The sequence below is a fragment of the Komagataeibacter diospyri genome (assembly GCF_043995075.1).
In the GTDB taxonomy this organism is placed as follows: Bacteria; Pseudomonadota; Alphaproteobacteria; order Acetobacterales; family Acetobacteraceae; genus Komagataeibacter; species Komagataeibacter diospyri.
The window spans coordinates 114,362-229,704 of the sequence record NZ_CP171837.1; the positions used below are offsets into that span (position 1 = coordinate 114,362).

Below are 115,343 nucleotides of genomic sequence, written 5' to 3' on the forward strand. Positions count from 1 at the left end.
GCTTCGGCTATTTCCTTCATGGAAAGTACGGGCGAACACGGTATGCGATATTGAGCAAGATGCGCTACCGCTTCATATTTTGTCTTATCAGCGATGACATTTTCAATTGCGGCGAATATCTCGAACATATGAGGCTCACGCGCCTTCGCCGTGCTGTAGTTCGGATCTGTAGCCCATTCTGGCTTGCCAATTGCTTCGCACGTCGGTCCCCAGTCCTGCTCCTGCACAGTACAGTAGATATACGCGTTCTCGTCCGTCTCCCATCCCTTGCATTTGAGAATCCAGCCAGGCTGGCCGCCGCCGCCCGCGTTACCGCCGCGAGGTACCGTATTCCCGAACTTGCCGTCCGGATATTGCGGGTATTCTTCGAGATACCCGACACGCTCTAACCTTTGCTGATCACGCAGCTTCACGCGACAAAGATTAAGCACAGCATCCTGCATCGAGACGCTGATCTTCTGGCCTTTCCCGGTTCGCTCTCGGCCAAAAAGCGCGGCCAAAACGCCGATTAGCAAGTGGTTGCCGGTATTGCTGTCGCCCAGCGCTGCAGCGCTAACAAGAGGACCGTTGTTGTTACCGGATGCTTGGGCATCAACATGCGGGGCGCCGTTCCAATATCCCGTTGTGGATGCCGCCCCACCGGCACACTGAGCGACATTTTCATAGGCGCTGACCGCTGCCCAGGGAGAATTATCTCCGAATCCTTTAACGGTTCCGTAGATCAGGCGCGGGTTAAGTTTCTGGAGGTATTCCCACGAAAAACCCATTCGCTCCATGGCACCAGGCCGGAAATTTTCCAGCAGAATATCTGCCCACTGAAGGCATTTTTCGAACACCGCTTTACCTTCGGGGGTCTTGGTATTCAGTTCGATGGAGCGCTTGTTACAATTAAGCATTGTGAAATACAGCGCGTCTACGTCAGGAATGTCACGCAACTGACGGCGCGTGATGTCGCCGACACCGACACGCTCAATCTTGATAACGTCTGCTCCGTACCACGCTAACAACTGCGCAGCTGATGGAACTGACTGTACCCCTCCAAAATCAATTACTTTGATTCCGTCAAGGGGCTTTAAGTTCGATGACGTCGTAACCATGGTTTTCACCCTTTATGCCAACTGGGCACGTTGAGCAGCGACTAGCAGTTTTGCTGGCGGCACTTTCGATGCATGCAGAAAACGAGATTATCATGGCTCTGTCCAGCAATCTTTTGACACATATCAATACCGTCGTGAATATAAATTATGTGATGTTTTTATGGGTGAAAAAAACCGTTTTAAATCGTCGCCATCGATGCCAGCGGAACGCTCCAGACATATTCCTACCCGCGCATCGCACAAATTATGAGACCCGAATTACAAATATCCGAGGAAGCAATATTTCACGGACATCCAAAAAATGTGCAGGTGTCATGCTGATAAAGCGGATTTTTTCTGGATCAAACGCGCACCAGTTTAGTTGGCCTTCCGATGCTTACCGATCACAAAAAGCGCCCTGACTCACGGCTGAAAAAGGGGGGCGGTTTTTTTGTTTCACGCAAGTTGCATAATTTTCGTCCCCGCATGTTGTACTTATCGGGGGGATTCTGTCGTCATCGGCGTCAGTCGAAGGACGGCAGCAATATGAGGGAGGGGGCGCGAGTTTGATAGCAATATTTTTGGCGACAACCGGGTGTTCTCGGTGCCAGCGTCTTCATTGCTCTTACAGTCTTGCGGCATTATGGAGTATCGATGGCGTGTCCATCATTGATCGGTAGAGTTTGTTAAAAGCCAGATGGCTGTGTGGTGGGTGCCGAACGCTAATCCATAATGTTCCGCTTGCTACCGTGTGAGCGTGGCGAGGCATATGTTTTATGAGCGAGCGAGTAAGGACGTATCTTTGATGGCCGATAGAACCGTTAACACTATGAATTCGGAATCCACTGACGATATACCGGTCTTCCACGGACGAAGACACCGCAGGACATTTGAGAAACTAATTGCAGAAGCAGAAAAATCTACGGAGACGGTTTCCTACGCAGTAGTGTGGCCGTGTGATAGTCATGCCTTGGCTGGTGCGGTTGTTGCCGCAAAACGCGGAATTATCAGACCCATTCTCATCGGAGACATAGGGCGAATTCGTGAAGTCGCGCAGTGCTCCGGGATAGAGACAGACGGAATTGATATGCTGGAGGCCCGCGATCCTGGCGAGGCCGCAAAGCTGGCTGTGAAGGCGGTACACTCGGGGCACGCGCATGGCATAATGAAAGGGAGCATCCATACCGATATTTTAATGCATGAAATCGTAGATCCCGAAAATGGCCTCCTAACGACACGTCGAATGAGCCACGTTTACCTTCTCACCGTGCCAGGATACAAAGACGTTATTTTTATTACTGATGCAGCGGTAAATATTTCTCCGGACTTGGCTGCCAAGCGGGATATTGTCCAAAATGCGATAGATCTTCATCATGGTCTGGGGCTAGGTGTTCCGCGAGTGGCCTTACTTTCTGCGATCGAAACGGTTAATCCGCGGGTCCTGGGCACAGTCGACGCCGCTGCCCTTTGCAAAATGGCGGAGCGTGGACAGATTAAAGGGGCGCTTTTGGATGGCCCTCTTGCGATGGACAATGCGATCGACAAAAGTGCGGCGAGAATAAAAGGAATTGTTTCTAAAGTGGCGGGACATGCCCAAATCCTTGTCGCGCCCGACCTTGAAGCGGGTAACATGCTCGCCAAAAGCCTTATTTTTATGGCGCATGCAGATTCTGCTGGCGTCGTTTTAGGTGCGAAGGTGCCTATACTGCTTACCAGTCGAGCAGATAATGTTGTTGCGCGTCTCACGTCTGCTGCAGTTGGGTCCTTGTATTCAGCGTATTTGCAGAAGACGAATCATATCGAGAACTAGACCGGTAGGAATCGGAAACGCACGTTCTGAAGAGATGCTGGCATAATCTGTGCACACCCATATTGAAGGAATGCTGTGCAAATCATAATCTGCTCTCGCGGTACGATTCACCCGTCGCGCGTAGTCCTTGCCAAACAAGCGACCAGATACGTAGTTGCTCATCACGGTACGTTCGATTAGAAAAACCGCCCCAAAGGGCGGTCACATTCCGCGGGAGAATGTTAGGGAAATAAAAAATCTGATACGGAGCAAGTTATATAGAGCTTGCCTGTTAGACTGCGGTCTCGGCGCTTACAGCTGCGACAGTAAAAGTTACCGGAGTATTGTGGGTAGACTGAGCTACAAAAAGTTCTTTCGCCGCCAGGAGAATTGCGCAAAACCCACAAAATAGGCCCTCGTATCCCGCCACGACCGTCAACGTCGGCTGTTCGAGGAGTTCGCCACAGCCCAGCAGCACAAATAGCAGCATCAGGCTGGCGAACACCACTTGATTCATGCGCGAGGCATGCAGCGTTCCGATCGTCATGATAGCGGTAAACAGACCCCACATCAGGAGATAGCTGCCCATCAGGCTAGGCGAAGACGCAGGTGCAAGGCCCCAATGGGGCAGAATCTGCAGCGCGACCAGCGATACCCAGAACGCGCCGTAGGACATGAATGCTGTCATACCGAATGTATTGTTGTTGAAATATTCCAAAAGGCCTGCGACGAACTGGGTAGCCCCGCCAAATACTAGTCCCATAGCAAGGATCGCTCCGCCCATTGGCACGATTTGGGCGTTATGTAGATTGAGCAAGACGGTAGTCATGCCAAACCCCATGAGGCCCAGAGGACCAGGATCTGCGTTTGTTTGGTTATGGGCCATGTCGGTTTTCCAGTCTGTGATGGATGAAATATGTCAAAGTATGTCACGAGGCCACAGACACGCATATTAAATTATGGGTTAGAGGAACCTGCTGTTTATCCAAACAACGGATACGAGACAGGGCCGTATACACCTTGAGGCTCCATAAGCGCCGCACGGGTGCATGATATGTTGCTACGGCCCGATTGCTCTCATCGGTGAATTATAGAGTCGAGCCGACTGGTGCACTTCCATCGGTAATGGGTCTCTGTAGCATCTATGATGTCTCGGTCGGCCTGCCGAAAATATTATGATCTCATTTTTCTCTTATTAACGGCGGTTTCTGCGACAAAGGGTAATAGTGATGCGTGCGGGGTAGCGAACCTTTAGTTCTTCCGGTTCACGCGGGGTTGACGGCGACGCGATTCCTTCATACTGGCGATTCAGAAATAGGCCGCGCTGTGTCGTGCAGGAAGGAAGTCTCAGTCTTGTCCCATCGATATCTGTTGGAAGTTGCGGCTACTCTGTCCGTCTCATTGTTCGCGACGGTTGCGCAAGCGCAGAGCGTGCCCGCCGTCAGGCTGAACGGTGTCACCATCCAGCCGTATGCCACGAATCAACTTGACGTCGGCGGTTTTGCCGATGCCGGTCCTGCACATGTGGGAACAGGGGCGCGAGCGGCACGTCTGCGCGATGGGGTACGCGTGAACATTCGTAAACAGGTTGAAATCGGGGCGATTTGGGATTTCGGTCCGGCCCCCGGCGGTCCAATGCGTCTGTTTGAAGGACAGGTATCATATGTAGGCTTAAAGCACTTCGTATTTACTGCAGGTATTTTTAAACCGAGCTTCGGCCTGGAGTCCATGCAGGCACAGGGCGATACCGTATTTATCGAACGTTCAAGCGTTTCAACCATCACGCGTGATCTTGCGACGGGCATAGAACGCCAAGCCGTCCAGGCGGAGACCTATGGCGACCGCTACCATTTTGCGATTTCGGCCACCGCAGGCACATCGGGACCGGGGGAGAATGGAAACCAGCGAGCGATGGCGTTTCGTCTCGTAGGCCTGCCAGTCCGCAGTCGTTCCCTGTTGTTCCATCTTGGTCTATCAGGAGAGTGGATATTTCGCCCCGCTTCAGCTAAGGGCGCAGACCCGACTTTGGCGTTGTCGGATAATCCCGAACTGGATCCTGGCACGGTATCGAAATACCTTGATACGGGGGAAATTGGCGCCAGCAGTGGCGGTGCGTTTGGCGTTGAGGCCGCTGTCGCGTGGAAAAGGTTACTTTTTCAAGGGGAAGGTTATGACATCCTGCTCGACACCAGCTCCCGGACCGGCGGCGAACTACTGCATTTTGACGGCTGGTATGATCAGTTAGGCTACACCATCAACGGCCGACCGCGGCAATGGAAAGCACGCTCGGCAGCCTTCTCCTCTCCCTCATGCGATACCCATCAGACGGTGCTTTGCAATGGATATGGCATATTGGAGGTCGCCGCACGTTATTCGCAGGTGGACCTCCAGTCGGGCCCCGTTGACGGTGGGAACCAGCAGACCGGCTCAGTGGTCGTGAACTGGTGGCCAACAGCGATTGTCCGCATGACCCTGCAGTATGAATACGGGGAGATCAGCGGCGGCAAGGACCCAGAACATCTCCAGGGCATCATGTCGCTATTTCAAGTGAAGTTTTGATAGAGGTCGCCTTTCTGACAAGCGGAATTCCAGTAGGTCACCCTGCGGCAGCATTTCCCCCGGGCTCGGTGTCCGGCAGGCGCCTTTCAAAGCAATTGATTACTGATAACTACGCATTGAACAACGGATCGCACGGCTTTATTGGGCAGATTACGGTGCAGGAAGTTACTCTTTGAACTCGCTGACGTTGCTCGCCGTTAAAAAATTGCGCGGGGCGTTATCGCCCGTCATGGGAATCCAGATGGCGACGAATTCGGACAAATTTTCGGCTGGCCGAACCGGCGGGGAACGCTTCTTTGAACAGTGGGGGCACTATCCGGTAATTCTTGATTTGTCAGATCAGTCACTAGACAACCAGCCGGGCCAGCTGTTTTGTCACGGTGGGCCCCGTTCGCTTGAGAACAGCCGGAATCATAAAGTCACAGCGCATTCTATGAGCACTACAAGTCGTTGTCGCCCGTTCCTGCTGCAACCGCGGGCTGTAAATGGCCGCATAGCCATGTGAGTTCAGAGTGCAGCAGTTGGTATTCGATCCTGCCAAATGCGTTAGCTGATTATATGGTCAAGTCTGTGTCCCCGGTGCTCAGACAGGAAAGCTAGTTTGTCCGAAGGAGCGTTTCCTTTTTAGCCACGGTCTGCCCATTGCAGTTCGATGTCACAATCTAATGGTCCTGATGCTAGCGATTGTCAGCCGCCCGTTCGATTACGCCAGAAGCGAGAATAGAGACTTCGTATAGCAGCATCAACGGGACAGCCAACGACACTTGAGTAATCACATCGGGAGGAGTGATTATGGCGGCGATGGCGAACGAACCCACGCAGGCATAGCGCCGAAATCTCCTTAAGTGACTTCCCTTTATGAGTCCGAGATAACATAGAGCTGACAAAATCACGGGTAATTCAAAGGCAGCACCAAAAGCCGTAACGATTTGCATCACAAGGCTTAAGTATTCGGAGATTTTGGCCTGAAGTTGTATTTGAGTGCCATCAGGGCCTCCTGCGGCCTGGAATGAAAGAAAAAATTTCCATGCCAGCGGCAGCACCACAAAATATGCCAAAGCGGCTCCCAACAAAAAAAATAGGGGGACTGATATTAATAAAGTCGCAAAGGCCCGCTTCTCCTTGGGATAGAGTCCGGGCGATACGAACATCCAGACCTGCAACAACACAAATGGTATGGATATAAATACGGAAGAAAATATTGAAAGCCTTATGTATGTAAAAAAAGCTTCGCTTAGTGCAGTAAAAATGAGCTGGGGATGATCGCCTTCACGGCGCAGTAAGGCTGTTAATGGCTCTGCGACAAAGTCATATATCCTGTCTGAAAAATGGTAACAGAATATAAAACAGGCCACGATACTGCATAGTGACCAAATTAGGCGCCGCCTGAGTTCTGAGATATGCTCCCATATGCTTACGGGGCTGTCTGCCAGGCGGGCGGTTTGAACATGGTCCATCATAAAATCTCCGAAGCAGAAGCTTATTTCTGCTCATGAGGCGGAACATGATCTGGCGGCAGTACCGCGTTGACCCGCTCGGCGTGGTCTGCCATCACGTTCGTTGTGTTGTGCGTGGACATCGCCACGATGACTTTTTTTTGCTCGGCGCCAGATCTATATTCGGTCTGTGGCTGAAGACAATCCATGATGCGACGGGGATCAACTGACTGCTCGAATGATCGCACTTGGTTTCGAATTTCGCTGAGTTCTAGTTCTCTACTGATGTCAGAAATCCTTTGGACAAACTCACCACGCAATTCACCTATTTTTTTTCGGGCTTCCTTTAGACCGCGCATGATGACAGGCAGATCTTCTGGCCGCAGAAGCATTACGCTGAGCCCTGCTACCACCAAAATTTCGCTCCACGAAAGTCCAAACATGTATTTTTGTCCTTTTTACCTGCAGTTCTGGTGATCGACAGAACTTTTTTAGGTTGGTCCATTCGTGGCCTCTCAGACGTCAATAGTTTCGGCCACACTCCTAGTCATATGGAAACCCGCTCTCCAACATATCCCTTTTCAGCGAGAAATCTGTGGTGCCATAGATGACGGGCACCAGCGTCGCACCGAGCAATTAGACGGCTCCGCACGGCGAGAATCATGTGGATTGTCGTAGGAACCCGCGCAGGCAGCGATCGCCTCACGCCAGCGTTCCACGATGTAAAGGGATCGTTTGCCTGTGCTTTATGGCAATACGCAGCGCGGAGAATTCTTAATCAAATGTGAACCTATAGTTGGCTTCATAAGGCACTCCGAAGCTGAGGTCCTCTAGCGTACACGTACCTGACAATGCCCCGCCCATGGTCTGCACGCGGTCGACGTAGCGCGCGCCACTAAGCAGTCCCCTGCCCCCATGTTGCGTAACCTTCAAATGCAATTGCGGCACGTCGGTATGCCTCGCCGACTGTGTCACCTCCATTACGGTGGCTCGAACGGATGACCCATCAGATAGTAACCAACTCGGGCCGGCCGAATGTATCCCATAGTACACATACCCTTCGAATAATTCTGCCGCTGGTTCGTCGAGCTTCCATTCTAATGCTCCTGTCGCCGATCGGTGGCATACATATATTTGTTGCCCCTCAGCATGGAGCATGAATTCCTTTCGCGGTGCTCCACGGGAGGTAGGTTGTCGAGACATGGCAGCACCAGAAGGAAGTAGAAGGGCTACAAGAATTCCACATCGAAGTATAAAACGTATGGGGGCGAGACTGTGACAATTCGTTGGATGAAAGATCATGCCGTTCTCACAACAATCGGACGCTCCTTTGTAACCACATTGCCGTCCTGTCACGAAGGGACAGCCTCTTTGTTGATATGCTCAGTGACTACAGGGCGCTTATCCTCCAGCGAGGTCGGCGGATCGTCGGTGCTAAGATCGCTGATCTCCTTACGGAAGACCTTGAGACCCCTCCCAAGATCACCCATCGTAGATGAAAGGCGTTTCCCTCCACCAAAAAGAACGAGGACCACGCCGAAAACGAGTGCCCAGTGCCAGATACTAAATGAACCCATATTTTATCTCCTCAGTGTTATGCGCGCGCCATCGGTTGATTGGGCCGACCGGGAATAACAGGCCGCACCGACATGGAAGTTCCTCGTCTCTACGCGGGTTTCGTCTCATGACTCGCGCATGGGGATGAGGAACTCGCCGCTGCACCTGGAAGCACCATGAGCGCATAATATTGAGGTCGCCATTGTACTTAGGTTTAGTGAGTCAAAAATTGCGGCAATCCAGACGGTGGCTGTTGATGTGTCGCATGCGGCTCTCCGTGCCATAAATGAACATCATCTCATGTGAACCGCGATCGACAGGAATGGGCGTGCGGATTGGGACGCACCGGTACGCGGAAGTATGAGTTAAGGCGCTGTATTGTCCGCGCCCAATCTGGTGACTGGGTTGGACCGTTTGGGTAGCTGTCTTCTATCCGCACGAAGTTCGGCATGGTCGGCTGAAATCATGCGTCAATGCCCGATTGCAGGACATTATGACAGCCGCGAAGGCTACGTAGTGTCTCGACGACGGCGGTCCAGCCAAGGATAAAATGCGACCAGACGCGGTCAGGTCTGTAAATCTCCCCTGGATTAATTTTGCAAGGATGGCGTCGCTGTTCGGAGCAGTTCGTCACTGGGCCATCCCAGTCCCACCTGTCGAAAAGTGAGAGCTCAGCCCGGTTTAGGCCCGTTCAGCTCGGCTGCAGTTGTGGTCTAACCTAACTGACTGCAGTCGCGCTGCGGCTCCATTGACCTGCTGGCGCTATGTGCTCCATAGAGCAACGCTTTAAGTTTCTGAGCTGACATAAGCAGCAGAGAACGCGTGCGGCGGTCACGTCGGCGTCAGGCCTGTCCCAGCCCCTCTGTCAGGGCCACTGAAGCCACAGGCATTGGCACTCGAGCGGCGGCTGTGCCGGCGCAATGTTGCCATAACTCGCGTTGCTGTCAGCTCTGCGTCAGTGAAGAGGCGTATCAGCGAGACCCTAATCGCGCGCGCCGCGCCGAAGTTTGCCGGAAGCGATGCGGTATCAGCGCGATTTGCTCGTCGGACTGAAGCGGCATGGTCAGCCGAACAGCAAGGCAACGCCTATGCTCAATCATACCACTCTAAGGCAGCCGGGCGTGAGAAACCGTCACGGGCCGACCGCCTTAGCGGATCCTGTCGCTCGGTCGAGTTCAGCGACGTCATGCCACAACCGATCGGTCATGACATTAATATCGCTAGAGACGATGGAAGGAGCCCGGGTTTTGGCCAATAAAGAGAGGTTTTTTCGTTCTCCCAGGACAAGCCGCCCCCGCCAGAACAGCGTAACGGAAACGGCTCCGGTGAGACCCTGGCCAGCGGGGTGTTCAACGCTGATCCTCAGGTGTGGGGGCGGCACGCCAATTTTCTCAAACGCCCGTAGTTGTGTTTCTCCACGGGGGCATGCAATGCCGCGCACAACAGCGTCATGGAGTGCCGAATGCGGATAACCGTTGAAAGTGCCAAACACTGTCAGCATGATACCGGCCTGCACTCCTGGGCATATCAACTCATGGGTTTCTTTTCCATACGCGCTGGACAACCGACCAGACACTAAGGCGTACGTGCAGGCGAGGACAGCCGACATGTGACGCCATTTGTTAAGCTTACGTAGAGAACGTCTGCGCATATTTTTTACAGTCTTTCAATTTATTCATTAGAAGGTTATTTCACCGTGGATGCCGAATATCGCTTCGTTTCGGACGCGTCGGCCGGCGTTGTCGAGCACGCCTCCACTGGGTGACAGAATCCCTTGAATATCCGGCTGCAGCATCAGCCATGGATTGACTTGCGCCTGATATGTCAGTTCCAGGTGATATTCCCGCTTTTGCCCCGGTAGGCCATCCAGCCGGTCGGCTCTTGCCAAAGAGTGGCTCGCGGCACCCACCCCAGCGCCAAGTCCAACGGTATCACCATCCCGGTTAAGAGGGTTCTTCAGAGCAATACCACCGTCTACGGCGTAGACGATCTGATTGCGGTCGGTATCGGCAGTCCAGTTACCGCGAATGAAAGCGTCGAGTTCGCTTGAATTCCGGAACTTCTGCAGGGTCTGATCAGCGATGGCATAGACGGACCAATTGGTTTTGTGCAGGTGGCTTGAATCAACCTGGTCCGGAAATCGTCCCGTATCGAAGTAACCACCAATTTTATATATGCCTTCTTTCCCCGCTATTCGCCTACGATATTGGGATTCTGCAAAAAATAGTGCGCCTGTTGAAAAGTTGAACCGGGTTCCAGACGGATCGCTATTCTGGCTCCACGGATCCTGCGTATTGATGAACGGTGCCCCGATGGGGTTATCATCGCCGACTGCAAACAGAAAATTCCAGCATTGCGAGAGCGTGTAACGTAGCCTCACTGCAGGGGTCGCCACGGGAGATACTGGGCCTTGATCATACAGATCGTTATCGGGCATCATGGGCCATGAAAAAGAGGCATTCAAAAAGCTCAGAGCGACATCGCTGATCATGAAGTCATGTCCAAGATCCAGCTTGCCGATTTTGAATGCAAAGTGCCCATGTGCGAATTTTTGACTGTACCATAACTCGTAAAGCCTAGTGTTGTCGTCAGCTTCAATATTCGAAGTCTGATTAAAAACATAAAGAGGATCATTACTGAAAGGTCGTCCACGAATTTCCATGGCACTGATGTCAAATGTCCCTAAAGGCAGCCCGGTCAAAGTATGCAAATCTGCCAGCATTTCAACCGCCGTTGACCCGACATAGTTATTTGATGCTTGCGCTCCACCGACTGGGTCGGCCCAGAACTCGTTTGCGTCGGATAAACGGATGTCAATTCCTCGCTTGAGAAGCCAGTCTCGGGCACCTCCCCAGTTCCCGGAAAAATGAGACATTGGGTCAATGCTGTCCGGAACGATCTGCTGCGGTGTTACGCCGGAACTGAAGAAGCGTACAGGGGGAACCTGAGCGCATGCTGTAGTGCATGCACCCGAAAGAAACGCCAAGCAAAAAAAAGAATCAGACCACTTCAATCATCTTCACCAATTTGGCTCGCGCGAAGTGGTGGTCTTAGAGTCGATCATATACGACATATTATACATTCTACGTATCAGTTTCTGAGAACATGACGCTATCTGTCTATATTGTTGGAGTGGCATATTATTTTCTTTATAGCATTACGCCGTTCCCATAGGCGTTACATTCGTCAAAAAGTTAGTTTTCATCAGATCTATGAAGGTCTGCATTCCAGATTTTGCAATAGTGTTACCTATATTAACGAACTCCGCGCTCATCCATGGTTTTTCTTTTGCTAGCGTCAGGCATATCGCGTATGAAGCGCCAGCAAGGTAATATTCAAGCTCATCTGCATTCCGCCCTTCGTTGAAGCACTGGCGCGCGACTTCCTGCCCAATGAAAGACGGATCAAATTTTACCCGCAACGACACGTGGCACTCCATTTTGCAAGGACGTGATTTCGAAAAAAACAGGCGGGCATAACAAGGGAAAAAACCGCTCCCGCCATTTAACGCGGGAGCGGTCGGTTGGTCAGAGGGGCATAAAGTCAGGCCGCCCGGTCGGGAATCGCGCAAGCACGTCTGGATCGAGATTCAGGGTCTGTCTGACCATTTCCGGCGGCACATGCGTCAGCCAGTCGGTCAGTGACACCTCAGCGAAGCGATCGGATTTGAATACCGAAATGATCTGCAAGACATCATTTCCCGTATTTTCGACGTAATGACCGAGGCTTTTCTTAATATACCACACGTCGCCCGGATTAAAGTTCGCGGTCTGCGCTTTTGGCCCCGTATTAAACACCGTCACGCGCGCCTTGCCTTTGATCACGAACGCCCATTCGTCAGCGTTTGGATGCCAATGCATTTCGCGCATGCCGCCCGGCTCTATGGTTTCCAAAGCGGCGGCTACAGTCTTGGAGATCGGAAAGTTCCGACTGTCCGCAACCTGCGCCATCCCTCCATGGGTACGGGACAGAGGTTGTGCTTGTGAAAGTTTGTAGATGACTTTCTGGGCACCGGGAACGACCCGGGCGTTTTTCCGATCAACCGGCAGATCCGGTGGGATGTCGCCCTGGAATATCCACAGGTTGTCAAGCGGAATGTTTTTGAAGGCCGCTTCTGGCACGCCGAAGTTTTTTGCAAGAACTTCCGGCGGAGTGTGAGCGAGCCAATCCGTCACCAAGAGGGTATTGAACTCCGAGGATTTCCCATTGTCGAATGCGAGCAGGAATTCTGCGCCATCGGGTCCAAGGCCCTGGAGGGAATGCGGCAGACCGGGAGGGAAATACCAGAGATCTCCAGCCTCAACATCATCAACGCTCGGACGCCCTTCTTCGTCAAGGGTGGTGATGCGGCACTTGCCCGTAAGCATGATTGCCCATTCTGCCTGCTGGTGCCAGTGCATCTCCCGAATGCCGCCAGCGCTGAGACGCATATTGACACCCGAGATATCCTCGGAAATGGCAAAGTCATCCTGGGTAATTTCTCGAGCCCAGCCGCCGTTCTGGATACGTTTATGTGCGTTGTTAAACGAAGCCCAGAATAAGGGCATACCGTCTACGTCAGTTGCCGGCGGAGACTGGAAATCCGGAAACTGCGAGGCGAGCGCGGGATTTTTCGGCCCAGGGTCGGAACGGCTTGAAGGCGAGACAGCATTCTGCATGCCCTGCGCCGGACGGTCAGGATTTCCGAACGTAGCGGCATGTGCGGCGCCAGCAAGTCCGAAAAAGCTCGCGGCTGAAAGAAAGCCTCTGCGTTGCATTGGGTTCATGGTATTCTCCGTTGGTTACCATGATTACAATAAGAACCGGTGCTCGGAGTATCTATTGTACTTAGGTTTAGTTCACGGATGCGGTATCTAAAATTAACTTTACGGTTGTGATATTTTTTGCAGTAGCAAACTTACATCGCGCTGATCGTCCGTGTGCGCGCTTACGCCCGATTTGATGAGACCGTATTCGGAGAGTCTTTTTCGTTGTCAGGTCAGCCCGTCGGATTGCACCGCTTTTGCATTAGAAACTTTACCACTCGAGATCACGTCACCGCGTATTCATATCTCTTCAGGAGGCAGCGAGAGAGCATTACAGATCAGACATATGGTAGTGCCGCACGCTAACTGAACAGCCGCTCATGAATGTACGTAGCCACGGATCATTGACGACAGCAGTCATGACGAACCGCTATTATTATCAGTCTAAAACCAGAGAACCTGGTGGGTGTGACGTAAGTTCTTCTTGATGCCCTGCAGGATGCGATGTTCTCATCGCTCCGTGTAACCATCTTTTATCTGGTTACCTTACGATTGTGGTTTAGTACGTGCCGCGGCTTCTTCTCGCTGGGCGCGGAATAAGTCGGTTCCTGGGGAGTCGCTGCTGTCTCCTGATCACCGAGACGTTCAGGTTCACCGCCCGGGCGCGTATGATGAATTTCTGGGTCAGCACAAAATCCCGAAAGTGGCGATAGAATCAAAGACGCGCAGCTCGCCAGAAAAAAAAATTTACGCATAAATCGGTTTACCTCGCTGATTGAAAAAGTTATTGCATTTAACATATGCAGGTTATTGCACGATGCTATTATGGTCGGCTGGTGCCCGCCGGATTGGCACTCCTGTCGGTCGCAGTATTTCGTTCTCCGTCGGCGACTGACCGAAAAGGATGGGGCACACTGCCGAAAAATAGCGCTCCAGGAAATCATACCTTGGTATAATCGCTGCAATGTCTCGCTTGCCTTACCCTCAGGTGTTATGCGTCCAGACGCAAGCGTGCGGCCGGACAAGCAAAAATCCAAAGTGGGAAGTTACCAAATGGCTGAATTACCTTGGAAAGAAGCCCCTGCTGATACAACCCCTCAGCCTCAGCGCGGGAACCGCGGCGGCACGGTCCTCGGACCGCGCAATCTACCATTAGAACGCGAGAACCCCGACCTAATGGCGTCGCCTGATACCGACGCGGGAACCATTCCCAACCTCAAGTTCTCGTACGGTACGGCGCGTAACCGTCTCGGTACCGGAGGATGGGCGCGCGAAATCACCGAGCGTGAACTCCCGGTGGCAACGACGCTTGCCGGTGTCAATATGCGACTTAATCGCGGCGGGTATCGTGAACTCCATTATCATAAGGAAGCCGAATGGGGCCTGATGCTCGCCGGTAAAGCAAGGGTAACCGCGCTTGACCCACAGGGGCGCGACTTTATCGATGATGTTCAAGCTGGCGATATCTGGAATTTTCCAGCTGGTGTCCCTCATTCCATCCAGGGTCTGGAAGACGATGGCTGCGAGTTTCTCCTTGTTTTCGACGATGGCAGCTTTTCGGAAAATGAGACTTTCCTGATCAGCGATTGGCTGGCCCATACCCCCCGGCACATTCTGGCCAAAAATTTTGGCGTGCCAGCCGCGAAGTTCGATAATCTTCCGAAGGATGTTGAGCATTCACGCTGGATATTTTCAGGAGCCGTTCCAGGGCCGATCGAAGATGAACGGGTACCTTCCCCACTGGGACAAAGCCCGGTTAAGTACACACATCATCTCATGGAGCAGAAGCCGATAAAAGCAGCGGGGGGTGAAGTGAGAATTGTCGATTCTACAAACTTCCCTGCCGCGTCAACGATCGCTGCTGCCATTGTGGTCGTGGAACCGGGACGGCTAAGGGAACTGCATTGGCATAGCAATAACGATGAATGGCAGTATTTCATCCGTGGTAAAGCCCGGATGACCGTTTTTGCGTCGGGAGGGAAGGCAAGGACCTTCGACTATAGTGCTGGTGACGTCGGTTATGTCCCGTTTGGCATGGGTCACTACCTCGAAAATATCGGGGATGAACCGCTGGTTTTCCTTGAAGCGTTTAAAAGCTCCCAGTTTGCTGACTTCTCGGCCAATCAGTGGCTGGCCCTGTCTCCACATGATATGGTGAAAGCGCATCTAAATGTTGATGACGAGACCATAGCGGCGCTTTCGAAAACCAAACCTCTCGTAGTCTGACGTACGACGCTTTCCAGTAAGAAATCCCATCGGTCTCCGGTGAGACCGTGGTGCACTTCCACCGCAAGGTCTGCTATACCCCCTCTGCCTGACTCAGGCAGAATGACGACGTTGGGAGCCTATGTTGTGACGTTCTCGCCGGTATTATCTTTCCTTGCCATGAGTGGAGGTGCACCAAAAAGATCGTACATCGTTGGGGCTCGATGCATCGCTTTTATTGTTGCGATATGCGTATTTATTCTTAATACTCTGACACAATTCCATGATGCCTTTGCGGTTCTTTATGTCCTCGTCGTGTTTCTGGTGGCAGATACATGCGGCGTAACAATTATTCTTCTGACAAGTGCAGGCTGCATCGCGCTGGCCTGTACGTCTTTTTTGCTGAAGCACTACGGTGAACCCCTGGGCGGCCCATATGCTCGTCTGGCCGTTAGCATCGTTGCAATTGGTGTCGCCGCACAACTTTCGGCAAGAAACAGGAGAACGAGGACATTACTGTCCGAACAAGTGCGAATGCTTGCCCTTACCCACGACACAGTGATCATTCGTGATCAGGACGATACGATCACCTACTGGAATGATGGTGCAGTACATCTATATGGTTGGCGAGAAGACGAGGCGGTTGGAAAAAAAAGTTCTGACTTACTGGGGCGCAGTCCGTTGCCTGCTCATGCAGCGCACGACCTGAAGTCTTCTGGGCAGTGGAACGGCGAGATTACCCGTAATCGCAGATCCGGGGAAACCATTGTAATCGACACAAGATGGATTGTCAGGATCGATAGCGACGGGAGAGAATGCGGCGTTATTGAATTCGGGGCTGATTTGACCGAACAACGTAAGGCGACTGCGGAACGTGAGCGTTCAGAGCAGCGATATAGTGCGATCTTTCAGGCCGTCGGGTCCGCCATCTTTGAAGTCGACTGTTCGGTTATGAACATATTAATCAAGGACTGGGAAACACATAGTTCTGTACTGTGGGACGCGCGCGTGGATAAATTCCAGGATTATCCATATATTCGCGATGCAAACGGAGCCGCAGCTCTCTTGCTGGGTGCATCGTCGCCACAAGATCTTACTGGTAATTCGCTCCGAAGTCTCTTCAAAGATCAGGCGGTCTTTCGTGAAGTTCTAAGACAGCTGGCGTTAGGTTACAGCGAATATGAAATCGAAACAACGTTTAACGGCAGCAATAATGCGACACGTGATGTCTTTTTGCGTGTGACCCGGCCATTAAACGACGTGGAAAACCGACATGTTCTCGTGATGGCCTTGGATATCACGGAGCGAAATGAAGCGCAGATGAAACTGCGGGTGGCGCAATCGGAACTCGCACATGCTGACCGTGTCACGACGCTTGGGCAGCTCGCCATTTCGATTGCACATGAAGTCAATCAACCGCTATCCGCGATCATTACATTTGCACGTTCAGGCCAACGTTGGCTGAAAAGACCACAAGCTGACATCAACGAAGCTTTGTCCTGTTTTGACCAGATCGTGCGCAACGGCTCGCGCGCTGGGGAGATAATCAAACGCGTCAGATCCCTTACACGGAAGGAACCTGCCAGCCGGGCTCTTCTTTCCCCCGCTGTCTTGTTGGAAGAGGTTATCCTGCTGCTAAGAGGTGAATTATCTTCGAAAAATGTCGAGTTACGCGTCATGGTATCGCCTGGCTTACCGGCTATTTCGGGCGATAAGGTACAGATACAGCAGGTCATCATGAATCTGATGATGAACGCCATTCAGGCCATGATGACAATTACCGAACGACCGAGGTTACTCGACATCATGGTTGCAGACGGTGAACCCGGATCTAATGCAATTCGCATGACATTTGAAGATTCTGGTCCTGGTTTCTCATGTCTGGACCCGACTGAACTTTTCGAACCGTTCGTCACAACGAAAACCCAAGGCATGGGAATGGGTCTTTCGATCTGCCGTGAAATCATCACAAGTCACGGGGGAACCATTGAGGCAAAAAACAGAGTCCCTTGCGGCGCCAACGTAACGGTGATGTTAAACGCTGCAGGATCATCCCATGGAAACTAAATCTTCCGCGGGTGGCATGCCCGAAGAAGCTAATGGTCATGTACTCGTCATTGACGACGATGCGGACATAAGGGCGTCGCTCGACAGTCTCTTTCGGTCTGCTGATCTCAGGGTTACAACCTTTGGAGATCCTTCGGAATTTCTTGAAGCCCAACTTCCGCCTAGTCCTTGCTGTCTTGTCCTGGACGTAAGATTACGGGCCACCGACGGCCTCGACTTTCAGAAGTATCTCATGGAGTCCGGGGCGAACATTCCGGTTATTATAATAACTGGCCACGGCGATATTCCGATGACCGTCAAAGGAATGAAGGCTGGTGCTATCGACTTTCTGGCAAAACCGTTCACCGAGGAGGCTATGCTCCGCGCAGTGTCTGACGCACTCAGCGCCTCAGGGCGCTATGCGGAAGAACAGAAGAAGCTCAGTGAAACAAAACTACTCTACGCTAGCCTATCACCACGTGAAAAAGAGATCATGGCGTTAGTCGCGAGTGGCTTGATGAATAAACAAATTGCGGGCGATTTGGGTCTCAGTTTGATAACGGTAAAAATTCATAGAGCTAACGTAATGAAGAAAATGGCAGCACAGTCGCTTGCCGATCTGGTGCGTCTTGCTGATCTTCTGGATATTAGAGATCATGCTATCACCCGTTACGGAACGCGACAATGATTGTGTGGTCACGCATGCACCATCGTTTAGCATATCCAGAAAATGAACGTGTCTGGCAGGTAACAGTGGAGAAAAATGTGCGGGTCTAAGAATGCATAACGCAGTGCTTTTTTGCAGTGAAATACCCATGACAGGGACTACAAGACGTCAATCAGTTACTCGACGCGAATGAGCCGCACCGTCAGATCGGTTGCTGCCGCATTAAGAATAGCCTTTAACGCGGCCGGATTAGCGGCTGTCTCGACTGAAAACCGCGGGTGCGGCCCGATGTCCCAGCATCGGACCGCTGGCTTTTTCTTAACGCAGGCCGCCCGATGCGATCAGATGATCGCCAGTCAACCAGCTGGAATCGTCAGAGGCGAGGAAGACAGCGACCTGTGCGATATCCTCCGGTTGTCCTACGCGGCCAAGAGGCGTCTGGTAAGCATCCGACGAGGACCGCAGGCATGCGTCAGGCCGCCTGTGTATGATTGGCGTGACGGGTGTTTTTCCAGTTCCAGGGAAGCAGGTCGGGGAGCCGGGAGAGGGGAATATCGTTGATCCGTCCGATGACATCAGCCAGCCAGGCGTGGGGATCGACATCATTGAGTTTCGCAGTGACGATCAGGGAATACATGGCAGCCACTCTCCTGCCGCCGCGGTCTGAACCCGCGAACAGCCAGGCCTTGCGTCCTACGGCGATGCCACGCAGGCTCCGTTCTGCCGCATTATTGGTCAGGCAGATCCGGCCATCATGGAGGAACGCCGTGAAGGTATCCGGTCGTCTGAGGATGTAGGCCATGGCCTGCGCGACGGGTGATTTTCCGGACATGCGGCTGCAGCTGTCACGCATCCATTGCATCAGGTTTTCAACGATAGGCGCGCTGAACTGCTGCCGCAGGGCAGCACGCTGCTGTGGCACGACACCATTGATGGTCCGTTCCACCTCGAACAGGCAGTCGATCCGCCTTACGGCTTCCACGGCAAGAGGTGCCCTGCCCAGTTCGGCCAGCCGGAACAGGCCGCGTCGGGCATGCGCCCAGCAGCCCGCCAGCGTGACGGGCGCAGGCTGCCGTCCCGGCTTTGCCAGGGCATTGTAGCCGGCGTAGGCATCGGCCTGCACGATGCCACTCCAGCCATCGAGATGAGTGGTGGGATGCTCGCCCCTGCGATCGCGGGAGTAGCCGAACCAGGCAGCAGGAGGCGCCGGGCCACCAAAGGGGCGGTCATCGCGCACATAGGTCCATAACCGCCCGGTCACGGTACGACTGCTGGCCAGAACCGGTACGGTGGTATCATCGGCATGTACCCGTTCTCCAGCAAGGACATGCTCTTTGATCAGTGCCGTCAGCGGTGCCAGTGTTGCGGTGCAGGCCCCGACCCAGTCAGCCAGGGTGGACGTATCCAACGCAATTCCTTCACGGGCAAAGGCTGCCGCCTGCCGGTTCAGGGGCTGGTGGTCCGCAAACTTCCCGACCAGGACAGAGGCCAGAAGGTGCGGTCCCGCCCGTCCGCGGACAAGGGGATGGAATGGGGCTGGCGGCTGGGTGATGGTCTCGCAGTCCCGACAGCTGAACTTCTCGCGCACTGTCTGGATAACCCTGAACTGGCGCGGAATGACCTCAAGGGTTTCCGTGATGCTCTCGCCCAGTTTCGTCAGTCTTGCCGAACCACAGCAGGGACACTGCGTGGGGGCAGGAATGACAACGCGCTCGCGCGGCAGGTCTGACGGAAGGGGTCTGCGTCCGGCATGGCGTTGTGGGCTGGGATCAGTGACCGGGATCGCTGTGCCGGGTCCATTGGCCGGGTCATCCTCGGCCATGCCCGTTTCCAGATCCTCCAGCTCGAGTTCAAGCTGGTCAAGCAGCCGTTTCCCACGTTCCGACGAGGCGCCATAACGGTCGTGCCGCATCTTCGCGATGATCAGCCTCAGATGGGTCACCATGGCTTCGGCCGCCCGACGGGCAGCCTCAGATGCCGCGAGAGCGGCCTGCAGGTCACCGATTTTTCCGCGCACATCCTCCATGCCCCAAGAGAGCCATATTATCTGGTGGTGGGGTACTGGAATTCACCTGCCCATCCCTCAATTCTGCGCTAGCCCACGACATCAGGCCGCCATGTCCGTTGCGGATGCCGCCAATCGATGCCTTCAAGCAGGTAACCCAGTTGCGCGGGTGATAGCGCAACAACGCCCTCTGCGGGCGATGGCCAGATGAAGCGGCCTTTCTCCAGCCGTTTGGCGTAGAGCGACATGCCCAGTCCATCGTGCCAGAGCACTTTCAGCAGATCTCCGCGCCGCCCCCGGAAGGCAAACAGGTCCCCCGCATGGGGATTGCGCCCCAGGGCCTCCTGAACCTTCAGGGCCAGACCCGGCATGCCGAGCCGCATGTCGGTCGCACCCGTTGCCAGCCAGACCTGGACACCGGAAGGAACCGGGATCATGGCCGCAGCAGCATAATCAGGCGTTCAACCCTCTCGGGTGGAACATCGTGACCAAAACGCAGGATGCTGCCATCGCGGAATGTAATTTCCATCTGGCCTGGCGCCTGACCTTCCTGCGCAACCGGTTCTGCCAGTCTGACAGGCACAAGGGGTCCCTCTTCAGGCCGTCTGCTGCGCCGACGGCATTCCTGCCGCCAGCGATAGAGAAGACTGACATGGATCCCATGCTGGCGGGCCACTTCACGAACGGGAAAGCCGCTTTCAAAAGAGGCTTTTACAACCCGGGAGCGAAAAGCGGGCGTATAGGCCCGGCGGCGTTCCCCCACAATCTCGATTGCTGCATGGTTTTTCCGGGCAGTCGCTGCGACATTCGCTGCGACTGTCTCGTGTTCATTCTCGATAAAATCGTCCATGCACAGAAGAGATATCCGGTCCTATCAGTCTACAAGGCGGCTTCTACCGGATGCTTACGGCGTCTGCGCTACAATGGTCTGTTCAATATCGGAGCCAACGATATGGGCGCTCCGGGTGCCTTCCGTTTCGACCAGCCCTGGATTGATGGCGTTGACGCGGATCCGCTTGGGCCCCAGTTCGCGCGCCAGTACGCCGGTAATGGCGTCCACAGCCCCTTTTGTCCCGCTATAGACCGCCGAGCCAGGAGGCGTGATGCGTGAGACGACCGAACTGATATTGATGACGCTGCCACCAGCACCCAGATGGCGTACTGCCGCCTGAGTTGCCAGCAAGGTGCCCAGCACATTGACGTTGAACTGCCGATGGAAATGCTCCTCGGTGATTTCCTCAATCGGCATCATTTCATAGATGCCTGAATTGTTGACGAGGACATCCAGCCGTCCAAAATGCGTGATGGCGGCATCTGTGATGCTCTGTGCGTCTTCCCTGCGCGATACATCACCCTGAATCGCCACTGCCTTGCCGCCGGCCTTGGTAATTGCTGCCACCACGTCATTGGCCCCCGACTTGCTGGAGGCGTAATTGACGACTACGGCGGCGCCTTCAGCCGCTAGCGCCTTGGCGATCCCGGCACCGATCCCCTTGGAGGCGCCAGTGACGATTGCTACTTTTCCTGAGAGTTTGCTCATTGGATTGTACCTGTCTGCTCGGACCGGGCTCGACGTGAGATGCTCATGTCCGGGTTGGGGAAATGGAAGGCTTTAAAATTTGGAGCGTCCGCTCCAAGATACGGGATATGAGGGACGTGATCCCGCGTTCAAGGATTTATGGAGCGATGGCACCAAAAAAAACTGATGGCGAACGACGGGGCCGTGGTCGGCCCCCATCCTTTGATCGTGCGCAGGCTCTATGCGCAGCCATGCGCTTGTTCTGGGACCGGGGTTATGAGGGTACCAGCTTCGACGACCTGACCGGTGCCATGGGTATTAGTCCGTCAAGCTTCTACAATGCCTTTGGTTCCAAGGAACTACTGTACCAGGAGGCGACCGATGCCTATCTGAAGGCCAGCGGCGCATGGTTTCTAGATATCCTGCATGGCAACACGGATACCCGGACGACCTTCCAGCGCTTGCTGAATGCGGCGGCCACCGAGTTTACGCGTGAGGATCTGCCGTCTGGTTGCATGATCTCAGTATCCGGCACCCAATGCGCGCCCGGTCAGGTCCGCCTGCGGGACCTGATGGCTCGACAGCGCGCTCTGTCCGAGACCGCGATTGTAGACCGTCTGCGTGAAGGCGTCATGCGGGGAGAACTGTCGGCGAACACGGATGTGGACGCACTGGCAGCCTTCTTCGCTTCGCTGGCGCGGGGTATGGCGGTGCAGGCGCGGGACGGCGCTTCGCGGGATAAGTTGATGGAGATTGGGCGCATTGGCATGCAGGCGTGGCCTGCGAGACAATAAGGTGACTCCTCGTCGTTACACAACGCGCACCAGCTTAAGATACGTTTTTTCGGTAACTGAGCCCGCCAGACTATCTATGACAGCATGGCGATGCCGCAGATTGGGGCGAAGATGACGTAGGAAGCGGCTACGATGATAGATAGACCCGTCATTCCGGCATGACAGACATGAACCGCCCCAATCCCGCCCCCGGCCGCGAGCAACGTGCGCACCGTATAGGCGAGGAAAAGCCAGAAAGCATGACCGGCCCCTATGGCAATCCCGACCATGGTCAGTACGGCTGAGCACAGTCCGAAAAGGAACGGAATCATGACGTAATCCAGCCTTGAGGCGATGCCATATCCTGCGATGGCATCGACACCGAAACGCCCGACTGCACCGGTGACGAGGATAACGGCCAGATTGGTCTGCACGCTGTTCAGAGCGGTCGGAATCCCCACCTTCAGGATATCGGAAAACAGTCGCCACTCCACGCGGACCCACCGCAGTTTCAGACCGGATCGACCCGAATTCATATAACGCAGCAGTACGACCAGCGCACAGGCGTAATAGAGGGCAAACGCCAGACCCGCTCCGGCAACACCAAAGTGCGGGACCGGTCCAAAGCCGAAAATCAGTGCGGGAGAAGCCGGGATCATCACCACTGCGCCCACCAGGGTCACCAGTGCCGGGACTTTGACGTTCCCTGACCCGCGCAGGGCGGCGGCAACGAGGTTGACGATCCAGATTGCTACCGCGCCGCCGAATACCGTGTTGGAATAGCTGAGCGCCGCGGTCAGCGATGCGCCGTTGCCGCCCAGGGCGGTGTATAGTGCCGGCCCGCACCAGAGCAATGCACCGGTGAAGATCGTGCCGACGATGGCGGCCAGCACGATGGCATGCAACACAAGAGCATCAGCATCATGCTGACGTCCACCGCCGATTGCGCGGGCGACGGATGAGGCAACGCCGCTGCCGAGGCCGCCGTTCGACATTGTGATCATCAGCATAAAAATCGGGAACACCAAAGCGACGCCGGCGAGGGCGTCGGTGCCGAGATAGCCGACATAATAGGTCTCGGCCACGCCGACCGCAGTCTGGGCCAGGAGGACTGCAATGGTTGGCAGCGCCAGCCGCATAAGGGTTACCGTAATCGGACCTGTCAGGATTGACGCCCGTGCCTGGGCCTTGCGGTCCGCGACACGCTGTTCGCGGACGGGTTCGCTCTTTTCCAGACCTGCGATTGTTTCTTCCTCAGTGTCTACCATGTCTTGCGCCCTACGCTGTGGGACGAAGGATTGGCGCGTCGGCCGGTGTTCCAGGAGTGGCGTCATCCATGGCCACGCCTGCACACCCCTCTAAGAACCGTCTGCCTGTTACTGATCCGATGCCGCTATTGCTGCCGACAAGCGGGGCAGTCGTGTTCTGAAGTCTCATGGTCGTGCCTTTTGTAAGATTACGACCATAATGTATGATGACGATTGTAATGCAATGAGGCATGCTTAGATTTCGGGGCGGAGAGCATGGCAGGGGGCACCCCATGCTCAAGGGAACATCGATGATCTAATACTGAAACTGGAGTAAAAGACATGACCGACAAGAGCCAGACGCGCCACCCGTTTCTGGATGACCTGGCGCCGGATGCTGAGCTGGAAAGCACGGTATTACGGCGTGCCGTCAAAGGGCGCGAGAATATCACGAGATTAGTGAATGCCGTTGGCTCGCTTTATGGCACCCAAACGCCGGTATTCCTGCAGCGGTTTGGACCACGCAGTGTCCTTCAGTATGACGCGATCCTCGTAAACGGTCTCGCGTTACGGGGGACGGCTGTCATCGAGCATAGCCCAGATGGAAGCATACCGAAGGTCTCTGTTACCTTCAGCCCGCTCGGTAGCACCATCTCGCTGGCAGCTAAACTCGGCGCTCTTCTTGATCAGGAACTCGGAGAAGACCTGTTCCTTTGAGAAGACAAATACAGGGTGTGCGGGTAACCAGCACACCCATCGCCCAGGATGATTTGGAGACCGCCAACAATGGCAAATATTAACGTTGTCACAAAATCCATCTGCGTGGAACATGTCAGAATCGGCTGTACCCGACCGTTTGCAGAGGTTCTGGCAGCGGTAGATTCCTCTATTCCGTGTCTGGATGACAACCTGACTGTCCTTTTGACCAACGGAGACAGAGCTGGCGTCGAAGAATATGAAAAACATGGCCCTCCCCTGTTCGTATTCCTGAAGAGGGACCACGGTGCACTACTGGCAGTTACCGGACGCACAGGCAATGCTGTGCAATTCGAGATTGGAAACCCGATTATGGCCTCCAAGATGACGCGATATCAACCTGGCGCTGCACTTTACGCGCCGCTCCGGGTTGCATTGTTGGAGCTGGAAAACGGCGAAGTCGTCTTTGAATATGACAGGCCTTCGTCGTTGTTTGGTCAGTTCGGGGATGAGCGTGTCCGTGAGGTCGGCCTGTATCTTGATCGAGAACTGGAGACTGCGCTTATCAAAGCAGCAGGTTAGACGGCTTCCATGCGCCAATGCCAAACTGCCGTGTGTTCAAGTATCTAAGCAACACATTCTAAAGACAGGGTTTTTAAGTCCGTCACGTCTTCTATGGCATTACGACCGTGATGTATGATGGCGATTGTAATGCAATAGGGGCAGGCCTAGATTTCAGAGGAAAGAAAGGGAAAGGCGGCACATGCGGTATCGGAAAGGGCACCGGGAGGAGACCCGACAGCATATTATTGACATTGCTGCACGACGTTTTCGGGAGGACGGGGTGGCGGCGGCGGGCATCGCAGGATTGATGGCCGACGCAGGGCTGACCAATGGTGCCTTCTATACGCATTTTGAATCCAAGGAGGATCTCGTCCGCCAGACTCTTTGGGCGGTCCAGGAGAACAACAAGAGCGCTACCATGCGAGCGCTCCGGGACGGTGCTTCACCTGAGATTTGGCTAAGGCGTTATCTCAGCCCGCAGCATCGTGACAACCCGGGCGCAGGTTGTATTGCGGCCGCCCTGTCGGCGGAAATCGCGCGCCATCCGGAAGAGACGCGCGAGATCTTTCACGCAGGCTACGAAAAATTTGTCGAGCTAATCGCCGGGACCCTTCCGACCGGAACGCCGGCAGAGCGGCGAGCTACGGCACAGGCACTCTACGGTCTTATGATCGGCACGCTGCAACTGGCCCGTACGCTAGGGCCAGGTGTGGAATCTGATGCAATTTTGGAGAACGGGGTTCGGGCTGGATTGCTTTTAATTCAAGCCCAGGAGACGCAGCGGAAGCCGGCCCCATAACAAGCGAGCACTGTCCCGCCGGGATTCGCTCGCAATGTACGGGAAAAGATTGCCGTATTGACTGCGCGCGACTTCCCCGAGTTGGCTTCGCGCGCGAAGGTATGATTTCGATCACCTCGCTTTCGATATGAATGCTGTCGTTATGCTCGCACGTCCGGGCAGAACAAACGGATCGCAATTGCTCTTCTCACTTCGTCGTGGCCCTTTTGGTTATGGAACTCCCATAATATGGACATGCGCATAGGGTGAACCGGGCCACATGATATACGCGCCTGTAGATTTATGATGCGTTGGCAGACCCGAAGTCGCAGCATCGAATGGCCACATAATCATCCAGTGCGGCCCCACTGTAATCGGGGGACTATGCGTATCATAGGGGTCCATGTCACTCCGTTGTGTCGCGCCAGAGAGCATATAGATAATCCCCGGTTCGGTATTTGTAGGACGGGGCTTGTGTTGATCGAAATCCATGCCCCACTGCATTGCAGCTTTATTCATACACATGGCAGGTTTTCCCACTGTCATCGGATCACCAGGCATGCAGGTGAAGGCATTGGTTCCCTCTCGCAGTACTCTAAGATGTCCCGAACCATCCGGTTCGGCCACCGCGGCACCTGCAGCAATACCGGGTGGACCGGCGGCGAGTGCCCGTGCGATCTTGGTGTTTTGACCGGTCGTTAGATCGGCAGCGCTTGCTTGGAAAGATCCCACAAAAGAACAGGTCATAAGTACAGCCAGGTAAAGGCTGCCATTTATCAAATTTCTATAAATTCCACGTTTTGACGTATTCATTGTCACTACCTTATCGTTCTTATTACTTAATTCAGACTTTGTGGAGTTTTCTTCCTCAGAAGCGAAATTATGACTGCTGATTGTCGACGTCGGATTGGCCGACCGAGAAGGCGGTAGGCCAATCCAGATCTCAGAAAACCCGACGCATGATGGGCCCTGCATTTCGAGTTCCTCAAGGACTCGGAATCAGGCGACAACGCCTGACTGTGTTTTCCCATCGGACCAGGGCACTGCGGCCCTTTCAGCAGGTGTTGCCGGATCCAGGCGACTTACCGCATCAAGTCGTTCCAACATTTCCGGCGTAAGATGGACTTCCAGAGCGCCAAGGTTGCTCGTCAATTGGGAAAGCGATCTCGGACCAATCATTGGAACCGCGCCATGGCTTCCTGCCCATGCAATCGCTACCTGATCCGGACTAACGCCAAGCTCTTTTGCGATCGAGATGACGGTATCCAGAGTCGCGGAGCGTTGTGGTGAGTTCTCGGCCTGAAACACCTTGCCCCTTAAGGCTTCTGCCCGGCCTGTCTGTCCATGCCTATATTTTCCGGTCAGCATGCCGCCTCCAAGAGGCGACCAGGTAACGACACCGAGTTCCAGACCGGACGAAGCGGGGAACAGGTCAGCCTCTGCTTCTCGACGGACCAGACTATGCTCAAACTGCACTGCTGCGATTGGCACCGTTCCACGTAGTTCAGCGAGGGTTGCAGCACGCGCGAGGCGCCAGGCGGGGAAGTTCGAGAGCCCTGCATAAAGGATTTTACCCGCCCGGGCGAGGTCGTCGAAGCCACGAATGATTTCTTCAGACGGCGTTACATTGTCGGGATGGTGCACCCAGTAAATGTCGATCCGGTCTGTCTTTAACCGCTTCAGGCTTGCCTCAACCGAGGCGACCATGGCTTTTCGGCTATTCCCCGTTACCAGACGGTTGGCATTTGGGGTCGCGCCATTTGTATACTTGGTTGCGAGTACGAAGTCCTCCCGACGTCCCTGAAGAAAATTGCCAAGGAATTCTTCAGATTGACCAAACTGGTAGACGTCTGCGGTATCAATGAAATTACCGCCTGCATCGGCATATGCCGAGAAGATCGCTTCGCTCTCGCGGGCGTCGGCACCGTGGCCCCAACCGGTTCCGAAGTTGGCGGTTCCGAGGGCAATCTGGGCAACACGCAGCCCGGTTCGGCCGAATAGCTTGTACTTCATGTCCTGTTCCTTTCTAGCAGGAGAGAGAGGCGGCCGAAGCTCCCTGTTAAATCGGTGCAATGTTCGGTTCGGGAGCGTCAGTAGATGTGTGGTGAGAATTGACGGGGTTATGTGCCATACACGGGTATATACCCGCATAAGGCTAAACGATTAACATGAGGATCACACGGCCTGAAGAAAGGCGCGCACTGTCTCATGAAGTTGAGGGCCTAGCCGTTCTTCGACGCTTTTCTGACATGCCTCCCACAGAGGCGTGGCCTGACTTAAAACCTTGTTACCATTTGCAGACAATTGCACTACTGCCTCCCTTTGGTCACTTCCACGGGCGAGGGTCACCAGATCCATACGTTCGAGAACCCGGACGTTACGTCCTATAGTCGAACGGTCAAGATCGGTAATCCGGCTCAGCGTCGTGAGGCTGACCGGTTCGTGGCCTGCAATGGTGCGAAGCAGGGAATACTGTGCAACATTTATGCCAGCCGGTGCCAGCGCCGTATCGTAAAGCCCAGAAACCTTGCGGGTCGCCAGACGGAGATTGGTGCAATGACAAGGTGACAGCATAAAACGGGTATATGCCCTTAATAGATAGAATTCAAGTACCAATCGGCACCCTGTCTCATGGCCGCAACTGGCCCGTTCCAGTAACATTATAACGCTTTGTCACGAGTTGCCGCAGTCCAATCGGACCACGGGCATGGATCCGGCCAGTCGAAATGCCGATCTCTCCACCATAACCGAATTCGCCGCCATCACTGAATTGGGTCGACGTATTCCACATTGTCACCGCGCTATCACATTCCGCGAGGAAACGGCGGGCGGTAGCAGTGTCTTCGGTGACGATTGCATCAGTATGGTGGCTGCCATAGTGCTCGATGTGGTCAAGTGCTGCGTCGATGAGGATCGTCTCGGTCGCGCCACATACCGAGGGTCGTCGCATTTTTGCATTCGTGATAATTGCTCGCGCCATCGCCAGGTCAGCCGCTTCGTGGATGTAGGTATGGTTCACACCCTCGGAATGGGCCAGGACCGGCACACGGGCTTCCTGCGTGACACGCCTGACCAGCGATGCACTACCGCGCGGGATCAACAGGTCAATTTCTCCTGCCGCCGCAAGCATTTTACCAACCAGAGCGCGATCAGCGCTGGGAGCAATCTGCACGGCATGCTCCGGCAATCCGGCACGCCGGAGTCCTGCAATGATTGAGGCGTGTAACGCACGCGTGCTGTTCATCGCTTCACTACCACCGCGCAGGATAACCGCATTCCCGGATTTAATGCATAGTCCGGCGGCCTCAATCCCGACACCCGGCCGGCTTTCATAGATCATGCCAATTACTCCGATCGGAGCTGGCACTTCCTGAATATGCAGTCCATTCGGTCTTACCCACCCGTTATCGCCTGGGACCAGGGGATCAGGCAGATAGGCTATCGCTTCTAACGCTGCCGCGAGGCCCTGTACTCGTTTTTGATCAAGGACCAGGCGATCGCGCAGGTGTTCAGGACCGCTAAATGCCTCAAGGTCAAGTCTGTTTTCCCGAAGTATGGCCGTTTCGTACTCCCGGAGATGAGCGGCCGCTTTCAGTAGCGCCTGATTTCGCGGCCCAGATCGGGTTCTTGCGAGCATCCGCGATGCTGAACGGGCATCGCGCGTTGCTACCTCGAACCACTGATCATCGGTTGGCGCGTGGGTTTGGTCGTACTTTGCGACTTTCACAGGATTTACATCCGATCGAGCACTCACGGTTTCTGCGCTCCCTGTCTCTTTGCAGGGACCGACATCCGATGTCGCTCCCTGATCTTCCGATTGAGGACGCTCATCACTTCAAAATTCTGCGCGTGGCAGAATTTACGAGCGTCAGATTCCTAATAAGCAGGCATCGGGAACAAACGATGGTGCACTCACGCCTGCAGTAGCGAGATTATTCAGAAGACATGCAGTAAAAATCCATGTCTTTCCGGGTCAGCTTGACCTCACATACCTAACCATGCCAGCGACGAAGCAATACGGACGCATTGACGCCGCCAAATCCAAACCCGTTTGAAATGGCATAATCGAACTGCCCGGCACGCGAATGTGGACCAATGATATCCAGCCCGTCCGCCAGAGGGTCGGGGTTGGTCAGGTTGAGTGTCGGCGGCATAATCTGGTCGCGTAGTGCCATAACGGTAAAAATCGCTTCAACCCCACCTGCCGCTCCAAGCAAATGTCCGGTTGCCGATTTCGTGGCGCTAATTGCGGGCCCATTGGACCCGGCAAAGACCGTCTTGATCGCCGCGATCTCACCGCGATCGCCTACCGGTGTGGAAGTTGCGTGAGCATTCAGATGACCAACCATGTCCGGTGACACACCAGCCTGATGCAGTGCGGTCGTCATGGCGCGGGCCGCACCAGAACCGTCTTCCGGGCCTGCAGTAAGGTGATACGCATCAGCGCTGGTTCCATAGCCAACAAGCTCAGCCAGGGGCGTGGCACCACGTTTCACTGCGTGTTCGAGGGACTCAACGACAAGAACCCCAGCCCCTTCGCCCATGACGAACCCATCGCGACCCATATCGAAGGGGCGCGACGCACGCTGTGGCGTATCATTGTAGCCCGTTGACAATGCTCTGGCTGCGCCAAAGCCACCCAGGCTGACCCGGTCTATTGCCGCTTCCGCACCGCCCGCAATGGCAATATCGGCTTCGCCAGCGCGAATAAGACGCGCCGCATCGCCAAGTGCCTGAACGCCTGCGGCGCAGGCAGTTGCGGGTGCGCCGATCGGGCCTTTTAGGCCATGCTGGATCGAGACCCAGCCGGCCGCGAGATTTACCAGGAATGATGGCACCGTAAACGGGGAGAGACGTCCAACGCCTCGGGTTTCGACCGTTCGAACCGCGTCTGCGATGGCGCCGAACCCCCCGATCCCCGATGCAATGACAGTGGCAGTCCGCGCTTTCTGCTGCTCCGTTTCCGGCCGCCAGCCTGCCTGGGTCAGTGCTTCATTTGCCGCACCCAGCGCAAACTGGATGAAGCGGTCCATTTTTTTCCTGTCCTTTGTCGCCACAACCGACTCTATGTCGAAGCCAGCCTCTTCTCCTGCATCGGGCACCAGGCCGGCTATCTTGCAGGCGACATCGGGTGCGAGACCTTCTGGTATGGCCCGGATACCCGAGCGTCCCTGAAGAAGCCGATTCCAGACCACATCGACCCCGCATCCAAGCGGAGAAACGATACCCATTCCGGTTACGACAATTCGCATACGCATATTCTTTCCATTTTATTGATAAAGTCGTGATCTATGCCGTGAGCGGTCTGGCCGCCACGGCATAGGTCATCCTGAGCGGATTTACGCTTCGTCTGGCTTTGCGCCGGTGAAACCCTCGGCAACGACCGGTGTTGCTGGCTCATCGTCCTTGGGTGGACGAACTTTATACCAGATCGCGTATAGTGCCGGCAGGAACATGAGGATCAGGCCGGTGCCCGCTGCCGTTCCGCCAATCAGCGTGTAGGCGAGCGACCCCCAGAACACGGATTCCGTCAAGGGAATAAACGCCAGCACAGCAGCAAGAGCCGTCAGGATAACCGGACGTGCCCGCTGTACAGTGGCTTCGACGACCGCATGGAAGGGATCGAGACCCGCTTCCTGGTTGACCTTGATCTGACCGATCAGGATCAGCGTGTTGCGCATCAGGATGCCCGAGAGGCCGATCAACCCGAGGATCGCATTGAACCCGAAGGGCTGGTGGAAGATCAGCAATGTCGGCACGGTCCCGACCAGCCCGAGCGGGGCGGTCAGAAATACCATGAACATGGCCGAAATCGATCGCGTCTCGAATACCAGAACGATCAGGGTCAGGAGAACCATGATCGGGAAGATAGGTGCCAGCGCGTCGTTTGCTTTGCCTGATTCCTCAGCATTGCCGCCGATTTCGATACGATACCCAGGGGGTAGAGCCGCTCGCACCGGTGCCAGCGCCTGATCGATTTCCGCCGTGACCTGGGGAGGCTGCAGGTCTTCATCGATATCAGACTGCAGGGTGACCGTGGGAATGCGATCCCGGCGGCGAAGGATCGGATCTTCGGGACGGATCTCGATATGGCCGATCTGGCTCAGCGGGATGATCTGGCCCGTCCGGTTGCTGATCGTCATATCGCGCAGCTTTTCCGGATCAAGGCGGTTGTGACCCGCACTGCGGACTACGAGGTCAACGGTCCGGATATCCTCGCGGATCTGGGTCACTGGCACGCCGAGAAGCAGGAACTGGATCTGTTCGGATGCTTCCTGCGGCGTGAGGCCGATCAACTGCAGGCGCGCCTGATCGAGCACGAAATGCGTCGTCGGAGCGCGCTCGCCCCAGTCGGAATTAACCTGCCGGGTGTGCGGATTATTCCGCATGATCGTGTCGACCTGTGCCGCGATGTCCCTCAGCTTGTCCGGGTCCGGCCCCATGACGCGGAACATGACGGGAAAGTGGGTATAAGGGCCGAAGACAAACTGGGTTGCACGAACCCGCGCCTCTGGTGCCAGACCATCGGCGACGGCCTTGCGCAAACGATCGCGCAGGATGTCACGGTCCTTCGAACTCGGTGTAAGCACCACGAGCTTCGCGAAAGACGGGTCGGGCAATTCGGGGTTGTAGGCCAGAAAGAAGCGTGGCGCCCCGGCGCCGACATAGCTCGTGACAATCTTTGCCTCGGGCTGTTTCTTCAGCCATGCTTCGACCCGCGCAGTGATGCGTGTGGTGGCCTCGATGCTTGTGCCTTCCGGCATCTGAACCTCGGCGAGCAATTCCGGCCGGTCCGAGCTTGGGAAGAATTGCTGCCTGACGGACCCCATACCTACGAAGGACAGGACGAACAGGCCCAGCACCGCTGCTGCTACCAGAAACTTGCGTCGTATGACCCAGATCACAAGACGGCGGAATCGCTGGTAATTCGGGCTTGAGTAAATGTGCTCGTAAGCCCCATCGACCTTCTTGATTTCGGGCAGAAGCTTGACGCCGAGATAGGGCGTAAACACCACGGCGACGACCCAGGATGTCAGCAACGCATAACCGACAATCCAGAAGATATTTCCTGCGTACTCGCCTGCGGTCGATTTTGCGAAGCCGACGGGCGTAAAACCGATGATCGTGACCAGGGTGCCAGCCAGCATGGGAGCCGCTGTATGGCTCCAGGCATAGGCGGCCGCCTTCGTGCGTTCGTAGCCTTCTTCGAGCTTTACCACCATCATTTCGATGGCGATGATCGCATCATCGACCAGGAGGCCGAGCGAGATGATCAGCGCGCCCAACGTAATACGGTCGAGCGCCCGGCCCGTGACCAGCATGATGACCATGACGATCGACAGCGTAAGCGGCACGGCCGCGGCGACAACAATCCCGACGCGCCAGCCGAGACTGAGCAGGCTCACGACCATGACAACCGCGAGAGCGACGAAAAATTTGAGCATGAATTCGCCGACCGCGGCATGGATGATTCCGGCCTGATCAACGATCTTGGTCAAGGTCACTCCAGCGGGGAGTGTCTCGTCCATAGTCTTTTCCGCATCCGCAAGCGACTGGCCGAGCTTCAGTCCATTCCAATGATCCTTCATGACGACATTCAGGATCAGGGTCTGATCCCCGCCATGCCTGACCAGGTAGGTTGGCGGATCTTCGTAGCCCCGCTCTACCGTGGCGATATCCGAGACCTTGAGGGTCCGGCCCTGCGCTACGATGGGCGTGTCGCGAATTTTCTCCAGGTTGTCCAAAGCTCCGTCGAGACGGACAAAAACCTGCGGTCCGCGAGTATCGATCGAACCCGCAGGCGTGACGATATTTTGCCGTTGTAACGCAGCGAAGACGTCCTGCGCGCTGATGCCCAGCGTAACGAGTTTGGCGTTCGAGAAATTGACGAAAATCTGCTCGGGGCGCTCGCCGACTATATCGACCTTGCGAACACCGGGCACATGCAGCAACCGCTCACGGACGGTCTCGGCCTGTCGAACCAGCATCCGCTCGGGCAGACCGTGTCCATCCAGCGCATAGACCGCGAAATCAACGTCGGAATATTCGTCATTGACGAACGGTCCCTGCACGCCCTTCGGCAGAAGCGGCATCGTATCGTACAGCTTCTTCCGGGTCTGATAGAACTGTTCCGGAACAAGACTGGGCGGCGTGTTGTCCTTGACGGTGATCATCATCACCGCCAGCCCCGGACGGGTGAGTGTTTCAACCCGGTCGTACCACGGAAGCTCCTGCACCCGCTTCTCAATCGGATCGGCCACCAGGTCCTGCATTTCCTGCGCCGTGGCACCAGGCCACACGGCTGCTGCCGTCAGGGTCTTGACGGTAAAGGTCGGGTCTTCCGCCCGTCCCAGACTGAAGAAGGCGTAGGCTCCCGACAGCGACAGCGCGATGATAAGGAACAGCGTGATTCCCCGTTCGCGGACCGCGAGGGCTGAAAGGTTGAACCTGCTCATTGCATTGCGACCTTTTCCGAAGCGATCCGGATATGTTCACCAGCGTGAAGATAATGGCTGCCGGTTGCTGCAATCAGTGCGCCAGAATGGAGTGCCTCATCCGGGACGATCGTGGCCGTTTCTTCTCCGACGCTTGCAATCTTCACCGGATGGAACGAGACGGTCGACGATTGCGCATCAACGACCCAGACACCCGGCCCCTTGCCCTCGTCATCAACGGCGCCCAGCGGCACCTGAAGCTCCGACTGTTCCGCCGCATCTTCTGGCAGGCTGACGCTTACCGTAGCCCCCAGCGGAGCAGTCGCGCCGGTCCCCTCCATGACGTAACGCGCCTCGAACGTGCGTGTGCGCATATCCGCCGCGTCGGAAAGCTGCCGCAGTCGCGCCGGCACATGTATGCCGCCATCATACAGGCTCGCTTCCGCCGATGAATGCAGGGCCGGGCGCACGTTTTCCGGCAGGTTGACGGACGCTTCGCGCGGTCCGGCGTGCGCGAGCACGATCACAGTCTGCCCGGCGGACACGACGTGTCCGGACTCTGCCACGGTCTCGACAACAACACCATCCGCATCGGCCCTGAGAAGGGAATAGTCATCCTGATTGCGCGCGATCTTTTCCTGCGCAATAGCCGCATTCATCTGCGCACGAGCGCTGTCGGCAGTTGCCTTCACCTGGTCATAGGTCGAGGCCGACACGGCTCCCGTTGCCACAAGGCCACGATAACGCCGCTCGTCAGCCGCAGCCTGGGTCCAGCGCGCCCTTAGCGACGCAACGTCGCCGGCCTGCGTGGTCAGCGCATGGACATAGTCCGTGGGATCCAGACGCATCAGTACCTGGCCTTTGGAGACGCTCTGTCCGGTGTCGACGAGACGCTCAACGATTTTGCCTGGTATCCGAAAGCCAAGGTCGCTCTGGACGCGGGCGGCTACAACCCCGGTATAGGAGTGTACGACCGGAACTGCGGCCTCGACGCGGACTGTTTCTACGATGCGCTCAGCCGTGCGCGGATCGGAATTATCTTTGGATTTGCAGGCCGACAGCCCGAATACGGTGCAGATGCCGGCCGCTGCGAGAAAGGAAGTGCGTGTTCCAGCCATGTTCGGGCTCCCAGCGGATTTGGTCGCCCTACTTCTACACGTGTGACGATATTGTCAATAAGTCACCTTACGATCATAATGTAAAATTCAGGGGGCGAGGCTCCTGAGTACGAGATTGCCCAGGGTGGCAGCGTCTTCATCGAGTGTTTCGAGGTGCTGTTCCAACAACAGAGGATGGTGGATGGACTGAAGCACCAGCATGATGGCATGACACGTTTCATCCATCGGCGTCTTGCGCTCGAAATCTCCGCTATCGCGTCCTTCGCGGATCAGGCGCTCCACAATATCCCGCAGCCATGCTTTGAAAGCCTTGGCTGGGGCCCAGCCTTCTTCTACCGCAGAGTAGACGATATCGTGCATCTTCCGGTCGTGAAAAAACAGCGCAACGGTATTACGCGCCAGGGCGACAAAGATGCGACGTAGCCGGTCCGAGGCGGATGTCTCGTCGTCGACAATGGCCTGCAGAATGGCACGCATGCTGTCGTGCTGCAGCGCACATATCGCCTCGCCAATCGCTTTTTTGGATTCAAAAAACTTATAGATATACGCTTTCGACAGACCGATTGCGTCAGCCAGATCCGCGATCGTGGTCTTGTTATATCCGTAATGCCGGAAATGCTCGTTAGCCGCCGCAATGATCTGGTCCCGGCGTTCATGATCGGCCGGACCACGTTGTCCGCTATGGGGCGTGAGCATCCTATTTCTCCTCGACTGGCAATCTCTCTTCCCTAGATAGGCCACGGGAGGCAAATTGACAACGAGTGACCATTATGGGTATTGTTCACTCGACACTAACGGATCGATGAATATCCGCTGCTTATCGAGGGTCTTACGTCCATGATAACCAAGCTTCCCTCACGAGAACGGGATGATGCGTCTCTGTCTGCCCGACGCAATCCCACCCGTTGGCGGCCACTTGCCGCGCTCTCCGTGGCGCTGATGACGTCTGCCTGCGCTGTTGGCCCCAATTACAAGAAGCCGAACATCCAGCTCACCCCCTTTCATAGCGCAGCGGCAGTCGATGCGCGCCAGACCGCTGATGCGCCACATCTGGATGAATGGTGGAAAGGGTTTCATGACCCGGAACTGGTTCGCATCGAAGAGCGCGTGCTGACCCAGAACCTCGATCTCGTGGCTGCCATGGGGCGCGTCCGTCAGGCGCGAGGCGCAGCCGAGGCCGCTGTCGCACGTATGCTTCCAACCCTCGATTTTGATCCACAGGCGTCTGCGAACCGACTGTCGCAAGAGGGCCTGATCGGCCACGTCGTGCGAACGATTCCCGGTTTCAACCGCGACTATCGCAGTTACGATGTCAGTGGTGCCGCAAGTTGGGAAATCGATATCTTCGGTGGTTTGCGGCGTGGACACGAAGCGGCGCGGGATGAGGCCCAGGCGGCTCAGATGGAACAGATGGGAGAGCGCGTCACCGTTGCGGCCGATGCGGCAGACTCCTATTTTCAAATACGAGGCGATCAGGCGCGGCTTTCCGTTGCGGAAAAGCAGATCGAGGTAGACACCCATTTAGTGGAACTGGTGCGTCAGCGCCGGGAACGCGGGATCTCCAACGAACGGGAATTGGCGCAGGCTGAAGCGCTGCTTCAATCCGCCCGTCAGGCCGTACCACTGATCCGCATCGCGCTTGAAGCGCAGCTCAACCGTCTTGACGTATTGATGGGCGTGCAGCCAGGCACCTATGCCGCAGAGCTGGGACAACCCTCTGACATTCCGGCCATCCCAGCAATCGGCGGCAATGACAAACCTGCCGACATGCTGCGTCGTCGACCTGATATCCTGGTTGCCGAACGTCGGCTGGCGGCATCGAACGCGCGGATTGGCCAGGCACTGGGGGATTATTACCCCAAATTGTCCCTCTCGGGGATTCTTGGTTTCCAGAGCCTTACTCCGGAGCGACTTTTCACGGCGCCCGGCTTCCAGGCAGTAGGGTCGGGAGCCCTTCGCTGGCGGATCTTCGATTTTGGTAAAATCGATGCAGAGGTGCAGCAGGCGCGTGGCGCGAAAGCCGAGGCGCTAGCGCATTATCGACTGACGGTCCTGCACGCAGCCGAGGACGTTGAGAATGCCTTTACGACCCTTGTCCAGAATGAGAAGCGTACTGAAGAGTTACAGGCTGAAGTTACCTATCTGACCCAAGCCCGCGATTTGTCGCAGCAGTCTTTCCAGGCGGGCGTCATTCCCCTGACTGACGTGCTTGACGCCGATCGGCAGCTTCTGAATTCACAGGACCAACTCGCCCTTAACCGGGCAAACGCAGCCCGCGCAGCCGTGAGTTCATTCAGAGCCCTGGGTGGGGGATGGCCTGCATGAAGGAGAAAATCCGTCGTGCCTGGCAACGGGTCGGCTCCGCCATTTTCTTCCTGATTGTCGTTATCGCAGTTCGGGGTTCAGAAATTCTCGAATTTTTCCGCACACATCACATAAACAAAAAATCATGAATAAGTTCGATTAGGACGATGTGGACAGCTTAATTGCGCGTAACGCTGGCGCTCCGGCTGCAAAAAGTGCGGGCCGCTGATGGCGTGCCTGCAAGAAGGCTTCCACCAGGCCGGATATTACTCATTAAGGACATCGCCACATGGCTGTAACGAATGACCTCCTCATCATTGGGCAACAGGAACGCGAGCTTGCCTTTGCAAAATTTGATGAAGGTGATGCGTGGAAGTTGGGACAGTCTTTGCGGGAATGGGGACTGGCGAACGGTGGTCCGATTGCCATAGATGTTCGAACCTTCAACCGGCCTCTATTCTTTGTTGCATTGCCGGGTTCGCCACCGGACAATATCGACATGATTCGCCGCAAATCGAACGTGGTCAATCGGTATCGCCGGAGCAGCTACGCGATTGGACTTGAAATGATAGCCAAGAGCGCAACCCTTGTGGAACGCTACGCCCTGCCGCTGCGGGATTATGCTCCTTATGGTGGCGCGTTTCCGATCATCCTCAAAAAAAGTGGAGTGGTCGGGTCTGTGACCGTCACAGGAACCGACGAGCGTCAGGACCACATGCTGGTTGTGACAGCGATCTGCGAGATACTCGGCATGGACATCGGGCCGTACGCGCTTACCGTGAAGTCAGATGATATAGCAACGGAAGTACAATCAGATCACAGATCTCTTTAGACCCTGTTAAGCCTTGAATAACAGGACAGACTGCGTAACTGTTTGTTATGTAGGAACATACTCCGACCGATGACCTTGGATCTAACTTGGGCTGAACTGCGCGCGATCCTTCAGCGCGAACGACGACAGTTAGACGCATATATCCAATGTTTCCAACCCAGTCGCGAGATACTATGGTAATACATTAATCAAGCCAGTAGAATTAATGCGCCCCAGTCAAGATGATTTTCCACTGGTGGCAACTTCTTCTTATTGTGTAATGGATCGGGCTGTCTGACCAAACAGAATCTTCTTTCCCTCTTCTGTCACGCTAGGCCGCGCTGACAGGTTCTTGCCTTTTTCGTAGGCCCGTACCGTTGCCGGTCGCTCGGCTATGGTATCAAACCAGCGCTTCAGGTTAGAGAATTCCTCAAGATTCTGCTGCTGGCGCTGCCATGGCACGACCCACGGATAGCTGGCCATGTCCGCAATGCTGTAATCGGTACCGCCGAGGAAAGGCACCTGCGCCAGTCGCCGGTCCATCACACCATACAGGCGGTTGGTCTCGTTGACGTAGCGTGTGATGGCGTAGGGAATTTTCTCCGGCGCATACTGCCCGAAATGATGATTCTGCCCCGCCATCGGTCCCAGACCACCGACCTGCCAGAACAGCCATTCGGTGACCGCCGTGCGCCCCCGGATATCCGCAGGCAGAAACTGGCCGGTCTTTTCCGCGAGATAGAGCAGGATTGCCCCTGATTCAAAAACACTGATGGCTTCGCCGCCGTCTTTTGGATTCCGGTCAATAATCGCGGGCATGCGGTTATTGGGAGAAATGGCCAGAAACTCCGGCCGGAACTGATCGCCCGCACTGATATCGACAGGATGAATGGTGTAATCCAGCCCAGCTTCTTCCAGAAACAGCGTGATCTTGTGACCGTTCGGGGTAGGCCAGTAGAAAAGATCAATCATGGAATGTTTCCTTTTTCGGACACTTCTGCGCGTCAACACATCGGATAGCTAGATGCCCTGATCCCGAATTTCGGTCTCTGTGACCGTATTCTCCGTGGGATACATCCGGCCGAGTCATGTCATATGTCCCCAACTTGCCCGCTAATGGCTAGGATTTTCTTGTTTGTTATCTACAGATGGCACCAGTAAGCAAGGAACAACTGACATTGAGTTCAATGAAAATTCCGCGCCTTCACCACGATATTTTCAGGCAAATGATCGTGATCATTGCCGGGGGATGCCCGTAATGACCGGTTTCCCACATCGGCCAGCAGGTGGGAGAGATCAACAATTTCACGCGTCACGAGATGCACCACCTCCCCTTCCTTCTGCAGTCGCCCCACAACTCCCAGCATCTGTCCTGACAGGACTACACGACGGAAACGTTCAAACATATCGGGCCAGATGATCACGTTGATCGCCGCCGTTTCGTCCTCCAGCGTCATGAACACCACGCCCTCGGCCGAACCAGGCCGCTGGCGGACCAGTACCAGCCCAGCCACCGACAGGCTGCTCCTGTCCCGGGCCTCCAAGGCCTGCCGGCACGTCACCATCCCGCGCTCGATAAGATCGGCACGCAGGAAGGCCAGAGGATGATCCCGCAGGGTCAGGCCGGTGCGGTTGTAATCGCGTGCGACCTCGGCCCCGTCGCGCATGGGCTGGAGCAGCACGTCGGGTTCTTCCGCTTCACGCACGACGGCGGCTGCGGCAAACAGCGGCAGGGGTTCGTCACGTAGTGCTTTGATCGCCCAAAGCGCCTCACGCCGGGCCAGACCCAGCCCCGGCCGGAAGGCGTCGGCCTCGGCCAGATGGGTCAGGGCCGCTCCCTTCACCCCTGCCCTGCGCCACAGATCGTCGACCGAGGCAAAGGGCCGGTTGCCCCGAGCGGCTACGATCCGGGCGGCCTCCTCATTGGCCAGCCCTTTTACCAGGTTCATGCCCAGACGGACGGCAAACAGCCCGTCATCCCGCTCCGGGCCTTCAAGCGTGCTGTCCCAGCGCGAGGCGTTGATGCAGACCGGCCGGATCTCGACCCCGTGCTCGCGCGCGTCGCGCACAAGCTGTGCGGGCGCATAAAAGCCCATGGGCTGGCTGTTCAGAAGCGCTGCCAGAAACACATCCGGATGGGTGCATTTCATCCAGGATGACGAATAGGCAAGGATGGCGAAGCTGGCCGCATGGCTTTCGGGAAAGCCGTAACTGCCAAACCCCTCAAGCTGCTGGAAGATGCGCTCGGCAAAGGTCTCGGGATAACCCCGCGCCGTCATCCCCTCGATCAGGCGCGTGCGGAAGCGCGAGACCGTGCCGGTATTCTTGAACGTCGCCATGGCCCGGCGCAACTGATCAGCCTCGGACGCCGAAAACCCGGCACAGACCATGGCCACCTGCATCACCTGTTCCTGGAACAGCGGAATGCCCAGCGTCTTCCTGAGCACCTTTTCGAGTTCCGGCGTCGGGTAGATTTCCTTTTCCTGCCCGGCCCGCCGGCGCAGATAGGGATGCACCATGTCCCCCTGGATGGGACCGGGCCGGACAATGGCCACCTCGATCACCAGATCATAGAACACCCGGGGCCTGAGACGCGGCAGCATGGACATCTGCGCCCGGCTCTCGATCTGGAACACCCCGATCGTGTCGGCCTTCCGGATCATGGCATAAGTTCGCGGGTCCTCGGCCGGGATGGTCTGCAGCGTGTAATGCTGCCCCTTGTGTTCGGCCAGAAGGTCCAGCCCCTTCTTCATGCAGGTCAGCATGCCGAGTGCCAGCACATCGACCTTCATGAATTTCAGGACGTCGATATCGTCCTTGTCCCATTCGATGATCTGGCGATCGTCCATGGCCGCCGGTTCGATTGGCACCAGTTCGTCCAGCCGGTCATCGGTCAGGACAAACCCGCCGGGATGCTGCGACAGGTGACGCGGCACGCCAATCAGGCAGCGCGCCAGATCCAGCGTCAGCCGGATGCGCCGGTCGGACAGGTCGATCCCCGTCTCATTCAGCGCGTCCTCATCCAGCTTCCGCCCCCAGCCCCAGATCTGGCCGGACAGGGTGCGGATCAGGTCTTCGGGCAGGCCCATGACCTTGCCGACATCGCGCAGCGCGCCCTTCGCACGATAGCGCGTAACCACGGCCGTAAGGGCTGCGTGGTTGCGGCCATAATGACCATAAATCCACTGGATCACCTGCTCCCGGCGCGCATGCTCGAAATCCACGTCGATATCGGGCGGCTCGCGGCGCTCTTCGGAGACAAACCGCTCAAACAGCAGCGACGTCCGTGCCGGATCGATGGCGGTAATCCCCAGCACGTAGCAGACAGCGGAATTGGCCGCCGATCCCCGCCCCTGGCACAGGATGCCCTGCGATCGGGCGTAACGGACGATGCTGTGCACGGTGAGGAAATACGGCGCGTAATCCATGCGCCCGATCAGGGCGAGTTCATGGCTGAGGGTTTTCCTGACCTCAGGCGGAATGCCTTCAGGATAGGCCGCCGTTGCCCCCTCCCAGGTCAGGGCTTCCAACGCCTGCTGCGGTGACTGGCCCGGGATGGAGACCTCGTCGGGATACTGGTAGGCCAGATCATCAAGGCTGAAGCGACAACGGGCCACGATCTCACGGGTCCGGTCGATCGCTTCGGGATAGCGGCTGAACAGCCTGGCCATTTCTGCAGGCGGCTTGAGGTAGCGGTCCGCATGGCGCTCACGGGCAAAGCCGGCCTCGTCGATGGTAGTGTGGTTGCGGATGCAGGTCACCACATCCTGCAGGATACGGCGGTCATGGGTGTGGAACAGCACGTCATTGGTCACGACCACTGGCACCCGCGCCTGATGGGCGAGGTTCGCCAACTCATACAGCCGCATCTGGTCATTGGGCCGGCGCCGCAGGGTCAGCGCCATATAGGCCCGGTCGGCAAAGGCGTCCTGCAGCTTGCGCAGATGCAGGGCGCAGGCATCATCCGCCGTGTCCGGGAGCAGGATCACAAGGAGCCCTTCGCCCCATGCCACCAGATCCTCCCAGAGCAGACGGCATTTCCCCTTCCCGGCCCGGGCCTTGCCAAGGCTCAGCAGTCGGCACAGGCGACCATAGGTGGCCCGATCCGTCGGGTAGACCAGAACGGGCGCGAAATCGGCGAGGTCGAGACGGCAGCCGACGACCAGGCGGATGCCGGTCTCTCTGGCCGCGACATGGGCCTGCACCATGCCCGCCAGCGAATTGCGATCGCAGACCCCCAGCGCTTCAATGCCAAGGGCCTTCGCCTGCTCGAACAGTTCAATCGGTGAGGATGCGCCGCGCAGGAAGGAGAAATACGTCGTCACCTGCAGTTCGGCGTATGGCACGCTCATTCAAAGAGACCGTGCAGGAACCAGCCCTGCGAACCGGTCTCGCCATGTTCGCCATCCCCGGTCCGGTAAACCCAGAATGTCTCCCCGCTGGTGTCTTCCACCCGAAAATAGTCCCGCACGGTGGTCAGTTCGGCATCTCCTTTCCACCATTCGCCAAAGACCCGCTCGGGGCCATCGGCGCATCTGATCCGGCGGCGGATGCCACGCCAGATGAAGAAGACCGGCGGATGGTCAGGCAGCACTGCCATGGTCTGGATCGGCTCGGGACGGGGCAGCAGGCGCGTGGGGCGTGGCCAGTGATCCGGCCACTCCCTTGCGTCCTCGGGTGCGAGGGCAGGCACGCGGCAGACGGCCCGCTCGGGCACGTCGCTTTCCACCGGGGCGAAGCGATACAGGGCCTGCATGCCGACACGGTTGGCCAGGGTGTCGATCAGGTCGGAGACGTCGGCCTCTTCTTCCTCGATCAGGGCGGATACACCCTGGCGGTGCAGGATCGGCTCGGCCAGTGACGCGGTCAGCACCATGCGCTCGATCCCGAAGCCGGGATCGATGGTCTCGATCCTGTCACAGAGCAGACGGGTCAGGCGTCTGACATCCCGCACCGGCATGGCCGTTGCCACGCGGACGGCCTCGGTGCGGCTGTCCACCCGGTGCAGCAGCAGGTCGAGGCGGCGCACGCCCTGCTCGCGTTCCTCCAGCCCGGCGCACAGGGGCGGTACGAGTTTGGTGATGTAGCGGGCTATGGTCTCCGCGGCACTGATCGGTTCGGCAAAGTTCCGGCTGACCTGCACCGGCGCCTGCAGCCGGACCGGGACAATGGCTTCCGCCTGCCGCCCGAAAGCCTGGTCCAGCCTGCGGGCGACATCCGGGCCGAAGCGCAGGGCCAGCGGCGCGCGCGGCATGCCGGCCAGCGGCCCGATGCGTGACACGCCCAGCCCATGGAGGCCATCGATGATATCCGCTGGCAGGCGCAGGGCTTCAATGGGCAGGTCGGCAATCGCGGCCGCCGTCTCACCGGGCGGCACGAGGGTGATGCGTTCCCGGCCATAACGCGCCAGCGCGTGGGCCGCACCCCACGTATCGGCAATCGCGGCCCGGGCCGTAATCCCGGACTCCTTCAGGCGGGTGACCATGTTCTCCAGCATGACGGCCTCGCCCCCATGCAGGTGATCGGCACCGGTCGTATCCAGCACGATGCCGTCTGGCGGATCGGGGGCCACGATGGGAGCGATGCGGTGCTGGAACCACAGCGCCAGCCGCTCCAGCCCTGCCCGGTCACCGTCCGGGTCGGCGTCCATGATAAGCAGATCGGGATGGAGCGCCTGCGCTTTCGCGACAGGCGTGCCGGGGCGAAGGCCCAGCCTGCGGGCGGCCAGATCGACCGACAGGATGACCCGTCGCTGCCCTTCCCGCCCGACGAGTGCCAGTGGGCGGTCAGGCGCGGGCGCGTCGGTCCCCAGCCGCTTCCTGAGCCGGTCTGTCGGCCAGAGCGGCAGGTAGAGTGAGACGACACGGCGCCAGTCTCCCTTTGGCATCACAGGCCTCCACTTCGAAATCGGCGCATTCGCCCGCGCGGGCACGGATCAGTTCCAGCAGCCAGCGGGACCGGCCGACGCCGGGGACCGGCAGCGGCACGGATGGCAGGACCGAGACCCGCCACCGCGTGACCGACGCCGTGGGCTGGCCGAAATCGGCCGCATCCGTCTGTCGTCGCCAGCGCCGTATGGCGATGCCCAGCGCGCCGGATGTCTCGGCCGCCAGGTGCAGGCGGCGTGAGGCGGTCATGGACAGGCGGGCCACCTCGGCCACGACCGCGCCCAGACCCTGATGGCGCAGTGCTTCCTCGAAACAGGCCAGGACATCGACGTCCGAACTGGCCGCGACGTAAATGGTCCGTCGCGCCGACAGTCCGACCTGCTGCAGGGCCGGGGCGTACAGGTCCTGACGGGTGGCGATCCACAGCACCTTGCCCCGTGTCCGCGCTGCGATCCCGGCGGAAAACAGGCCGGATGCTGCTGCATTCAGGGCGTCATGGCCGCCACCTGCCACCTCATGCAGCGCGCCCAGCGCCAGTCCCCCGTCCGGCAGACGACCGTCAATCTCGGGCATGCCGAAGGGCAGCACGCCCCGCCTGCGTCGACCCTGGCCTTCAAGACGGCTGACCTGTGCTCTCAGCGCCTCCAGCGCGGGACGGGGTTGGGATGCGGGCATGGGGTCGGACAGTCCATTCGGGTGTTTCTGGCATGGAATCAATGATTGTGTTCGTTATTTGTTCTGGTACGGTGACGAATGTCAACCCATCCTGGAAGAGCGACTGTGATCCGGACGCGGGCACAGGCCTGCCACACGGTCCAGGCTTGATGAAAACTGTCTGAAGTACAGGGATTTATCAGGAACAGTCCGGCCACCCCCGTCCTGCAGGGTGGATACCGTCCGTCAGGACACCCATATCGAGAATCGCGAAAGGATGGCGTGATGTGCAACCTCTATGCGATGACCAGCAGTCAGCAGGCGATCCGGGAGGCGGCCCGGGTCATGACCGACCGCACCGGCAATCTCCGGCCCCTGCCCGAGATCTGGCCCAACACCATGGCGCCCATCGTGCGGAACGCGCCGGATGGGCGTGAACTGGTCATGGCGCGCTGGGGCATGCCCACGCCGCCGGGCTACCTGAAAGGCCACAGGGTCGATCGGGGTGTGACCAATATCCGCAATCCCACCTCGACCTGGTGGAAGCGCTGGGAAGGTATCGCGCATCGCTGCCTGGTGCCGCTCACGGCCTTTTCCGAACCGGAGCGCCTGCCGGATAGGACCAGCAGGCCCGTCTGGTTTGTCCGGAGTGATAGAGAGCCGCTAGCTTTCTTTGCAGGGATCTGGTGCCAGTGGACGTCAGTGCGGAAACTGGCGGATGGCGAGACGACGGATGACCTGTTCGGCTTCCTGACCACCACAGCCAATCGGGAGGTCGGCGCCATTCACCCGAAAGCCATGCCGGTCATCCTGACCCGTCTGGAAGAACTGGATCTGTGGATGAAGGGGCCTCTGGACAAAGCACTACAACTACAACGTCCCCTGCCGGATAACACCCTGACAGTTTTAGGCACTCCTGCGGTAAATAACTGAATGTAAGCAATAGCCGAGAGCGAAACCCCTTCTTTAGGGTTCCGACTAAAATCTCCGACATGTACCCAAGCACCTCGTCGATAATTGCAACCCAGATCGCCCCAGCACTGTACAGGTCAGAAGTGTTTGCGAATCCGTCAGATAATGTCCGGGCGCTTCGCTATGACGTCATACAGTAGATGAATGCTGCGATTCATCCGAACATCATGACTAGGCACGTGAGATCCACGTAATCTTTCATGATACCTCGCCCATAATTTTTTTTCCTGTGCATGAAATTCCGTGAGCCGGTCGAACACTCCAGTAATCTAGCGTACCGGGCTGGAGATATCTCGCATGTCTGCGGAACTGGCAGTTCTAACGCGATGCTTACCCATTCAGTCCCTTCAGCAACGCTGTATGAAACGCGGCCGGGTCCTGCATCTGAGGTGAATGGCCCAGATCTCGGAATTCCAACAGTTTTGCGCCGGGAATAGTCCTTGCCGCCTGCCTGCCCAGTTCAGGATAACGGCCCAGCATGCGCTGCACAGCGGGTGGTGCGGTGTCATTTCCTATTGCGGTGATGTCCCTGTCCCCAATCATCAGCAATGTAGGCACCTTCAGATCCTGCAGGTTATGCACTACAGGCTGGGTAAAGATCATGTCGTACAACAAAGCCGAATTCCATGCGACCAGCTCGCCACCAGGACCACGATACATGCCAGCTAGCATCTGGACCCATTTTTCATACTCGGGACGCCATTGATTGGCGTAATAGACCTGTTTTTCATAGGTCCGAATCTGGTCGGCGGTCTTGTTACGTTCCGCTGCGTACCAGTCGTCCACGCTGCGATAGGGTACACCTTTTTCCTGCCAGTCCTCTAGCCCGATCGGGTCCACTAAGACGAGATGTCCCACTTCCTGAGGGAACATCAGGGCGTAGCGGATGGCGAGCATGCCACCCGTAGAATGCCCGATCATAACCGGCCTGCTGATACCGAGATGGGCCAGCAGGTCCCGCGTATTGCGTGCCAGTTGTCCAAAGCTAAATTGATAGGTCTGAGGCTTGCTAGATTTGCAGAAGCCGATCTGATCCGGCGCAATCACACGGTAACCATGGGCGGTCAGGAAACGGATGGTCCCCTCCCACGTGGCAGCACAGAAATTCTTACCGTGCAGCAGGACGGCAACCTGGCCATTCGGATGACCCGCAGGCACATCCAGATAGACCATCGTCACCGTCTGGCGCTGGGAGAAAAATGTGAATTTTTCAACTGGCCAAGGATAGTCAAAGCCTTCTAGTTCCGGTCCGTAAGCCGCGCCTTCCTGCCGCAATTGGCCCCCCGCACAAACGGGACTGCATAACACAAGCAGGAAGGCGGCAGACAGGACAGTAGACCGTAATATCTGGTATAACCGAACGATCATATGTTTATCCTTGGACAGCAGTAGCACGCGTTTTTAACGAATTTTGGCCACCTCGTACGACCCTTGTTCTTGCGGCAAATCACACCGAAACAAACAGACTCGATTTAAGAAGATGATCCCTCTCAAAACGCTGCATGCAGGACGGCTTTCCCTATACAGGCCAATTACCTGTCCATAATATATTTCATACACGTACCGGGTGCGATCTCTCAGTATGGATCGGACGAAAGATTGCTCGCAGGCTTACTACTCGTGGAAGTTTCGGCTGCATCCGCGCCGCCACAGACCATGACCTGCCGACGACCCGGCAAACGATGTCAGAACTCCAGCGAGAGGGTAAAGTGATAAACTCGTGGCAGTCCCGCATACAGCGTGGATGCTGCACCCGACGTGCCGCTGGGGGCACCTGTGTAGACCGAGGCCCAGTAGCGCTCGTTCGTGGCATTGCTCACCCCGAAGCGCGCGACCCACGGGAAGCGGGAGACGTGGAAGGCATAGCGCGTGCCCAGATCCAGCGTGGTGTACGAACCGGTATGCAGCGTGTTGGTAATGTTGGCCGCGCGGTTGCCCATGTAATGGACGCTGGCGTTGAAGGCCCAGCCCGAAGCGAATGAACCCAGCGAAGCCGGCAGGCGGTAATCCAGCAGCAGATTGGCCTGCAGCGGCGCGGCTCCCACGATTTCCTTGTTGTTGTAAGCAGCGGTCTTGCTGTTGACCAATTCCGCATCCAGCCAGGTCATGCCGGCGAGAACGGAGAGGTTGGGCAGTACTTCACCCGAAATCTGGGCTTCCACTCCGTAATTGCGCTGCATCCCGCCATATTCATAAGTCTGACAAGTAGTACCACCCGAACAGGTGCCGTCCGCCGCAGGAATATACATTGCGTAAGGTGACGTCATACGGAATCCGGCAACGTTGAACTGCATTTTCTGGTATCGCAGCTTGTAGCCGACTTCATATTCTTCCGAATGCGCAACAGGCAGGGCAATGTTGGTATTGGTATAGTATTTGCTGTTGGGGGTAACCGGCCCTGCTTCAGCCGAACGGCCATAGGTGAAATACAGGGTCTGGTTCTGGGTTGGCTTGTAGATCAGGCTGGCCGTCGGGCTGAACGTCGCATTGGCCTCAAAGGTATTCTTGAGCGGGCTTGTGGCATTGAGCGCGCCCTTCTGGTCAATCCAACTCCATGCAAGCGTACCCATGACCGACCAGTGCTTGTTGATCCGCATCGTATCGCCAATGATGAAGGACTGGCTCATGATACTGCTGGATTTGTAACGCCCGCTATAATAGGGCTGCGTGCCATTGGTGGGGGCCGCACCATACATGTTGTATGTACCAAGACTCTGTGCCGATGTAAGCGCGGTTGTCGGGTTGTAATTCCCCATCATGTAACCATTGGTGCCGATGACCAGGTCATGCGTAAGGGGACCAGTATGAACACGGCCGTTGAAATACGCCATGTTACTACCAACGCGGAAGTCATCCGCCGTCGTTGTTGCTGTGGCTTTCGCGGTATAGACGCCCTCAAACCCTTGGGTCGCGCTCAGTGTATCGCTTATGCCAAAGGACTGGCGCATGGCATCCTGGTAAAGGCCACCCAGCGTAAAGCTCCAGTCCTTGTCGATTTGGTGCTTGATCTTGGCCAGGAAGGTATTGGTCTCCATGTTGTACCCGCTCCAGTCAGGAGCCAAGCTCCTGCCTAGATCCGGTGCTTCGGGCAACTTCGCGCCGCCGATACCGGTCGGGTTGGCAGCCGTGCCCGCAGAAATACCGAAACCGGGCGCCATGCCGCGCTCATCATAGGTATAGTGGCTTGCATCAATTTCGATGACCGTTTTAGAATCCACATGGATATCAAAGTCGGCGCTGACCATCTCACGCCGGATCCAGCTGCCCGGCGCATAGGCCGAACCATTGGCGTGCAGCATGTTCAGGCGGTAGCCAAACCAGCCATTGCGGCCAATCCGGCCCGAAATATCGCCATTGACCGTTGGCGTGCCGATGGAATCCACACCGACCGAAAGCCGTTCGGTACGGCGGTTGGTCGGGCGCTTGAGGGTATATTCAAACACGCCAGCCGGGTTTTCGGGCCCGTACATGGCCCCGGCCAGACCGTTGAGAACCTGCAGGTTATCCACCCATTCCGCCGGATACGGCGTGGTGGAGACCACGTTTAGCCCGTCAAGGCGGGAGTTTGAAACAACATCAGCTTCAAAGCCGCGGGACTGCGGGCGCGATGTGTTCGGGTCACCGCGGATTTCCAGCTGTACCGAAGGTAGGAACGAGGCCATATCATTGATATTGCGTAACTGCTGGTTGACCACCACGTCATGCGTCACACCCATCACGGAATAGGGCGTATCCAGCGTATCCCGGTTGCCCAGCGGGCCGAGATAGATGTTCTTGTTCATGTATTTGGCGCCGGTGCCATCTGCTGCGTGATGACCATGGACCGTTATCGTTTCGCCGTTAGACCCGTCGAGTATCCCGGCTATGGGCACGTCTGTACCCGCCGTTGCCGCGTGAGATCCATGATCCGCCGGTTCTTTTTCAAACGGTCTGGCATGAGACTGGGACGTCCCCTTCACGGAGACCAGCTTGCCAGACTCACCCATCGAGGCAGAAACTGGTGGTGCCGCCAATGCGGTGGTTGCTAGTAAAACCAAGCCTGACGTTCCGGTGATGAAAAACGCATTATAACAACGACGCATAATACAGTTCATCCATGATATGAATAAATGGCATATGCAGGGTTTTTCCATTCTTCAACCGTGCTTGTCTATATATATCTGTATATATTTATATATACGCATATATATGAACGACAGGTGTTGCCGGAATATGACACCTATGCCCAATGCGTACCAAGGCCGAGCAGCGTCCGTTTAGAACGAAAAAATTACGCGAATATTGAAGCAAGCAAACAACGAAATCTCGCTACCGCGAGGGTGACGAAACTCGACCGCTAATCGAAATTTATTAGACGTTTTACTCTATATTATCATCATTGTGATTTCGAACTGAGCGACCAAACCCCGCCACCCGTGCAATAGATGATCGTCGTATTGCATAATTTGGTGCAACCATGGGATAGTGCTGGGGCAACCCCCACCGTTCACGATATTCATCTACTGTCATTCCGTAAACGGTATGGAGATAACGCTTTAGCATTTTACGCTTTGTACCGTCTTCCAAGCAGATAATATATTCTGGGAACACTGATTTACCAATAGGAACGGCCGGTTTCTTTTTTGGTTCTTTTTCATGTTTTCCCAATTGCTCTCCATTGAGGGCGTCATATACAGATCTGATCAACTGACCAATACCATTTGACGATATTTTATTGTTATTTATATATGACAAAACGATATTGACCGTCTGTCTCCGAAGATCGTTCCTATGATCGTGAGCCAATAAGGGGTGATCATGCATCAGATGCTCCATACGCGTTTTGCAAAGTGGAAATTCTCGGTATCACGATATTTATACAGAAACATAACAATATAAATGTTGAGTTTATATGTATATTGATTCACCATGGATCTGAACGGCAGAGATCATCCAGTTGTCCTTCAAAATCTATTTTCACAATGATTTTCCAAACCTCTCCCACGAAAGACGGCAGCGGAGATTCATGCAGTCTCACCAGACCAATTGAGCCAGCAGAGAACCCGGAAAGGCGTCGTATCTGCAATTTTCCATGAGGAGGCACCCTTAATGGAAAAGATGAAAGAGGTAATATTGTCGTATGCGTTCCCTTCATGATCGCAGCATGAATTAGTTCCAGAGAAGTGGTCTCAAGCCGGACAACCGGTTTTACGCCTGCAGTTTGGAACCCCACATCGACAAATTGCCTGCAACGCATGCTCCGGCTGAGTAAGGCCAGGGGAAACTGTGCTGCGGCTTCCCAGCTAATCTCATCGCCGGGAGGGAAATCGTAAGATTTAGCGCCAGCTAGAACCTGTCTTTCCTTATAAAGTTCATGCATGACAAAGGCCGGTGCTTTGGGACATTCCTCACAATACATGATCCCGATATCCATCTGCTTTACATTTAGCTTTTCAAGGATCTCTGCATTAGATAGAACCAGAACATCACAGATAAAATCCCCGACATGATCCTTCACTAGGTCCATAAGAAGAGGAATGACGTGAACTGCGGTTGGAACGACGCCGATTTTAATTGTGCCTGCCAGCTTCTCATGAGATAGGGAGACGACATTCTGGATTTCTGAAACGCCTCGCAAAATTTCATGTCCCCATCTGAGGATCTGGACACCTTCCGCCGTCAGACCAAAAACTTTCCTCTTCCGGTCAACAATAACAACGCCGAGCTCTTCTTCCATGACACGTATGGCGCGCGAAAGGGATGGCTGCGATACGTTGCATGCAGCCGCCGCCGTCGAAAAACTCTTGAATTTGTCAATCTCCCGAAGATAGTACAGTTGCTTGAGAAACATGTCATACTCCGCGACTACTTGCTGACCGCCAGCCTAATGCCGCGATCATTTTTCTGTGGATGTGATATTTTTCTCCGCATTCCGGAACGAGCAGAATAAGGGAAATTTTTATTTGTTCAGGATGTGGGACACGATCCGGTAAGACGATTTCCGCCGCAGAACAGCGTCTGCTCGTCCTGTCGCGCAATGGCGATCAGGGTCTGGTTCATTGTTTCGGCCGTCCGGAACGCCCGATAGGTCGGGGCAGAAATTGCGACCACAACAGCGATACCTGCCCGCACGGTCTTGAGCGCCATCTCAAATGAATACCGGCTTGTCAGCAGACAGAAACCTTCGTGGAAAACTTCGGGATGGCAGGCACGCACACCGATCAGTTTATCGAGCGCATTATGTCGCCCCACATCCTCCCGGATCATGTGAATATTGCCATTATTATTTGCCCATGCGGCTGCATGCACCATGCGTGTCGCGGCGTTCAGCGTCTGCCACTTCCGCAGTTCATGCAATGCGTTGCGTATTGCTACCACAGACAGGCTCGGCCCATCCTCCAACGGCACCGCCGCTACCGCATCATGTTCCGGCACGGTCTCGCTGCCGCATATGCCGCAACTCGAATGACCCGTCTGCATGCGGACATTACGGCGCATGAGCTGCGTCAGCGCCCTGCCCTTGATAAAAATATCAAGGGTCAGGCCGTCTTTCACCTTTACAATGTTCACCGAACGGATATCTGCAGCTGAACCAACGATCTGTTCAGTTATACAATACCCATAGGCGAAATCTTTCAGGTCCGCGGGCGTCATCATCATCGTGCCATACGGAAAAATTCCGTTGAACAGGAGACTGACCGGCACTTCCTCCGCCACGTTCAGGCTGAATGTTTCATCCGGCCGCGACAGGGAACTCACGTCCAACGGGTAGAAAAGGGCGGACATCACGGCAGCCTCAGGCATCGAAGGGGGCACTGTTCAATGGTCATAGGGTGTGGCACGGCACCCATCCGGTCTCTCCAGTCGCGTAATGTTCATGTTTCCAGATCGGAACGCGCTGCTTGATCTCATCGATAATGTAACGACAGGCATCGAAAGCCGCATCGCGATGTGCTGCGGAGACACCAATCCATACCGCCGTTTCGCCTATGGACAGATAGCCGGTCCGATGGATGGCGGTTGCACGGCAGATTTCAAAACGCTGTTTTGCTTCCTGAAGGATGGTCTGCCCTTCCGTCAGGGCAAGTGGAACAAAAGCATTGTAATCAATCCCGGAAACGGCGCGACCTTCGTTCGTTTGCCTGACCCACCCTTCAAAGGAGCAGAACCCGCCTGCCTGAGGAACAAGGAGCGCCCTGCGCAGGGCGCTGGTATCCACCGGCGCATCCGCCATGATGAAGTCGTTCATCCGCCCGTCACCGGCGGAATGAAGGCAACATGATCGCCTTCGCACAATGGCTGTTCCCATGGCGCAAATGCCGAATTGATCGCCACCCGCATGCGGGCCGGTTCAAGTGCAAAGCCATAGGCTTCACGAAGTTCGTCATAGAGTGCTGCGGCCGTGGGGGCCGGGGTCTGTCGTCTTTCGTATGCCCGCCCAGCTTCATCCTGAAGCTGGGCGAAATACTGTAACTCTATGTCTGGCATTTTACGTCCTGTTCAGAACATTCAAAGTATTTCAGTACCCGCTCGCGTTCATCTGGCGCGTTGACGTTTTCCAGCGCACCTGTTTTTTCTACTTCAAGGAGACGAACCGCCGAACGGGCGAGTATCCGGCGCGGCCGAACAGTCTGGCCTGCTGCCTGGCCGTGCAGGGCGGCCAGCGTTGCGGGTTCCCATATCGTACAGAGTGGCTCGGGCGCTCCGTCGCTTTCGCTTACATAGGCCGTGGCGGCCAAATCCGCGTTGCGTTCGTTAACAAGGACGGCAAGCGTCGTATCGTCAAGCATAGGCAGGTCGCAGGCAATGACCAGCCACGCTACATCCGGACAAGCCACATGAGCGGAGAGTACGCCAACCATCGGGCCGCCGCCGAGCCTGTCCTTTATCTCCTGCCTGTCCATAATGCAGGGATAGGACGCCCGGAGCGGATCAGACTGCTGATCAGCACGTATCGAGATGAAACAGCGCCCTACATGCCGCTGCACGAGGTCAAAAGCGCGGGCAAGCTGCGGGCGGCCACCATAAGGCAGGGCCGCCTTGTCCCGGCCCATGCGCTGGCTTGCCCCACCGGCCAGGACCAGCCCGTACAGTAACGCTGTCATGGCTTGTGCCCTGGTGAATATTGGGGTGTGCGCCGGAAATCCATGTCATCCCCCGATATAATGCATTTCGATTTTTTCCTGCCGGGATGCCTGTTCCCCGCTGACCAATAATGTCGGCTGGCGCGTGCGTTCCTCACTGTAGCGATCCGCCCGATGGCACCAGATCCGTGACAGGGTTGTGCGTAGTTGTTCATCAATTTCGGCATCACCAGCATTTCCGCGCAGGAGTGCGCGCAGATCCGTGCCAGTCGTTGCGAAAAGGCAGGTGTATAGCTTGCCGTCGGAAGACAGGCGGACACGCGAGCACACGCCGCAGAACGGTTCACTGACAGACGAGACGAACCCGATCTCCCCTGTCCCGTCCACATAGCGGTAACGGCGGGCCACCTCACCGCGATAGCGGGGCGGTAGCGGTTCAAGGGGCCAGAGTGTCGCGATACGGGCACGCAGTTCGCTGGAAGGCACCACATCGGCACGCTCCCATCCGTTTCGATTGCCCACATCCATATATTCGATAAGCCGGACCGTTACACCCGTATTGCGAAAGCGCTCCAGAATGGCTGGCACGCCCGTATCATTCACGCCCCGCTGGACCACGGTGTTGATCTTGACGCCGCCTTCAAAGCCTGCGGCACGCGCAGCATCAATACCCTTCAGCACGGCGGGCAGGTTGCCCCTGCCGCCACTCATATGGGCGAACACGGCCGGATCAAGGCTGTCAAGGCTGACCGTCACGCGCCGCAGTCCTGCCTGACGGAGTGCTGGCGCAAAACGGGGCAACAGCACGCCATTGGTTGTCAGCGCCACATCCTCAATGCCCGGCAGGGCGCTCAGGCGGCGGACCAGATCGGGCAGGCCAGGCCGCAGGAGGGGTTCCCCGCCGGTCAGCCGTATTTTGGTTACCCCCAGTTCGGCGGCCATGCGCGCAACCCGTTCGATCTCGTCAAAATCCAGCCGTTCCTTCGGGCCAAGAAACCGGAAGCCCTCGTGATAGGTGGCTTCAGGCATGCAATAGGGACACCGGAAGTTGCACCGATCCATGACCGAAATGCGCAGGTCACGCAGCGGGCGGCCAAGCCTGTCGACGGGTAGCGCGGGACGGGCCGCGCAACTGTTGTTATCGTCATCCATGGCCGCCTGCCCTGTCAGCCTGCGATCCGGATGGGCGGCGCGGATGCAACACTTTCCATCACCCTGACCGGAATGGATTTGGCCGCAGGCGTTCCACTGATCTCGTCAAAATAGTCCAGCGGCAGCAGCGGGTTCAGTTCCGGGTAGTATCCGGCAATGGCACCGCGCGGCATGGGGTAGTCGAGCACGTTCAGCCCATCAACATAGCGCCTGATCCCGTCATCGCTATAGGTTTCCAGCCCGATCACATCACCATTCGCCAGACCGCGTTCGGCCATGTCCTCTTTATTCATGAAGATGACAAGACGGGTATTGTACACCCCACGGTAACGGTCACTGTTGCTGTAGATGGTCGTATTATACTGATCGTGCGAACGGATGGTCGCCAGACGCAGCATGGCCGGATCCTTGACCGGCACATCAACTTCCAGCCCCGGCAGCACGAGGAAATTCGCCTTGCCATTGGGTGTTTTCCACACGCGGCGACGGGGCGGGATGTCGAGGTGGAAGCCATGCGGGTTCCTGATCCTTTCGGAAAAATCCGCATAGATTTCAGGATAGACATCGGCAATCCTGTCCCGGATCAATGAGTAGTCGACCATGTAATCCGCCCATGGCGTGCGGGAGTCGGGCAGTGTCGCCATGGCCATGCGGCAGACGATCTCGGTCTCCGGCAGCACCTGCTCGCTCACGGGTTCGAACACCCCGCGTGAAGCTGTAACATTTGCCATCGCATCCTCAATGGTCACGAACTGCTCGCCAGCCTGGGTGCGGATGATTTCCGAGCGGGCAACAACCGGCAGGAGCAGCGCATCCTTGCCATGCACCAGATGCCCCCGGTTCAGCTTTGTCGCCACGCCAACCGTCAGGTTGAGGTTGCGCATGGCAGCATAGGAGCGATCCGTATCGGGCACGGCGCGGATGAAATTGCCCCCCATGCCAAAGAATACCTTGGCGGTACCCGCTTCCATGGCCTCGACCGCTTCGAGCACGTGGTGCCCATGTTCGCGCGGCGGTTCAAAGCCGAACACATCGCGCACGCGGTCCAGATAGGCCTGGGTCGGTTTTTCATCAATGCCCACCGTGCGGTCGCCCTGCACGTTGGAATGGCCACGGATCGGCGCGATGCCGGCTCCGGGCTTGCCGAAATTGCCGCGCAGCAGCAGCAGGCTGGCCACCTGCTGGATCAGGCGCGATCCTTCCTGATGTTGCGTCAGGCCCATGCCGTAGCAGATGATCGTAGCATTGGATTTCATGTAGATATCCGCGATCTTGCGGATCTGTGCCTCGGTTATGCCCGAGATACGGGTGATGTCCGCCCAGCTACAGCCCATGACATCATCACGCAGGGCTTCGATGCCTGCGGTGTGTTCGTGAATGAAGTCAAGATCCAGCACGTTCTCGCCGCGCGCCTCGGCCTCAAAAAGCGCCTTCATCATGCCCTTGAAGATGGCAAGATCGCCACCGATGCGCACATGCACGAATTCACTGGAAATCGGGGTCGAGCCGAACGTGCCCATCTGCAGCATGTCCTGCGGTTCCGTAAAGCGGATCAGCGCGCGCTCCGGCATGGGGTTGATCAGGACGATTGGTACGCCGCGTTTGCGGGCTTCCACCAGGTTGGTCATCATGCGCGGCGAATTGGTGCCCGTATTCTGCCCCACCACGAATATCGCCTCGGCATGCTCGAAATCGCCCATGACGATCGTGCCCTTGCCAATGCCGATGGCAGGCGGCAGGCCACGGCTGGTCGGCTCGTGGCACATGTTCGAGCAGTCGGGGAAATTGTTGGTGCCGAATTCGCGCACGAAGATTGAATACAGGAACGCGGTCTCGTTCGCCGTGCGGCCCGATGTATAGAACTCCGCCTGATGCGGGCTGTCGAGGGCGCGCAGGTGCTTGCCAATCAGGGCGAACGCGTCATCCCATGCCACCGGCACGTAGCGATCACTGTCAGCGTCGTAGCGCATCGGCTCGGTCAGGCGACCCTGCATTTCCAGCCAGTAATCGCTTTTCTGCATCAGTTCGGTGACGGTGTATTTTTCAAAGAATTCCCGCGTCACACGTCCCTTTGTCGCTTCATGCGCCAGCGCCTTGGCCCCGTTTTCACAGAACTCCAGCGTCTTGCGATGATCGGGGTCAGGGAATGCACAGCTGGGGCACTTGAAGCCACCCGGCTGGTTCATGGATAACAGCCCGCGTGATCCCTTGACCAGAACACTCTGTTCCATCAGCACTTTTGCGGTGGCCCCGGCCGCACCCCACCCACCTGCCGGATGATGATAGGGTTTGTATTCAGGCGTTTTTTCGTTGCTCATGATCTCGACCCTCTCGGCATTGTTCAGTTGGGCAGGCGTGTGTAGGCACGCGATATGGCTGTGGGACTGGTGGAAGCACCTGCATCATGCAGCAGGCCAAACTCCCGCATTGCCGGCACGAAATTTTCGTTTTCATGCTTCGAGCGGGCCAGCTTCACCAGGGCAAATCGCTGAAGCGGCTGCAGGGTTGCCCATTGCGTGGCTGTGGGTGGCGCTATGCCATCAGCCTGTGCCTGGGTCTTGACCGCATCAGGCATGTGGTCCGCGTCGCTCCAGGCTTCCAGCCCGCGTGTTACCAGGTGGCGTAGCGGCTCGTCACTGCGGGTTGCGATCAGGTGGACGACCAGTGCGCGATAGGCGGCCTGTTCGGACACGGTTTCGCACGGCAGATCGGCCAGCTGGCCCCTTTCCTCGCGTGTAAACCGGCTCCACTGCCGCAGGCTCAGTTTGATGCCAACGATATCAAGCTTCTGGCGGGCAATCATCGGAATGCACCGCAGCGACCCTGCGAAGTCACGTTCAAAGTCAAAAAGCATTGGACCAGATCCCGTATTGAAGGGAGGGGAATATCGGGCAGCCATGCCGCCCGGTTTACCGGGGAACGATCAGGTGCAGCAGCGACGCCGCCCCGAAAAATGCGCAGGTGCTCAGCGACCAGATCGCCACGAACCATGCGATCCGTGCACCGGTACGCGGTGGTGCGTCATCTCCGTTGCCCTGGACAATCTCAGTGATACTCATCGGTTTCCGTCACCTTTCCGCGAAAGACGTGGTAGGAATAGATCGTGTAGGTCAGGATGATCGGCAGCAGGATGGCGGTGCCGATCAGCTGGAAGAACTGGCTGGATGGCGGAGATGATACATCCCACAGCGTCAGGCTCGGCGGCACGGCATAGGGCCATACCGTAATGCCTAGCCCGGACAGGCACAGGAAGAACCAGCCCAGCGCGCACAGGAACGGCCCCTTCGAGTGCCCCCTGCGCAACCCCATGATAAACAGCCCTCCCAACACGACTACCAGAACCGGCACGGGGGCAACGAATGCGATGTTGGGCCAGTCGGTCCAGCGGCGCAGGTAGGGGGCATGCAGCAGCGGTGTCCACAGGCTGACCGCCATGATGCCGATGAACAGGCCCACGGCCAGCCGGGCGGCCCAGCGGCGGCATGATGCCTCCAGCACGCCAGTGGTGCGCCAGATCAGCCACGTTGCACCCAGCAGGGCGTAACCACACATGACGGACAGGCCACACAGGATGCTGAACGGGGTCAGCCAGTCGAGCGGGCCACCGGCAAAGGCGCCATCAACAACCCTGATCCCCTGCACCACCCCGCCGAGGATTGCCCCCTGACAGAAAGCGGCGATGGCGGAGCCTGCCATGAAACCGGCATTCCACATCCCTTCCCGTCCCGTGTCACGCGTCATGATGCGGAATTCGAACGCAACGCCGCGGAAGATCAGTGCCAGCAGCATCAGCACGATCGGCAGGTAGAAGGCGGGCAGCAGGGTGGCGTAGGCACCGGGAAAGACGCCGTAAAGCACGGCCCCGCCCAGCACCATCCATGTCTCGTTGCCATCCCATACAGGGGCAATGGTGTTGACCATTACATCCCGGCGGTCCGGGTGGCGTTCGAGTGCGAACAGCATCCCGATCCCGAGGTCAAAGCCATCAAGCACGACATAGATCGAGATGGCGGCCACCAGAATGACGGCCCATATGATGGGGAGCCAGTATGCGAAGTCCATCATGCCTCAGGCTCCTTTGCCAGTAGAGGGATCAATCACGCCCGGATGCATGCGGGTTGCCAGAATTTCGGTCGCGTGGGATGGCGGGGTATCATGCTCGCCTTCCTGTGGGGCGCGGCCCAGCATGCGCACCAGAATGCCCAGACCTGAGCCAAACACGAGCACATAGACCACCACGAACGCGGTCATCGAAAACGCCATGGAGGACAGGGCAACCGGCGATACACTGTCAGACGTGCGCAGCAGGCCATAGACGGTCCAGGGCTGGCGGCCGACTTCCGTCGTGATCCAGCCACACAGCAGGGCCAGAAAGCCGGCAGGCGCCATGCAGAGTGCGACACGGTGGAAGAGCGGGTTGGTGAACAGCGTGCTGTTCCGCCGCAGCCAGAGCGACCACAGCCCCACCAGCATCATCAGCATGCCAAGGGCCACCATGATGCGGAAAGAGAAGAAGATGACCGGTGATGGCGGCCGCTGGTCACGCGGAAAGTCCTTCATGCCCGGCACCTTGCCGTTCAGGCTGTGCGTCAGGATCAGTGATCCGGCCAGCGGCAGTTTGACGGCATAATCCGTATGTTCGGTCTTCATGTTGGGAATACCGAACAGCAGTTCGGGCGCATGATCTTCCGAGACCCAGTCCCCTTCCATCGCAGCAATCTTGACCGGCTGGTATTTGAGCGTGTTCAGGCCATGCGCGTCACCTGCAAGGATCTGGAGCGGGGCTACGATGGCCGCCATCCACATGGCCATGGAGAACATGACCCGCACCGGCTCGCTGGAAATCTTTCCTGCCTTGCGGGCTTTCAGCATATGCCACGCCCCCGTGGCCCCCACAATGAAGGCCACCGACAGGAAGGCCGCCAGTCCCATATGCACCAGACGGAACGGGAAGGACGGGTTGAAGATGATCGCCAGCCAGTCAGCGGGCATGAACCGGCCCGTGGCGGGGTCGATGGTATAACCACGCGGTGTCTGCATCCATGAATTGGAGGAAAGTATCCATGTCATGGAAATCAGGGTGCCGACCGATACGCAGCATGTGGCCGCAAAATGCAACCCACGTCCCACCCTGTTCATGCCAAACAGCATGACGCCAAGGAAGCCTGCTTCCAGAAAGAAGGCGGTCATGACCTCATAGGACAGGAGCACGCCCGTAATCGGCCCGGCCTTTTTGGAAAAGATCGACCAGTTCGTGCCGAATTCATACGACATGACCAGTCCCGACACGACGCCCATGCCGAAGACAATGGAGAAGACCTTGATCCAGTATCGGTAAAGATCAAGGAATACAGATCGTCCGGTCCTGAGCCACAGCCCTTCCAGAACCGCCAGATAGGCTGCCAGTCCAATTGAAAAGGCTGGAAAGATGATATGGACGCCTACGGTAAAGGCGAACTGAAAGCGTGCCAGAAGGAGCGCTGGATCATGTGCGTACTGCATCGATACTTTCCAAAACTTATGACGAGAGAAGAAAATACAAATAAATTCTCGGCATAGTGGCCCCGTAAGCAATGAACCGGCCAGAAAAGCCGCTGCGTGCCCCGGTGTCATGGAAAAGGTAGTAGATCAATCTGACGTATGACGTCCAAGAGAGATTATACATAAGATCATAAACAGCGTTTATAACCGCATCATTTATACGATCTGTATAGTTATATCTGGATATAGACGATCGGAAAATATTAACATCTTATCATAAGATATTGGCGGAGATCTTAGGTTCTTAGGCGCAAAACGCCCTCATTGGCCGCTCCGGTTATTCATTCTGAACATGATGCAGACGAGGCAGATCTCTTCCGTAGACGTGTTATGTCTGCATTCCTGATCATATGGAATTGAATAGAGATGCCTGTTTGATAGCATCACAATCGGAATCTCAACCTCCTTCATACATGAATGTCAGAACCTTTTTCGCATCCAAAAGATGATGGTAAGTGCGCAGTAAAATGGTCGGGGAAAGTGCGAGTGTGACGATCGTAACGCATTGCGCTACGACAACAGTACCTGAGTTTACCCAAGAGACTGTGAAGGTTGTTGTCTGATTTAAACTCTCTGGACGCATCGGAAGACCGATATCGATCACATACATGATTCCATTAGCGGCTGACAGTCAGTCACATATCGTAAACCCTGCACGTGAAATAGCCGATAAGGAAAGTTTTTATTTGATAATGAATTCATCTTAGAAATATATTCGTACAAACGGCTTCAAATATTTTGGTTATTTATTGAGTCTATCCGAGCATACCGCTTTTGATAGGTACAAACTTTTCGTATTATATTAATCATAACCACAAATAACTTATATTAATAACTTTTATAATATATTAATATAAGCTATTGGACATACGTCGACTCCGGCTGGGTCTTTGCCGTTTCTGCCCGGGAAAAATCCTCTACCTGAAGATAGTTCGAATTATTTCCAACGAAAGCACAATGACAGACATGGGTATCGTAAAACACGTAGACCGGGGTTCCGTTCTGAAGCATCATCTGCAACGTGTTTGGTTCGATGGATTTTGCCCATGACTGGGCATGAAAATCGTCAGATGACAGACGCCTGAAATGATTTTGGGCCAGGCGCCGATCATAGGCCTGATCGACATCTGAAGGCCATGTGCAGCCAGTCAGGAACATAACCAAACTCAATATCCAGAAGGCTTTCATGTCCATTTTCATTTTTTACGGGCCGACCAGTCACGAAAATGTTCCAAGATACCGTGTCGCAATCACGATATTGCGCTTGTCTCAGCGGTGCCCATCGTGTCGGTAACTCCGATTACCCCCAGATGCTCATAGAGAAGATGCCGCGGCAAAGATGACGGACGGGAGAGCGCAACAGCGTTGACCTGAGACCCTCCCGCTGAAGAAGTCAGAAAGATGCGCAATAGAATATGTGACTTCCTTGCGCATTCCAGGCCTCAGGCGAACCGGATATCCAGCGTGCGGAGATACGTCTGCAGGCCGGCGTCCTGTATTGGAATCAATCGGGCCTCAGCACCGGATTCATTGAAGTGCGCGTGCCAGTAGCCCGGCGGGGTTACAAAAACGCATCCTGATTCCCAGTCTACCCGCGTGGGGTCCTTGATCTGGCCGTTTTCGTCGAGCTCGGTGCCAACCAGGGAATAGCAGCCCGGCTCACACTCGACGATATAATCCAAAGCAATCGACTGATGGCGGTGCGGCTTCTGTTCGGTACCCGCACCAATCGTCCCATACATCGCCCAAAGGGTATGCGTAACGGTCCGCGTCAATGGAAACTCTTCGGCGGCGAGCAGAACGCTGATACGGCTCCGCTCCGCAGCCGCTGGTGAGCGCCTCACCCGGTCAAGTTCTCGGTTCGCATCCGCGGACCGAAACAGAACCGGGCGGAACCGGGCCGTATCAACGCGCGCACCAAGATAGGTCAGCAGCGGCGCATCGTGTACTGCATAAAGCGCAGCGTCAGACGAGGCTGTGAGCATGACGCCGTCAATCGCGGGAACAGCGAAGAAGTCGCCATGGCTCCACTCGAACGCAACATCACCGTTGACGGCGCGCCCCTGGCCACGGATGACATAGAACACGATCGATGTCGCATTCGGCTCCATTTCGATCGTATCGCCTGCGTTGATGCGGACAAAACTTGCCAGCAGGCCGGGGCCTGTTGCCGGGCCCGGACACTTCAAAGCTGTGCTCAGATCAAGGGGAACGATCCGACTTTCTCCGCCCGCATACAGCGATGGAGAAAAGAAGTGGTAGGGAACACGCGGCGTCAAGGTCGGCCGGATCGGATTGGCGGCCTTGCTATATTCATAGAACTGTCCCTGGGCGACGGTATCACGCGCGTCGGTCCCGGGATCAATCACCAGACTATCCATTTTTGCTCTCCATTCTGTCGCGGAGCCAGATAAGGGCACGCGATGCCCTGGATAACCGGCCTGGCATTGCTCCCGCTACCTAAGGCGCGGCAAATGACTTTTGCCAAAATTGACATGGTGGCGACGCGCCATCCGTCCTACCGGAGAGTCAGTGAACTTCCACGCTATGCGATCTCGCCTACCGACCCCTCCAATCCGGAATCCAGAGGTCGATGCGAGCCTACATGTCAGTGAGGTTCGTCTATGAACGACAGGAGAATCAAGTGAATCAGTCTGCGCAGTCAACTGTTTCGCCGAGCCAGACGGGCGTGCCCCGGACCGGCTCTCCACGCCCGCGCGTCGGCCTTGTGGGATTGGGTCATATGGGTTCCGCGTTTGCCCAGAATCTGGTGAGTTGCGGCTACCAGACGGTTGTTTTCGATCGCAATGCAACCAAACGGGACGCATGCGCCGGTGCACAACCGGTTGACTCCCTTGCCGGACTGTCTCAGTGCGACATTATCTTCTCTTCGTTGCCTAACGACGCTGCTCTCTCTGCTGTGACCGAAGGCCATTCCGGCCTGATCACCGTCATGAAGAAAGGGGCTGTTCACGTCTCGACGAGCACGGTCAGTCCCACGATCGCAAGGCATCTGGCGGGCCTGCATCAAAGTAGTGGTCAGGGTTACGTTGCCTCTCCCGTTCTTGGCAATCCTGACCTCGCGAAGGCGCGGAAAGTGTTCTTCATGGTCGCAGGCCCTGCCGATCACGTCGCCTCAGCAGTTCCTGTCATACAAAACCTGGGTCAGCATATCTTCCTGATAGGGGATGACCCTGGTCATGCCAACCTGATGAAATTGGCTGCAAACGTGATGATTGCAACTACTTTGGAAAGCATGGGAGAAACCTTGGCACTTCTCCGCAAGGGCGGCATTTCCGCTGAACTCGGTTTCGACGTTCTGACGAACTCACTTTTTGATTCGAAAGTCCATAAGGCCTACGGCGGAAAAATCCTGCACGAACGCTACCGTCCCGCCGGAATGGTCGTACCGCTGGCGCTCAAGGATATGCGCCTCGCCTTAACCGAGGCCGAACACGCCACAACCCCCATGCCTTTTGCAAGCCTCGTGCGAGACCGCATGGTCGCAATGATGGCACGAGGTTGGGAAACGCTCGATTGGTCAGCCCTGGGGCTCCTTGCGTCCCGGGACGCCGGGCTGCCTTCAGATCCCGGACTTTCTGACCTCTTCTAGTTACAGACGGCCAACTTCCAGCCGTAACTTGCCCGAAAGGAAATAATTTGATGCCTACTCAAAACCAGAATGATCCGCTGAGCAGCCCGGCCCGTCGCTCCATCCTCGCGCTTGGCGGCGGCGTCGCGGCGGTCGGACTGGCAGCATCTACACTCAATGCAGCTTCAGCATCCGAACGCCCGGTCGCGGAACCGGTCAGCGGGCCTTACCCTGTCCCGCCGCCTGAAAAAACGGCAGGGCCGATAAAACCGGCTCGCGGCACAAACCTGACCGGCAAAGTTGCCGTCGTTACAGGCGCAGCTCGCGGTATAGGCCGCGCCATTGCAGTTGAGTTCGCAGCCAATGGCGCAGACGTCATCGCACTGGATATCGCGGGACCAGTGAGCCCGACAGCCGATGCTGCCCCCGCAACAAAAACCGAACTGGAGGAAACGGTAGCGCAGATTCGCGCTTATGGGCGCCGGGGCGAGGCGATCGTTGCCGACATTCGTAAGATCAAGCAACTCCGCGCGGCGGCCGACCATATTGAACGGACCTACGGAAAAATCGACTGCGTTGTCGCGAATGCTGCTATCCAGGGGTGGAAACCCTTGCTTGAAATGGATGACAACGACTGGGAGGATCAAATCCAGAACAACCTTACCGGTACGGCCAATACGGTGCGTGCGTTCGCACCCAAAATGGTGGCACGGAGATATGGACGACTGATTCTTCTTTCTTCCATGCAAGGCCGGATGGGCACGATGAGCGGTGCATCATACTCGGCGTCTAAGTGGGGTATCCTTGGCCTGATGAAGTCAGCGGCACTGGAGCTTGGGCGTTACAATATAACATGCAATGCTATTCTTCCGGGCCTGGTTGGAACTGCGCTCACTTATAACGAACAAAGATTCCGGGCCGCGATAGCGCAGTCAAATAAGGCAGTTTCGCCGTATCCTACCGCTCAGGAAACGTGGGACGCCCGTGCGCCGACAGTTCCCCTTGGCGTAGGCTGGCTCCAGCCTGAAGATATCTCGCCTATGGCCGTATTTCTGGCATCGGACGCCGCCGCACTTGTGACCGGCGCAGAAATGGCAGTTACCGGGGGAGATGCTGCAAAAGTAAGCTAGTGCTGACCGGCTGGGCGGTTCCGAGTATTGGGTGCCGCCCAGTAATACCCATATCACCCGAGAGAGTCTTTAAGTTGGCGCGCCATGAAATTGATGAAACTTTTTACTTTCGGCGCAACAACTTTCTTGGGGGGATAAACTGCCCAGATAGCCCGTTCCGCTCCTGGGGCTAGAACCCACTCGAATTGCCCGAGAACCCGTACGAGTTTTCCTGCTTTTATGTCTTCCCCAATCAGCCAGCTTGGCAAAAGTGCCAGACCAATCTCGCTCAAAGTCGCTTCAAGAAGAGCTTCGGAATCATTTGCTTTCACAGCCCCGCTCACGGACAGCTTTTCGAACTGAGCCTCTGGTTTGCCACAAGGCCTAAAATACCATGCACTTCCTGCCTGAACGGTAAAAAACAGGCAACTATGATTTGTCAGATCCCCAGGACAGACAGGCAGACCTGCGCGTTTTATATAACCAGGGGCAGCGACAAGAATTCGTGACTGACCAGCCAGCCGCTTTGCGACAAGGGTAGAATCAGGGAGCGCACCAATACGGATCGCAACATCGGTACCGCTTTCTATTAAATCAACCGTGGCATCCGTTAATGTTGCGTCAATGCGGATTTCCGGGAACGATGTCAGAAAGGCCGACATATGTGGCATCACATGCCGTCGGCCGAAAGCAGCAGGGACATTTATGCGTAATATGCCTCGCGGCGAAGAATTGTGTAAGGTTACTTCTTCGCGGGCGATATCCAGGTCACCAAGGATACGACTGGCCCGTTCCTGCAACAAGGCGCCGGCCTCGGTCAGGTGAAGACCACGTGTCGTACGATTGAATAGCGCGACGTTGAGGTCTGCCTCCAGCCGGGAGATATGGCGTGATACCGTTGATACCTCCATGCCCTGTTCAGCAGCAACCCCAGAGAAGCTTCCTATCTGGGCAGAACGAAGGAAAACGCGCAACGCAGTAAAATAGTCCACAACCTGCTTCCCCAAGAGATAACAAGTTCTTTCATATCGACATATAAGGGGGCCTTACAATCACGTGTCCCCAAAATGGAGAGCAGGGATACCAAAATCAGTATCTTACTGCCATCGCGACGGAACCTGCCAGAGGCGTTTGACGCTTACCTGAATAGTCTGTTGCAACACCGAACACCATAGCGCCCGTCGTGTGAAATACGCGGGATGGTCGAGAACTGCTCATGGCACGATGGAACATGCCCACTTGGCCGGGATACCTGAAAGACCACAGGGGAGAACGGGACGTGACCAATATCCGCAATCCCGCATTGACCTGATGGAAGCGTTATGAAGATGTGGCGCATCATGGCCTGGTGCCGCTCACGGCCTTTCCCGAACCGGAGCGCCTGCCGGATGGTACCAGCAGACCCGTCTGATTTGTTCGTAGCGACGGCGAACCTCACGCTCTTTTCGCAGAAGCGGGTGTTGGTGGACGTTAGTGCGTAAGCGGGAGAACGGTGAAACGACGGATGACCTGTTTGGCACTCTGGCCACCATGGCCAGTCGGGAAGGCAGCGTCCTTTACCCGAAAGCCAGGCCGCTCATCTTGACCAGACCCAGAGAGCTGAATCTGTGGATGAATGCGCCCGTCGACGCAGCACCGCAACTGCAGCGTCCTTTGTCTGATAGCGCACTGACAATGACGAAGGCTCCCATAGTAAGCAGCTAGTGTCGTTTTGCCCCGGGGAAACGATAGGCCGACTATCGGGCGGCATGACCAGATAAAACTGTCACGTTGCCCTTGGGGCATCACGATCATCAACCCAAGGGGCTACGGATCTCGACGAAGAGTTGGCACAATCGTCGTGTGCCGTCACGGCCAAGGTGCGCTTTCGCCGATAACGCGGGCTTCTTGCACGTAGCCGAAGTTGGCTCCGCCTGACCAAGCCCGTCCGTCAGGGTAACGAAGTTCAATCCCGGTGAGATCGCTTTCATCTGCAAGCAACATATTCACACCCGTTTGGACATTGCCAAATTTCGATATGGCGCTCTCCGTCAGTGTAAAATGTGTAGTCGAGCCACATCGATCGCAGAAGTGAATTTGTGCAGCTGGATCATCTTTGTCTTCCCGGCTGTATTCTCCGGTAGCACCGTTCACGCTGACTTCTGAGGGATGGAAATAGGACCAGCGAGCGCCAGACTTGCTGCACAGAGTGCAATTGCACTCATTGATGAAGTCCGGCCTTTTTGTCAGTTGAATGCGAACTTGGCCGCAGAGACAGGTTAGCTTTAGCATTCCCGTCTTATATCAGGAGGCGCTTTCGCCTGATAGCTTCCATTGCCTCTCACGCAACGCGGAAAGTCAAACTGAGACATTCATGGCAGCGGACCAGCAAAAGCCATCCTAAACCAATACGATATGCGCCAGCAAAGATCTGATTGGTTCCTATGCACAAAAATGGACCAGTCATTCGCATACAACCTAATCGAATACTGGAGTTCACGCCACAAACACGAGGGCCTGTTAGGTCTTGAATAACAGAACGAACTGCATAGTTGTTTACGATGAGCATGATGCGGTCTGTCTTTTCCGATACGGCATGGTCCGTCTGGGAGTCTTTGATCGAGGAAGTCCGTTCGAAGGGCAAGACCCCACCAAAAAACTTTCGACGGACGATCTCAGCGATTTTCTAACGCCATCAGAATGGCGCGAAATGGCGCGCCATACCAAATGAGTTTGGTCCCTGGTGGATTGTCGCACAACTGCTCATTCGCTGGTCGAAGCTTGGTGTGTGGCAGCACCTCTTTGAAAAGGTCAGAGGCGCGGACCCGGCATTGGGCATGGTCTTTCTCGATGGCACGACGATCCGTGCCCATCACAAGGCGGCCGGGGCCGCCAAAAAAGGGGATACAGTGAACGCTGCAGAGATCGTGAGGCGCCTGGCCGCTCACGTGGAGGCTTTGGCACCAAGGTCTGCGTAGCTGCGGATGAACATGGCAGGGCACTATCCTTCACACTGTCGCCCGGACAGGCACATGAGCTGCCATCCGCTTATTTCCTGCTCGACGATCTGCCCCATCCACCGACCTATGTCATCTGTGACCGTGGGTATGCCTCGCACAAATTCCGTGAATATCTCTGGGACCGGGGATCGCGTCCTGTCATCCCGCCAGGGAAGAATGATCCGGAAGTTGTCTGTCCCTGATGGGCTTACAGACACCGACACCTGGTCGAAAACCTGTGGGCAAGGCTCAAGGAGTGAGGGGCTGTCGCGATCCGATATGAGAAGACTCCCGCATCTTTCCTCTTCGTCATCCTCATCGCTGTTACAGCAGACTACATCAAGACCTAATAGGCTCTAGCAGCCTGTCGGGTTGGGCATTTTGCGGCTGATAACGCCAAGGCTGACCTGGCTTATGCTGCCTGAAGCCGCGCCATTCTTTTACAGTTGTATGCGAGAGCAACGAGTGTCCATTCGGTCGTGACTTTTGCAAGGCCACGCAGGCTGAATTTTCTGAAGCCCATGATGCTTTTGATAATTCCAAAGACCGGCTCCACGGTCTGTTTTCGTCGTCTGTAAAGATCTCCGGCTTCTGTAGTTTCCAGCCTGTCCTTCATGGCAAGCCGCCAGGGTTCGGTTATCCGGCGTGGCTCCCTTTCTGCGGGCCGGGGTCGGAAGTCGTAAGGTCTGCGGGCACAGGGCCGTCCAATGGCGACCAGCGGATCAATGCCCTTTTCCCGCAGTTTCCGGACCGCCTGCCCGCTGGCGTAACCGGTATCGGCGAGCACTGTCTTTGGGAGACCGATTGTGTCTTCCATCGACAGCACCGTGTCGGCAAAGGACGGCGCATCCGCTGATGTGGCGACAACGTCGGTTGTCACGATCAACTGGCTGCCTTCGGCGCACACCACGGCCTGGGCATTGTAAGCCTGCCGGAACTCGTGGGCGTCCGAACGCCGCATGAGGCGGCTGTCGGGATCGGTCAGACTGATCTGTCGGTCGGGTGGTGGTTCATCATCGGGCGGTTTGGGCGCCCGGCCGCGACGCCCTGTTTTCGCATCATAAGCGGCTTTCTTCTTCTCGTAGGCCGGTCGCGCCGTTTCAGCCTGCGCCTTCGCATCAGCTTCCAGCCGGGCGCAGGCTTCGTCCAGCTTCGCTTTCAGCGTTTCCCGCCGGGCAAGCTCTTCCGGCAATGCCTGCGGATCTCTGTCTGTGGCGTCCGCATGCTCCGCCTGGTCCATCAGTTTCGCGATATCCACAGCCAGCTGTTCGCGCAGCGCCCTGATCCGGTCGTAGCGCACCGAACGGTATTTCGATGCGTCAGCATCGATTTTCGTGCCGTCGATCGACACCACGCCCAGACGCAGCAGACCCGTCTCGCGCGCCAGAAGCAGGACCTGCGCAAATGCAGCTTCAATGGCTGTCCGGTTCGTCCGGCGGAAGGTCGCAATCGTATCATGATCCGGATGCAGGTTCGCCGCCACGAATCGCACCCCGATGTCGCGATATGTCGCCCGCTCGATCCGGCGTGAGGAAAACAACCCGTTCGCATAGCTGAAGATCAGAAGGGCCAGCATCAGGCGCGGATGATACTGCGCCTTGCCTCCCGTGCGCACTGGCACGCAGAACGCACTCATCGGAACCCGCTCAACGGCGGCTACAATGAAATGCGCCATATCATCAGCAGGAAGCCACGACTTCAGATCAGGCGGCAGAAGATACGGCTGAGACCGGTCAAACGGGATGAAGCTGCTCATCTCACCACCTTACAACTTCACCTCTTCACAGGGTACCCCAACCCGACAGGCTGCTAGCGGTACCTTCTCTCGGACAACCCGGATGACAACTTTGCCGCCCTCAATCATGATGCGACAACTCTAAAAGGTCCAAGCCGGGACGACAGATACAGCCGGTTCATGCGACGCAGTTCATCCGGTGCCCCCGGTGCCGTGGGCGCATCGCCATGGACCATGCCAACCATGACTTTCATATTGTTCAGAACAACAGCGGCAATGTCGTCCGCCGTTTGCCGATCCAGTCCAGGGGCGCAGGCCTGCAATGCCGTCGCTATACCAAGCAACGCCTGACCACGTGACTGTGCGCGGAGCTCTGTCCTATCCGTCCGTGCCGTCATCAGCGCCGGAAGTGAGTGCACACGGGGATAGAACCTGACGATCAGGTCAATCAGACCATCGGCCAGTTCATCGGGGGACAGGTCTGACGCGCGGCATCCGATCGCTTCGTATTCTTCCTGCAGGATCGCCATATGCTGCTGCAGCAATGTCTCGGCAATGGCCTCCTTGTTGGGAAAGAAGCGATAGAGCGAACCGATCTTCGCCCCTGCCCGCGAGGCTATTTCCGCCATTGTCGTCGCATCGTAGCCACGTTCCGCGATGAGGTCGGATGCGGCCGCCAGCAATTCGGCCACGCGTTGCCGCCCGACTGCCCGCCGGGGTTGAAGGGGCGCACGCTTTTCGCTTGACGTACTTGAGTCCATCCTCAAATAGTGTCCCTGTTTGAGTGTATGCTCAATTTCTATCAACTCCTTCCATCCCGGACAACGCCCCGGCATGCAGGAGCCTGATAACAGGAGAAGACCGCCATGACATCGTTTTCTGCGTCCCGGACCGCCCTGATCCTGATCGACCTGCAGAAGGGCATCGTCTCCCATCAACTGGCCCCCTACACGGGCGGGACGATTGTCGAACGTTCAAAGACCCTTGCCGCACGCTTCCGCGCCGCCGGTGCGCCGGTCATTCTGGTCAATGTCGCCTTTGCCCCCGATTTTGCCGACGCCCTGCATACCCCCGTCGATCTGCCGTTCGCACCGCCCCCCGGTGGCTTTGCGCCTGACTGGACCGATCTGGCCGAAGGGCTGGCGCAGCCGGGCGACCTGCACGTCACGAAGCGGCAGTGGGGCGCTTTTTACGGGACGGATCTCGACCTTCAGTTACGGCGGCGCGGCATCACCACCGTGGTCATTGGCGGCATTGCGACGAACCTTGGCGTGGAATCCACCGCCCGCGCGGCGCATGAACACGGCTACGCCGTTGTCCTCGCCGAAGACATCACCTCCACCTTTTCCGAAGAGATGCAGCGTTTCGCATATGACTGCATTTTCCCCCGGCTTGGCCACGTGACGACAAGCACCGCGATCGAACTGGCATCCTGAAGCCAGAAGACCGAACCTTGCAAAACGCACCGCCTTCCGGCCGCCTGCCTGCCGGCATCTGGAAAATTGTCAGTGTTGCGGCCATCGGGTCCTTCATGTCGCAACTGGATGCGACGATCGTCAATGTCTCGCTCCCGGATCTGGTCACCACGCTGCACGCACCATTTTCCACGGTCCAGTGGGTGGTCAGCGGATATCTGCTGGCGCTGGCCCTGACACTCCCCCTGAACGGATGGCTGGTTGACCGGTTTGGGGGGCGGACCATCTATCTGGGGTGTTTTGCCGGGTTTACGGTGACATCCGCCCTGTGCGCACTGGCCTGGTCCGCGCCGTCGCTGATCGCGTTTCGCGTCCTGCAGGGCATGGCGGGCGGCCTGCTGGCCCCCATGGCGCAGATGACGATTGCCCGCGCCGCCGGAAAGCAGCTTCCCCGGGTCGCGAGCGCCGTCACGCTTCCCATACTGCTTGCCCCACTTCTCGGTCCTGTCGTGGCTGGTAGCATCCTGTCGGTTGCGTCCTGGCGATGGATTTTCCTGCTCAACCTGCCATTCGGGCTTGTCGCACTGCTGCTCGCCAGTATGTTCCTGCCCGATGACAGACAGGAATGCCGTCCGCGCAGGCTCGACATTGTCGGGCTGGCACTGCTGTCTCCGGCCCTGGTCGCGCTGCTTTATGGCACCGATCATATGGGGCAGCGAACGGGTCAGGGTCTCCTGTGCCTGGCTGTCGTCATGGGGATTTTCTATCTGCGGCAGGCGCATCGGAAAGGAGCGCATGCGCTGATTGATCTGGCGCTGTTCCGGGCGTCGGTCTTCTCCGCTTCCGCGCTGATCATGTTCATGGTGAACGGGGTTGCATTCGCGGGACAGATGCTCCTGCCGGTCTGGCTCATCCATGCCTGCGGCATCCCTGCGGAGCGGACAGGCTGGTTCATGGCGCCGCTGGGCGTGGGCATGATGTGCACATATCCGCTGACAGGACGCCTGACGGCGCATTTTGGCATCCGCAGGCTGACCCGTTACGGGGCCATCTGTTCGGGACTTGGCACCCTGATGCTTGCCGTGCTCGCCTGCTCCGGTTTCAACATCTTCATTCTTGCGATAGCGCTTTTCCTGCGTGGGGCAGGAACCGGGATCATCGGGATCCCGGCGATGAGCGCGGGGTATGCATCCGTCACGCCAGCGGAAATCCCCATGGCGACCATCGCCCTCAATATCGTGCAGCGTATCGGTGGCCCGACCCTGACCACACTCTGCGCCACGTTACTGGGGTGGCGTCTGTCGCATGCCACCACTCCCCCTGCGGTCTCAGCGGCTTTTACGGCGGCTTTCGGCCTGCTCTGCGTCTTTCACGGCTGCCTGCTTCTGGCGACATTCAGGCTGCCGAAGGGCACGTCACGGCGTCCACCGCCATAATGGTCGTTCTTCGAGCCGCAAGCCTGCAATCTGAATATCGACACAGCATTTCGAAGGCGTCTTCCAACCATTCCTCCTGGGACTGGCGCATCGGCATCCTGAACTTGATCTCGACCTGTCAGTTACGGATCGCCATGCCGATCTCGTGGAAGAAGGTATCGATATGGCCGTCCGGCTGGGACATCCCGGCAACAGCGCCACACTGAGCGGTCGCAGGCTGGCCACGCAGCAATCCGTTCTGTGTGCATCGCCTGACTATCTTGATCGCAGGGGATCCCCCGAGACCATTGACGATTTTGTCCGGCACGACTGCCTTCTGTTTGCCCGTAACGGCCAGTTGCTGCCTGGCATCTGACGGATGTTGGCACTGGCCTAGCGCAGGCGGTTACACCCCGCCCCCGTCACATCATCAGTCATGGCGACGGTCTCCGCGACGCGGCGTTAGCGGGAAGCGGCCTTGCCTGGCTTGCAACATGGCTGGTTGCGACAGATCTGCAGGTCGGAAGGCTCAGAGCCATTCCCATTCCCAGCGCGCCGCAGGATATGGATGTCCATGTCCTGTGGCCGAAATCCCGAACGTTCTCCCCCCAGATACGGGCAAGCGTGGATGCGCTGGTCAGAACATTTCAGCCGATCCCCCCACGGGATCAACTCTGATCACCGGGAATGTTCACCAGGATTTTCCCTTTCAGCTTCCCTTGCATAAAAGATGACAGATCACGTGGCAGATCCTCAAAGGAAGTCACGGTCGCGGGCTGAAGATCCAGAGCGCCGATCCGAACGGCTTCCAGCAACTCCGTTCCCGCACTGCGCAAGTCGCGCCAGTCTGTCACTGTTCCATACTCATGAATGGCGTTGAGTGCGACTTCATGAAGGGACACTGCTGTCGTGAACGCCGGAAGCGGTGCGGTTTCAATCCGGTCCTGGATACAGACCAGATGGCCATTATAGCCGATCAGGTCGGCCAGCGTGCGGGCATAGCTCCCGCTGGTGGTGTCGAACGCCGCAAACAGGCGCCGTGGACCAAGTGCCGCAGCAAGTTTTGTGCACCACGTATCGTCACGGTAATCGAAGGCACCGCTTATCCCCAGTCCCAGCAGATGGTCATGGTGAGCAGGCCCTGCCGTCACCCAGACGCGCCAGCCCCGTCTGACCGCTAGTTGCGCCAGAATAAGCGACACCGATCCTCCCGCGCCCGTCACAAGAACATCGCGATCCGGTAATGGGGGCACCTTCCCGATCGCCTGCCATGCCGTAAGGCCGGGACACGGCACACTGGCGGCCTGCTCATCACTCAGTCCATCCGGCACCGGCAGGACGCTGCGTGCCTTCAGCACGGTGCGTTGGGCGAAACTGCCGTCCTTTCCCAGCCCCTGATGATAGGCCACACGCAGTCCGACAGGCAGGGTGACGCCAGCCCCGACCGCGACAATCCGGCCTACGCCGTCCACGCCGGGTACGTGACCGGACTTCCAGGCAGGGTGCCCATGCCGGATGATTTTCCAGTCGACGGGATTGAAAGCTGCCATGGTATTGGCAACGATGATGTCACCAGCGGCTACCGGTTCAACCTGTTTCTCCACACGCTGCAACCGATCTGGATCTCCGGGTCCGTTCCAGACCCAGGCATCGTAGCGACCAGATTGGCTTTCTGTATCCGTCATGCTTTCCATCCATTCTTTACCCTGTGATTGGAAACTAGGGTGTGCTTTCCCCTAGCCTGCAGGCTAGAACGGTGGCGGTCTATCACCGTCATGATCATCGCCGGTACAATAACGCCACCAATTTGCAAACAGCTATTGACTCTGTGCGTGTCTTGAAGGAAAAAGGGAGTGCCTTGCTATCAGGGCACAGGATCACGACCCGTAAAGGTCACTATATCTAGGAGCCCAGTGTGGCCGCAGCATCAAATCCCATTCGATTGACTGCCGAGCAGGCAGCGATTGTTATTCTCTATGTTATCGACCACTATTCTCGCGAAAAGGCGAAAGAGGTCAGTCGTGTTCGCTTTTCCAAAGCGACTATGCGTAAGTTATGCATGCGTAAGAATTTGCATGATAGCTTTGCAGCAGAAGTCATCGTGGAACTGGCAGAATATGGCTGGACAATGTTCCCTGCCGGTGATGACTTTGCGTTAATCCAAACTTCGGCTCTTTCGGCTTGGCTTCGGTTAGGCAGCAAAAGAATCGCAGCGGAACGCAAACAGTTGCGGAATGGTAACTTAGACGTTCTTGAGGAAATGCTCGATCAGATCGAGTTACCCCCTCTCGACGACGAAGATGACGATTAACGCAGATCTTCTTCAATAAAAAACAACAACAAAAGTAAGAAAGCTGCATCGTTGTCATAACGGCAATATTGTACCTTGGAAACTGGCAAAAATTCGCAAAACGAAGCTGGTTTTCGCGCATGGTTGCAGCTTTCTAGCTTTCCATCTGTATTTTCACGGTTATCGACGCCCGATAGATTAACTGCAAGTCCACCAGTCCCGCATGCCTCGGCAGTCGGTGTCTGAGGCTTTCGGTAGACATCATATTGGGTTCAGTTTGAGGCCGAGTTGATATGGCATCTCCTGATTAATAAGATGGAAGTTCCGAATGACAGAACTCGACAATGTATTCATCATAGAGAGCCTCAATCCAGAGGATTTCTATGAACGACGTCTTGATGGCCATGCGGCCAACAAAATGCTGAAGATCCTCGGCATAAAGACGAAGTACCACGTAGCCTTTACCCAGCCGCTCGTTGAACGAGCTGTTGCCGAAGCGGCCAAGAAAAACTTCCAAGTTTTGCATTTCTCGTCACACGGAGATAGCGAGGGAGTTCAGCTCACATCTGGCAAGAACCTGAACTGGTCCGAGTTTGTTCAATTGATCAAGCCGGCTTCGGGGCCAAAGAAGGCACTGGTGATGGCAACTTGCGGTGGAGGTGACAGGGAGTTAACCAAAGCATTGCAGGCCGCGGGTGTAACGTTCGGATGGGTATTTGGATCAACTGCTAAAAATGTAAATTTCTCCGATTGTTTTCTTGCGTGGTCCATCCTTTATAATCGACTCGTTGATCACGGTTTCCAAAAAGATGAACTGATGACGACACTGAAATCAATTAACAAAGCAATTACAGGCGATTTCATTTACCGCCGATGGAATGGAAAAAAATATAAATATTATCCGTCCATAAAGTAAACTTCAAAAATTATGGCTTTGTTGCGTATCGGTCCAAAACAAAAAGACTCCAAAAAAATAATATAACGCGGAATAATCATTATTCCGATGCGCAACTCAAGAAAATAGATATATAATTAACATAAAAACAATAAATTATCGTCACGATACGACATTCGATCGACATAGTGTTCCATACGCGCTTGTGAATATGTCCCGCTCTCTTCCAAGAGGTCGCGGAAGGCAGAACAGGTAGCCGCCACACGGGTCCGTTGAACGCATGATGCAGGGACTACATGAAACTGAGCACCATATCCCTCTACACATAGATGTTTTCTACCTGCAACCGACTAAATGTTACGAAGCACAAGTTATTGCGCAATGTATACAGAACGGGGGAATCATCATAATTTCAAACGTATTTAACGAAAATATTCCATTAGACTGGAGATATTTTTGAGATGTCATCAGCAGAGTATATCGCCCGGATTACTTCCGTGCTCCAGATGACTGCAACAGCGGCCTTGCCTAAACTACTTAATCGAAATTTATCGCGATCTTCTGTATTCTTGTGTATATAGAGGATAGAAAAAGCAGAACAAGCGTTACTATGCACTCACCTTCTCGCTGAACTGAGGATCGCTCATTCCCGTTATGACATAACTGGCGGCGACATATCGGTTGAAGGAAGCGGAATAAATTCGTCGTGGTCCGCTTCAGGCAGCTTCATCCGTCCGGCCTTCCAGTCCTCGGCGGCTTCCGTCAGCCGTTTTTTTGAGGAACTGACGAAATTCCAGAACAGGAACCGCTCACCGACCGGTTCGCCACCCAGCACCATGGCCGTAGTCGGTTCCACGGCCCGGAAGGACGACGCACCGGACGCAAGCACGAGCATCTGTCCCGATCCGTACCGCTCCCCGCCGATCTCGACTGCTCCTGTGGCGATGTAAAGGGCACGCTGAGCGTAGCGGGAAGGAATTTCCGCCCTTGCACCCGCCTCGAGTTCGAGATGTACATAAAAAAGCGGGGAATGCGTTCGCGCCGCAGCGCTCAGACCGTAGGCCGCCCCGGCGATCAGTTGCCCCCGCAAGCCGTCCCCCTCCCATTGCGGCAGGTCATCCCCTTCGTGATGCGAGAAGGACGGCGCCGTTTCCTCGGCTCCATCAGGAAGCGCAACCCATGCCTGAATGCCGTGTAGATGATCGCCAACCGCGCGGGCTTTCTCGAAGCGTTCACTATGTGTAATCCCGCTACCCGCCGTCATCCAGTTGACTTCCTGTGGCCTGATCGCCTGTTCGGACCCCAGGCTGTCGCGGTGCATGACTTCGCCCGAAAACAGATAGGTAACGGTCGACAGGCCGATATGCGGATGGGGTCGCACATCGACGCTATGATCGACTCCCGCCGCCAGATCCAGTGGCCCCATATGGTCGAAAAAGATAAAGGGTCCAACCATCCGCTGCCGCGCGAAAGGCAGGACACGACCCACTTCCAGTCCTCCACCCAGACTGCGGCGGCGCTGTTTGATCAACATCTCAATCATGGGGCTTCCTTTATTCCATAGACAACGCGTAGCACTATCTCTGGGCAACAGGATCGCGCCCGTATGGGGATGAACGCTCACGAACCGGTTACGCGGCAATGGCGTGGCGGTTTTTGTCGGATAGCGGCAACAAACGGGTAATATCGTATGTGCTTTGAAAGCAGTCGGGCACATTATTCCTGCCACATTATGTCCCGTGTGGCATTTCTGTCGGTACCGCCAAGGTAACGTGTCCAGAACAGCAGAGATAACACGGGAGTAAAAGACCGCCTGTCATTGGCCGGAAGCCCGGTGACAGGCAGCCATACAGCGCCGGATGCCATGTTGCGCGGCAGCCCGTGGGGGCCTGCAACGGTTTACGGTTGCAGTTCGAATGCGCCAGCAATCGTCAGCGTCACATCGTCACCCACAAGCGGCACGTACTGTTTGACGCCAAACTGGCTGCGGATAATCGTGCCCGTCGCTTCAAAGCCTACGGTAAACATCTTGTCGAGCGGGTTGGTCCCGCTGCCGACTAGACGGGCCTTCAATGTGACCGGCCGGGTCACGCCGTGCAGGGTCAGGTTGCCGGTAATGTCGGCGGTATTCGCGCCAGTCTGGACAATGCGGGTGGATTTGAACGTCGCGTTGGGAAACTGACCCGCATCGAACCACTGCGCGCTTTTCAGCTCGCCATCCAGCTTCGGCACCGTGGTGTCGACCGACTGCACCGGAATCGTGACATCAAGGCTGGTGGCCGAGAGATGGGCGGGATCGATTTTAAGCGAGCCGGATACACCGGTAAAAAAACCGGAAAAATTGCTGAAACCCATATGCGAGAGGGTGAAGCCGACCTGCGTATGATACGGCTCGACCCTGTAGGTGCCAGCCCTCACTGCCGACGGGTCGGGCGTGGCAACCTGCTGAGCGGAGGCATAGGAAACCGCGCCGAAAACAGTCATGGCCATCAGCGCCGATGCCACGAAATTATGTCTGGTCATAAAGAATATTCCTGTTGCACAAAAGGATATCAGGCCGGAACGAGGGCGATTTCGCTCTGGGCCTGGACAATGGCGGCCTCTTTGGCCTCAGCGCCCAGGGACAGGCCTTCCGCCCTGATCCAGACGACATCACGCACACCGATGAAGCCAAGGACCGCACTGAGATATTTTTCCTGGTGATCCAGAACGGCGGCCGGGCTGTCGCCAGTATAGACCCCGCCACGGGACGAGATGAGGAATGCCTTTTTACCCGCCGGCAGCAGTCCTTCCGGGCCAGCCGCACCATACTGGAACGTCCTGCCAGCCACGACCACACGATCAATCCATGACTTGAGCTGTGCGGGAATGGAGAAATTGTACATCGGTACGCCAATCACGATAATGTCGGCGGCCGCCAGATCCTCGATATGGGAATTCCCGATCGCCACATCCGCTTCAAGCGTGGCTTCCGTCACGGGGCTACCCTGACGGGCCGCCAAGTGCGCGCCGGTCAGGTACGGCAACGGATCGGCGGCGAGATCGCGGTAGAGCACGGTGGCATCGGGATGCTCGGCCTTCTGCCGCGCGACGGTCTCAGCCGAAAGCTGGCGGCTGACGGAATATTCGCCAAGGATACTGGAATCGATATGCAGGATCTTCACGCTGGTCTTCTCCGCAGGGGGGCAGGACACGGACCATCTGTTGCGCCCTGAAAACAGGTTTCCGATGGCCCTGAACATGATCCAGCATGTCCCATAAACACAGGTATCTATAAACCCGCTATATTCCGATATATAATATCGCCACAGCCGATGGATGGAGTGAGTCTTGCTGGATGGCGTATCACTGGATCAACTGCGCACCTTCATTGCGGCCAGCGATGAAGGTAGCTTCTCGGCCGCGGCCCGACTGCTGCGCCGGTCGCAATCGGCCGTCAGCGAAATGGTTGCGGGCCTTGAGGCCCAGATGGGTGTGATGCTGTTCGACCGGACGGGCCGCTACCCACAGTTGACCGTTGCCGGCACGGTTCTGCTGGCCGATGCGCGCGGCGTGGTTGCGGGCGTGGATTTCATGAAGGCCCGGGCCAAAGGCATGTCGTCCGGGCTGGAGCCGGAACTGTCGGTCGTGGTCGACGTGTTCTTCCCGATGGACCGCATGACATCCGTGGCGGCGAAGTTTCGCGAGACGTTTCCACACACACCCCTACGGCTTTATGTCGAGGCTCTTGGCGGCGTGTTTCAGCCCCTGCTCGATGGGCGGGCCGGTATTGGTATTGCAGGCCCCCTGCCCGACCTTCTCCCGTCCATGTCCAGCGAGGCGCTGGGGGATATCCGTTTCCTGATCGTGGCGGCCCATGATCATCCGCTTGCGCGGATTGACGGCGTCATTCCCCGGGAAGAACTGGCCCGCCACGTCCAGCTTGTGCTGACCGACCGCACCAATTTGTCCGCAGGCAAGGAACGTGGCGTCATGTCGCCCCTGACATGGCGGCTTGCCGATCTGTATGCCAAGCATCATTTTCTGCTGGGCGGTCTGGGGTGGGGTGGCATGCCGTTTCATACCGTCCAGGCGGATATTGAAAATGGTCGGCTGGTTGAACTCCGCATCGAGGGCATCGCACAGGGAGGTACCGATATGCCCATGACAGTGGTTTATCCAACGGCCGAGCCGCCAGGCCCGACTGGCCGTTGGCTAATTGATCGGCTGAAACTGTGTCCCAGAGAATAAAGATATGGGGAATTAGCCGTTCGCTGGTAAAGTGTTGTTTTATGCTACAGTCAGAAGCGCAGTCGCTTGCTTTGCGCTGGTGACTCTCGAAGGGATTTGTATGACATTGGCAAACATCACTAAGCCTGTGCCCTCTCATGCAGAGCGATCCGCGCAACGGGCAACTGAAGCAGTCAACGCGCTTGTCGCCGCAGAGACGTTTGCTGAAGCACGGCTGGCATGGGAGGACTTTCTGACCCATTGGCGGCGAGGCCTTAATCGCTGCGATGGCAAAGCCCGACGTGATCGGCGCAAGCAGTATGTGCCTAGTCACAATCGGGTTAGGGCAGACCCTGCGCTTGCCTATCTATGGGCGGCAAGGAACGCTGAGGAACATGGCCTTAATGAAATTGCAATCGTACAGCAAAAAGCACTCGCGATTGGAGCTCTGGACGGTTACCGTCACGAGACGTCTAAACGTGGGTCTCACGGGGAATGGGTCTTTAAATTCACGCCTTTGACTGACCAGCCGCCACCGTTTGTCATGCTTCTGCCTGAGCATATTGAGCTACAGACCATCAACGATGGAAGGACGGATGTCCCTGTCCCGTCAGGCTACACGTACATTGTCGGAGAGACATCCGCTCCGGTGGCGCTGGCGACTTATGGTCTGAACTTTCTTTTTAAAGAGATTTCCGATCTGACATTTCGCGAGGATGATCAGGACCAAGGTCCATTGGACTTTGAACGACAGCATAAATCTCATAGTCGTCTGTAACGATCATGATGCGGTCCATGTATTCGATCACGTCGCTTCTGTCTGGTGATGCTCACCAAGGGAATCCGTCCGAATGATAAAATCCCTATGAAGAACCATCGACAGACAACATTTTCATGTTCCTAGCACTACTTTGGCAGAATACGTTTTGGGATCTGGAGTAGAAGGTTTCCACAGTGCGGCCATTACCCGGTGGATGGTCGCAGGATGTGATCAAGAATGGCCTGTCGTATTGCTGGCAGACTGGGCTTTGGAGGCGGGCCGGTGACTCGTTTTTTCCGCCCGACCGCCGTGAGGCGCTGGGACTGGAGAAAGGCGTAGGCCATCAAGGACATCAGGGCGTGTCGGTGCAGGCCTGTCCATAATCGCCCCTCAAAGTGATCAAGGCCCAGTTCCTCCTTGAGTTGCTGATGCGCCTGTTCGCAGACCCATCGGGCCTTGATCGCAGCGGCCAGTAGCCTGAGGGAGGTGTCGGCAGACAGGTTGGACAGATAGTATTTCCGTTCTCCGGTGGAACGGTGCTCGCCAATCAGCCAGGCTTCATCCCCAGGGATATGCTGGGCCGTCCGGCCACCGATACGCTGGGCTGGACCATCTGCAACGCGTATCCGCATGGCTGCAAAGCGGGCCGCCAGGCCACCTTTGGTCCCACGACGCCATCCGAACCTGCGCCATGTTGCAGTTTCCAGTATCTTATGAGCAGGAACAGATTGCTGGTCCGGTACCGGATGTATCCGGGATGGGCCGCGCTTTCTGGCCGGAAACACCAATTACACATGGGCGGAATAGACTGTCGGATGACGTGATATCCCGACTGCCCAGCGCAGGCCCCGCGCGCTCAGAGCCTGACGGAACGGGGCAGACAGGCCATAACCGGCATCCGCAATAACACAGCCAAAACGGACACCGCGGCCTGCAATTGGGCGCAGACCACGGCGCTGTCGGGCATATGCTGCCAGTCATCGGTCAGGCCCAGATCCACCAAAATTTGCAGCAGGGCGCCCCACACGCCCTGCTTGGCCCAACGGCGAAACCGGACATACACGGAGTTCCACTTGCCGTAGCGCTCACGCAGGTCCCGCCAGGGGCAGTCCAGTGCGCAAGACATGCAACATGCCATTGAGGAACAGGTGGTTGTCTCCGGCCGCTCGAGCCCAACGTCCGCGCTCAGGCGGCAGAAGCGGACCAATTATCGCTCATTCCTGATCCGTCAGATCGTCTCGTGCCATGCCTGTTCCACTACGCCGTCTTGCTAAAGCAACTAGTGAAACAAATCGTACCCAGACCAACGGGTGTTTTGTCAACGCGACCTAAAGGCTACGCGATTGCATGGGTCGTTAGAGAAATCCCATTTCTGATTTCCAAATGTCTGGCATGAGGCGCATACTGCCCGCCAGTTATGCGGATAGTTGATAAGCCATTTTGGTCGAGGACGTCGCATTTCCGGTGTCCAGCAGGAAAAAGACGAAGAACAACCATTCCTGCATCGGAATGGACATAAGTGCGCCGCGCTCACTACCGGCATTACAGCATATCGCTCGGCAATCAAAATTAAACGTCAGACGTTCTGCCCCAATCGAGCATCGAACCAAAGCACTTCAAGGCATAATTGCCAGAATGCAAGCATTTTCCATGATCGTACAGTTCCAATTCAACGGCACAGTGCCGATCATCGTGCTTGCACGTAATGTTTCACCACGCATCGAATATAAGAGGCGGTTCAGTTGCAAAAATGTTCTTACTTCGTTATGTAGAAATAAGATCCGCAGATTTTGCGTAAGCGATGTCTTTACATCCCGACTTTTCGCTCGTGAGGATACAATGGAGCATACGTTTGTCGCTGATACAAATCTGTTCTTCGAATGTAAACGCCTTGAAGATATTCCTTGGCTCGACTTGGGAGTAGACCCGGTTGTTATCGCATTAACCAAACCGGTTTTGACAGAGATTGATAAGCACAAGAATGGAGGCGGCAGAACGCGCAGACGCGCTATCGAGATTTCGGGGCGCGTACGTGAAATGCTTACGGCCTGTCAGCAGGAAGTCATTATACAAGAAGCCGGGCCGCGTGTCGCGCTCAGGCTTATGCCCATAGTCCCGCCTGACCCAGAATTCGCCACCTTACTTGACTATAGCATCAACGACGACCGGATTGTCGGGACTGTTGCCAGTCTTTTGAAAGATAAAACGTTCGCTTCCGTCTCAATGCTGACAGATGACAGTGTCGCAGCATCTACTGCGCAGGGCCTTGGTGTCCCCTTCTTTCTTATCCCTGAAAGCTGGAAACGACCACCGGGACAGACGAGCGAGGCGAAGCGAATTAAGGAACTGGAAAAAGATCTTGCGACCTACCGTTCGCAGGAGCCTGTCATTAATATTGTGAGCGCTTCAAATGCGGCAATGGCGACTAATGTGGTCCGCCGGGTTGCGATGGCACTTCGACCGCCAGAAATTGACCAGTTGATCGACAATCTAAAAGCACGTCATCCCCTAAAAGTGGATTTTTCTGCTCCAGAAGCCGTGATTCAGGCTGATGGAACCGAAATTTCCTATAAAGTACCGGATGAAGAAGAAATCGGGAAATACTCGGCCGAAACATACCCGAAATGGATCAATGCATGCCGCTCGATTTTGGAGACGCTGCATGAAGGCCGTGTGGAGCCTGAGCCCGAAATAGTGTTAACATTTGGTATTTCCAATGATGGCACTCGACCAGCGTCAAAGATGCGCATTTCCTTTGAGGCTGTAGGTAATATCAATTTAAGTCGTGACGCACGCGGTCCAGACGATGACAGGAACCAGATTAATGACGGGCATTCCGCGCTGTCCCCGCTTCCCAGGCTACCGGCCCCTCCTGCTGCACCGACGGTCCAACGTATCGTGAAGCCACCGCCGACTGCCTCGAAGGGCGTTAGTATCGCTACACTGAAAATGCCTGGCCATGGTCTGGGGATCCCTGAACTGGAGAACACGTCATACGGAGTGATTAGCGGTCTTGGTTCCCAATTTGAGGCAGTGCGCGAATTCCAGTCGATGTTCGACAGCATTCACGATATCGGAGGCTTCGCGGATATAAGGCGCCGCATGGGGCCAATATCGGACATGATGAGTATGACAGAGAGGTATGATCTTCTGCGCGGGTCGCTTGTTCAACCCATTGCTAGGCCAGGCTCTATGGACATCTCTGCCGTCCCGATTTTATCGATGCCAGACAAGCACAATCCTGAGAGGTTTTACTACGATCGATGGCCAAAGGAGAAACCCACCAAGCGTGGTGCTCTGACCTGCGATCTGTTCCGTCATCAGCGCAGCGACGTGTTATTCGAAATCGATGTAATATTTCCTGACAGTGGAGACGTCACTGGTGCGATTCGATGTACTGTTGAAGCCGAGAATCTGACTAAACCGGCGGAGCTTTTGATACGCGTCAGCCGTAAGATCGAAGCCTACAGTCTTATGACGATCGCAGATGAGATGGTTGAACATTGCGGTCGATAGATCTGGCTCTTAGGCAATTATTCGCTCGGCTTTATCGGGAGCTACATTTTCCAATCATGGATTATATAACTGAGCGCTACGTATATTCGCGTAATCTGCCATATTATGCCCTGTCTAAAACATTCTTCTAAAGTAGAAAGGCGTCCGAACCCAGCGCTGCTTCCCTTACAAGGAAGCAGGAACAGGTGCAGCCGGGGCAATCAGCTTTTTCTGCTTGAGTTCATCCCAGAAGGCGACAGGAATTGAGACTTCCATAGATTTTGCATTAGCCTGCATCTGGGCCGCGTTACGCGCCCCTGGAATGACCGCCGCGACAGTCGGATGAGCGGCCGCAAACTGAAGTGCTGCCGTACGCAGGTCAGTTCCATGCTGTCTGGCAATGGCTTCCATTGTCGCCCGCTTGCGCCCCATGCCGGACGGAATGGTGCCCGCGTAATCGTAGCGATTGCGTCCGGCAGCATAACCTGCGTTCAGCGGCGCGCCGATAACGGCTGAAATGCCACGTGGCGCAAGCGCAGGTAAGGTGTGGGTCAGCGCCTCGTCATGCCGCAGGATGGAATACTGCGTGGCCAGAAGGACAATATCAGGGTCTCCGATCTCGATGGTGCGCAGGACGGCCTGAGGCGTATTGACCCCAAGCCCCCACCCCCGGATGAGACCTTCTTCCCGCATCCGGGTCAGCGCCGGAATGGCGCCTTTGGCAGCCTGGTCAAAATAGCTCGTCCAACGCGAACCCATATCCCTGTTTTCTGGTGAGAGGTCATGAATGTAGACGATATCGATCCGGGAAATTCCCAGTCTTTGCAGGCTGTTCTCGATCGAGCGCCGGACGCCGTCCGCCGTGTAGTCATAGCGGTACGCGAAAGGAGACGGATCATGCCACATCGTGCCACCAGGCGGCTGGGGTGCTGCGGTCAGCAGGCGTCCAACCTTGGTGGAAAGGACGAATTCATCCCGTGGTCGCGTATGCAGGAAATGACCAAACCGCCGTTCACTCAGACCCAGACCATACCAGGGTGACGTATCGAAATAGCGCACCCCGGAAGCCCATGCGGCTTCCAGCGCGGCTTCGGCATCTTCATCCGTGCCGGCCGCAAAGCCGTTTCCAATCGGAACCCCGCCAAGCCCCAGGCGCGTCGGGGGACGAAACCGCTGGCCCGCCTGCGCCACATTCAATGGCAGCGTATTACGGACCACGTTTCCCATGGTGGGGGTAACGTCTCCGGCATGCTGTGCGTCCTGGGCCTGTCCGCTTCGGGGCATCAGAACCGCAGCGCTTCCCAGGGCAGAAAGGGCGAGAAGATTACGTCGGGTGACCGTCATCACAGCCTCACATGATATGGATGTGACTTCTAATGCCTGTAACCGGTCGGGGTTCTGAACTGTCCGGGCCCGGTCCGGAAAAAACACATCAGCATGTCATTCCTTCTGGCCTTGGCCTGCCCCGGGAATCCCCATCGGGCTGGTCCCGGCATTTCGCACGGCCCTGAAACATATTCTGGCGAGTGTCTTCTTGCAGGAAGCCTTTCTGGGTCTGCTTGCGTCTTAATATAAGGGCGACTGCTGTCCATCCGCTCCGTTCACACTGGGCAGGCAGAAAATTATGGCCATGAAAGCGGGCGTCGATTGTTCCTTCATAAGCATCACGATGGCACGCATTATGCCGGAGATTGACGCGAGCGAATGAAGTCGACGAACGCGCGGAGCGGCGGTGGCAACTGGCGGCGACCGGAATAGTAAAGCATGGGCCCCGAGAAGGGCGCAGCCCAGTCTTCAAGCACTACTTCCAGCGCACCGCTGCGGATGTGAGGCGCCAGCCAGTCTTCAAACAGGCAGACAATGCCAAGACCGGCTATCGCAGTATCAACCAGAAGATCGCAGGCTGATCCGGGTTGGACCAATAAAGGCCCTGGTGGATCAAGGCGAATAACCTCACCATTTTTCTCGAACTCCCACATCGCTGGCGCGCCACTGGAGAAGCGAAGACGCAGGCAGACGTGTTCCAGCAACGCGCTCGGGTGCTGGGGGCGCCCTTTCGCAGACAGATAGGATGGTGCGGCCGCAGCAAGGACGCGCTGGTTTCGCGGCCCGATGGGGACAGCAATCATGTCCTGTTCCAGACGTTCTTCATAACGGATACCTGCATCCGCGCCAGAGGCGAGGATATCGACAAAACTGTCCTCAACCGTGACTTCCACGCGGATTTGCGGGTGAGCGATCAGGAAGGGCGACAGAATGCCCGGTAGTACAGTCCGGGCAACATTGGCCGGCACGTTGAGACGGATCGTGCCCGCGGGCTGGTCGGTTTGCGCGTGGACCGTATCGAGTGCTGCGCTGATCTCGGCAAGGGCTGGCGAAAGTCGCGCAAATAGTCGAGTGCCCGTTTCTGTGAGCGAAATGCTGCGTGTGCTGCGATGAAGCAGTCGCGTACCAAGACGGGCTTCCAGTCGCCGCAAAGCTTCGCTAAGTCCGGACGCCGAAAAACCTGAAACGCGCGCAGCCTCCCGGAAACCACCCGCCCGCGCAACCGCGACGAATGCTGAAAGATCATCAAGCTCGAATGACATTGTGCGAATTTCCGTACGACCCGTTCAGGATTGAACAGCTTATCGATCATTTGAGCGTAGTCCATGTTTGATGCGCACCCCTTATCAAGGAGATACCAATGAACAGTCGCATCAATGCAGGAACCTTTTCACTCGGCGACCGCATCGTGAACCGTATGGGATATGGGGCGATGCAGCTTGCAGGCCCGGGTGTATTCGGACCGCCGCGAGACCGCGAAGCCGCTGTTGCTGTGCTGCGCGCCGCGGTCGAAGCTGGCGTCAATCATATTGATACCAGTGACTTCTATGGCCCGCACGTCACGAACCAGATCATCCGGGAAGCGCTGCATCCTTATGATGATGACCTTGTGATCGTGACCAAGGTTGGTGCGGTACGGGGCGAGGATGCGTCATGGCAACCAGCCCAGAGCGCGGAAGATCTGACCAGGGCCGTGCATGACAATCTGCGCAACCTGGGACTTGATCGGCTTGATGTGGTCAACCTGCGGCTGATGGGTGACATTTTTGCGCCAAAAGAAGGCTCGCTGACAGAGCCGTTTTCAGCACTGGCTGCCCTGCGTGAACAGGGCCTCATCCGCCATCTCGGCCTCAGCAATGCGACTGCTGCGCAAGTAGCCGAAGCGCAGACGATCGCGCCAGTCGTATGTGTGCAGAACCATTACAACCTCGTTCATAGAAAGGATGATGAACTGATCGATGCGCTAGCGGCACAGGGCATTGCCTATGTGCCATTTTTTCCGTTGGGTGGGTTCAGCCCGATCCAGTCGGATGCCCTGTCCGAGGTCGCGGCCGATATCGGAGGAAGCCCGTTGCAGGTGGCGCTTGCCTGGTTACTGGCCCGTTCACCCAACCTGCTGCTCATCCCGGGGACTTCGAACCCCCTTCATCTGTCGGAAAACCTTGCAGCCGCAACGCTGGAACTGCCGGCTGATGTTCAGGCGCGGCTTAACACGATCGCCATCACGTAATTTTTCAGAATCATTTTAGTACGCAGTGCTGTACGCTTTCAGATCGCATTACCTTTTTTCGGAAAGGCGTTTAAGCGGGGAAAGCGGTCAGGCCACTTCGGAGCGCCCAGACGACGTTTCCTGCCATTCAGTCAACTGCGTGTGACGGTCACTGTGCGCCCGGCTCAGCCGTTCCGAAATCAGAACAGAAGGTCCGAATCCCGACCTTTCGGAAAACGCCTGTTTGCCATTCTTCAGGCAAGGAACAGCTTGCACTTCCATACAAAATTTTATATAGATCGAATAACTCGTCGCTGGTCCCACTCGGACAAAGGCCTACAGTAACACCGAGGGAGTCCGCGCGGTGGAAGTCCAGATTAAGAAGATCGAAGGTAATTGGGATGCAGGCTATGCCCTACACAAACACACGCTTTCGAGTGTCTATCTTGGAGTAGATGAATGGGGCCACGATCGTTTCGAGAATACCCGGTCGGAACCTGGCGAGGCACTCTATCAGCTTAAGTATCGCAGCGACTGGAACCAAATCGAGCCGCTAGCCACGCAGATCCGGGACACTCTGCTTCCCCTGTTCGGCAAGATTGGATTGATTGTTCCCATGCCAGCCTCGACTGCGCGCGCCAAACAACCCGTGAACGAACTGGCCTATGCGCTCGGCCGGTTGACGAATACCCCTGTGTTTGACGAACTGATCGTGAAAGCTCCGGCCCCGGCGGGCAGTCCGGCACTTAAGAACCTACATACTAGGGAGCAAAAAGATGCAGCCCTAGCGGGTCGGATTAGCATCAACGAGTGTATCACGAATGAAGGCAGATGGAACGCCTTGCTACTCGATGACCTGTTCGACACGGGCGCGACAATGGATGCCGTATGTCAGGCGTTGCGCGGCTATCGAAAGATCAATCAAATCTACGCGGCTGCGATTACTTGGAAATAGATTATGAAAACAGTATTCATAGCCGGATCAATATCCATCAGGCGTCTGCATGAGAAAGTGCAGGAGCGCATCAATAACATCATTTTGCAGAATCTGAATGTCGTTGTGGGTGATGCCGACGGCGCGGATGCGTCCATTCAGGAGTGTTTGCTTGCCAATCACGCCAGCAAGGTCACTGTGTATTGCACGGGCGAATCACCGCGCAACAACATCGCGGACTGGCCAGTGCATCACGTCAAGTCGAAGGCCCGAGTTGGCACGCGTGCATTCTTCACGGCGAAAGACTTGGAGATGGCCAAGAACAGCGATTTCGGCCTGATGATCTGGGATTGCAAAAGCACTGGCACACTCAGCAACGTTATCGAGCTATTGAAGGAAAAGAAAAAGTCTGTCGTTTTCGTCAACAAAAACAAGGATTTCGTGACGATCAGCGACAAGTCAAGCCTCGATCATCTGTTGCACTTCATGTCGGAGCATGCCCGCTCCAAGGCCGAGGAAAAAATAAGCTTATCCGCAAAGATGTCCGCGCTGAGTCAGGATAGTTTTCTGCTTGATGGGCCGGCCAACGACGTGCCCGAGAGTGTAATCGGCGCGTCGGCCAATCCTGTTGCAATAGAAGCGGTCACTGGCATGGCCGAAAATGAGAGCGTGAAGCTTCGCTCCATGCTGATGTCGGCACTTGCTGATTATATCGTACGGTCCCATCTAAGCCAGTTGCAAGCGGCTAAGGTGTTCGGCGTGACGCAACCGCGTATCTCCGATCTGACGCGTGGCAAGGTCGATGTGTTCGGGCTGGATACCCTTGTAAATATGGCCTCGATGGCTGGCCTGCGTGTCGAAATGCAAGTAAGAGAGCAAGTCAGTAACCCCTCTTAACGAGGCATTCCGGCGCGCCTTGGCCGCAACAATGTGCTTCCCAAATTCATAAGCTGTCAGCCGTCAGTCGGCAGTTGACCCAGACTGGCCCGCAACAGATCGTGCTGTTCATGTCCGCTTCACGGAATGTAGATCAAAACGCCGAACGGCCAGCATGAGGCGATTGCCGCCGTTCTGCTTCAAATTCATTGAGCAGAATATTGGTTAAGCTGGGGAAGCGGTCCGTCGAGTGTCCGACAAGAACAATCAGAAGCGGGCGTCTTCAACAATTCCAGCATGGATCAGTCTTAACTGTTCCAGTAACGCTTGTCTCACGATACATTTGACAGCGATGTCGAAATCCAACTCCCCCAAGCCTAAGCAGAAGGCCCCACGCACTCTTGCGACGGGAGGCGGCAATGCGACTGCTTCTGGGGTCAACTTTCAACAAAGTCTCGGCGCAGTCTTCGGTCTTTGGCTTATCACAGAAACCCCTGTTGACCCCCGTCTTCAGCTTGGGGGCGCGAAGATCACCGCCTTTCGCATGGAAACCGAAGCGCCGTTGGACGATGCGTTCGCAACGACCTCGGATGACGGGATAATTTGCGCTCAGGCCAAGAATACGTTGTCCCTATCTGATAGCCCGGCAAGCGAGTTCGGCAAGACGGTTGATCAGATCGTTCGTCAATGGCGTCTTTGCCGTGACGGTACGGGCGATCTCGAATGGAATCGCCCGCTCGACCCGGCAAAAGATCGGCTTTTGATCGTCGTCGGCCCCGGGTCCCCAGCAACTACCCGCCACAACCTCGCCAAGGGACTTGAGGCGCGGCGCCAACCAGGTGCGCCGGTGCTTACCGCTTCGGAAACCAAAGCGCTTAGGCAATTCGACGCTTGCGTCCAACGAAGCTGGGTGGCGACTGGAACCGCTGATCCCCTCGACGATGGTACCCTGCAAGCCATCTCGCGCCTGACCTACGTTTACACCATTGATCCAGAGGGTTCGGACCGTGGTGCTTGGGCCGCCGCCCTGGGTCCTGCGCTGCAGACGCAGGCTGAAGGCCCATCTGTCCTTAATCTGCTGGAGCGGATTGCTGGTGATCTGATGGAGGAACGCGGCGGACGGACGTTTCCTACGCTCCGCGCCGATCTGATGGCGCGCGGTGCGCGCCTCGCTGCCAAGCCCGACTTTCGCAAAGATATCGATACCCTGACCGACTACTCCCATCAAACGGAGCGGATGCTGGCTGAACTGGAGGTTGTTGAAGCGGGGGACGACGACGTAGTCGGCATTACGCGTCACTGCCAGTCCGTCGTTAACGCAGCGGCTCTCGGGGGGCACCTGCTTCTCATCGGCGAACCGGGTGCCGGGAAGAGCGCAGTGATGAACGCCCTCGGCAAGGAACTCAGGTCGCGGGGAAGCGACGTGGTGCAATTGGCCGTAGATCGCTTTTCGGTCGAGTCACTTGAAGGTGTGTCGCGGGCCCTCAGGCTTGACCATGATCTGCCTGCTGTACTGGACGCCTGGGACGGCCCGGGTCCGGCCTTTCTCCTAATTGACGCGCTCGACGCCAGTCGTGGCCGATCCGGCGAAGCAGCATTTAAGCGCCTAATTGAGTCGGTCATCGAGCTTGGAGGTCGCTGGACGGTGGTGGCGTCCATCCGAATCTTTGATTTGCAGCTCGGCCAGAACTTCCGATCTCTATTCAAAGGCACACCGCCAGAGAAGGAACTGCAGGGGGAGGGTTTTGCCAACGTGCGGCACATCCAGATCCCACCTTGGTCCAATGACGAATTCGCCGAGCTCCTAAGCCGTACTCCGCGCCTTGCCGAGGTCCTTGCACACTGCAGCGCAAAGCTTCGTGAACTGACCATGGTGCCGTTTAATACGCGCCTCGTGGCCAACCTGGTTGCAACCGGCGCGCTTAGCCAGGATTTCACGGGAATTGATTCCCAAATCGCCCTGCTAAACCTCTATTGGGACGAGCGCATCCGCCCCCATGGGGTGACCGCGGAAGTCTGCCTACGTGCGATTGTAGAGCATATGGTAGCTGCCGGCGCCCTTCGCGCTCAGCGGCTGAAAGTCGCTATCGCCAGTCCCGCGATGCTCGAGACGCTCACGGGTGAAGGCGTCCTCATTTCCACCAACGCGGAGCGGTCGGTGCATTTCCGCCACCATCTCCTCTTCGACTATATCGCCAGTCGAGTGTTCCTTGATCCTGATGACATCGTCAACGGCACCGCGCCCTTCCCCAAAGCGCAGGGTCTAGGACTGCTGCTAGCCCCGGCGATGGGGTTCCTACTGCAAGCGCTCTGGGCCGAGGATACCGATCATAACCGGTTCTGGACCGCCGTAAGCACTCTGCTGAGCGCGCCAAACTGCGACCCTGTCATCCGCAGCGTTGCTGCTCGCATGGCCGCCGAACTTCCCGTCGTCTTCGCGGACGTCGATGCCTTCGCGACCAAGATTAATGGAAGGTCTGCCGCTGAAATTGCTGCCCTCCCTCGCGTGATGGGCGCCATGGCAGTGCGGCTAGAGGACGAGCCGAGCGTGCCGCTGGCACCGTGGGTCCATCTGGTACTTACACTTTCGGCCCAACCGGAACCGGTTGCCGGCGTCCTCAGGATGATGGGCTTCATGCTCGTCAAGCGCGTGCACGACGCCAATCTGCGTACCAGCCTTGGTATAGCCGTTCGCGCGCTGCTGACCTACGGTTTCACCTTGGAGGATTCTCAAGAGCTTGCCACACCGGCAATCGGCTTTGTTTCCGACACCATCACGACTAATGTCGATGCGTCAGTCGCCTTACTGCGCCAGGTGCTCTCAAAGGACCGCTTCGACCGCTTTGCCCCCCAGGAACTACCAGCTCTCGCCCAGAAGATTAGGCAGATCGCCGTCGCCTCACCCGGGTTCGCAGTCGAGGTCTACCAAAGCGCCTTCGCAGGCCAGATTACTGAAAACCGACAGACTTCGATTGGCAACAGTCGAATCCTGAACCTGACCTCCAACGCGAGACAGGACTTTGAGGCGGCGCGCTGGTCGCTGAAAGAATATTTCCCGCATTTCCTGTCCATGTCGCCGGTCCAGGGAACGGAAGCGCTTATAAAGGCGCTCGACGGCTACGTCGCAAGAGAGCATTCAAGTTCGAAACATTTAGCAGTATTAAACTTCACAGTGGACAGAATCGCTGTCCATCTGCAGCCGGATTACAGCCACATCTGGGCTCACGACCCTCACCCAAAGTACGCCGAAGACGCCGACGAGCTCCTTTCCCAATTCCTGACGTGGCTCAAAACCGGCGAGGAATCAGCAGTTTTGGCGGCGGTGGGCCACGCCGTTCTGTTCTGTACGCTGGGGGTACTGTGGTCTCGGCTATTCATGGCTGCTGCTGAACGTGGCGGTGTTTTGGCGCAGCGTCTGCGCCCTTATGCGGCCAGGCCCGAGTTTTTGCTTGCCCCCGACACATGCAAGGACGCCATTGATCTCCTGGCCGCTCAATATGATCAATTGTCGGAAACGGAACGTCGGGCACTGGAAACCAGCATGCTTACTCGCCCTTTCAATGAATACGTTCATCCGAAAGCAGCCAAAGAAGACTTCCTACGGCGATTATTTGGAACCATCGGAGCCGAGCGCTTGTCGACCGACGAAGCGAGGGCAGTTCTGACCGCTGCGCCCGAAGGTGAAACCACCAATAACCGGCTGTACAGACTCACGTCAGGCTGGGTTGAGGCGCATGATGACTATCGGTGGCTGAGCCAGGAAGCCAGGGAAAACCCGGTCATTCGCGAGACAATTACCGATATTGACCTCGTTCGTGAGACGCTGCGGCTGGGAACGGAGGATAATGAGCCAATAGAAGATCGCGAGGCTGTCCTCGCCGCCTTGGGCGAGTTGTACGGCCGCCTCAAGGACGAAGCCATTCCCGATCGCCATTTGCTTCATCAGGCCGAAGGCTCCTTCGCCCAGGGGCTCCATGAACTGGTCAGAAGCGATCTCATCGGCCCCAACACTGGGCGTAGCACGGTCGCACAACTCCTCGCCTGGATCGAAGACGCGAGCCACCTCAGCAATCCGGAAGTCAACGAAAACACCGAAACGGAATTCGAGGAATCTCCATCCTGGGGGGCACCCTCGGCCCGGTTTGAAGCTGCTGCTGCCGCGCTTGACCTCTGCCGCAAGCACCCGGAAGTCTATGCGCAACTCGAAACCCTCATCGACCGCATGCTGAATGATCCCCATCCCGCCGTGCGGATGAACACGGTGCTGCACCTTGTCAAAATCTGGAATGTCGATCGCGCCGGCTTCTGGCGTCGCGCCGTCCAGGTTGTCCAGACGGAAGGGAACCGCAGCGTACTCGATGCCTTCGTCTCTCATATTGTAGAACGACTTGTCTGGCAGGAAGCGGACCGCGAGGTGGCCGACCTTGTCCTGTCCATGGTCAGATGCTTTCCTGCGAACGACGCGCGCAACAAGACGATCCGACATCGTTTGGTGGGATGCCTGCTACAGCTGTGGTTCCGCTTCGAATTTGAAGACGCGGCTTTCCAGGTCCGCGCCTGGTTCCACAACATAGCCGATAATCCCGAGGAGGTACGCTACGGCATCCAATGGCTGCGGTGGGCTTTCACAGCAGGACTCCGATCTCAGGATAAGTCTGACTTAGCGATCCAACGCCGCCTGGCAATCGACCTACTTGGCCGCGCTGTTTCCCAGGCAGGTATCGCACTACACCGCTACAAGACATTAACCGAGCCGAGCGAGGCGGAGAGCATACGCGCCCGGCAGGCGATGCAGATAATTGATATGGCCTGCCAGCAGCTCTATTTCAGTTCAGGCGCCGCCGGACATGGAGATGCCGCCCCAGCCCCTTTGTCCCGGGAAAGTGCAGCCACTTTCTTGCATGAGACCGCATCGATACTGCGCCAGATCGGGCAGCACGGTAGCCCGCACACGGTCTACTACCTGATCCAGCTCCTTGAAAATCTAATCGAGGCAGACCCGGCCGGTGTCTTCGACTTGATTGCCGCTGCTGTGCTTCAGGGTGGAAAGGCGACTGGCTATCAGTTCGAGCATCTGGCCTGCGATCTAATGGTGAAGTTGACCGGGCGCTTCTTAGCCGATCACAAGGAGATCTTTGACGATCCGCCACGTCGAACGGCCTTGGTCGACACGCTCGAGGTGTTCGTCGCAGTCGGTTGGCCGTCGATCTGGCGGCTGTTCTATCGGCTCCCGGGATTGCTGCAATAGCGTTCAACCCTTAAACGGAGGACCCGGTTTCAGTGGCGGGACTGAGGAAAACGGTCATTCTGGTCCGGCGTTTTGATCTAATGACAGTTTCACTCCGTCGTGGTTTAGGCCAAAATCGCATATGCGATAATCTGACCTGCATTTCACCTTTCCCATAACCGAAAGGAAAACGTCGATGATACGTTTGCGCCATCTCGTCATCGCCGCGTTACCATTTCTTATTGCCGGGCATGCGAATGCCCGCATGGTCGACAGGCCGGTTTCGTGGACATTCGAGGGCGTGCGCTATGACAGCGTCCTCGTTTATGACGGCGCGACGACCGCGCAGCGGCCGGGTCTTCTGATGGTTCCTGCATGGTTTGGCGTCAACGAGAACGCGATCCGCAAGGCCGAAGGCATAGCGGGGCAACGCTACGTGGTCCTACTGACGGATATGTACGGCAACACGGTCCGCCCGAAGGACACCGCTGGCGCGCATGATGCCGTATCCCCTCTACTTGCGGACCGTCCTATGATGCGCCGTCGCGTTGCCTATGCCCTGGCGCAGTTCAGGTCGCTTGCATCGCAGGCCCCAATCGACACGACCCGTCTTGCTGCTATCGGTTACTGCTTCGGCGGTGCGGCCGCCCTCGATCTCGCCCGGTCCGGCGCGGATATCGCGGCCGTGGTCGCGTTCCATGGCAATCTCTCGACTGATAACCCCGTCCTCGCGCATGCAATCCGGGCGCGTGTCCTTGCCATGAACGGGGCGGATGACACCACAACCAGCCCCCAGTTTGGCGGCTTCCTGACCGAGATGCGCGGCAGTCCTGCCCCGTGGCAGTTCCTGGCCATCGGCCATGCTGTCCATTGCTTTACCGAAAAGGAAGCAACGGCCTCATCCGGCCTATGCCGGTATGATGCGCAGGCAGATGCGTGGTCGTCTATGATCATGCGCGCGTGGCTCGACGAAAGTTTCTCCTCGCATTGACGATCCGAGATGAATGTCCCGCTCCGATCCAGACTGGCCGGGAAAGCGGAAGGGCGTCTACCCTAGCGTTTGCCTCCATAGCCGTGTGTGGGTCAGGACGACGCGATATGCTGCAACTGGATCGGGTTCATGTAATCCCGGATCAACGTCACCTTGCCGTTACGTCGTGTGATGAACCATACATAGGTAATCTCGCAGGGGGCCCCGTCAGAAATCCGGTTATGGTGGCCGACCGCTTCCACGATCAGTTCTTCGCCGATTTCACGTACGCGTACATCACTCAATGAACCAAAGCGAATGAATGACGGCAGACGCCGCATGTATGCGGCAATATTATCCCGTCCCGTCAGGCTGGTCGGCATGCTTTCAGGCGCAAATGGAAACTCATGGACGGCATCCGTGGCATAAATCGACATCCAGCCATCGATATCGCCCTTCCTGAGCGCTTCGAGTGCTGTCTCAAGCCAGTGGGGAAGGATAGATGTTGGCGCCATGCACCGCTCTCCGATATGAATTAAGGACCATGAGTCCAGAAATTCCATCCTTAACGGACCGACAGTCCGTAATGCAACGTAAAAATCGGGGGCGGCCGCCTGCGTCACCTGACGATATGCTGGCGGCCGCAGACAGGCTTTTTGCCCAAAGTGAGATTCCGGGTGCGGTGACAATGGATGCGATCGCTCTGGCCGCCAGTGTCGGCAAAGGCACCCTGTTTCGGGCATTCGGCAACCGGGACGGCCTGCTGGATGCGCTTTGGGCTGCCAAAATCGCTACATTGAAAGCTAGTGTTGAAAGCAGTGCGCCCCCATTTGATGCCAGCACTGCACCGCCAGATCGTCTTGTTGCGTTTCTTGATGCCATCCTGATGTTCAAGATTGCGAACAGACATCTGATCCGCGCCCGGGAACTCAGCGGGGGACTACTTCAATCTCCGCATTATCAATGGATGCATGCAGAAGCGAGACGCTGCATTATGGATGCGGCAGATACTGCCGATACGGCTTATGCCACCTATAATGCCCATTCTCTGTTAGCGGCACTGCATATCGACCTGATTGATGAGATGCTGGTACAGGGCCTGTCTCTCGAGACAATCCGGGAATTTCAGGCGACCCGCGCTAGAAATGTTCTTCACCCTTGATAAGCGATTTTTGCTTTAGGGAGAGTGACCGACTGGCAGCTTTGCGGTTTTTTACCAGTCAGATTTCGAGCATAAAAAGCGATAAGTTGACAGCCGGAATAGGTATCTGAGCGAGCACATGACCTGATGATTATTCAAAAAAACTCTCATAACTGACCAGAAAGCGACCAGTTCACACGGGCGAACTGGGACCACACATGAGCCCCACGGGCGGGGTTGAATCTCCCTGCTCGTTCACATACTGTGCCTGTGGACGTGTAAAAGTCACAGCCCGGTTGGTAGTCCGGGTGGCATTTACGTTCGTGCAAGCTTCTCCGCCTGATCAGGAAGAAGCCACCCGCACGTCCTTTTCTGTGAACAGGAAAGGTGTGTCCTATGTTTATTGCTAAATGGATGATCGCTTTTGTCGCAATTTATGGCGGCCTGGGCGGCTTGATCTTTGACGCGGTGATACCATCAACCGCATGCCAGCACATACGAAATCCGAAGTGGCCACCCCATGCCAAATTCCATAACGGACAGACGATGCTTTTGGGATTTTGCAACGCTGCCATCGCCATTGCACTGCTATTCGCCTTGCCTTTGAGCCTTGGCAGTTTCTTGCTCGCGGCCGCACTTGCGGAAGCCTACTTCCTCTGCATGCTGATGGCACCTGTCTTCCCAGGTACCGCCTGGAGTGACCCTGAGTTCGTGGCTATAAACCCGAAGCCATTCGGCATTCCAGTGCAGAAACTTCTAAGCCTGCTTGCGTCCGCTGTTGTTCTGATAGCTGTGCTGATCGTCATCGTATAGCCAATCTGCCGCCGCGTCGCCGGGTAGGGTCACGTCTCGTGGGATTACACCCTATGCGGCTCCCGAATTAGCTAGCGGTATGACAGTGGCGTTTAATGCATCATTCCTGATGGAAAGCTCCCGGGACGAAAAAACAGGGCTACTTTAATGGCTGTTGTCCGATTATGGGCGGTAATATCCTTGCCGCGGACGTCTTGGATAAGGCGAATACCGTCGGTCTGCACAATGCACTGAGCAGACTGACGGTTATTACCATATTCATTCCCACTGACTGTCGCCAGGACCATCCCGATGCCTCCCTCAAGGGGGATGGAGCCGCCAACGCGTGACGGCACGTCACATCTGAGAAGAAGACTCATCCCGTCGAACCAGTGGCAGGAAGATATCGTCGACAATCTCGCGGATGGCGTCATCAGACAAGGGCTGAAATGTCATCATCATCTCATGCCGGGCAAGATCCAGCGGAAGTGATGTGATCCGCGGCGTGAGACGACCCGGATCGATTTCGCCCCGTTCGATTGCACGTCCAATGATGGCATGGAACTGGCTGCCGTCTACAATACGCGCCCGTATGTCGGCAAAGCTTGATCGTTCGGCCACGAGATCCTTCTGCATGTCGAAGAACAGTTGCAAGTCGCGGGATCCGGCGCGATCCGACATGCAGCGGAGAAGATGACAGAGTTCTTCCCGCAGGCTGCCCATATCTGAAATGACGATATTCGCCCGCGCGAATTGCTGCGCGAGCGCCGCCGTCGCGAGTGCCGTGCGGCTGGGCCAGCGCCGATGCAGCACCGGGCGGCTGGTTTCCGCACGACGCGCGACGTTTTCCATCGTCAGGCCCGCATAACCATGTTCTGCCAATTCCGCCCAGGTCGCTTCCAGAATCGCCTCTTCCAACGCCGCACCGCGTCTTCGTGTCTGTCTTTGTGAGGTGGTCCCGTCCGTTCGGACAGTTTTGCGGGCTTGATAAGCTATACCCGGTTGTTGTTATGCCGCCCTTCTGACGGCGTTGCTGTTGGCCATCTGGTCCGGGGTTAACCCCGGACCAGATGGCGTCGGCACGTCATGATACGCCTCATCGGGCGTTCGTCCAGCCAGCGCCGTATGCGGACGCCTTTCGTTATAATGGGCGATCCATCTGCCAAGCCCGGCCCTCAGCTCTGATCCGGTCTCGAACGCGTACAGGTAGACGCATTCGTATTTCAGCGACCGCCACAGACGCTCGATGAACACGTTGTCCAGCCAGCGACCGCGCCCATCCATGCTGATGCGGATCTGACGCTCTTCCAGTATCCCGCTGAAACGGGGTGTCGTAAATTGCGACCCCTGGTCAGTATTGAAAATGTCCGGGGCGCCATAGCGCATGAGGGCATCCTGTAGCGCCTCGATACAGAACTCCACGTCCATCGTGTTCGACAGACGCCAGGACAGGACCTTGCGCGTGAACCAGTCCATGATCGCCACGAGATAGAGAAATCCCCGTTTCATGGGAATATATGTGATATCGGAACACCAGACCTGGTCAGGCCGATTGATGACCAGATCCCGTAGCAGATATGGATATTTCCGATGCTCCGGATGGGGCACGGTCGTGCGCGGCTTCTGGTAGATCGCCCGCAGGCCCATGATCGCCATGAGCCGCCGGACCCGCTTGCGGCCCACTTCATGTCCCTGGCGGCGCAGATGCCATGTCATCTGCCGTGAGCCATAATACGGCGTTTCCAGGAACTGGGCGTCGATCAGCCGCATCAGCTCCAGATTGGCTTCGCTCTGTGGCACAGGCCGATAGTAGACGCCCGACCGGTTGAGTTGCAGCAGCGTGCATTGCCGGATTATCGGCAGGCATGCTCTCTTCGGGTCAATCATCTGCCGCCTCTGATCACGCCCAACCGAGCAGAGGCATCCCGCAAAAAATCCCGTTCCACCAGCAACTGGCCGATCTTGGCGTGCAGTTTCTCTACATCAGCAAGGCTGACTGAAGGTTCCGTTACTGACTTACCAGAAAAAAGGCTTGCCATGCCCTCGATCGCCTGCCGTTTCCATTGGGCGATCATCGTCTGATGCACGCCATGTTTCGAAGCCAGTTCCGCCAGCGTCAGTTCCCCACGGATCGCCTCCAGCGCAACCCGTGACTTGAACTCTGCCGCATACCGTTTCCGCGTAACCTTGCCCATAAAACCCGTCCTCGTTCAGGCCAGATGATAGCTTATCGCCCTGTCCGAAAAATGGGGACCATGTGTGGACGGCCCTGACGATGCAAGTGGAAAGTATGATTTTGGTGGTCGGGTGCAGCCATGTGTCCGGCCTGTTTGCGCAGCCCGGGGGCTGCTGGCCCTGATGAAGTCCGCGGATTGGATCCCTGATCACCTCTGCGCGCTTTTTCTGCGCTTGGTCCCGTCGGGTTTATCCTCTCCCCGGCCTGACCGGTTCGCCATCATATCTCACCACTCCGCACATTCACCTTCGTCGCTTTTGGTGTTCGACGAGGGCGAATCTCTGAATTCTTTCAGGCGCTCCTGGCGCTGTATACATTGCCCGTTGTGAGGAGTGCCCAGACAATCCTGGCAGTCTTGTTGGCGAGAGCGACAGATACGACACGCGCCGCCTTCTTCTCGAGCAACTTTGCGGCCCATTGACGACTGGCGTTTTCCTTGCGTGCAAGACGGATCACCGCCGTGGCGCCCAGCACGAGCAGGCGTCTGAGATAGCTATCCCCCTGTTTGCTGATGCCAACCTGTCGTTCCTTGCCACCACTGCTGTGACTTTTGGGCGTCAGACCAAGCCACGCAGCGAATTGACGGCCTGACCGGAAAGTCGAGGCATCCGGAACGGCCGCGACGATCGCGCTGGCAGTGATCGGGCCGATACCGGGAATGCCAGCCAACCGACGGCTGACACTGCTTGCCCGATGTTCCGCGACGATCTGCTTCTCGATATCGTCGATGTGTTGCTCAAGAGCCCGCAGATGCGCGACAATTTCCTGAAACAGTTTCCGAGCGGGCTCGGGCAACATCTCCTGCTCCGCATGCAGCAATGTAATCATCTGGTTCAGGCCCGCGACGCCAGCTGCCGATATAATACCGAACTCGGCAAGGTGCCCCCGCAGGGCATTGACCTGCATGGTTCTTTGACGCACCAGCAAATCCCTCGTCTTGTGCTGAAGCAACGCTGCCTGCTGAGCCGGTGATTTGACTGGCACGAAGCGCATCGTCGGGCGGGTCACCGCCTCGCAGATCGCCTCGGCGTCAGCGGCATCAGTTTTACCCCGCTTGACATAGGGCTTCACATAGACCGGCGGCATCATCCTGACCGTATGTCCGAAAGCCGCAATCGAGCGCGCCCAGTAATGCGACGTGCCACACGCTTCCATACCGACCAGGCATGGCGGGAGTGTTTCAAAAAACCGGAGAACTTCACCGCGCCGTAAGCGACGGCGTACGAGAATGTTCCCAAGACTATCGATCCCATGCACCTGAAAAACATTCTTGGCCAGGTCGAGGCCAATCGTCGAAATCGTTCCCATAGGTGGCTCCATGCGTTGTAGACGGTGACGATTTCATCCTCGCACATTTCGTGCGGGGGCCGTCCACAACATCACCTCTGCTATCTCATAATTGGAAACATGTTCGGTGAAAAAATTTCACGACAATGAGATCGACCCGATAGGCAAGTCTCTTAACTCCGCGGCGTGGTCAAGTGTGGATCGTCATCTGGCGCTTACTGATCGCGGCCGTACACTCTCGATCCATCGGTCATGTTTTTTCCTGTTGCGCAGGGGACATGCGGCTACGGATATACAATCGGCGCAATAATCAGTGAAGCATGACCTAAATACTGACGTACAGATGGACTATTACTGCAAAAACATACTACCCACGCAATTTTCTGGCGTCCTGCAAAGCACGATGAGACTGGTGATATGTCTCGCCACCCGCGCCCATGCTCCTTGAGGTCCAATGCGGCGCGGGCATGCGAAAAAGGCTATGCTGCGAGGCTCATAAAGAGTCCGGCGTTAAAAACGGATGTGCTGGCAGATGCCATAAAGCGGCCGCTCCGCTGTTAACTCGACCAAATAAATTCACGAGTCAAACTTCGGTTTGTTGGCATAACAAATCTTATGAAATACAAAGATTTGGTTGTGTTACTGGCCTTGGTCTTTGTCATAAAGACGGAATATTCCCACTTTGCGTCGTTCCTACCTCGTAGGCGACGGACGGCGCTGCTGTTCGCCAGATCGAGGATCGCCATCGGTTCGCCGCGTAAGTTGGCATGACCCTCACTCCAGTTCGGTCGCGCGTCGACTTATCTGAAATTAACACACCATAAAATCCGAGGACTAAACACCTTAGGTCGAGGAGATAATCGGGTTGAATGATGGGCCACGCTGGGTCGTCGACTTAGCACTACTTTGGCAGAATGTGTTGCGAGGTCTGGAGTAGAAGGTTTCCACAGTGGGGGCATTGCCCGATGGGTGGTCGCAGGATGCGATCAAGAATGGCCTGTCGTATTGCTGGCAGACTGGGCTGTGGTGGTGGGCCGGTGACTCTTTTTTTTCCGCCCGACCGCCGTGAGGCGCCGGGACTGGAGAAAGGCGTAGGCCATCATGGACATTAGGGCGTGTCGGTGCAGGCCTGTCCATGATCGCCCCTCAAAGTGATCGAGGCCCAGTTCCTCCTTGAGTTGCTGATGCGCCTGCTCGCAGACCCATCGGGCTTTGATCGCAGCGGCCAGTAGCCTGAGGGAGGAGTCGGCAGACAGGTTGGACAGATAGTATTTCCGTTCTCCAGTGGAACGGTGCTCGCCAATCAGCCAGGCTTCCTCCCCGGGCATATGCTGGGCCGTCCGGCCACCGATACGCTGGGCTGGACCATCTGCAACGCGTATCCGCATGGCTGCAAAGCGGGCCGCCAGGCCACCTTTGGTCCCGCGACGCCAACTGACCCTGCGCCATGTTGCCGTTTCCAGTATCTTATGGGCAGGGACAGATTGCTGGTCCGGTACCGGATGCATCCGGGATGGGCCGCGCTTTCTGGCCGGAAACACCAGCTCCACATCGGTGGAATAGACTTTCTGATGGCGTGGTATCCCGACTGCCCAGCGCAGGCCCCGCGCACTCAGGGCCTGACGGAACGGGGCGGACAGGCCATAACCGGCATCCGCAAGAACACAGCCAAAACGGACACCTGCGGCACAGAGGCGATCAATCTCTTCGATCGCCATCTCCGGTTTGGTCCTGGAGCCCTGATGTTCCAGTGGAACACCAGCCCGATTCAGGCGTGCCGGATCTGCTGTCCAGATATCGGGCAGGAACAGACGGAGTGACAGCATCAGTGGCACTTCACGCGAAGCCAGTGTCACGGACACCAGTGTCTGACAATTCGCTTTCTTGCCCAGGGTCGAAGCATATTGGGGCGCTACGCCAACAGAATGTTCTCCCTTTTTGGGAAGGGAGGTATCATCGATGATCAGCCATGAACGCTCCCCGCCCACCAGATGGTCAGCATGACGCCACAGAGCAGCCTCAAGTGGCGCACTGTCCCACACACCGGCACTGACGAAATGATGCAGCCGGTCATAAGGGATATCGCCATTGCGTGCAGCCATGGGCTGCACGCTCTTGCGGTCACCAGGTCCGATCAGGCCTGCAATATAAGCCGGACACATCGCCCGCTGCGCTTTGTGACCCAGGGCCGCCAGAAATGGCGCAAGCCATACTTCCAGATCCGATCGCCAGTCGGTGTTCATCGCCAGCTCCCACTACAGCGGGTCTTCCATGAATCACTGATCGCACCCGTTGGGAATCCTTATCCCAAATTTTCTGCCAAAGTAGTGCTAGCCCTTTATGAGCAGCCCCAATTATACTGGATGCCAATCAGATAGATGCCGACGAGCCAGATCCCTGAATTTACTTCGTTCTTCCTGGCTTGGCCCATTTGAAACCGGCGCGGGGCTTTCATCCCAATTGCGAAAGGGGAAACGTTGAGCAAATAGTTGCTGCGCAAACTGCTCAATCTCTTTCTCGCTACAGAGTAAAGCAACAGCCTCTCGTCTATTTGCCCATTTCTATATTAATTATTATTTCTGCAATATATAGGGAGTTGTCGGTATTATACAGGCCGCATTTTCGTGCTTCTTCTCGCAAAAAGGACAGTGCATTTTTTATATTATTTGCTTTTTGTGTAAATTCATCATCGCGCTCGTTATGCTGCATACTTTTTCTCAAAACTGTAGTTGCTAAGAACCGCCTTGGTAACGTTTAGTTTTGCACGGGATTTATCAAGAACAGCCTGCGAGACGGGTACAACTGCAGAAGCCACATCATGGCCTGATGGCAGTGTCATGCGGTTATGAATATGGGCTTCAACACCCGCGCCGGGAACAATCCGCTTCAGGACACCCCAGGCTGTCAGAAATAGGTAGGTATCAATGTTATTGATAATCGAAAATTCGATGCATGCCAGAATGAGTTCGGCAGAAATCTGCCGACGCAGAGAGAATGGCAGGTCACGTTCTACACCAAAACGCGTTATCTCCCACACATTCGCGCAAGAAGGTGCGTTGGTGGAGGGCAGCATATCAGGCCAGAGAGTTTCCAGCATATAAGGCCGGTTGGTTGGTAGTAGCCGGATCATGCCCCGAACAGCGCCCGCATTATCACGCCATACGAGATACACAGCAGCCGGTGTATCAAACTGGTCGTATTCCATGCCTTTGTAAAATGGCACATCCCACTGTTCATGGGTCACAAAATGGCGGTAACGAAACTTGAACTGCTCGGCGAGGGCGTCTCCACACCATTTGGCGTTTTCAACGGTTACGACTTCAATCATTGATCCGCTCTCTTCCTGTTGGATGAACTGATCATTCATGAAAATCGACAGTCAGGTTACCTGTCAGACCTGACAGGTTTTACAGTTCAATCAACCCTGCACAGATAGCCCGCACCACACCCATGATACGATTCGTACATTTCAGCTTCAGCAAGGCATTGTTGATGTGAAAGTTAACAGTGCGCTCACTGACGCCAACAATCATCCCGGTTTCCCAAGAGCTTTTGCCCTTGGCTGTCCATCTCAGACATTCTTTTTCACGCGGGGTAAGGATGGGGAGCGACACATCTGCCGGTTCATCCAATTTTTTATAACTTGCGATAAAGAAATTAGATAAGGCGCGCAGATAAAGTTCAATTTCCTGCTCTATGTTTTTATCTGTAAACGCAAAACAAATGGCATAAATTAATCTGTCATGTGTATGGACTGGTATTGTTAGTCCCTTTTTTATGCCAAATTCATATACATCCCTTATTATTTTCTTTTCTGCTTTGTTTATATTTCTTATTTCATGCCAAAAATATGGATGACTCATGAATCTGGATTTTTTTATTATGGGATCAGAGATTATATAATTGTTCTCAATGTAGAAATTGACCCATTCCGTCGGATACCCGACGTGTATAAAATTTTCTTTAGGATCTTCAATCCTGTTCAATTCCACAATGGTTACGTGGACACTCCCAACTGACAGAACGGCACCGAGATAGATGGATAGTAGATCGTGTTTAGTGGCTGCGTTCTCAAGGTCATGTAGTTTCGCCAGAAGGTCAATCGTCAAGCCCACCATCTGTGCTGCGCCTACCTCCAGTGCCATCCAATAGTAAGCCTAAATTATATGATGTATTTATTCTACAGATTTATCATAGCGATTGTCGTCCTCAGACCGGGAGCAGCCTACGCAGCCAAAAATCTTCCCCGTCCATCTTGCCTAGGTGATATCGTTATCTGGCTCAACCGGAGCACTGGCATCTACTGTCCGTTTGCCTTTGAGGCATGCTAGCACTACTTTGGCAGAAAATTTGGGATAAGGATTCCCAACGGGTGCGATCAGTGATTCATGGAAGACCCGCTGTAGTGGGAGCTGGCGATGAACACCGACTGGCGATCGGATCTGGAAGTATGGCTTGCGCCATTTCTGGCGGCCCTGGGTCACAAAGCGCAGCGGGCGATGTGTCCGGCTTATATTGCAGGCCTGATCGGACCTGGTGACCGCAAGAGCGTGCAGCCCATGGCTGCACGCAATGGCGATATCCCTTATGACCGGCTGCATCATTTCGTCAGTGCCGGTGTGTGGGACAGTGCGCCACTTGAGGCTGCTCTGTGGCGTCATGCTGACCATCTGGTGGGCGGGGAGCGTTCATGGCTGATCATCGATGATACCTCCCTTCCCAAAAAGGGAGAACATTCTGTTGGCGTAGCGCCCCAATATGCTTCGACCCTGGGCAAGAAAGCGAATTGTCAGACACTGGTGTCCGTGACACTGGCTTCGCGTGAAGTGCCACTGATGCTGTCACTCCGTCTGTTCCTGCCCGATATCTGGACAGCAGATCCGGCACGCCTGAATCGGGCTGGTGTTCCACTGGAACATCAGGGCTCCAGGACCAAACCGGAGATGGCGATCGAAGAGATTGATCGCCTCTGTGCCGCAGGTGTCCGTTTTGGCTGTGTTCTTGCGGATGCCGGTTATGGCCTGTCCGCCCCGTTCCGTCAGGCCCTGAGTGCGCGGGGCCTGCGCTGGGCAGTCGGGATACCACGCCATCAGAAAGTCTATTCCACCGATGTGGAGCTGGTGTTTCCGGCCAGAAAGCGCGGCCCATCCCGGATGCATCCGGTACCGGACCAGCAATCTGTCCCTGCCCATAAGATACTGGAAACGGCAACATGGCGCAGGGTCAGTTGGCGTCGCGGGACCAAAGGTGGCCTGGCGGCCCGCTTTGCAGCCATGCGGATACGCGTTGCAGATGGTCCAGCCCAGCGTATCGGTGGCCGGACGGCCCAGCATATGCCCGGGGAGGAAGCCTGGCTGATTGGCGAGCACCGTTCCACTGGAGAATGGAAATACTATCTGTCCAACCTGTCTGCCGACTCCTCCCTCAGGCTACTGGCCGCTGCGATCAAAGCCCGATGGGTCTGCGAGCAGGCGCATCAGCAACTCAAGGAGGAACTGGGCCTCGATCACTTTGAGGGGCGATCATGGACAGGCCTGCACCGACACGCCCTAATGTCCATGATGGCCTACGCCTTTCTCCAGTCCCGGCGCCTCACGGCGGTCGGGCGGAAAAAAAAGAGTCACCGGCCCACCACCACAGCCCAGTCTGCCAGCAATACGACAGGCCATTCTTGATCGCATCCTGCGACCACCCATCGGGCAATGCCCCCACTGTGGAAACCTTCTACTCCAGACCTCGCAACACATTCTGCCAAAGTAGTGCTAGCACGTCCGCGAACGGCAATAACATCGATACAGACGGCGCGCCTTATCCGCGGACGGGCTGAAGGCGGAAACAATACGGTGAGTCATGGTCCACATAGGCCATGATCGGCCAGAGCCCGCAGCATTGTCATGACAATGCCTCCGGCTTGAGTGCGCGGGGCCTCCGTATAGCACAATGACAGACGGTCCTTTACATGTAGACATGTCTCCGATCGCAAATCTCTGGTAGAAGAAGACATGATTGATACTGGCGTCAGAAGCAGCTTGCCTAACCACGCTAACCTGGGTGAGGCCCGGTTGGGGTGCAGAAAATACTATATACAGCCGATGTAAAACGGAACTCGGTTCGTCGCAGCTCGTACGTGGAAACACCAAAAGACCAGCTAAAGATGGCCCTGTATGCCCACATAAAGCGCATAAAGCCCGTGTGATGCCGCCATGAACAGTCGGTTACGGCGCCTGCCGCCAAAACACAGATTGGCGCATCGTTCGGGTAAAGGAATATGGGCGCGGGGCCGGCCGGAAGGGCCGAATACCATCACACCGTTCAGATCCGGGCCACCGCCCCAGCCGCACCACAGATTGCCATCCATATCGCAACGCAGGCCGTCCGCACGGGCATTGGGGGCCGGTTCTATCAATAGGTGACGGGCGGCAATACGTGTCCGCCCGGCATCCAGTTCGCAGGCCCATATGGTATTGGGCAGGCTACCGCTATCAATGACGTAAAGAATGTCTCCTGCGGGAGAAAAGCACAGCCCGTTGGGATTGATGAATTCCGTGTCGACCTGTTGGAGCCTGCCGTCGGTGTCCAGACGGTACAGTCCGGTCGGCAGTTCTCCCGCTTCCGTCCCGCCGCCTTCATAAGCGCTCAGCAGGCCGTAATCCGGATCGGTAAACCAGATCGCACCATCCCGGGCTACGACAACATCATTGGGCGAGTTGAGTCGCTTTCCATCAAACCGGCTGGCCAGAATGGTAATCGTACCATCATATTCAGTACGGGTGACCTGTCTGCTTTCGTGTTCACAGGTAATCAGGCGCCCGCCCCGGTCGCGTGTATTGCCATTGGCATGCCGTGAGGGCGCACGGAACACGGATGTGCGCCGTGTTTCCTCCGACCAGCGCAGGATGCGGTCATTGGGGATGTCACTCCACAGCAGATAGCGCCCATCGCCAAACCAGACGGGGCCTTCACCCCATTCGGTGCCACGCGCCAGACATTCCACCTCGCTATGGGCCAGCAGGCAGGACGCAAAGGATGGATCAAGGCAGACGGGGTCATAATCCGGTCGCGGCAGATAGACAGGTTCCTGGGCATCGCTGATGCCCAATGCGAAAGAGGGAATCATGGGGTGATGCTTTCCTCACCTTCCATATGCCTTCCGGGCAGCGTTGGTGGCTGGTAGAAAATGACTGCCGCCACCATGAACGTGCCGATGACGACCGAACTTTCAATGGCCTGCGGCAGGCCCCACTGACCGCCCAGCCACGGCACGACGAAGCCGCATACGCCCTGGCCCAGCGCCGCCACGGCGTAACTGCACCCCATGCCGAAGGAACGGTTGGCCGAGGGAAAGCGCTGCGAAAGATAATGCGGCACCAGGGCAAAAACACTGTTGCCAAACAGCCCCATGACCAACGCGGCCCCAGCCAGCACCCACATGGAATTTGCGGAAATGAAAGGCCAGATATCCACGATCGTGATCAGGAAATATGTGACAAATACCGTTCGTTCTCCCATCCGTGTGGCCAGTAGACCACAGAGCGGCTTGCCAATCAGTGAACCCAGGCAGTAGCAGCCCAGCAGGGGAAAGACCTCGGCCGGGGTCAGGTTCTGTACCTTGCGCAACAGAGTGGGGTAAAAACTATATATCGCGGCATTCTGGAACTGAAGGACTGCCATGAACAGCAACGCCTGAAGTGCTGCGCCATCCAGTCTGAATCCGGTGCGCGAACGCGTTGTGGCGGATGAGGCGGGCGTGGCCTGCAGGCGCAGCCAGACCGGACTTTCAGCAACATCACGGCGGATGAAGATGGCCAGGATGGCCGGAATGACACCAATCAGGAACATGGCCCGCCACCCCCAGTAGGGCAGGACCACAGCCTGCACGGCAGCAGCGGCGAAGAAACCACATTCATACCCTGCCATCATGATCGACGAGGCCAGCGAGCGTGCCCGTGGCGGCACGCTTTCCATAAGCAGCGAGGCAGAGGCGGTCCATTCCCCCCCGAACCCGATACCAAACAGGAACTGCACAACCAGCATGCCCAGATAGGTCCATACCAGTGCCGTAAAACCGGAAAATGCTGCAAACCACAACACGCCGATCATGAATGTAAGCTTGCGGCCATACCGGTCGGACAGCCAGCCCCAACTGGTATTGCCCAGAATGCGCCCGACACTCTGAGCCGTAATGACCAGCCCCATGGCCGTCAGCCCCACGCCGAGGCTCTTGCCAATATCGGGCAGGCACAAAAGCAGGGCAACCTGATCGAATGCATCGAGAAACCAGCCCAGAAATGCCGCAAGGGTTACCCGCCAGTAGGGGCGCAGCAACATGAGGGGGCTGAGGCTATCATCATCATCCGGCATTGCCGCAAGACCGGACATGGAGAGAGTGCGTTGATCCGACACGTCTTGTTCTCCTGCATGCCCATTAAGGTGCATGCGCTATGTTATTCTGTCTTGTTTATGGGAATGGCAGACCTTTTTAGGGACAGGACAGGAAACGGGGGCATTCTGTACGCGCGATGGTCTTACCACTCCGCTACCGAACCATCTGCATGGCGCCAGACGGGGTTGCGCCAGCGATGGCCTTCGGCGGCTTTTTCCCTGACGTAATCCTCGTTGATCTCAATTCCCAGTCCGGGTCCGTCGGGAATGGCCACGGTGCCATCAACGTAGGAAAAGACCGATGGATCATTCACATAATCCAGCAGGTCATTACTTTTATTGTAATGGATGCCCAGGCTCTGTTCCTGAATGAAGGCATTGTAGCACAGCGCATCAAGCTGCAGGTTGGCCGCCAGTGCGATCGGCCCCAGAGGGCAGTGTAGTGCCACCGCCACATCATAGGCTTCCGCCATGGCAGCGATCTTGCGTGTTTCGGTAATACCGCCAGAGTGGGACGGATCGGGCTGAATGATGTCCACGCAGCCCTGTTCGAGTATTTTCTTGAAATCCCAGCGCGAGAACAGCCGCTCTCCCAGGGCGATCGGAGCGGAGCAATGGGCCGTTATTTCAGGAAGGGCATCAAAATTTTCGCTCAATACCGGCTCTTCTATGAACATGAGATCGAAAGGCTGCAGTTCACGCGCCAGCACCTTGGCCATGGGTTTGTGGACCCGGCCATGAAAATCCACACCGATACCGATATAGGGTCCCACCGCGTCCCGGATGGCGGCAACACGGGCAATGGCCGCATCGACTTTCTCATGACTGTCGATGAACTGCATTTCTTCCGTACCGTTCATTTTTACTGCCGTAAAACCGCGGGCAACCACATCCTTTGCGGCACGGGCCGTATCGGCAGGGCGGTCGCCGCCAATCCATGAATAGACCCGGATGCGGTCACGACATTTACCACCCAGCAACTGCCATACCGGCATGCCGAAAGCCTTGCCCTTTATATCCCACAGCGCCTGGTCAATACCGGCAATCGCGCTCATGTGGATGGCGCCACCGCGGTAGAAACCAGCGCGGTACATGACATTCCAGTGGTCCTCGATCATGAAGGGGTCCTTGCCGATCAGGTAATCGGACAGTTCTTCCACCATGGCGGCAACGGTTGCGGCGCGGCCTTCCACGACCGGCTCCCCCCAGCCGGCAATTCCCTCATCCGTTTCGATCTTGAGAAACAGCCAGCGCGGCGGAACCATGTAGGTACGTAGTGCTGTAATCTTCATTTTTGTTTCCTGTTATTGTTATTTTTACTTCGGACGGTGCACAGATTCAGGATAGGGCCTTCATGAAACGGTCGGCTGCACGCCCAACGTCCGCGGCTGTATTTCCAGCACGATATAACGCCGACCCCAGACCAAAACCCGCAGCGCCCGCAGCCAGATAGGACTGCATGTTATCAGGAGTAATCCCCCCTACGGGAATGAAACGGGTGCTACGCGGGAAGACGCTTTTCCACGCAGTCAGGGCCTTCGTGCCCAGCTGTTCCGCCGGGAACAGCTTGAGGGCATCCGCCCCGGCATGAAGAGCTGCGAACCCTTCGGTTGGGGTCGCCACGCCGGGGGTGCAGATCATGCCGCGCTTCTTGGCTTCCGTGATCACCGCCAGATCGGCGTGGGGCATGACAACCAGCCGCCCCCCATGGCTGGCAACCTCGCCCACCGCATCAGGGGATGTAACGGTGCCTGCCCCCACCAGGATCCGGTCCCCGAATGTATCCTGCAGCAGAGCGATACTCTGATAGGGTGCGGGTGAATTGAGGGGAACTTCGATAATGGTAAAGCCGGTGTCAACCAGCACGCGGCCGATGTCGAGCGCCTCGTGCGGTTGCACGCCGCGCAGGATGGCGATGAGAGGGCAACGGGTAAATGCCGTGTCGAAGCAGGTCATATGACAGCTCCTTTCTGGTCGTGTAAATGGGACGGAGTCCGGTCAAGCAGGTGGGCGGCACAGGCTAGCCGGAACAGGCCGGCAGGCGCAGTATTTCCCGCTATTGAAGGTGGGGGGTGCCCCAGTACCGTAAACGCCAGCCGATATCGCTGGCACAATGCGCGTTCGCCTACAAGAACAGGCGTGGCGTGCTGAGTGGCCTCCAACGCGGCCATGCCAGCGTGGATTTCTTCCCCGATCAGCAGACCGGACAGATAATCGGCGGTATAGGCGCGTTCCAGCCTGTTGCGCAGCACAACGGTGCGGGCCGAAAACAGGCGACCAGCAAGAGGAATGCCAGACTGAGCGGTACGGACCCCCATGGCAAAAGCCTCATCACGGTAGCCGTCATCAGGTGGCGCTGTTGAGGGCAGGCGACCAAGGATGCTGTGCCGCATAAGAACGGCAAACAGTTCACCCGTCATGAATGTCCGGAATTCTGTGATAATCTGCCCTTGTACTTGCGCCCATTTGGAGTGTGTGCCTGGCAGGACAACCGTATGATGGCTGTTCCCATCAGTTCCCATTATTCCGACAATCTGCGTTTCCTCGCCGCGCATCACATCGGGTAGGGAACCGTCCTTCAGCAGGCCCGGGACGATATGCAGCATGCCGTGGGCCGTAGGCTGCAGGCCCAGTCCGTCGGCGAGTTGGCACAAGGATGCTGGACAGGGAAGATAGGATACTTCCCGCCAGCCGTTGATGCTTCCCACCATGCCACAGGCCAGCATGGGCACCGGATCATTCAGCCGCCATTGTGCGAGGATGTCTGACAGAACCTGCGCAAAACCACCATCCGGCAGATGGAGAATTCCCTGTCGGGCATGATGGGTATGCAAGATGATACCCTGCGCGTCGAGCAGCCATGCGCGTAGCGACGATGTACCCCAATCCAGCCCCAGTAGTGCGGGCTTTGCGGGATCAAGCGATTTCATGAGTCAGTCCTTTCCAACCCATTTGCCGCGAAATGGCTTCGGCCGCATTCAGAACCATAGGGGATAGTTCCTCCATGCGCGCGCGGGGAAGATAAACCGCCGCGCTGGCAATGCTGATTGCAGCCACGATGCAGCCACGTGCATCACGCAGGGGAGCGGCGACGCAATGTATGCCCGTTTCATTGTCTTCGAGATCGAACACGCAGCCCGTATTCCTGTAGGTGTGCATCCGCTCCAGCCACAGATCAGGAGACGTCCCTTTCTCTGTCGCGTCCCGATATAAACGCCGCCATTCGGATTTTGTGTCATCCAGCAGGAGCGCACGTCCAACACCGGTCAGGGCAAGGGGCATGCGCTGACCGATGCGGGAACGCATTTCCAATCCGCGCTGGCCGTTGACCTTGTCAAGATACAGGACATCATTCTCGACGCGGATACCGAGATGGATGGTATCCCGCGATTTTAGGCCCAGTTCACGTAGGATGGGGCGGGCCACTACGGCTATGGGGTTATCTTCCTGCGCGTGCTGTGCCAGTTCCAGAAAGCGTGGCCCGAGGAAATAGGTGTCGCCCGGCATTTGCCGGAGCCAGCGGCCTTGTACAAGAGCCGCTACCAGTCGCTGCGTTGTGCTGCGCGTATAGCCTGCATGGGTCATGAGGGCAGGTAGGGAACGGTGGCCCTCGCTGACCGCCTGCAGCAAACACAAGCCCCGCCCAAGGGTCTGTGTCCCATCTGGCCATGTCTGGTCTCCTGCACTCATTGTATCTGGACCGCTATCTTGTTTTTGTTGTCTGAGCCTAGAACGCGATATCTGGGAATTTCAATATATGAATGGGAAACCCATATTGTGGGATATGATTAATTACACATGTTATACCTTGTGCGGCCATTAACTATTAATACATTACATAATATATATTTCGTGCACATTTATTTTATTCGGGGTTTATATATTTTCGATTTCTGTTCACGTTGACGTCATGATGGCGTTCTATCCATCAGACAGCAAGGCGAGCTTCGGCCAAAACACCCAGCCCCACGGTTGGCGTCGTTTTTAGTAGTCAAAATAACAATGTTTCATGTTGTGGATTCTATCTAGCGTATCTGCATCGGAACTTTCAGCGAAGAAAATGTGGATATGAAAGTATCCGAGCACGGAATCGATATATAAGAACAAATTAAATAATACTATATACAAAAAATAAAATAACAGGACGAATTAACGCGATGAGCATTAAATGCAATAGTACCAACAAAGTATACCTATGGTGTTGACATTTGCAGCATAAATATTGTGTGTTAATAAGCGGAAGGAGTGCATAATTATGGATAAATTACCACATTACCCCGATATCACCTCTATGAGCGGCCAGGCATCACGTCGCTCCATGCTTAAATATTTTTTTGCCACACCCCTGTTGCCGCCCATCTGTGCAATAGCTAAGGACACCAGCGCAAGTAACGCATCTATCCAAAATGCACTCGAAGCATGGGCAAATGCAGCGGGACTTTCTCCAGATATGCATCATGTCCGCACCATCATCGCCGATTATTTTGCGTCGACCCCTGAACATGCTTCGCTTCGCCAGCAGCGCCAACGCGCGGATGCGTTCTATCTTAACAACATTCCTCTTCCGGCTGATTTGCGGTTTACCGATGTGAATACGCGACCTGTCAAAGGTGAATGGTCCACAGGCAAGCTGACCGCCCCTCATAAAATCATGCTCTATCTGCACGGTGGAGGATATGTTTTAGGTAGTCCAAAAGGATGGCGGCCAGTTAGCGCAGTGATTGGACGCGAAGCAGGGATCATGACTTTTTCACTTGCCTATCGTCTTGCTCCCGAACACCCGTTTCCCGCAGCGCTGGAAGATGCGTGCACAGCATATCGCTGGTTGCTGTCCATGAACTATTCTGCCAGGCAGATCATTATCGCTGGAGATTCTGCTGGTGGTGGTCTGGCCCTGGCAGTGATGTTCAAACTTCGCTCATTAGGATTGCCGTTGCCCGCAGCCGCTTTCGTGATGTCACCTTGGACGGATCTGACACTTGGTGGCGACACGATGGATCGACCTCTCGAGTACGACCCGTATAATATAAAGGCCGACAACCAAAGGAATGTGCAGGCCTATCTAAAAGGAGGGGATGTCCGGAATCCGTATGTATCGCCATTATTCGGTGATTTTCGCGGCTTTCCACCTGGAGGGTTCGAAAAACCTACTGGTTTTGAGGCCTTCTGTGTGATTCCATTCCTCTGGTTCTGGTTGAGGGAATGGCGATATGAAACAGCCTGGTTTCTTTGATGTTGAGGAGCGGCTTGCCCGGTTGAGCGGGCTTGGCGATCAACTCGAGGCCTTTTCCCGGACTGTGGATTTTGAGGTGTTCCGCCCTGATTTGAAGAAGGCTCTGGCGTATTCGGATGGGAGCAAAGGCGGGCGCCCTCCGTTTGATCTGGTGCTGATGTTCAAGATCCTGGTGATCCAGACGCTGAACAATTTGTCTGATGAGCGGACGGAGTACCTGATCAATGATCGTCTCTC

General features: G+C 56.3%; 98 protein-coding genes and 8 pseudogenes (2 of these 106 running past the window's edge). 36 read left to right on the forward strand and 70 right to left on the reverse strand.

Annotated elements, in window-relative coordinates:
• A protein-coding gene (gene frc, locus ACE2AA_RS16925; protein WP_395372503.1) for a formyl-CoA transferase crosses the window boundary here: on the reverse strand, window positions 1–1,097 show its 5' portion. The gene continues 214 nt to the left of window position 1, outside the view; the window shows 1,097 of its 1,311 coding nt (coding positions 1–1,097); the start codon lies at window positions 1,095–1,097; the stop codon falls past the left edge of the window.
• Window positions 1,098–1,905: 808 nt separating this feature from the next.
• Between frc and ACE2AA_RS16930 the strand changes: the two genes are divergently transcribed.
• Window positions 1,906–2,886, forward strand: coding sequence for a bifunctional enoyl-CoA hydratase/phosphate acetyltransferase (locus tag ACE2AA_RS16930; protein ID WP_395372546.1), 981 nt, complete (start codon window positions 1,906–1,908; stop codon window positions 2,884–2,886).
• Between the two features lie 271 nt (window positions 2,887–3,157).
• Here ACE2AA_RS16930 and ACE2AA_RS16935 read toward each other — a convergent pair whose 3' ends face one another.
• Entirely contained in the window at window positions 3,158–3,751 is a 594-nt protein-coding gene (locus ACE2AA_RS16935) for an acetate uptake transporter (protein WP_395372504.1), read from the reverse strand.
• A gap of 515 nt (window positions 3,752–4,266) precedes the next feature.
• Between ACE2AA_RS16935 and ACE2AA_RS16940 the strand changes: the two genes are divergently transcribed.
• Window positions 4,267–5,424, forward strand: coding sequence for an OprO/OprP family phosphate-selective porin (locus ACE2AA_RS16940; RefSeq protein ID WP_395372548.1), 1,158 nt, complete (start codon window positions 4,267–4,269; stop codon window positions 5,422–5,424).
• Window positions 5,425–6,101: 677 nt separating this feature from the next.
• Here the strand turns inward: ACE2AA_RS16940 and tatC are convergent.
• The 8 genes from tatC to ACE2AA_RS16980 form a co-directional block, all read right to left on the reverse strand.
• A complete protein-coding gene (gene tatC / locus ACE2AA_RS16945) occupies window positions 6,102–6,884 on the reverse strand; it encodes a twin-arginine translocase subunit TatC (protein WP_395372506.1) in 783 nt (260 codons plus the stop codon).
• A 20-nt stretch (window positions 6,885–6,904) separates the two neighbouring features.
• Window positions 6,905–7,303 carry a twin-arginine translocase TatA/TatE family subunit gene (locus ACE2AA_RS16950; protein WP_395372508.1) on the reverse strand — a complete coding sequence of 133 codons (399 nt, stop codon included), beginning with the start codon at window positions 7,301–7,303 and terminating at the stop codon, window positions 6,905–6,907.
• Between the two features lie 331 nt (window positions 7,304–7,634).
• Complete coding sequence (locus ACE2AA_RS16955; protein WP_395372509.1) at window positions 7,635–8,162, reverse strand: DUF3455 domain-containing protein; 528 nt, start codon at window positions 8,160–8,162, stop codon at window positions 7,635–7,637.
• Window positions 8,163–8,212: 50 nt separating this feature from the next.
• The gene (locus ACE2AA_RS16960; protein ID WP_159264293.1) at window positions 8,213–8,437 is read right to left on the reverse strand and encodes a twin-arginine translocase TatA/TatE family subunit; all 225 of its coding nucleotides are present in this window, start codon (window positions 8,435–8,437) and stop codon (window positions 8,213–8,215) included.
• Between the two features lie 1,112 nt (window positions 8,438–9,549).
• Entirely contained in the window at window positions 9,550–9,918 is a 369-nt protein-coding gene (locus ACE2AA_RS16965; protein WP_395372512.1) for a hypothetical protein, read from the reverse strand.
• A gap of 177 nt (window positions 9,919–10,095) precedes the next feature.
• Window positions 10,096–11,292: a carbohydrate porin gene (locus ACE2AA_RS16970; RefSeq protein ID WP_395372514.1), complete on the reverse strand. Its 1,197-nt coding sequence runs from the start codon at window positions 11,290–11,292 to the stop codon at window positions 10,096–10,098.
• Window positions 11,293–11,574: 282 nt separating this feature from the next.
• On the reverse strand, window positions 11,575–11,844 hold the full coding sequence (locus ACE2AA_RS16975; RefSeq protein WP_395372516.1) for a hypothetical protein: 270 nt from the start codon (window positions 11,842–11,844) through the stop codon (window positions 11,575–11,577).
• Between the two features lie 100 nt (window positions 11,845–11,944).
• A complete protein-coding gene (locus ACE2AA_RS16980; RefSeq protein ID WP_395372518.1) occupies window positions 11,945–13,183 on the reverse strand; it encodes a cupin domain-containing protein in 1,239 nt (412 codons plus the stop codon).
• Window positions 13,184–14,215: 1,032 nt separating this feature from the next.
• Between ACE2AA_RS16980 and ACE2AA_RS16985 the strand changes: the two genes are divergently transcribed.
• The 3 genes from ACE2AA_RS16985 (at window position 14,216) to ACE2AA_RS16995 (ending at window position 18,101) form a co-directional block, all read left to right on the forward strand.
• On the forward strand, window positions 14,216–15,388 hold the full coding sequence (locus ACE2AA_RS16985) for an oxalate decarboxylase family bicupin (protein ID WP_395372519.1): 1,173 nt from the start codon (window positions 14,216–14,218) through the stop codon (window positions 15,386–15,388).
• A 102-nt stretch (window positions 15,389–15,490) separates the two neighbouring features.
• Window positions 15,491–17,434: an ATP-binding protein gene (locus tag ACE2AA_RS16990; RefSeq protein WP_395372522.1), complete on the forward strand. Its 1,944-nt coding sequence runs from the start codon at window positions 15,491–15,493 to the stop codon at window positions 17,432–17,434.
• Entirely contained in the window at window positions 17,424–18,101 is a 678-nt protein-coding gene (locus ACE2AA_RS16995) for a response regulator transcription factor (protein WP_395372524.1), read from the forward strand. The genes ACE2AA_RS16990 and ACE2AA_RS16995 overlap by 11 nt, the downstream gene beginning before the upstream one ends.
• Before the next feature lie 297 nt (window positions 18,102–18,398).
• Here the strand turns inward: ACE2AA_RS16995 and ACE2AA_RS17000 are convergent.
• The 5 genes and pseudogenes from ACE2AA_RS17000 to ACE2AA_RS17020 all read right to left on the reverse strand — a co-directional run.
• Window positions 18,399–18,521, reverse strand: a pseudogene (locus ACE2AA_RS17000) (SDR family oxidoreductase); the annotation flags it as partial.
• 31 nt (window positions 18,522–18,552) lie between these two features.
• Window positions 18,553–20,106 carry an IS66 family transposase gene (tnpC, locus tag ACE2AA_RS17005; RefSeq protein ID WP_395370649.1) on the reverse strand — a complete coding sequence of 518 codons (1,554 nt, stop codon included), beginning with the start codon at window positions 20,104–20,106 and terminating at the stop codon, window positions 18,553–18,555.
• Window positions 20,107–20,174: 68 nt separating this feature from the next.
• Window positions 20,175–20,522 (reverse strand): IS66 family insertion sequence element accessory protein TnpB, encoded by a 348-nt coding sequence (tnpB, locus tag ACE2AA_RS17010; RefSeq protein WP_395370650.1) that lies wholly within the window; start codon window positions 20,520–20,522, stop codon window positions 20,175–20,177.
• Complete coding sequence (tnpA, locus tag ACE2AA_RS17015) at window positions 20,519–20,935, reverse strand: IS66-like element accessory protein TnpA (RefSeq protein WP_010512275.1); 417 nt, start codon at window positions 20,933–20,935, stop codon at window positions 20,519–20,521. Before tnpA ends, tnpB begins: the two co-directional genes overlap by 4 nt.
• Window positions 20,936–20,992: 57 nt before the next feature.
• Window positions 20,993–21,625 (reverse strand): annotated as a pseudogene (locus ACE2AA_RS17020) (SDR family NAD(P)-dependent oxidoreductase); the annotation flags it as partial.
• Between the two features lie 230 nt (window positions 21,626–21,855).
• Here ACE2AA_RS17020 and ACE2AA_RS17025 point away from each other — a divergent pair.
• On the forward strand, window positions 21,856–22,398 hold the full coding sequence (locus ACE2AA_RS17025) for a TetR/AcrR family transcriptional regulator (protein ID WP_395372525.1): 543 nt from the start codon (window positions 21,856–21,858) through the stop codon (window positions 22,396–22,398).
• A 74-nt stretch (window positions 22,399–22,472) separates the two neighbouring features.
• On the opposite strand, the gene ACE2AA_RS17030 is transcribed toward ACE2AA_RS17025, so the two are convergent.
• Window positions 22,473–23,645: an MATE family efflux transporter gene (locus ACE2AA_RS17030; RefSeq protein WP_395372527.1), complete on the reverse strand. Its 1,173-nt coding sequence runs from the start codon at window positions 23,643–23,645 to the stop codon at window positions 22,473–22,475.
• 321 nt (window positions 23,646–23,966) lie between these two features.
• Between ACE2AA_RS17030 and ACE2AA_RS17035 the strand changes: the two genes are divergently transcribed.
• The 3 genes from ACE2AA_RS17035 (at window position 23,967) to ACE2AA_RS17045 (ending at window position 25,683) form a co-directional block, all read left to right on the forward strand.
• Entirely contained in the window at window positions 23,967–24,341 is a 375-nt protein-coding gene (locus tag ACE2AA_RS17035; RefSeq protein ID WP_395372529.1) for a hypothetical protein, read from the forward strand.
• Between the two features lie 69 nt (window positions 24,342–24,410).
• Complete coding sequence (locus ACE2AA_RS17040; protein ID WP_395372530.1) at window positions 24,411–24,902, forward strand: DUF302 domain-containing protein; 492 nt, start codon at window positions 24,411–24,413, stop codon at window positions 24,900–24,902.
• Between the two features lie 181 nt (window positions 24,903–25,083).
• The gene (locus ACE2AA_RS17045) at window positions 25,084–25,683 is read left to right on the forward strand and encodes a TetR/AcrR family transcriptional regulator (protein ID WP_395372532.1); all 600 of its coding nucleotides are present in this window, start codon (window positions 25,084–25,086) and stop codon (window positions 25,681–25,683) included.
• A gap of 210 nt (window positions 25,684–25,893) precedes the next feature.
• On the opposite strand, the gene ACE2AA_RS17050 is transcribed toward ACE2AA_RS17045, so the two are convergent.
• The 8 genes from ACE2AA_RS17050 to ACE2AA_RS17085 form a co-directional block, all read right to left on the reverse strand.
• Window positions 25,894–26,475 (reverse strand): hypothetical protein, encoded by a 582-nt coding sequence (locus ACE2AA_RS17050; RefSeq protein ID WP_395372534.1) that lies wholly within the window; start codon window positions 26,473–26,475, stop codon window positions 25,894–25,896.
• A gap of 186 nt (window positions 26,476–26,661) precedes the next feature.
• On the reverse strand, window positions 26,662–27,675 hold the full coding sequence (locus ACE2AA_RS17055; protein ID WP_395372537.1) for an aldo/keto reductase: 1,014 nt from the start codon (window positions 27,673–27,675) through the stop codon (window positions 26,662–26,664).
• Window positions 27,676–27,837: 162 nt separating this feature from the next.
• On the reverse strand, window positions 27,838–28,278 hold the full coding sequence (locus tag ACE2AA_RS17060; protein ID WP_395372538.1) for a MarR family winged helix-turn-helix transcriptional regulator: 441 nt from the start codon (window positions 28,276–28,278) through the stop codon (window positions 27,838–27,840).
• 13 nt (window positions 28,279–28,291) lie between these two features.
• On the reverse strand, window positions 28,292–29,416 hold the full coding sequence (locus tag ACE2AA_RS17065; protein WP_395372540.1) for a glutamate-5-semialdehyde dehydrogenase: 1,125 nt from the start codon (window positions 29,414–29,416) through the stop codon (window positions 28,292–28,294).
• Between the two features lie 238 nt (window positions 29,417–29,654).
• Entirely contained in the window at window positions 29,655–30,914 is a 1,260-nt protein-coding gene (gene fabF, locus ACE2AA_RS17070) for a beta-ketoacyl-ACP synthase II (protein WP_395372550.1), read from the reverse strand.
• Between the two features lie 87 nt (window positions 30,915–31,001).
• Entirely contained in the window at window positions 31,002–34,118 is a 3,117-nt protein-coding gene (locus ACE2AA_RS17075) for an efflux RND transporter permease subunit (protein ID WP_395372542.1), read from the reverse strand.
• Window positions 34,115–35,215 carry an efflux RND transporter periplasmic adaptor subunit gene (locus ACE2AA_RS17080; RefSeq protein ID WP_395372262.1) on the reverse strand — a complete coding sequence of 367 codons (1,101 nt, stop codon included), beginning with the start codon at window positions 35,213–35,215 and terminating at the stop codon, window positions 34,115–34,117. The genes ACE2AA_RS17075 and ACE2AA_RS17080 overlap by 4 nt, the downstream gene beginning before the upstream one ends.
• Before the next feature lie 87 nt (window positions 35,216–35,302).
• The gene (locus tag ACE2AA_RS17085; RefSeq protein WP_395372263.1) at window positions 35,303–35,911 is read right to left on the reverse strand and encodes a TetR/AcrR family transcriptional regulator; all 609 of its coding nucleotides are present in this window, start codon (window positions 35,909–35,911) and stop codon (window positions 35,303–35,305) included.
• A 141-nt stretch (window positions 35,912–36,052) separates the two neighbouring features.
• Here ACE2AA_RS17085 and ACE2AA_RS17090 point away from each other — a divergent pair, with 141 nt between their 5' ends.
• From ACE2AA_RS17090 to ACE2AA_RS17100, 3 genes are all read left to right on the forward strand, one after another.
• Window positions 36,053–37,540 carry an efflux transporter outer membrane subunit gene (locus ACE2AA_RS17090; protein WP_395372265.1) on the forward strand — a complete coding sequence of 496 codons (1,488 nt, stop codon included), beginning with the start codon at window positions 36,053–36,055 and terminating at the stop codon, window positions 37,538–37,540.
• Window positions 37,537–37,668: a hypothetical protein gene (locus ACE2AA_RS17095; RefSeq protein WP_395372266.1), complete on the forward strand. Its 132-nt coding sequence runs from the start codon at window positions 37,537–37,539 to the stop codon at window positions 37,666–37,668. The genes ACE2AA_RS17090 and ACE2AA_RS17095 overlap by 4 nt, the downstream gene beginning before the upstream one ends.
• Window positions 37,669–37,808: 140 nt before the next feature.
• Entirely contained in the window at window positions 37,809–38,351 is a 543-nt protein-coding gene (locus ACE2AA_RS17100) for a heme-degrading domain-containing protein (RefSeq protein WP_395372268.1), read from the forward strand.
• 249 nt (window positions 38,352–38,600) lie between these two features.
• Here the strand turns inward: ACE2AA_RS17100 and ACE2AA_RS17105 are convergent, their stop codons facing one another.
• The 4 genes from ACE2AA_RS17105 to ACE2AA_RS17120 all read right to left on the reverse strand — a co-directional run bounded on the left by ACE2AA_RS17105 (window position 38,601) and on the right by ACE2AA_RS17120 (window position 44,893).
• Window positions 38,601–39,302 (reverse strand): glutathione S-transferase N-terminal domain-containing protein, encoded by a 702-nt coding sequence (locus tag ACE2AA_RS17105; protein WP_395372269.1) that lies wholly within the window; start codon window positions 39,300–39,302, stop codon window positions 38,601–38,603.
• A gap of 212 nt (window positions 39,303–39,514) precedes the next feature.
• A complete protein-coding gene (locus tag ACE2AA_RS17110) occupies window positions 39,515–42,682 on the reverse strand; it encodes an error-prone DNA polymerase (RefSeq protein ID WP_395372271.1) in 3,168 nt (1,055 codons plus the stop codon).
• Complete coding sequence (locus ACE2AA_RS17115) at window positions 42,679–44,073, reverse strand: Y-family DNA polymerase (protein ID WP_395372552.1); 1,395 nt, start codon at window positions 44,071–44,073, stop codon at window positions 42,679–42,681. The genes ACE2AA_RS17110 and ACE2AA_RS17115 overlap by 4 nt, the downstream gene beginning before the upstream one ends.
• A 43-nt stretch (window positions 44,074–44,116) precedes the next feature.
• Window positions 44,117–44,893: an ImuA family protein gene (locus ACE2AA_RS17120; RefSeq protein WP_395372273.1), complete on the reverse strand. Its 777-nt coding sequence runs from the start codon at window positions 44,891–44,893 to the stop codon at window positions 44,117–44,119.
• 264 nt (window positions 44,894–45,157) lie between these two features.
• Here ACE2AA_RS17120 and ACE2AA_RS17125 point away from each other — a divergent pair, with 264 nt between their 5' ends.
• Window positions 45,158–45,805, forward strand: a complete 648-nt coding sequence (locus tag ACE2AA_RS17125) for an SOS response-associated peptidase (RefSeq protein ID WP_395372275.1) — start codon at window positions 45,158–45,160, stop codon at window positions 45,803–45,805.
• Window positions 45,806–46,174: 369 nt separating this feature from the next.
• Here the strand turns inward: ACE2AA_RS17125 and ACE2AA_RS17130 are convergent, their stop codons facing one another.
• From ACE2AA_RS17130 to ACE2AA_RS17205, 16 genes are all read right to left on the reverse strand, one after another.
• Window positions 46,175–47,212, reverse strand: coding sequence for an alpha/beta fold hydrolase (locus tag ACE2AA_RS17130; protein ID WP_395372554.1), 1,038 nt, complete (start codon window positions 47,210–47,212; stop codon window positions 46,175–46,177).
• Between the two features lie 317 nt (window positions 47,213–47,529).
• A complete protein-coding gene (locus ACE2AA_RS17135; protein WP_395372277.1) occupies window positions 47,530–49,881 on the reverse strand; it encodes a TonB-dependent siderophore receptor in 2,352 nt (783 codons plus the stop codon).
• A gap of 322 nt (window positions 49,882–50,203) precedes the next feature.
• The gene (locus ACE2AA_RS17140) at window positions 50,204–50,647 is read right to left on the reverse strand and encodes a MucR family transcriptional regulator (protein ID WP_395372279.1); all 444 of its coding nucleotides are present in this window, start codon (window positions 50,645–50,647) and stop codon (window positions 50,204–50,206) included.
• Between the two features lie 100 nt (window positions 50,648–50,747).
• Complete coding sequence (locus ACE2AA_RS17145; protein ID WP_395372281.1) at window positions 50,748–51,674, reverse strand: LysR family transcriptional regulator; 927 nt, start codon at window positions 51,672–51,674, stop codon at window positions 50,748–50,750.
• A 116-nt stretch (window positions 51,675–51,790) separates the two neighbouring features.
• Entirely contained in the window at window positions 51,791–52,609 is an 819-nt protein-coding gene (gene fdhD, locus ACE2AA_RS17150) for a formate dehydrogenase accessory sulfurtransferase FdhD (protein WP_395372556.1), read from the reverse strand.
• Between the two features lie 40 nt (window positions 52,610–52,649).
• A complete protein-coding gene (locus ACE2AA_RS17155) occupies window positions 52,650–53,072 on the reverse strand; it encodes a molybdenum cofactor biosynthesis protein MoaE (protein WP_395372283.1) in 423 nt (140 codons plus the stop codon).
• Window positions 53,069–53,311, reverse strand: a complete 243-nt coding sequence (locus ACE2AA_RS17160) for a MoaD/ThiS family protein (RefSeq protein WP_395372285.1) — start codon at window positions 53,309–53,311, stop codon at window positions 53,069–53,071. The genes ACE2AA_RS17155 and ACE2AA_RS17160 overlap by 4 nt, the downstream gene beginning before the upstream one ends.
• A complete protein-coding gene (locus tag ACE2AA_RS17165) occupies window positions 53,299–53,928 on the reverse strand; it encodes an NTP transferase domain-containing protein (RefSeq protein ID WP_395372287.1) in 630 nt (209 codons plus the stop codon). Before ACE2AA_RS17165 ends, ACE2AA_RS17160 begins: the two co-directional genes overlap by 13 nt.
• A gap of 45 nt (window positions 53,929–53,973) precedes the next feature.
• Window positions 53,974–55,059, reverse strand: a complete 1,086-nt coding sequence (gene moaA, locus ACE2AA_RS17170; RefSeq protein WP_395372288.1) for a GTP 3',8-cyclase MoaA — start codon at window positions 55,057–55,059, stop codon at window positions 53,974–53,976.
• 14 nt (window positions 55,060–55,073) lie between these two features.
• Window positions 55,074–57,377, reverse strand: coding sequence for an FdhF/YdeP family oxidoreductase (locus tag ACE2AA_RS17175; protein ID WP_395372289.1), 2,304 nt, complete (start codon window positions 57,375–57,377; stop codon window positions 55,074–55,076).
• Window positions 57,378–57,400: 23 nt separating this feature from the next.
• A complete protein-coding gene (locus ACE2AA_RS17180) occupies window positions 57,401–57,913 on the reverse strand; it encodes a nitrate reductase associated protein (protein ID WP_395372291.1) in 513 nt (170 codons plus the stop codon).
• A gap of 55 nt (window positions 57,914–57,968) precedes the next feature.
• Window positions 57,969–58,118: a DUF2474 family protein gene (locus ACE2AA_RS17185; protein ID WP_395372292.1), complete on the reverse strand. Its 150-nt coding sequence runs from the start codon at window positions 58,116–58,118 to the stop codon at window positions 57,969–57,971.
• On the reverse strand, window positions 58,105–59,124 hold the full coding sequence (cydB, locus tag ACE2AA_RS17190) for a cytochrome d ubiquinol oxidase subunit II (RefSeq protein WP_395372293.1): 1,020 nt from the start codon (window positions 59,122–59,124) through the stop codon (window positions 58,105–58,107). Before cydB ends, ACE2AA_RS17185 begins: the two co-directional genes overlap by 14 nt.
• Before the next feature lie 3 nt (window positions 59,125–59,127).
• The gene (locus ACE2AA_RS17195) at window positions 59,128–60,561 is read right to left on the reverse strand and encodes a cytochrome ubiquinol oxidase subunit I (protein WP_395372295.1); all 1,434 of its coding nucleotides are present in this window, start codon (window positions 60,559–60,561) and stop codon (window positions 59,128–59,130) included.
• 897 nt (window positions 60,562–61,458) lie between these two features.
• A complete protein-coding gene (locus ACE2AA_RS17200) occupies window positions 61,459–61,788 on the reverse strand; it encodes a hypothetical protein (RefSeq protein WP_395372297.1) in 330 nt (109 codons plus the stop codon).
• Between the two features lie 254 nt (window positions 61,789–62,042).
• A complete protein-coding gene (locus ACE2AA_RS17205) occupies window positions 62,043–62,981 on the reverse strand; it encodes a cupin domain-containing protein (protein ID WP_010516117.1) in 939 nt (312 codons plus the stop codon).
• A 263-nt stretch (window positions 62,982–63,244) separates the two neighbouring features.
• Here ACE2AA_RS17205 and ACE2AA_RS17210 point away from each other — a divergent pair, with 263 nt between their 5' ends.
• Complete coding sequence (locus tag ACE2AA_RS17210; RefSeq protein ID WP_395372299.1) at window positions 63,245–64,213, forward strand: NAD(P)-dependent oxidoreductase; 969 nt, start codon at window positions 63,245–63,247, stop codon at window positions 64,211–64,213.
• 50 nt (window positions 64,214–64,263) lie between these two features.
• A complete protein-coding gene (locus ACE2AA_RS17215; protein WP_395372301.1) occupies window positions 64,264–65,322 on the forward strand; it encodes an SDR family NAD(P)-dependent oxidoreductase in 1,059 nt (352 codons plus the stop codon).
• Between the two features lie 53 nt (window positions 65,323–65,375).
• On the opposite strand, the gene ACE2AA_RS17220 is transcribed toward ACE2AA_RS17215, so the two are convergent.
• Window positions 65,376–66,308: a LysR family transcriptional regulator gene (locus ACE2AA_RS17220; RefSeq protein ID WP_395372302.1), complete on the reverse strand. Its 933-nt coding sequence runs from the start codon at window positions 66,306–66,308 to the stop codon at window positions 65,376–65,378.
• Between the two features lie 155 nt (window positions 66,309–66,463).
• Between ACE2AA_RS17220 and ACE2AA_RS17225 the strand changes: the two are divergent.
• Window positions 66,464–67,005: pseudogene (locus ACE2AA_RS17225) on the forward strand (SOS response-associated peptidase family protein); the annotation flags it as partial.
• 144 nt (window positions 67,006–67,149) lie between these two features.
• Here ACE2AA_RS17225 and ACE2AA_RS17230 read toward each other — a convergent pair.
• Window positions 67,150–67,434: a hypothetical protein gene (locus ACE2AA_RS17230; RefSeq protein WP_395372304.1), complete on the reverse strand. Its 285-nt coding sequence runs from the start codon at window positions 67,432–67,434 to the stop codon at window positions 67,150–67,152.
• A 416-nt stretch (window positions 67,435–67,850) separates the two neighbouring features.
• On the opposite strand from ACE2AA_RS17230, the pseudogene ACE2AA_RS17235 reads away from it, so the two are divergent.
• Window positions 67,851–68,629, forward strand: a pseudogene (locus ACE2AA_RS17235) (IS5 family transposase).
• 62 nt (window positions 68,630–68,691) lie between these two features.
• Here ACE2AA_RS17235 and ACE2AA_RS17240 read toward each other — a convergent pair.
• Both ACE2AA_RS17240 and ACE2AA_RS17245 read right to left on the reverse strand, forming a co-directional pair.
• Window positions 68,692–70,035 carry an IS1182 family transposase gene (locus ACE2AA_RS17240; RefSeq protein ID WP_395372306.1) on the reverse strand — a complete coding sequence of 448 codons (1,344 nt, stop codon included), beginning with the start codon at window positions 70,033–70,035 and terminating at the stop codon, window positions 68,692–68,694.
• A gap of 104 nt (window positions 70,036–70,139) precedes the next feature.
• Complete coding sequence (locus ACE2AA_RS17245) at window positions 70,140–70,775, reverse strand: TetR/AcrR family transcriptional regulator (RefSeq protein ID WP_395372307.1); 636 nt, start codon at window positions 70,773–70,775, stop codon at window positions 70,140–70,142.
• Window positions 70,776–70,880: 105 nt separating this feature from the next.
• Between ACE2AA_RS17245 and ACE2AA_RS17250 the strand changes: the two genes are divergently transcribed.
• From ACE2AA_RS17250 to ACE2AA_RS17265, 4 genes are all read left to right on the forward strand, one after another.
• A complete protein-coding gene (locus ACE2AA_RS17250) occupies window positions 70,881–71,450 on the forward strand; it encodes a hydrolase (RefSeq protein WP_395372309.1) in 570 nt (189 codons plus the stop codon).
• 95 nt (window positions 71,451–71,545) lie between these two features.
• Window positions 71,546–72,865, forward strand: coding sequence for a DHA2 family efflux MFS transporter permease subunit (locus ACE2AA_RS17255; protein WP_395372558.1), 1,320 nt, complete (start codon window positions 71,546–71,548; stop codon window positions 72,863–72,865).
• Between the two features lie 115 nt (window positions 72,866–72,980).
• A complete protein-coding gene (locus ACE2AA_RS17260) occupies window positions 72,981–73,220 on the forward strand; it encodes a LysR substrate-binding domain-containing protein (RefSeq protein ID WP_395372560.1) in 240 nt (79 codons plus the stop codon).
• Between the two features lie 53 nt (window positions 73,221–73,273).
• Window positions 73,274–73,522, forward strand: coding sequence for a LysR substrate-binding domain-containing protein (locus ACE2AA_RS17265; protein WP_395372561.1), 249 nt, complete (start codon window positions 73,274–73,276; stop codon window positions 73,520–73,522).
• Here the strand turns inward: ACE2AA_RS17265 and ACE2AA_RS17270 are convergent.
• The gene (locus tag ACE2AA_RS17270; RefSeq protein WP_395372311.1) at window positions 73,513–74,538 is read right to left on the reverse strand and encodes a zinc-binding dehydrogenase; all 1,026 of its coding nucleotides are present in this window, start codon (window positions 74,536–74,538) and stop codon (window positions 73,513–73,515) included. The genes ACE2AA_RS17265 and ACE2AA_RS17270 overlap by 10 nt on opposite strands.
• Before the next feature lie 221 nt (window positions 74,539–74,759).
• Here ACE2AA_RS17270 and ACE2AA_RS17275 point away from each other — a divergent pair, with 221 nt between their 5' ends.
• Together ACE2AA_RS17275 and ACE2AA_RS17280 are read left to right on the forward strand one after the other, a co-directional pair.
• On the forward strand, window positions 74,760–75,155 hold the full coding sequence (locus ACE2AA_RS17275; RefSeq protein WP_395372312.1) for a hypothetical protein: 396 nt from the start codon (window positions 74,760–74,762) through the stop codon (window positions 75,153–75,155).
• 307 nt (window positions 75,156–75,462) lie between these two features.
• Window positions 75,463–76,050 carry a hypothetical protein gene (locus ACE2AA_RS17280; RefSeq protein ID WP_395372313.1) on the forward strand — a complete coding sequence of 196 codons (588 nt, stop codon included), beginning with the start codon at window positions 75,463–75,465 and terminating at the stop codon, window positions 76,048–76,050.
• A gap of 631 nt (window positions 76,051–76,681) precedes the next feature.
• Here ACE2AA_RS17280 and ACE2AA_RS17285 read toward each other — a convergent pair.
• The 3 genes from ACE2AA_RS17285 to ACE2AA_RS17295 all read right to left on the reverse strand — a co-directional run bounded on the left by ACE2AA_RS17285 (window position 76,682) and on the right by ACE2AA_RS17295 (window position 79,193).
• Window positions 76,682–77,572 carry a pirin family protein gene (locus ACE2AA_RS17285; protein ID WP_395372315.1) on the reverse strand — a complete coding sequence of 297 codons (891 nt, stop codon included), beginning with the start codon at window positions 77,570–77,572 and terminating at the stop codon, window positions 76,682–76,684.
• A gap of 356 nt (window positions 77,573–77,928) precedes the next feature.
• On the reverse strand, window positions 77,929–78,552 hold the full coding sequence (locus ACE2AA_RS17290; RefSeq protein WP_395372317.1) for a YceI family protein: 624 nt from the start codon (window positions 78,550–78,552) through the stop codon (window positions 77,929–77,931).
• A 29-nt stretch (window positions 78,553–78,581) separates the two neighbouring features.
• Window positions 78,582–79,193 (reverse strand): FMN-dependent NADH-azoreductase, encoded by a 612-nt coding sequence (locus ACE2AA_RS17295; RefSeq protein ID WP_395372318.1) that lies wholly within the window; start codon window positions 79,191–79,193, stop codon window positions 78,582–78,584.
• Between the two features lie 166 nt (window positions 79,194–79,359).
• Between ACE2AA_RS17295 and ACE2AA_RS17300 the strand changes: the two genes are divergently transcribed.
• Together ACE2AA_RS17300 and ACE2AA_RS17305 are read left to right on the forward strand one after the other, a co-directional pair.
• Entirely contained in the window at window positions 79,360–80,259 is a 900-nt protein-coding gene (locus tag ACE2AA_RS17300; protein WP_395372320.1) for a LysR family transcriptional regulator, read from the forward strand.
• Between the two features lie 100 nt (window positions 80,260–80,359).
• The gene (locus ACE2AA_RS17305) at window positions 80,360–81,016 is read left to right on the forward strand and encodes a hypothetical protein (RefSeq protein ID WP_395372322.1); all 657 of its coding nucleotides are present in this window, start codon (window positions 80,360–80,362) and stop codon (window positions 81,014–81,016) included.
• Between the two features lie 213 nt (window positions 81,017–81,229).
• Here the strand turns inward: ACE2AA_RS17305 and ACE2AA_RS17310 are convergent.
• Window positions 81,230–81,936, reverse strand: a pseudogene (locus ACE2AA_RS17310) (IS701 family transposase); the annotation flags it as partial.
• Window positions 81,855–82,136: a transposase gene (locus tag ACE2AA_RS17315; protein ID WP_395372562.1), complete on the reverse strand. Its 282-nt coding sequence runs from the start codon at window positions 82,134–82,136 to the stop codon at window positions 81,855–81,857. The gene ACE2AA_RS17315 and the pseudogene ACE2AA_RS17310, both read right to left, overlap by 82 nt.
• Before the next feature lie 326 nt (window positions 82,137–82,462).
• Here ACE2AA_RS17315 and ACE2AA_RS17320 point away from each other — a divergent pair, with 326 nt between their 5' ends.
• On the forward strand, window positions 82,463–84,514 hold the full coding sequence (locus tag ACE2AA_RS17320) for a PIN domain-containing protein (protein ID WP_395372324.1): 2,052 nt from the start codon (window positions 82,463–82,465) through the stop codon (window positions 84,512–84,514).
• A 165-nt stretch (window positions 84,515–84,679) separates the two neighbouring features.
• Here ACE2AA_RS17320 and ACE2AA_RS17325 read toward each other — a convergent pair whose 3' ends face one another.
• Window positions 84,680–85,837: an aldo/keto reductase gene (locus ACE2AA_RS17325; protein WP_395372325.1), complete on the reverse strand. Its 1,158-nt coding sequence runs from the start codon at window positions 85,835–85,837 to the stop codon at window positions 84,680–84,682.
• Window positions 85,838–86,172: 335 nt separating this feature from the next.
• On the reverse strand, window positions 86,173–87,081 hold the full coding sequence (locus ACE2AA_RS17330) for a LysR substrate-binding domain-containing protein (RefSeq protein ID WP_395372327.1): 909 nt from the start codon (window positions 87,079–87,081) through the stop codon (window positions 86,173–86,175).
• Between the two features lie 98 nt (window positions 87,082–87,179).
• Between ACE2AA_RS17330 and ACE2AA_RS17335 the strand changes: the two genes are divergently transcribed.
• The 5 genes from ACE2AA_RS17335 to ACE2AA_RS17355 all read left to right on the forward strand — a co-directional run bounded on the left by ACE2AA_RS17335 (window position 87,180) and on the right by ACE2AA_RS17355 (window position 96,056).
• Window positions 87,180–88,049 carry an aldo/keto reductase family oxidoreductase gene (locus tag ACE2AA_RS17335; RefSeq protein ID WP_395372329.1) on the forward strand — a complete coding sequence of 290 codons (870 nt, stop codon included), beginning with the start codon at window positions 87,180–87,182 and terminating at the stop codon, window positions 88,047–88,049.
• A 343-nt stretch (window positions 88,050–88,392) separates the two neighbouring features.
• The gene (locus ACE2AA_RS17340) at window positions 88,393–88,983 is read left to right on the forward strand and encodes a ComF family protein (protein ID WP_395372330.1); all 591 of its coding nucleotides are present in this window, start codon (window positions 88,393–88,395) and stop codon (window positions 88,981–88,983) included.
• Between the two features lie 3 nt (window positions 88,984–88,986).
• A complete protein-coding gene (locus tag ACE2AA_RS17345) occupies window positions 88,987–89,859 on the forward strand; it encodes a helix-turn-helix domain-containing protein (RefSeq protein WP_395372332.1) in 873 nt (290 codons plus the stop codon).
• Between the two features lie 229 nt (window positions 89,860–90,088).
• Window positions 90,089–95,086: a hypothetical protein gene (locus tag ACE2AA_RS17350; RefSeq protein WP_395372334.1), complete on the forward strand. Its 4,998-nt coding sequence runs from the start codon at window positions 90,089–90,091 to the stop codon at window positions 95,084–95,086.
• Window positions 95,087–95,261: 175 nt separating this feature from the next.
• Window positions 95,262–96,056 (forward strand): dienelactone hydrolase family protein, encoded by a 795-nt coding sequence (locus ACE2AA_RS17355; protein ID WP_395372336.1) that lies wholly within the window; start codon window positions 95,262–95,264, stop codon window positions 96,054–96,056.
• Between the two features lie 92 nt (window positions 96,057–96,148).
• Here ACE2AA_RS17355 and ACE2AA_RS17360 read toward each other — a convergent pair whose 3' ends face one another.
• Entirely contained in the window at window positions 96,149–96,550 is a 402-nt protein-coding gene (locus tag ACE2AA_RS17360) for a nuclear transport factor 2 family protein (RefSeq protein WP_395372338.1), read from the reverse strand.
• A 71-nt stretch (window positions 96,551–96,621) separates the two neighbouring features.
• On the opposite strand from ACE2AA_RS17360, the gene ACE2AA_RS17365 reads away from it, so the two are divergent.
• Both ACE2AA_RS17365 and ACE2AA_RS17370 read left to right on the forward strand, forming a co-directional pair.
• Window positions 96,622–97,197, forward strand: a complete 576-nt coding sequence (locus ACE2AA_RS17365; RefSeq protein WP_395372339.1) for a TetR/AcrR family transcriptional regulator — start codon at window positions 96,622–96,624, stop codon at window positions 97,195–97,197.
• 375 nt (window positions 97,198–97,572) lie between these two features.
• On the forward strand, window positions 97,573–97,989 hold the full coding sequence (locus ACE2AA_RS17370; protein ID WP_395372341.1) for a DUF6640 family protein: 417 nt from the start codon (window positions 97,573–97,575) through the stop codon (window positions 97,987–97,989).
• Between the two features lie 336 nt (window positions 97,990–98,325).
• On the opposite strand, the gene ACE2AA_RS17375 is transcribed toward ACE2AA_RS17370, so the two are convergent.
• The 6 genes and pseudogenes from ACE2AA_RS17375 to ACE2AA_RS17400 all read right to left on the reverse strand — a co-directional run bounded on the left by ACE2AA_RS17375 (window position 98,326) and on the right by ACE2AA_RS17400 (window position 105,636).
• On the reverse strand, window positions 98,326–98,886 hold the full coding sequence (locus tag ACE2AA_RS17375; RefSeq protein WP_395372343.1) for a TetR/AcrR family transcriptional regulator: 561 nt from the start codon (window positions 98,884–98,886) through the stop codon (window positions 98,326–98,328).
• 90 nt (window positions 98,887–98,976) lie between these two features.
• A protein-coding gene (locus tag ACE2AA_RS17380; protein WP_395372345.1) for an IS3 family transposase occupies window positions 98,977–100,163 on the reverse strand; the annotation gives its coding sequence in 2 pieces (ribosomal slippage) (window positions 98,977–99,893 and window positions 99,893–100,163; 1,188 coding nt in all).
• Between the two features lie 332 nt (window positions 100,164–100,495).
• Window positions 100,496–101,512, reverse strand: a complete 1,017-nt coding sequence (locus tag ACE2AA_RS17385; protein ID WP_395370563.1) for an IS110 family transposase — start codon at window positions 101,510–101,512, stop codon at window positions 100,496–100,498.
• Between the two features lie 968 nt (window positions 101,513–102,480).
• Window positions 102,481–103,734 (reverse strand): annotated as a pseudogene (locus ACE2AA_RS17390) (IS701 family transposase); the annotation flags it as partial.
• A gap of 455 nt (window positions 103,735–104,189) precedes the next feature.
• Window positions 104,190–104,858, reverse strand: a complete 669-nt coding sequence (locus ACE2AA_RS17395; RefSeq protein WP_141302669.1) for an acyl-homoserine-lactone synthase — start codon at window positions 104,856–104,858, stop codon at window positions 104,190–104,192.
• Between the two features lie 40 nt (window positions 104,859–104,898).
• A complete protein-coding gene (locus tag ACE2AA_RS17400) occupies window positions 104,899–105,636 on the reverse strand; it encodes an autoinducer binding domain-containing protein (RefSeq protein WP_227001136.1) in 738 nt (245 codons plus the stop codon).
• A gap of 273 nt (window positions 105,637–105,909) precedes the next feature.
• On the opposite strand from ACE2AA_RS17400, the pseudogene ACE2AA_RS17405 reads away from it, so the two are divergent.
• Window positions 105,910–107,163, forward strand: a pseudogene (locus ACE2AA_RS17405) (IS701 family transposase); the annotation flags it as partial.
• 476 nt (window positions 107,164–107,639) lie between these two features.
• Here the strand turns inward: ACE2AA_RS17405 and ACE2AA_RS17410 are convergent.
• From ACE2AA_RS17410 to ACE2AA_RS17440, 7 genes and pseudogenes are all read right to left on the reverse strand, one after another.
• On the reverse strand, window positions 107,640–108,608 hold the full coding sequence (locus ACE2AA_RS17410; RefSeq protein WP_025812611.1) for an SMP-30/gluconolactonase/LRE family protein: 969 nt from the start codon (window positions 108,606–108,608) through the stop codon (window positions 107,640–107,642).
• A complete protein-coding gene (locus ACE2AA_RS17415; RefSeq protein WP_227001135.1) occupies window positions 108,605–109,894 on the reverse strand; it encodes an MFS transporter in 1,290 nt (429 codons plus the stop codon). Before ACE2AA_RS17415 ends, ACE2AA_RS17410 begins: the two co-directional genes overlap by 4 nt.
• A gap of 122 nt (window positions 109,895–110,016) precedes the next feature.
• On the reverse strand, window positions 110,017–111,165 hold the full coding sequence (gene dgoD, locus ACE2AA_RS17420) for a galactonate dehydratase (RefSeq protein WP_025812613.1): 1,149 nt from the start codon (window positions 111,163–111,165) through the stop codon (window positions 110,017–110,019).
• Between the two features lie 46 nt (window positions 111,166–111,211).
• Window positions 111,212–111,829 (reverse strand): 2-dehydro-3-deoxy-6-phosphogalactonate aldolase, encoded by a 618-nt coding sequence (locus ACE2AA_RS17425; RefSeq protein ID WP_141302653.1) that lies wholly within the window; start codon window positions 111,827–111,829, stop codon window positions 111,212–111,214.
• Complete coding sequence (locus ACE2AA_RS17430) at window positions 111,826–112,803, reverse strand: 2-dehydro-3-deoxygalactonokinase (RefSeq protein ID WP_141302651.1); 978 nt, start codon at window positions 112,801–112,803, stop codon at window positions 111,826–111,828. The genes ACE2AA_RS17425 and ACE2AA_RS17430 overlap by 4 nt, the downstream gene beginning before the upstream one ends.
• Window positions 112,790–113,380 carry an IclR family transcriptional regulator gene (locus tag ACE2AA_RS17435; RefSeq protein ID WP_051577497.1) on the reverse strand — a complete coding sequence of 197 codons (591 nt, stop codon included), beginning with the start codon at window positions 113,378–113,380 and terminating at the stop codon, window positions 112,790–112,792. Before ACE2AA_RS17435 ends, ACE2AA_RS17430 begins: the two co-directional genes overlap by 14 nt.
• A 60-nt stretch (window positions 113,381–113,440) precedes the next feature.
• A pseudogene (locus ACE2AA_RS17440) lies at window positions 113,441–113,563 on the reverse strand (hypothetical protein); the annotation flags it as partial.
• A 565-nt stretch (window positions 113,564–114,128) separates the two neighbouring features.
• Between ACE2AA_RS17440 and ACE2AA_RS17445 the strand changes: the two are divergent.
• Both ACE2AA_RS17445 and ACE2AA_RS17450 read left to right on the forward strand, forming a co-directional pair.
• Entirely contained in the window at window positions 114,129–115,106 is a 978-nt protein-coding gene (locus ACE2AA_RS17445) for an alpha/beta hydrolase (protein WP_395372348.1), read from the forward strand.
• Window positions 115,084–115,343, forward strand: the 5' end (the start) of a protein-coding gene (locus ACE2AA_RS17450; RefSeq protein WP_025814070.1) for an IS5 family transposase. The gene runs 820 nt beyond the window's last position; the window shows 260 of its 1,080 coding nt (coding positions 1–260); it begins with the start codon at window positions 115,084–115,086; the stop codon falls past the right edge of the window. The genes ACE2AA_RS17445 and ACE2AA_RS17450 overlap by 23 nt, the downstream gene beginning before the upstream one ends.

What these genes read in the sequence shown, in the direction of transcription:
- ACE2AA_RS17255 (WP_395372558.1), top strand. Translation starts at nt 71,546, where the DNA reads ATGTCGCAACTGGATGCGACGATCGTCAATGTCTCGCTCCCGGATCTG.
- ACE2AA_RS16930 (WP_395372546.1), top strand. Translation starts at nt 1,906, where the DNA reads ATGAATTCGGAATCCACTGACGATATACCGGTCTTCCACGGACGAAGA.
- ACE2AA_RS17200 (WP_395372297.1), bottom strand. Translation starts at nt 61,788, where the DNA reads ATGAAAGCCTTCTGGATATTGAGTTTGGTTATGTTCCTGACTGGCTGC.
- ACE2AA_RS17215 (WP_395372301.1), top strand. Translation starts at nt 64,264, where the DNA reads ATGCCTACTCAAAACCAGAATGATCCGCTGAGCAGCCCGGCCCGTCGC.
- ACE2AA_RS17430 (WP_141302651.1), bottom strand. Translation starts at nt 112,803, where the DNA reads ATGAAATCGCTTGATCCCGCAAAGCCCGCACTACTGGGGCTGGATTGG.
- ACE2AA_RS16950 (WP_395372508.1), bottom strand. Translation starts at nt 7,303, where the DNA reads ATGTTTGGACTTTCGTGGAGCGAAATTTTGGTGGTAGCAGGGCTCAGC.
- ACE2AA_RS17240 (WP_395372306.1), bottom strand. Translation starts at nt 70,035, where the DNA reads ATGAGCAGCTTCATCCCGTTTGACCGGTCTCAGCCGTATCTTCTGCCG.
- ACE2AA_RS16990 (WP_395372522.1), top strand. Translation starts at nt 15,491, where the DNA reads ATGACGACGTTGGGAGCCTATGTTGTGACGTTCTCGCCGGTATTATCT.
- ACE2AA_RS17045 (WP_395372532.1), top strand. Translation starts at nt 25,084, where the DNA reads ATGCGGTATCGGAAAGGGCACCGGGAGGAGACCCGACAGCATATTATT.
- ACE2AA_RS16965 (WP_395372512.1), bottom strand. Translation starts at nt 9,918, where the DNA reads ATGCTGACAGTGTTTGGCACTTTCAACGGTTATCCGCATTCGGCACTC.
- ACE2AA_RS17165 (WP_395372287.1), bottom strand. Translation starts at nt 53,928, where the DNA reads ATGACAGCGTTACTGTACGGGCTGGTCCTGGCCGGTGGGGCAAGCCAG.
- ACE2AA_RS17335 (WP_395372329.1), top strand. Translation starts at nt 87,180, where the DNA reads ATGAACAGTCGCATCAATGCAGGAACCTTTTCACTCGGCGACCGCATC.
- tnpA (WP_010512275.1), bottom strand. Translation starts at nt 20,935, where the DNA reads ATGGACGATTTTATCGAGAATGAACACGAGACAGTCGCAGCGAATGTC.
- dgoD (WP_025812613.1), bottom strand. Translation starts at nt 111,165, where the DNA reads ATGAAGATTACAGCACTACGTACCTACATGGTTCCGCCGCGCTGGCTG.
- ACE2AA_RS17325 (WP_395372325.1), bottom strand. Translation starts at nt 85,837, where the DNA reads ATGACGGTCACCCGACGTAATCTTCTCGCCCTTTCTGCCCTGGGAAGC.
- ACE2AA_RS17040 (WP_395372530.1), top strand. Translation starts at nt 24,411, where the DNA reads ATGGCAAATATTAACGTTGTCACAAAATCCATCTGCGTGGAACATGTC.
- ACE2AA_RS17080 (WP_395372262.1), bottom strand. Translation starts at nt 35,215, where the DNA reads ATGGCTGGAACACGCACTTCCTTTCTCGCAGCGGCCGGCATCTGCACC.
- ACE2AA_RS17425 (WP_141302653.1), bottom strand. Translation starts at nt 111,829, where the DNA reads ATGACCTGCTTCGACACGGCATTTACCCGTTGCCCTCTCATCGCCATC.
- ACE2AA_RS17445 (WP_395372348.1), top strand. Translation starts at nt 114,129, where the DNA reads ATGGATAAATTACCACATTACCCCGATATCACCTCTATGAGCGGCCAG.
- ACE2AA_RS17180 (WP_395372291.1), bottom strand. Translation starts at nt 57,913, where the DNA reads ATGCTTTTTGACTTTGAACGTGACTTCGCAGGGTCGCTGCGGTGCATT.
- ACE2AA_RS17410 (WP_025812611.1), bottom strand. Translation starts at nt 108,608, where the DNA reads ATGATTCCCTCTTTCGCATTGGGCATCAGCGATGCCCAGGAACCTGTC.
- ACE2AA_RS17120 (WP_395372273.1), bottom strand. Translation starts at nt 44,893, where the DNA reads ATGCCCGCATCCCAACCCCGTCCCGCGCTGGAGGCGCTGAGAGCACAG.
- ACE2AA_RS17285 (WP_395372315.1), bottom strand. Translation starts at nt 77,572, where the DNA reads ATGATTGAGATGTTGATCAAACAGCGCCGCCGCAGTCTGGGTGGAGGA.
- ACE2AA_RS17085 (WP_395372263.1), bottom strand. Translation starts at nt 35,911, where the DNA reads ATGCTCACGCCCCATAGCGGACAACGTGGTCCGGCCGATCATGAACGC.
- ACE2AA_RS17175 (WP_395372289.1), bottom strand. Translation starts at nt 57,377, where the DNA reads ATGAGCAACGAAAAAACGCCTGAATACAAACCCTATCATCATCCGGCA.
- fabF (WP_395372550.1), bottom strand. Translation starts at nt 30,914, where the DNA reads ATGCGAATTGTCGTAACCGGAATGGGTATCGTTTCTCCGCTTGGATGC.
- ACE2AA_RS17280 (WP_395372313.1), top strand. Translation starts at nt 75,463, where the DNA reads ATGACAGAACTCGACAATGTATTCATCATAGAGAGCCTCAATCCAGAG.
- ACE2AA_RS17360 (WP_395372338.1), bottom strand. Translation starts at nt 96,550, where the DNA reads ATGGCGCCAACATCTATCCTTCCCCACTGGCTTGAGACAGCACTCGAA.
- ACE2AA_RS17195 (WP_395372295.1), bottom strand. Translation starts at nt 60,561, where the DNA reads ATGCAGTACGCACATGATCCAGCGCTCCTTCTGGCACGCTTTCAGTTC.
- fdhD (WP_395372556.1), bottom strand. Translation starts at nt 52,609, where the DNA reads ATGTCCGCCCTTTTCTACCCGTTGGACGTGAGTTCCCTGTCGCGGCCG.
- ACE2AA_RS17205 (WP_010516117.1), bottom strand. Translation starts at nt 62,981, where the DNA reads ATGGATAGTCTGGTGATTGATCCCGGGACCGACGCGCGTGATACCGTC.
- ACE2AA_RS17400 (WP_227001136.1), bottom strand. Translation starts at nt 105,636, where the DNA reads ATGGCACTGGAGGTAGGCGCAGCACAGATGGTGGGCTTGACGATTGAC.
- ACE2AA_RS17355 (WP_395372336.1), top strand. Translation starts at nt 95,262, where the DNA reads ATGATACGTTTGCGCCATCTCGTCATCGCCGCGTTACCATTTCTTATT.
- ACE2AA_RS17245 (WP_395372307.1), bottom strand. Translation starts at nt 70,775, where the DNA reads ATGGACTCAAGTACGTCAAGCGAAAAGCGTGCGCCCCTTCAACCCCGG.
- ACE2AA_RS17110 (WP_395372271.1), bottom strand. Translation starts at nt 42,682, where the DNA reads ATGAGCGTGCCATACGCCGAACTGCAGGTGACGACGTATTTCTCCTTC.
- ACE2AA_RS17395 (WP_141302669.1), bottom strand. Translation starts at nt 104,858, where the DNA reads ATGAATGATCAGTTCATCCAACAGGAAGAGAGCGGATCAATGATTGAA.
- ACE2AA_RS17290 (WP_395372317.1), bottom strand. Translation starts at nt 78,552, where the DNA reads ATGACCAGACATAATTTCGTGGCATCGGCGCTGATGGCCATGACTGTT.
- ACE2AA_RS17270 (WP_395372311.1), bottom strand. Translation starts at nt 74,538, where the DNA reads ATGGAAAGCATGACGGATACAGAAAGCCAATCTGGTCGCTACGATGCC.
- ACE2AA_RS16995 (WP_395372524.1), top strand. Translation starts at nt 17,424, where the DNA reads ATGGAAACTAAATCTTCCGCGGGTGGCATGCCCGAAGAAGCTAATGGT.
- ACE2AA_RS17370 (WP_395372341.1), top strand. Translation starts at nt 97,573, where the DNA reads ATGTTTATTGCTAAATGGATGATCGCTTTTGTCGCAATTTATGGCGGC.
- ACE2AA_RS17025 (WP_395372525.1), top strand. Translation starts at nt 21,856, where the DNA reads ATGCGCTTGTTCTGGGACCGGGGTTATGAGGGTACCAGCTTCGACGAC.
- ACE2AA_RS16960 (WP_159264293.1), bottom strand. Translation starts at nt 8,437, where the DNA reads ATGGGTTCATTTAGTATCTGGCACTGGGCACTCGTTTTCGGCGTGGTC.
- ACE2AA_RS16980 (WP_395372518.1), bottom strand. Translation starts at nt 13,183, where the DNA reads ATGAACCCAATGCAACGCAGAGGCTTTCTTTCAGCCGCGAGCTTTTTC.
- ACE2AA_RS17140 (WP_395372279.1), bottom strand. Translation starts at nt 50,647, where the DNA reads ATGCATGATCACCCCTTATTGGCTCACGATCATAGGAACGATCTTCGG.
- tnpC (WP_395370649.1), bottom strand. Translation starts at nt 20,106, where the DNA reads ATGGAGGATGTGCGCGGAAAAATCGGTGACCTGCAGGCCGCTCTCGCG.
- ACE2AA_RS17100 (WP_395372268.1), top strand. Translation starts at nt 37,809, where the DNA reads ATGGCTGTAACGAATGACCTCCTCATCATTGGGCAACAGGAACGCGAG.
- ACE2AA_RS17345 (WP_395372332.1), top strand. Translation starts at nt 88,987, where the DNA reads ATGAAAACAGTATTCATAGCCGGATCAATATCCATCAGGCGTCTGCAT.
- ACE2AA_RS17435 (WP_051577497.1), bottom strand. Translation starts at nt 113,380, where the DNA reads ATGCCGGGCGACACCTATTTCCTCGGGCCACGCTTTCTGGAACTGGCA.
- ACE2AA_RS17145 (WP_395372281.1), bottom strand. Translation starts at nt 51,674, where the DNA reads ATGTTTCTCAAGCAACTGTACTATCTTCGGGAGATTGACAAATTCAAG.
- ACE2AA_RS17160 (WP_395372285.1), bottom strand. Translation starts at nt 53,311, where the DNA reads ATGCCAGACATAGAGTTACAGTATTTCGCCCAGCTTCAGGATGAAGCT.
- ACE2AA_RS17095 (WP_395372266.1), top strand. Translation starts at nt 37,537, where the DNA reads ATGAAGGAGAAAATCCGTCGTGCCTGGCAACGGGTCGGCTCCGCCATT.
- ACE2AA_RS17315 (WP_395372562.1), bottom strand. Translation starts at nt 82,136, where the DNA reads ATGGCATGTTGCATGTCTTGCGCACTGGACTGCCCCTGGCGGGACCTG.
- ACE2AA_RS17185 (WP_395372292.1), bottom strand. Translation starts at nt 58,118, where the DNA reads ATGAGTATCACTGAGATTGTCCAGGGCAACGGAGATGACGCACCACCG.
- ACE2AA_RS17105 (WP_395372269.1), bottom strand. Translation starts at nt 39,302, where the DNA reads ATGATTGATCTTTTCTACTGGCCTACCCCGAACGGTCACAAGATCACG.
- ACE2AA_RS17050 (WP_395372534.1), bottom strand. Translation starts at nt 26,475, where the DNA reads ATGAATACGTCAAAACGTGGAATTTATAGAAATTTGATAAATGGCAGC.
- ACE2AA_RS16985 (WP_395372519.1), top strand. Translation starts at nt 14,216, where the DNA reads ATGGCTGAATTACCTTGGAAAGAAGCCCCTGCTGATACAACCCCTCAG.
- ACE2AA_RS17130 (WP_395372554.1), bottom strand. Translation starts at nt 47,212, where the DNA reads ATGATCGTTCGGTTATACCAGATATTACGGTCTACTGTCCTGTCTGCC.
- ACE2AA_RS17385 (WP_395370563.1), bottom strand. Translation starts at nt 101,512, where the DNA reads ATGGGAACGATTTCGACGATTGGCCTCGACCTGGCCAAGAATGTTTTT.
- ACE2AA_RS17155 (WP_395372283.1), bottom strand. Translation starts at nt 53,072, where the DNA reads ATGAACGACTTCATCATGGCGGATGCGCCGGTGGATACCAGCGCCCTG.
- ACE2AA_RS17365 (WP_395372339.1), top strand. Translation starts at nt 96,622, where the DNA reads ATGCAACGTAAAAATCGGGGGCGGCCGCCTGCGTCACCTGACGATATG.
- ACE2AA_RS17330 (WP_395372327.1), bottom strand. Translation starts at nt 87,081, where the DNA reads ATGTCATTCGAGCTTGATGATCTTTCAGCATTCGTCGCGGTTGCGCGG.
- ACE2AA_RS17075 (WP_395372542.1), bottom strand. Translation starts at nt 34,118, where the DNA reads ATGAGCAGGTTCAACCTTTCAGCCCTCGCGGTCCGCGAACGGGGAATC.
- ACE2AA_RS16935 (WP_395372504.1), bottom strand. Translation starts at nt 3,751, where the DNA reads ATGGCCCATAACCAAACAAACGCAGATCCTGGTCCTCTGGGCCTCATG.
- cydB (WP_395372293.1), bottom strand. Translation starts at nt 59,124, where the DNA reads ATGATGGACTTCGCATACTGGCTCCCCATCATATGGGCCGTCATTCTG.
- tatC (WP_395372506.1), bottom strand. Translation starts at nt 6,884, where the DNA reads ATGATGGACCATGTTCAAACCGCCCGCCTGGCAGACAGCCCCGTAAGC.
- ACE2AA_RS16970 (WP_395372514.1), bottom strand. Translation starts at nt 11,292, where the DNA reads ATGTCTCATTTTTCCGGGAACTGGGGAGGTGCCCGAGACTGGCTTCTC.
- tnpB (WP_395370650.1), bottom strand. Translation starts at nt 20,522, where the DNA reads ATGATCCCGGTTCCTTCCGGTGTCCAGGTCTGGCTGGCAACGGGTGCG.
- ACE2AA_RS17250 (WP_395372309.1), top strand. Translation starts at nt 70,881, where the DNA reads ATGACATCGTTTTCTGCGTCCCGGACCGCCCTGATCCTGATCGACCTG.
- ACE2AA_RS17305 (WP_395372322.1), top strand. Translation starts at nt 80,360, where the DNA reads ATGACATTGGCAAACATCACTAAGCCTGTGCCCTCTCATGCAGAGCGA.
- ACE2AA_RS17125 (WP_395372275.1), top strand. Translation starts at nt 45,158, where the DNA reads ATGTGCAACCTCTATGCGATGACCAGCAGTCAGCAGGCGATCCGGGAG.
- ACE2AA_RS17030 (WP_395372527.1), bottom strand. Translation starts at nt 23,645, where the DNA reads ATGGTAGACACTGAGGAAGAAACAATCGCAGGTCTGGAAAAGAGCGAA.
- ACE2AA_RS16955 (WP_395372509.1), bottom strand. Translation starts at nt 8,162, where the DNA reads ATGATCTTTCATCCAACGAATTGTCACAGTCTCGCCCCCATACGTTTT.
- moaA (WP_395372288.1), bottom strand. Translation starts at nt 55,059, where the DNA reads ATGGATGACGATAACAACAGTTGCGCGGCCCGTCCCGCGCTACCCGTC.
- ACE2AA_RS17035 (WP_395372529.1), top strand. Translation starts at nt 23,967, where the DNA reads ATGACCGACAAGAGCCAGACGCGCCACCCGTTTCTGGATGACCTGGCG.
- ACE2AA_RS17090 (WP_395372265.1), top strand. Translation starts at nt 36,053, where the DNA reads ATGATAACCAAGCTTCCCTCACGAGAACGGGATGATGCGTCTCTGTCT.
- ACE2AA_RS17055 (WP_395372537.1), bottom strand. Translation starts at nt 27,675, where the DNA reads ATGAAGTACAAGCTATTCGGCCGAACCGGGCTGCGTGTTGCCCAGATT.